Here is a 115,343-nt window from a genome sequence, read left to right as displayed (position 1 = left end):
TATTTTCTTTAATTTCTTCCTGTGCCATTTCCTTGAAATCCGGGTCTGACAGCATGGCCTGAGCCGTTTCGATGTCTTCTTCAGCCTGTCTGTACTTGGTCCAGACATTGGTGATTTCTGTTAAGTCATTATGCTCACGTGATAATTGACGGAAGCGCTTGTTATCAGAAATGACTTCTACATCAGCTAGCAATGCGGTCAGTTCTTCATGGCGGTCAGAGAGCTGGTCTAATCGTAAACGTAACGATTCTTTCATTTTCTAAAAAATCTCAAACATATGGCTGCAGCTAAATATTCATTTAGCACAGCGAAATCAAAAAATTGCGCCTAGTTTAACGACTCTGGCCTCTAATGAACATCATTATTGAGTAAGTCCAGCTTGCTATTGTTCTCGTTCTAATGTCTTTGTTAATAAATATGATTAAAAATAGTAAAACTGCCTTTTTAGTAATCGATCTTATGCTTATTTACTGCAGATTTTACAATTTGCCAAATAAATCCAGTAATTATGAAGAAAGATCTTCATATTGTTTGCAGCATGATTTGTTACATTTTCTGCATCGAAATAACTACAGTCCCATAAATGGACACGGAGTAATGACATGAAGCTTAATGCACTTTTAATGAGTACAGTTTTAGCTGCTGGTTCAATGATGACTGTAAACGCATATGCAGACAGTACAGCACGCGTTGCAGCAGCAAGTGCTTTGGGTAGTGTTGCGGGTACAGCTTTAGGTAAAAATATGGGTGGCAATACTGGTGCAACCTTGGGTGCTGCTTTAGGTGGTGCTGGTGGTGCAGCGGTTGCAAGCAGCAAGAAAAACCGGACTGAATCTGCAATTGGTGGCGCTCTAGGTGGCGGTGCAGGATATACAGTAGGTAAAAATATGGGCGGCTCTAACGGTGGCTATATTGGATCAGCATTGGGCGCTGCGGGTGGTGCTGCATTAGGTAACAAGATTTCCAAGGATAAAACTGCTGAAAAACGCTCTAAACACTGGAAAAAACGTTACCGTTAATTTGAATTCAGGCATTTTAGGCCAGCGGCTACATTTAACACAAGAGGCACCTTCGGGTGCTTTTTTATTGCTCTTTTATTCCCTCCAAATTCATGTAAAGCATCAACTTATCTTGCCAACATCATGAATAAATTAAGGAGATAAAAATCACAATTCGCCAACACTGCCTCCATGCTGTTTGGCGCTTGCTAGATTAAATTGATTTTATCAACAAAATACAGCTAGATATATAAAAGGTGTCCTCATGAACTATAAATCTCTAATGATCGCTGTCGTAGCAACCTCAGCCATGGGTATGACAGCTGCCAATGCAGGCAATACAACCAATACAGCTTTAGCTTCTGCTTTGGGGGGCGTTGTGGGTGCCGCAGTCGGTAATAAAATGGGCGGTACCACTGGCGCAACAATCGGTTCAGCGATTGGTGGTGGTGCAGGTGCCGCAGTGGCAGCAAATAAACGTGACCGTAATGGTGCAATTATCGGTGGTGCTTTAGGTGGCGGTGCAGGTTATGCAGTAGGTCGAAATATGGCTGGCAGCAATGGTGGTTATATCGGTGCAGCACTCGGTTCAGCAGGCGGTTCAGCTTTAGGTAAAAAAGTTAGCGAAGACCGTCGTTATGATGATCGTAGCGAACGTCGCTATAACTCTTCTCGCAATTACCGTTACAACGATTATCGCTACAATAACCGTCGTCGTTAAGACTTCATCTCTTATCCTTTCCTCCTTTATAAGCATCTTCGGATGCTTATTTTTTTTATCTTTATAATTTAGTTTACACTTATATCGATTTTCCTCGATATACAAATACAATCTAAAGTCGTATGCTTTTAAAGATGTCTATTTAAGAGTAATACTATGCGTACACTTAACGATACCCAGTTCTCTATCCTCGAACTGGTTCCTGTTCGTGACGACAAGAGCATTCAATTTGCGCTAAACCATGCGCTCGAACTTGCTCAAACAGCAGAAAAATTGGGTTATCGCCGGATGTGGCTGGCAGAACATCATAATATGGATGGCATCGCCAGCTCAGCAACCGCAGTTCTCTTAGGCTATTTACTGGCAAATACCAAAACCTTAACTTTAGGTTCTGGCGGAATTATGCTACCCAACCATGCCCCGTTGGTCGTGGCTGAACAGTTCGGCACATTGGCAACGCTCTATCCGGATCGTATTGAACTGGGTCTGGGCCGTGCTCCAGGCACCGATCAAATGACCATGCGTGCCCTACGTCGTGGCCGTCAGGAAACCGAAGATCAGTTTCCACAAGATGTACTGGAAATTCTGGAGTATTTTAAAGATCCAATTCCTGGACAACGTATCGTGGCAACACCAGGTCAAAGCACCCATGTTCCAGTGTGGTTATTAGGCTCCAGCCTGTTTAGTGCCCAGCTCGCAGCGAAACTTGGTCTGCCTTATTCATTTGCTTCCCATTTTGCTCCACGTATGCTGGGTCAGGCGATTCAGCTGTATCGTGACAATTTCCAACCCTCTGAATATCTGGATCGCCCCTATGTTTCCATGGGCGTACCGACCTGTGTCGCAGATACCGAGGAAGAAGCAGAATATCTGGCAACGAGTGCTTACCAACGAGTGCTTTCCCTGATTCGCGGTCAGAGCCTCAAACTGAAAGCTCCGATTGGCTCAATGGAAGGGCTTTGGTCACCACCAGAAAAAATGTCTGTCGATAATTTCTTTGCCATGGCACAAGTGGGTTCTAAAGAAACTGTTAAAGCGGGGCTGGAAACACTTCTGGCAAAATATGATGTGGATGAGTTTATTTTCACCTGTGATATTTATGATACAGAGAAACGTCTGCATAACTTTGAATTACTGATGCAAATCAAGAACGGGCAATAGATCTCATCTCTAAGTCAAAAAATGATTTTTTATTAATATTTAAATGGGTATTTAAATTTCCTTCTCCTCTAAGGAGGAGCATGCTACGCAAGGGGGAGAAGAAATTTTTATACACAACCTCTTCCTAGCCTTTCCTATAAGGAAAGGGAATTTCTTTGATAATGCTGACTTTTTCTAGTTTGTGTTATTGTCATCTACAATACCCATTCTTCGGAATGGGTATTGTTTTTAATCTATACATTGATCTGTATGGCCAGCCACACAAATTCACGTGTTATCTTTTTTAATAGATATTTTTCTCTGGGCTTACTCTTTTGCACTAAAAACAACTATAGAAAATAGAATGACTGTCTAAGTTAAATTTTAAACTTTACTGCTCTGGGGCTTTTGTTAATATCTATAGAAAAACAAATAAAATCAATTATTAAAAAATTTCAAGGAAAAACAATGTCTACCAAGCAGGATGTACATATGGGCATATTCGAGAATCGTCCCGAAAATTTCCAGCATTTTGCTGGCTTTAAAGTGCCCTCTTCCCAGCTTGCTGAATTAGACTGCGCTGGGAAAGATATTGCGATTATTGGCACGGATCAGTTTACCGTGAGTCATCTCAATCACATTAGCCAGCACGCCCGATCAGTGAAAGTTTTTCAGATTAATCCGCAATTCGTGCTTCCCGGTACAGAGCATGGTCTGCAACGACTACTGAATCATCCTTTGATTATCAAAAATCGCCGCCTGTTTAATAGCCGGATCAAAAGTATTTTGTCCTTACGCTATCTGGAAAATCAGGTCCAGAATTTATGGTTAAGACGTCAACTTATGCCAAATCTCGCCGAAGTATCTAAAGTTTATTTAAAATCTGATCATTACTATACTGCCTTGCAACGTGAAAATTGCCAGCTGATTACCTGGCCCATTTCAAAAATTTCTAAAGATAGCATTTATTGTATTAATGGCGCTCAGCATCAGGTCGAACTGATTGTGTATACGTTTTCAGTATAAAACTGATCAATGGATAGGCCAGTAAACTGAAATTATAAGCTGTATCTAAAAAATGCAAGGTCTATAAAATTGAATTTTTTGGTGAGTATCTAAACAAGTTGATTATAAAATAGTGGAATGTATTTTTTAAAAAAATATTCAGTATTTTATTTGTTTATAATATTGATATTTTATTTCTATGAATCTGGCTCTTTTATTAATTTTTTATCTATAAATCAGAGCCAAGTCCTCGCTTGGCTCTGCACTTTTCTTAACCGATACGACGTTTAAGACCAGTCATTTGCAGGATCCGGGTAGAAATCTCCTCAATCGACATTTCAGAGACATTCAGGTATTTGATTCCTTCTGAAATATAGATGCCTTCGATCGCACGCAGTTCCATCTGACACTGGCTAAAGCTGGCATAACGACTGTTCGCCTTACGTTCAGTGCGGATGGCAACCAGACGTTCTGCATCAATCATCAGACCAAAAAGCTTGTTTTTATGGGGTCTTAGCACTGCTGGCAGACGGTTATCATCCAGATCTTCTTCTGTCAGCGGATAGTTTGCTACACGAATACCGAACTGCAAAGACAGATAAATAGAAGTTGGTGTTTTACCGGAACGTGACACACCAATTAGAATCAGGTCGGCTTTATCATAATGACGGGTACGTGCGCCATCATCATTATCCAAAGCAAAATGGACAGCATCAATACGGGCTTTATAGGATTCGGAGTCCGTCACTGCGTGGGTCTGTCCGACTAAAGTCGTAGGAATCGTGCCTAACTCATCAGCCAATTTACTAATAAGCCCTTCAAATACATCAAGATTTACCGCATTTGCTGTATTAATAATATCGCGAACATAAGGATCAACCAAAGTATCAAATACCAGAGGTTTTTCACCGTCTATTTGAGCTCTTGCATTGATCTCTGCCACCACACTTGTAGCGGCTTCTTCAGAGCTAATGTAAGGGATAATATGAATGTCAAATTTTACGTGTGGAAACTGCGCTAACAGCGAGTGGCCAAGCGTTTCAGCGGTGATGGCAGTACCATCTGAAATAAAGAAAACACTACGCTGAATTTGTTTACCTTCCGACATTAAAATTCTCCTCCAACATTTGTCTTAGTGCTATATAATCTTTATAGTAAACCGATCTTACATGACTGTCGCTTAGTAAAATCAAAAACCTAGATGATTTGCTATACTCTCATGCCAAGATAGTGATTAATACTGCAAAAGTGGAGTAACAACTTTGGAAGCGCGCGTAATTGGTCTGGAAAAATTAGGGAAGCACGACGTTGAGCTGGTTGGTGGGAAAAACTCATCACTAGGCGAAATGATCAGCCATTTATCAAATGCTGGTGTATCTGTGCCAGGTGGTTTCGCAACGACTGCCGATGCCTACCGTGAATTTCTCGAGCAAAGTGGCCTAAACGCTAAAATCAATGCAGAGCTTGCTGCACTCAATGTTGATGACGTGAATGCACTCGCTGAAACTGGCGCAAAAATTCGTCAATGGATTGTGGATACTCCACTTACACCTGCATTAGAACAAGAAGTTCGTACAGCATTTGCAGAACTTTCTAACGGCAACCCTGACATCGCGGTTGCCGTTCGTTCTTCTGCAACTGCAGAAGATTTGCCGGATGCTTCTTTTGCCGGCCAGCAAGAAACTTTCCTGAACATTCGTGGTATCGATAACGTTCTGATCGCAATCAAAGAAGTGTTTGCATCTTTATACAACGACCGCGCAATCTCTTACCGTGTACACCAAAACTTTGCCCATGATGTAGTGGCTTTGTCCGCTGGTGTACAACGCATGGTTCGTTCAGAAACTGGTGCTGCGGGTGTAATGTTCACACTAGATACTGAATCAGGCTTCCGTGATGCAGTATTCATTACCGCTTCTTATGGTTTGGGTGAAATGGTTGTTCAGGGTGCAGTTAACCCGGATGAATTCTATATTTCTAAACCACTTTTAAATGCAGGTCGACACGCGATCCTTCGTCGCAACCTGGGTTCTAAGCACCAGAAAATGATTTATGGTGAAGAAGCCTCTGCGGGTAAATCAGTAGTTGTAGTTGACGTAGAAAAAGCAGATCGTCAGCAATTTGCATTGAATGATCACGAGCTACAAGAACTGGCTAAACAAGCGTTGATCATTGAAAACCATTACGGTTCTCCAATGGACATCGAATGGGCAAAAGACGGTGATGACGGTAAAATTTATATCGTTCAGGCACGTCCTGAAACAGTAAAAAGCCGTGAAAATGTCGGCACCATGGAACGCTACCTGTTGAAACAACGTGGCACTGTAATCTGTGAAGGCCGTTCAATTGGTCAACGTATCGGTTCTGGTAAAGTCCGCATCGTGACGTCGATTAAAGAAATGGACAAAGTACAAGACGGTGATGTACTTGTATCTGACATGACTGACCCGGACTGGGAACCAGTGATGAAACGCGCTGCTGCGATTATCACCAACCGTGGTGGTCGTACTTGTCACGCTGCAATCATTGCACGTGAATTAGGTGTTCCTGCAATTGTAGGTTGTGGTAATGCCACTGAAGTACTGGTTGATGGTCAAGAAGTCACTGTATCTTGTGCTGAAGGTGATACTGGTTTCATCTACGAAGGTGCGCTTGATTTCGAAATTCAAACCAACTCGATCGAGTCAATGCCTGCTCTTCCATTCAAAGTCATGATGAACGTGGGTAACCCGGATCGTGCATTCGACTTTGCACAAATTCCAAACGAAGGTATTGGTCTTGCACGTCTAGAGTTCATCATCAACCGTATGATCGGTGTACACCCTAAAGCATTACTGAACATCGACAGCCTGCCACGTGAAACACGTGCAGCAGTCATGGCACGTACTGCGGGTTATGCATCTCCAATCGAATTTTACGTAGAAAAACTGGTTGAAGGGATCTCTACTCTTGCTGCTGCATTCGCAGACAAGCCAGTGATCGTACGTATGTCTGACTTCAAGTCAAACGAATATGCGAATTTGATCGGTGGTAAGTTATACGAACCAGAGGAAGAAAACCCGATGCTGGGCTTCCGTGGTGCAAGCCGTTATGTCTCTGACAACTTCCGTGATTGCTTCGAGCTGGAATGCCGTGCATTGAAGAAAGTTCGTGATGAAATGGGCTTAACCAACGTACAGATCATGATTCCATTCGTTCGTACTGTAGCTGAAGCAAAACGCGTGATTGAACTTCTTGCTTTAAATGGCTTGAAACGTGGCGAGAATGGCCTGAAAGTCATCATGATGTGTGAACTTCCAACTAATGCCTTGTTAGCTGAACAGTTCCTTGAACACTTCGATGGTTTCTCTATCGGTTCAAACGACTTGACTCAGTTAACTCTTGGTCTGGACCGTGACTCGGGTATCGTATCTCACCTGTTTGATGAACGTGATCCTGCAGTTAAAGTACTTCTGTCTATGGCAATCCATGCATGTCGCAAAGCAGGCAAATATGTCGGTATCTGTGGTCAAGGCCCTTCTGACCATCCAGATCTTGCACAATGGCTGATGGAACAAGGAATTGAATCTGTGTCGCTTAACCCAGACTCAGTATTGGATACCTGGTTCTTCCTTGCTGAAGAAAAAGTAAAAAAAGCATAAATTCATTTTGAATATAAAAAAGACCCTTTAATAGGGTCTTTTTTATAAGCTCACTATCATTTACTAGTTCAAATCAATGGACTGAAAATATTCAAAATTTAAGCAATTGAATTACCTGAAATAATTAAATTAAATTTCTAAACATACCCCTACTGTAATGACAAACAAATACCAACAGTAAAGTCATACCAAACTAGCAATAATAAATGTCTACCTGAAGTCCAGACATGTATCTTTTTAGAACACAGAAGTTTTCAGTTTATGTGTAGGATGCATTTTAATGAGAAATATGATTGAAAATCCTCAATTAATCTATATCTTACGATGAGAGAGTGTTTGTTTTCAAAACAGAATTCACTACAATCTTGATTAAACCTATTTATCAGTTCACATTTAAATATTGAGATTCAGTTTATATGCAGATTTACTTGGCACGAAACAATCAACAAGCTGGTCCATATACGCTCGAGCAATTGAATCAGATGCTGGCGAATCAACAAGTCATGCTGACAGATTTAGCCTGGCATCAAGGCATGACAGAATGGAAAGCCCTAGGTGAACTTACCCAAGGAAAATCAGTATATCAACCTGAAGGCTATATCGCTCCAGCACCAACTCCTGAAACACCTGTATTTCAGAATAATCAAACCGAAAAAACCTCTTATGGCCAGCAGCCTCGAGTATCTGCAAGAAAAAATGAACTGGCCAGTATTCCCAGTCGTATCCTGGCTAAAATTGTAGACCTGCTATTGTGGTTGCCGGCGACTTTTATCCTGACTGCATTTTTCACTCCTGAACAGGAAGCACGGTTCGCAGAATTGAACCAAGAATTCATGAACGTGGTGCTGAGCAGCGATGCAGATCCGGCAATGGCCCAGCAATTACAGACTCAAATGTTTGAGATGTTTTCTCAGCAGGCCTGGCTTGCCACAGCGGTCTATTTACTGATTATGCTGGCTATTCAGGCATTTCTGATTGCAAAATCAGGTCAAAGTATTGGTAAAAAACTCACGAAAATCAAAATTGTAGATGCTGATTCTGGCGAAAAAACCAGCTTGTTACGCGCTTTTACTATCCGCAGTGTGTTGTTCATTTTCTTCAATATCATGTTTATGCCTCTCAGCTTAATTATAGACTGGGCATTCGGACTGGGTAAAAAACGTCAGACACTACATGACAAACTAGCCAAAACTCAAGTAGTAAAACAATAATTTAGCAGCAAATAAAAACGGGATAATCTTCATCCCGTTTTTTCTTACATAACTTTGAAATTGAAATAAAATTCCTATAAATATTACCCAAATCATCCTACCAAAATCGGTTTTTATTACAGGCATTTAAAGCACCTTTACATATAGCTTAGTTCGTTAATCTCAGGCATAATGCCCTACAACGTAGCGGTGTATTATGATTAAAAGGATGTTTTTTTAAAAATCAGCCTTTTTTAGTCATGTGCACTTTAATCGCTATCCCATATTAAATTAGGGAATGGGACTCTTCACCGAGGTTGTAAAATGAGACAAACGATTTTAGCTGTATTGTCTTTATCTGCGATGACTGCACTCTTGACCGGGTGTGGTGGTGATATGGTACTTCTGAACTCTAAAGGTCCAGTTGCAGCAGGTCAAAGTAACCTGATGATGACTGCGATTTATTTAATGCTATTGGTGGTTATTCCATCAATCATCATGGCATTATGGTTCGGTTGGAAATATCGTGCATCGAATAAAGACGCAGACTATAAACCTACATGGGCACACTCTACTGCGATTGAAATTGTAGTATGGGGTATCCCTGTCATTATTATTGGTATTTTAGCTTGGTTAACTTGGTGGGGTTCCCACAAGTATGACCCATACCGTCCAATTGAAGCAGATAAAGCACCTTTAACTGTTCAAGTTATTGCTGAACAATTTAAATGGATCTTCATCTACCCTGAGCAAGGTATTGCAACAATCAACGAAATGCGTTTCCCAGAGAAAACTCCGGTAAGCCTTCGTTTAACCTCTAACTTCACGATGAACTCATTCTTCATCCCGGCGTTAAGTGGTCAGATTTATGCAATGGCAGGTATGCAAACTCACCTCAACCTATTAGCTGATGAAACTAGCCCAGCTGAAGGCTACCGTGGTTTCTCTTCAAACTATTCAGGTTACGGCTTCTCACAAATGCGCTTCCGTGCACATTCTGTGACTGATGCCCAGTTTGCCGAATGGGTTTCTGCTATTCAGGCAGGAAACGGTACTTCAGTTAACCCTAATGCAGTACAAAAAACTGTTCTAGACCAAGCTGAATTTGCAAGCTTACGTGACGGTAACCGTGGTGTTCACCAGATCGAAGCGATTATTGCAAGAGCTAAGACTCCTGAAGAGAAGGCTGCTGCCGAAGCAATGAAGCCTTACCCTACTAAGCCACACCCTGTGACTTACTACTCTTCTGTAGAGCAAGGTTTGTTTGAATCTGTGATTCACAAGTATATGAGTAACTACCACGGTGCTGACCATTCAGCTCCTGTAGAAGCTGCAGCAACTGATGCTGTTGCTCATGAAGCGTCTGCTTCTGAAGCTCATGTAGCTGGTGAACATGCGACTGCTTCTCAAGGAGAATAAGACATGAGCTTCTTAGGTAAGTTAGGTCCGGATGCAATTCCTTACGATCCAATCGTACTGGCAACTGTTGCAATGATGATCTTGGGTGGTATCGTAGTTGTTGCCGGTATTACCTACTTCAAAAAATGGGGCTACCTGTGGAACGAATGGTTCACATCTGTAGACCATAAAAAAATTGGTATCATGTATATCTTCGTATCTGTGATCATGCTGGTGCGTGGTTTCGCCGATGCGATCATGATGCGTCTTCAGCAGTTCCTTGCAAAAGGTGGCGGCGAAGGTTATTTACACCCTGAGCATTACGACCAGATCTTTACCGCCCATGGCGTGATCATGATCTTCTTCGTGGCAATGGGTCTTGTAGTTGGTTTAATGAACATCTCTGTACCGCTTCAAATCGGTGCACGTGACGTTGCATTCCCATTATTGAACTCTCTGAGCTTCTGGTTATTCGCCGGTGCTGCGGGTCTGATGATGGTATCACTTGCGTTAGGTGAGTTCGCTGCAACAGGCTGGATGGCATACCCTCCACTGTCTGGTATCGAATATTCTCCAGGCGTGGGTATGGACTACTATATCTGGGCACTGCAAATTTCAGGTCTAGGTACGCTATTAACGGGTGTTAACTTCTTCGTTACCATCATCAAAATGCGTGCGCCTGGCATGAAGCTTATGGAAATGCCAATCTTTACCTGGACATCTTTATGTACAGCAGTATTGATTATTGCGGCTTTTCCAGTGTTGACTGCAACAATCGCAATGTTAACGCTTGACCGTTACTTCGGTTTCCACTTCTTTACCAACGACATGGGTGGTAGCCCAATGTTGTATGTAAACCTGATTTGGACTTGGGGTCACCCGGAAGTGTATATCTTGGTATTGCCAGCATTTGGTATTTACTCAGAAGTTGTTGCGACTTTCTCGCGCAAAGCATTGTTCGGTTACAAATCAATGGTGTATGCAACAGTAGCAATCACAGTATTGTCATTCGTTGTATGGGTTCACCACTTCTTTACCATGGGTGCAGGTGCCAACGTTAACGCGTTCTTCGGTATCATGACCATGATTATCGCGATTCCTACAGGTGTGAAGATCTTCTCTTGGCTGTTCACCATGTACAAGGGTCGTATTGTATACACTACCCCAATGCTATGGACACTTGGTTTCCTTGTGACTTTCGGTATTGGTGGTTTAACAGGTGTATTGATGGCGGTTCCACCAGCGGACTTCCTGGTACACAACTCTTTATTCCTGATTGCCCACTTCCATAACGTAATTATTGGTGGTGTAGTATTCGCGATGTTCGCAGGTATCATCTTCTACTGGCCGAAAATGTTCGGTTGGAGACTGAATGAAACTTGGGGTAAAGCAGCGTTCTGGTTCTGGTTCTTCGGTTTCTACTTTGCATTCATGCCGCTTTATATCCTTGGTTTCATGGGTATGACTCGTCGTTTGAATACATTTGACAACCCGGACTGGGATCCGTATGTAAACATTGCCATGTTTGGTGCGGTTCTGATTGCGCTAGGTATTGTATGTTTCATCATGCAAATCGTGGTTGGTTTCCTACAACGTGAGCAACGTCTAGATTTGACTGGCGATCCATGGGATGGTCGTACCCTTGAATGGTCGACATCATCTCCTGCTCCATTCTATAACTTCGCTCATCTTCCAAAGATCCATGGTATTGATACTTTCTGGATCGAGAAAGAAAATGGTGTTGCATACGCAAAACCGACGAAGTATGAAGACGTGCATATGCCGACTAACCGTGCTGCTGGTTTCGTTATCGCGATGTTCATCACTATTATGGGCTTCGGTTTAATCTGGCACATCTGGTGGTTAGTAGTTGTTACGTTCATTGCTTCTATCATTAGCTTCATCGTGTCTTCTTTCACCAAGAAAGTGGATTACTATGTTCCAGCTGCTGAAGTTGAGCGTATTGAAAACGAACGCTATGCGATTCTTGAAAAACACTTGAAGAAGGACTAAGACAATGGCTGAAGTACTTCATCACGATAACCACGGACATGATGAGCATCATCATCACGATGATACTGACATCACTGTCTTTGGTTTCTGGACTTACTTGATGAGTGACCTTGTCCTGTTCGGTACACTCTTCATTGCGTTCGCTGTTTTGAGTAGCCACATCCCTGTGGGTACTCCAAGTGCGAGAGACCTGTTTGGCGACTCTTTAGGTTTCGTTCTTACTGAAACCTTCGCCCTCTTGATCTCTTCTGTAACCTTTGGTTTTGCAGTTCTTGCTGCATACAAAAAAGACGTTGCAAAAGTACTGACTTGGTTAGCGATTACTTGGGTATTCGGTGCTATCTTCATCGGCATGGAACTATATGAATTCAATCACCTAGTTCATGCGGGTCACGGTCCAAGCACAAGTGCGTTCTTATCTGCGTTCTTTACTTTGGTAGGTACGCACGGTATTCACGTAACTTCTGGTCTGGTCTGGATGATCGTGCTTATGGTTCAAATCAAGAAATATGGTTTGACTCTTGCAAACACGCGTCGTCTAGCTTGCCTAAGCTTGTTCTGGCACTTCCTTGACATCGTTTGGATCTGTGTATTCAGCGTAGTTTACTTGATGGGAGTTCTGTAATGAGTCACGATCATAACGCTGCTGGCGAATCACACGGTAACGTTAAGCAATATACTGTTGGCTTCATCCTTTCTATCATCCTTACCGTAATTCCATTCGGTATGGTGATGGCAGGCGGTTTTGGCCGTGGTACTTTGATTACCGTCATTGCGATTACTGCGGTTGCTCAGATTCTTGTGCAGTTAATTTATTTCCTGCATATGAACTCTTCTTCAGAGCAACGCTGGAACGTAATTGCGTTTGTGTATACCATCTTAACCATTGCTATTCTTCTAGTAGGTTCTGTATGGATCATGAACTACCTACACTACAACATGATGATCTAAACTGATCGTCATGCTGAAAAAGTATTTATTCCTGACTAAGCCAGGAATTCTCTTCGGTAACTTTGTTACCACTTTGGGTGGCTACTTTGTAGCCACTCAAGGTTCTGTAGATTTCCTTCTCCTGCTTATTACCTTGCTCGGTACTACGCTTGTCGTAGCATCAGGATGTGTGGTCAACAACGTGATTGACCAGGACATCGACCAAAAAATGCAGCGCACAAAAAATCGTGCTCTCGTCACCAAAGCCATCTCTGTACCTGTTGCCCTGGCCTTTGCCCTGGTATTAGGCATTATTGGTTTTAGTCTTTTATGGTTCTGGGTAAATGCGTACGCTTTCTTATTCGCGGTGATTGGTTTTGTCGTATATGTCGGTTTTTACAGCCTATGGACAAAACGAACCACAATTCATCAAACTGTTGTAGGTAGTATTTCTGGTGCAGCTCCGCCTGTCATTGGTTATACCGCAGTAGCCAATCAATTTGATTTAGGTGCATTACTGATCTTTTTAGGTTATGCATTATGGCAAATGCCTCACTCATGGGCGATTGCGATTTACCGCTTTGATGATTACAAAAATGCAGGTATTCCGATTTTGCCTGTAGCGCGTTCGATTCATCGTACCAAGGTTGAATCACTGGTTTACGTGTTTTTATTCACACTGATCATGAATGCGTTATTTGTCTTTGGTTATGCCAACTGGCTTTATGCAGTGGTTCTAAATTTACTGTGTATATACTGGCTGTATCTGGGTGTGATTGGATTTAAAGCTGAAAATGATCAACTTTGGGCAAAGAAATATTTCTTGTTCTCGGTGATCCTGATTACTGTCATCAGTATTATCTTTAGTTTTACCTCCACTGCGCCATCTATACAGATTGTGTTTTTTTAAAAAGGATAGAGTTAGTCTCTATCTTTTTTATTTTGATTTCTCTTAATCCCCTGCTTCCAATAGTTGTAGAGCAGCATCAAAAATTCGGCTTTATAAAGCTAAACCTCGATCTTCCTGATCGCTTAAAAAAATTCAATCTTTCTGGCTCCAGACTCCGATTATTCAGTTTTTCTAGATTTTTAACCTGATAAGTCCAGCTTGATCTTCGCAACAATACATGTGCTGAATTTAACCAGTCCAAATTTGGTTAAAGCCAAAATAAGGTTGTGATAATCGGTCTGGTTATAGAGATAATTTCGCAAAAATCTCTTATTTGGTTGAAATTATCCTTAAAGATCACTACAATTCCCCCTTCGCAAACACTGCGACACAACTTTGGTTGTGACTCCTTGCTTCAATTTACTTAAATTGGGGCTGTCCAAACCGTAAGGAGCTGACAATGCGTCATTACGAAATCGTACTTTTAGTACACCCTGATCAAAGCGATCAAGTAGTTGGTATGGTAGAACGCTACCTAACTCACATCAAAGAAGCTGAAGGTCAAATCCACCGTCTTGAAGACTGGGGCCGTCGTCAATTGGCTTACCCAATCAACAAGATCCACAAAGCTCACTACATTCTTATGAATGTTGAGTGTGGTCAAACTACTCTTGATGAGCTTGAAGAATTATTCCGTTATAACGACGCAATCATTCGTAGCCTTATCATCCGTCGTGAAAACGCTATCACTGAAGAGTCACTATTGGCTAAAAGTGCTGAAGAAAAACGTGCGCGTAAAGCTCAACGTGAAGAAGCACAACACGCTCAAGACTCTGCTGAAGCTTAAGGAGAACATAACATGGCACGTTTTTACCGTCGTCGCAAGTTCTGCCGCTTTACAGCTGAGAACGTTACGTACATCGACTACAAAGATATCGACACTTTAAAACAGTACATCACTGAAAACGGCAAGATTGTTCCTAGCCGTATTACAGGTACTAAAGCTCGTTACCAACGTCAATTAGCGCTAGCTATCAAACAAGCTCGCTACTTGTCTTTGATCCCTTACACTGACAATCATAAGTGAGGTTGAGCTGTGGATATTATCTTATTACAACGCATTAAAAACCTAGGTAAACTAGGCGATAAAGTTTCAGTTAAAGCTGGTTACGGCCGTAACTTCCTTATCCCACAAGGTATGGCAGTTGCTGCAACAGAATCAAATACTGCTGCTTTTGAAGCTCGTCGTGCTGAACTTGAGAAAGCTGAAGCTGATGTTTTAGCTGCTGCTCAAGCACGTGCTGACCAATTGAACGAAGTGAACATCGTTATTACTGCGAAAGCGGGCGACGAAGGTAAACTATTCGGTTCTATCGGTACTCGTGACATCGCTGACGCGTTGACAAATGCTGGTCTAGAAGTAGACCGTGCTGAAGTACGTCTTCCAAATGGCGCACTTCGTCACACTGGCGAATTTAACATCGCAATCCAATTGCACCATGATGTTATTGCAGAAGTTCTGGTTACTATCGTAGCTGAGTAATTTCTCGCCTCAAAAAGAGCATGCTTTCGCATGCTCTTTTTTATTTCTAAAAAATATAATCTAGTCAATACTGCCCAATTCATTTTATCATTCGTGTTTCTAAAAAATTGCACTTCGCATTTTTGATCAGAGCGCGTATCATTTCATCTCGTAGTGAATAAACGCTATTCATCTCCGACGATATTTTACCATTGTATTTAAAATCAGGGATTTATATGTCACAGGCGAATGCCAGCAAAAAGGTACCTATTACTAAACCGGAAATTGTTACTGAAAATAGCAATCTCAAGGAGTTCCGTACCCCGCCCCACAATTTAGCAATTGAACAGGCTGTACTTGCTGCCCTTATGACTGTGGCTGAATCTTTTGAACAGGTCGGTGATGTACTGACCGAAAATGATTTTTATGCTACCCGACATAAATATATTTTCCGCGCCATTGAACAGCTCTCTAAAGAAAACTCACCTTATGATGCGGTTCTGGTACATGACTGGCTAATCAAACAGAACTTGCTCGATGCCATTGGTGGCGAAGAGTATTTGATGCAACTGATGGCAGATTCACCCTCGAGTTTCTATAACCTGGAAACTTATGCTGGGAAAATTAAAGAGTTTGCTACCCTGCGCAGCATGATTAAAGTCAGCTCTGAAATTTTACAAAATGCCTATGACACCAAAGGCCGCACAGTAAGTGAAATTCTGGATCTGGCTGAGACGAATATTTTCTCGATTGCCGAACAGCATAATAACAATGCCAAAGCGCAAGGCCCTAAGCCGATCAACTCGGTGGTTGCGGACGTATTTGATAAATTAAATGAACTGTCACAAATGGAAGGCAGCATTACCGGTTTAACTACTGGTTTTGTGGAACTGGATAACAAAACTTCCGGCATGCAATCTGGTGATTTAATTATTGTCGCGGCGCGTCCTTCCATGGGTAAAACCACCTTTGCCATGAATCTGGTCGAAAGTGTTTTATTCAATAACAACCTGCCTGCTCTGGTCTATTCAATGGAGATGCCAGCCGACTCGATCGCCATGCGTTTGATTTCTTCATTTGGTCGCGTGCATCAGGGACATTTACGTTCTGGTAAAATGGACAGTGATGAATGGTCAAAAGTCACCAGTACCATTGTGCATTTACAAGAAAAAAATCTGTATATCGATGATTCTTCTGCGCTTCCACCGACAGAATTACGTGCCCGTGCGCGTCGTATTGCCAAAATGCATGGCGGAAAACTAGGCTGTATCATGGTCGATTACCTGCAGCTGATGAAAGTCCCTGGCATGGGTGATAACCGTGTTGGCGAAATCTCGGAAATTTCCCGAAGCTTAAAAGCCTTGGCGAAGGAAATGCAGTGTCCGGTAATTGCCTTGTCGCAGCTCAACCGATCGCTGGAGAACCGGCCAAACAAACGCCCGGTGATGTCCGACTTGCGTGAATCCGGTGCGATCGAGCAGGATGCCGACTTGATCATGTTTATTTACCGTGATGAGGTTTATAACAAAGAATCAAAGGAAGCTGGCACCGCTGAAATCATTATCGGCAAACAGCGTAACGGCCCGATTGGTACCGTGCGTCTGGCATTCGAAGGTCAATATACCCGCTTTAGTAATCTCTCGCCTGAGTTCTATGCTCAGTATGATGATGAAGAGTAATCAGGCTCTCGTCATCACATTTCCATCGTCCCTCTAGGAGTAATTTAGGGTGCGTCAAGCTACAGTTTATATTGACAGCGCTGCGCTGCAATATAATTTAAACCGTGTCAAACAACTTGCCCCAACCGCGAAAATCGTCAGCATGGTGAAAGCCAATGCTTATGGACACGGAGTTAAAGACTGCTTAGCAGCCTTAAGCGAAACCGATGCCTTTGGTGTCGCCTGCCTGCAAGAAGCCTTGGAAATTCGTGAATTGGGCTATTTACAGCCGATCACGCTCATCGAAGGTATTTTTTCAGCCGATGAAATGCAGCTTGTAATCGATCAGAATATTGAAGTTGTGGTACATCATCAGGCCCAACTCGACTGGTTACTGGCTCATAAAGAGACCTATATCGCCAAAGGCCTAAAAGTCTGGGTCAAACTGAACAGCGGCATGAACCGTCTAGGCTTTAAAATTGATGTGATTAAAACCGTGATCAATCAGTTGAAAGCTGAAGGCTTTACTTGTGTACTTGCCATGCACTTTGCCAATGCAGATGCCGATCATCCATTGAATGAACAGCAAATCCAGCAGTTCCTTGAAGTGAAAAATGACTGTGCACCACTCATGGGTTCATGCTGTAACTCGGCTGCAATCTATAAATATCCAGAATTGCATTTTGACTATGTCCGTCCCGGGATTATGCTCTATGGTGCGACGCCCTTTGCAGACCGTGATGTACATGACCTGGATTTAAAACCGGTTATGACCTTTACAGCTGAAATTATTGCCTTGAATGATATTCAAGCGGGTGAGCATGTCGGTTATGGTTCGACGTTCACCGCAGATCAGGACATGACTTTGGCCATTGTTTCAATTGGCTATGGTGATGGCTATCCTCGTGCTTTCCCCAAACAGAACTATGTCGCAATCAATCGTCAGCAAACTCGCGTGATTGGCCGCGTAGCGATGGATATGATCGCTATTGATGTCACAGGATTAGAAGTGCAATTAGGTACAGAAGTCGAACTTTGGGGGGAAACCCGTCTGGTGGATGATGTAGCGACAGCCAATGGTACGATTGGTTATGAACTATTATGTCGATTAAGCAATCGGGCACGACGTAAAGTAATCTGATTTAATCTAAAGATCCAAAAAAGCCCAACCAGTGTTGGGCTTTATTTAGGCTGACTTTTGTTCTTCACCTTGCTCTACACATAATTGCAGCAATAGAGCATCAACATGACTTTGCTGAAATGCAAAAGGGTTAAAGTCATTAAATCCCATGTCCTGACAGAATTGCTGGATTTGACTGCGTTTAGAAATATATTTCATCGACCAGTCCGGGAAACTCGGATATTCAATTTCCTTGGTTTCAAATAGTTTAATGTCCTGATGGCGCGGATCTTTATTCAGCCTCTCGACCAGCAGACTTTTTAAAGTAAGACACTCACCTTCCAGACATTGAAAAAAACAACCATCAGCAAAATACAGTACACCTGTAACTTGATGCTGGTAATTAAAATCACGAGCCTCTTTCAAAATATTCGCTAAATCTTCAAGCAAATCAGTTTTGGGAGAAGTACTTTTACTGGCGTAACAAAATTGGTACATGTACTAACTTCTCTTTTTTATTATGCCTGATGCATAGAAGTTAACACTGTACGTGAAAAACCGGACCTAGGATAGATTTTTACAAGAAATACTCATTAGATGGAACCGGAAGTTCTGCCAGTCCTTTTTTCAAGGTTTCCGACCATTGCCGGCTGATTGCCGTGAAATACTCATCATCTTCAGCAATACGCTTACCTCTCGGCATCATCAGACTGTCTTTTTTATAGACCAGTACATCGAGCGGCATACCAACTGAAACATTAGAGCGCAAGGTAGATGCAAATGAAATCAGGGAACAGCGCAAGGCTTCATCCAGCGGCATATCATAAGTCAGCGCGCGATCCAGGATGGGCTTGCCATATTTGCTTTCGCCAATCTGGAAATATGGTGTATCGCGTGTCGCACAGATAAAATTTCCCTGCGGATAAACATGATAAAGCTGCATATCTTGGTCTTTGAGTTGTCCACCCACCAGCAGATTACAATAATAATTACTCTGTTCCGAAATATCGCTCGTGACGTTGGCAATTACTTTTTTCAGCATGCTTCCCACCAGTTCCGCGACATCAAACATGGTATGCAGGCTCAATATATTAGGTTCCTGCTTCAGTTCAAGCTGATTTTTGATATGTCCGATCACGGCTTGGGTGGTTGCCAGATTGCCGGATGCCTGTATCACGATCATACGTTCCCCAGGAACTCCGAAGGTGTATAGCTTTCGAAATATAGAGATGTGATCTACTCCGGCATTGGTCCGGGTATCACTGATAAATAGCATACCTTGCTCTAAACGCAATGCACAACAATACGTCATTAGTTCGTCCTTATTAACATCCTAGCACCTGAACGCTGGAAAGCATGGATTCCACACCGCCCATCTCTCTTACACCGCGTACCGGTGCCACATCCCAATAATCTCGTCCAATCGCCACATAAACATGCGAACTCGGAGTGAACAGCAGATTACTGACATCAAAACAATACCATGTCTGGTCTACAAACACCTCTGCCCAAGCGTGACTGGCCAGATGCGAGGCATTTTGTGCATATAAATAACCAGACACATACCGGGCAGGTAAACCCAGATATTTACACATGGCAATAAAAATATGGCTATGATCCTGACAAACCCCCTGTCTGGACTCAAAAGCATTTATTGCTGTGCCTTGTACAGAAGTGCTGTTGGAAATATAAGGTACATGCTCCAGCAATGCCTGCGCCAGTCCAATCAGATGCTGACGGCTTAATACAGGGACATGACGTTGTGCAAAATCCTTCATTGCTGCATTACACTGGGTCGATTCGGTCGGCTGTAAAAAAAGATTGGGATTAATTGAATCATTCAGCCCACTCTGATGTGCAGGATTCAGCTCGACAATCCCCTGTGCCATAATGGTTAAGGAATAGTACGGCTCGCGCTGGTTACAGGTCATCCACAAATTTTGGAATGCATCTTTTCGTATCTGTTTATAACCCGGCACGCTGATATCCCACGAATGTACCCGCTGATGCGCATTATTCGAAGGCATCATTTTGATGTACTGAATACTGTTCCTCACCTCGGCCGTATACATATAATGGGTTTGGTGATTCACCATCAATTTCATACATCTGCCTCAAACAGTTGATGAATATGGTCGCTAAACTGATAGAATTCAATCCGGTTTGGCTCTGCACGCAACTGTTCCCAGTACTGTTCCAGATCGCCCCAGCCCATTTCCACCAAAATTTTGACGATATAATCAATTTTACCCAGTGTAGTACCAGTTTCCTCACCCAGACGCAAATGATGATCAAGCTGTTCTAGACATTGGCCTAAACTAAAAAACAGAAAGATATCGGAAGACTCCGCTTCCAGAATATCTTCACATTCATTCACTACTTCACAAATATAACCGGCATTTTTGTCTGCAGTTTTGATCAGTTTCATCATTTCCGCATAGCCTGATGCCGACAATACTCCGCGCAACTCCTGAATATTATCTTTAGCAATTCCCAACTGCTGGCTAAAAGATGCCAGTTGAGTAGGATCAAGTAGCAGCTCATTTAAGGAGCTGGCATCGAAGGCAGGTAAACAAAAAGCGTGTGCATAAGTTAAAGCCGCCTCATCTTCTAAAAATGGAAAGCGGGCACATAAAAAATGTGTGCGGGCTAAATAGCGCCCTAACCAAAAAATATGTTTTGCATTGCTATTTAGCAAAACCATGACATTTTTCCTTCTTTGGAATCTTATGAATGTAAATTGTCGACTACCCAGGTATCTTTAATACCGCCGCCCTGTGATGAATTTACTACCAATGAGCCAGGCTGCATCGCTACACGTGTCAAGCCACCCTGTACGATTTCAGTACGATAAGGTGAACTCAGTACAAATGGGCGTAAGTCGATATGACGTTCAGCAATACCAAAATTGGTTAAAGTAGGACTAACCGATAAGTCCAAAGTTGGCTGCGCAATATATAAATGTGGCGCAGCTAAAATTTTCTCCCTAAAATCTTCAATTTGCTGTTTAGATGCCTGTGGGCCAATGAGCATGCCATAGCCACCAGAACCTTGTGCTTCTTTCACCACCAGCTGATCCATATGAGCCATGACATAGTCCAGTTCTTGTGAATTACGACATTGATAAGTCGGAACATTCTTCAGAATTGGCTGTTCGCCCAAATAAAAATGAATCATTTTGTCGACATATGGATAAACTGATTTGTCATCTGCCACACCAGTTCCTGGAGCATTTGCAATCACGACATTATTTTGCAAATAAGCTGACATCAAGCCAGCTACACCCAAGGTGCTATCCGGTTTAAAGCATAATGGATCGAGAAAAGCGTCATCGACACGTCTATAAATAACATCGACTCGTTGGCGACCACGTATAGTTTTTACATAAACCTTCGAGTCATCAACAAAAAGATCACGTGATGTTACCAATGGTACATCCATCTCTATTGCAAGAACTGCATGCTCGTAGTATGCACTATTGAAACGTCCTGGCGTCAGTACCACAACAAATGGCTTATCGACATAGGCATTTTCTATCAAAATTTCTTTTAATAATTGTGGATATTGCTCAATTGCAGCAATCTTGGACTGTTCGAATACTTTCGGCATCAGCTTTTCACTGATCTTGCGGCATTCCAGCATATAAGCTACACCCGATGGCGTTCTGAGATTATCTTCCAGAACATAAAACTCGCCTTTGGAATCACGGATCAGATCTATACCGCTGATCTGGCTATAAATCCCGCCTTTCAAGCTATGTTGATACATGTGTGGCTGATAGGCCTCATGGGTCAAAATCTGCAGTTCAGGAATAATATTGGCTCTTAAAATATCTTGTTGATGATAAATATCATGCAGGAATAGATTTAGTGCCCGTACACGTTGGGCCGAACCTAAAGCCACCATATTCCACTGTTTCCGGTCAATGACTCTCGGAATGATATCAAAGGGAATCGTTCGCTCTACGCCTTCTTCCTCCCCATAAACCGTAAAAGTAATACCGTGATGTAAAAAATGTTCTTTTGCAACCTGATTAAGTGTATTAAGTTCATCAAGAGTATGTTGAGATAACCATTCTTCCAGTCTTTGGCCGGCCTGACTGGACAGCACATGCTCATCCTGCATTTCATTAAAAAACTTTGAAGACAGTTGCTGCAATAAAAGTTGTGGATTGGTTGTTGTAGATACCGTTGGGGTTTTAGTGTCTATAAAATTCTTCCCAAGATTCGGAGAAGTAAATTTATCAATCGTTTCAATCACATTTGTATCCTGATTTCCTTTAAGCATACAAACCCTCGTATTATCATCTATTCTAATTTAATCAAAGCAATATCTATGCCAGCGCATCTATATTCCGCCTATCATTAATCTAGGAAATACCATTTAAACTCAATGCTATTTCTTGCCAAGTTGTTTTTAGTTTGTAGGACAATTGTTGCGTTTAAGGACTTGCGAAAAAATGTGAGTTTTCTTATTGTGTTAATCTAAGTTTAAATCCCGTCTTTTATTGCCAGTAAAATACACTATGTCAGCACAAGAAAAAGAAACCTCGAACAGCCTGTATCGCCAATGGCAAATCTTGTCGCGTCTTTCTACCGGCAAATGGATGGGAACACGTGAATTACAGGAAATCCTGAATCGCGAAGGTATCGATATCAGTCTGCGTACCATTCAGCGTGACCTGAACCAGATTGCGCAACGCTTTCCAATTGAAAGTAGTAAGACCACACCACAAGGCTGGCGTTGGCGCTCAGATGCGCCACTGCAAAGTTTGCCGCATATGACCAGCTCGCAAGCCGTCACCTTTATGATGGTCGAAGAACATTTAAAACACCTGCTGCCACCGAGCCTGATCGAAGAAATGAATCCCTGGTTTGATCTGGCGCGACGCAGTCTTTCCTCCCAGAACAATGTCCGGCAATGGATTAATCGCGTGCGTATTGTTCCAGCTACCCAGCCGCTGATTCCACCTGTCGTCGATAAAGCGGCTCAACAAGCCGTGTATGAAGGTCTGTTACAGGACAAACAACTGGAATGTGTGTATCAGGGACGTGTTCATAACAGCGAAGAAAAAACCTATATTCTCAATCCTCTGGCTTTGGTGCAAAAAGGTTCCATTATCTATTTAATATGTACCCGTCATGACAAGTCCGATATCCAGACTTTTGCCCTGCATCGCTTTAAATCTGCCGTAGTACTGAATTCACGTGCCTTGCATCCGGTGAATTTTGACATTGATGAATATATTGATTCTGGTGCACTGGGTTTCCGGGTGGATTTCAATCAGCCTACAGAGAACGTCACGCTTAAATTAACCATGTCGGAAGCAGATGCACATTATCTGGAAGAAAGCCAGCTTAGCAAAGACCAGAAAATTGAAAAAATAGATAAGGGTATGGCATTAATCACAGCCACCGTGCCATTCACCTCACAACTGGTCTGGTGGCTGCGTAGCTTTGGTAAAAAGATTAAACATATTGAACCGAGTATTGTGGCGGATGCAGTCAATCAACGGGATGAGGGGAATCCTTAGCTAGGGTTTCATCGAGATTTTATAAGAATTAAAAATAAAAAAGCCCCCAAATTGGGGACTGGAGAATTATGCTTATATTTTTGTAATTATTGTGGTGATCTGTCGCTGTGCCCACCTGCCTCTCTTTGGTACCCCGGAATTCAGGTTGGATAAAAGTTCGATATTTAAAAATAACTGAGACATGAGCAAGCCAGTTCAGCAGTATTAAAGCGAATGGACTTTTTGGTCATGGGATCAAGCTCCTATATAATAGTGGATAAACCAACTATAAAATTATCTCTCCATCTTGTGAAATAAAGAGAATATCTATCTTATGCAGATTTTTTCTATAGGAATTTTTCAGTAATGTTTATCAGCAATCGCTGTGGAATCATTGCATCGCTTGGTAGGGTTTTCGGCAAGTTTATAAAATTGAATAACAATTCTCTGCTTGTATAAGATAACGGGCTCTGCACATCATAAAGCCCTGTAGAAGTCGAAATAGGGACTTAATTTTACAATGGCTAACCCTGCGCAATTAGTACGTCATAAACTGCTTAATACGTTTTTTTCCCGCCATTCGGTCTGGTTTGCCTGCATTCTGATAGCAGTGATTTTTACCACATTCCATATCGGTTATTCGCCGCGTTATATCTATTATTTCATGCCGCAAACTTTGGTGAATACCCTGTGGATTCTGAGTATTCTCCTCAGCCTATTGGGTTTGTATGATGTACTGCAAAATAAGCATTCTATTCTGAAAAATTACCCAATTATGGGACATTTCCGCTTTATCTTTGAAGAATTCCGGCCAGAGATTCGTCAGTATTTTATTGAAGCCGACCGCGATGCACTGCCTTTTTCCCGCATGCAACGCAGTCTGGTGTACCAGCGGGCGAAAAACGAAAACTCAGATAAACCTTTCGGCTCGATATTGAATGTTTATGAAGATAATTACCGCTTTGTCAGTCACTCTATCACCCCCTGTAAAGTTGCCGATCCGCAGACTTTTCGTATCCTGATTGGGAATGAGCAATGTACACAGCCATTTTCAGCGTCTATTTTAAATATTTCAGCCATGAGCTTTGGCAGCATGAGTGCCAATGCGATACGTGCACTTAATCTCGGCGCTCAAAAAGGTGATTTTTTTCATGATACAGGCGAAGGCAGTATCAGTCCCTATCACCTGGAATATGGCGGTGATCTGGTCTGGGAAATTGGCAGTGGATATTTTGGCTGCCGTACTTTAGACGGACAGTTCGACCCGGAACGTTTTGCTGCTCAGGCCAAATTACCCCAAGTCAAGATGATTGAAATCAAACTTTCGCAAGGCGCAAAGCCTGGACATGGTGGCATTTTACCTAAAAGTAAAATATCGGAAGAAATCGCACAAATCCGGGGTATCAGCCGTGATCATGACTGCGTTTCACCTTCTAGCCATCCGGCATTTAGCACCCCAATTGAAATGATGAATTTCATTCAACAATTACGTGAACTTTCCAACGGAAAACCAGTCGGTTTTAAGCTGTGTCTGGGTCAGCCTTGGCAATTTATGAGTATTGTAAAAGCCATGTTACATACCCAGATTTACCCGGATTTTATCGTGGTCGATGGATCTGAAGGTGGAACCGGTGCTGCACCAATTGAGCTAATTGACTATGTCGGCGCACCATTACGAGAAGGTTTACTGTTTATACATAATACCCTTGTTGGTGCAGGATTGAGAGATAAGATCAAAATTGGTGCAAGTGGTAAAATTATTAGTGCATTCGATATTGCAAGCACGCTTGCCATTGGGGCGGATTGGGTGAATTCCGCCCGTGGTTTTATGTTTGCAGTGGGCTGTATTCAGGCACAAAGCTGTCACACCAATCAATGTCCGGTTGGAGTCACCACCCAGGACAAAGATCGCCAAAAAGCACTACATGTACCAACCAAGGCAGAACGTGTCTTTCATTTTCATAAAAACACCTTGCATGCCCTGTCTGAACTGATCGCTTCCGCAGGTTTAAAACACCCTTCAGCCATTAAGGCGCATCATCTGGCGCAACGTGTGAATAGTCACGAAATAAAAAACTTTGCACAGATTCATTTTTGGTTGAAAGAGGGAGAATTATTGTCTTGTGAAAATAAGGATGATGAAAACTTCTACTTCCGGATGTGGAATTTGGCCAAATTAGAACAATTTTAAATCAACAAAGTTAGAAATAAAAAGGCGTTCTAAAAAACGCCTTTTTTTTACTTGAATGTTTAATCTTCACTCTATTAACAATAAATTAATAATAAGTTTTACTGCCATGGGCATGTAGAAAGGCCGGAATCAAGCCTGTCAATGCAGCACGAATGTCTGCACGCTCGTTGATTAACTGATGTGAACCTTCTTCCAGCATCAATAAGGTCTGAAGCCGGAATTTACGCCGGATAAATTCAATATTGTAGCGCCAGTCCACAGTCTGATCCTGTGCACCCTGCGCCAGCCAGACCGGAATACGGCAAGCAGGTCGCGCTTCCATTTCCAGCATCCAGCGCGACATCGCCAGAATCCAGTCCATGCCCATCATCCGCGGTTGTAATGGATCTTTAAGCCGGATAAAACGGAGAAACTCCGGATTATGATTATTACGTCTGAAATGTCGGGGAACTTCACGTTTGATGCGGCTAATAATGCCCAGCCCCACCGAATTATGCCACCAGGCAGTTTTGGCAGGGCGAATCAATGGTGATAACAGCAGAACCCGTTCCACAAAAGGATTTTCGCGACGCTGTGCAAATTCCAGTAAATGATGCATCCAGATCGCACCGCCGGTACTTTGCCCGATTCCCACCCAAGGTTTAGGTAATTGGGAGGCGTGCTGTACATAACGTTGTACTGCATGCAAAACCTGCTGATAGTGATCAAAATTCTGAATGCTGGCAGATGAACCATCACTCAGACCATGTCCAGGCAGATCATAGGTCAACACACTAAAACCCTGCTCCAGCAGCTCTTTTACAATCGGCTGATAAATACCACTATGTTCCAGATAACCATGCAACAGAAAAGCGGTTCCCTGAATCTTGTCAAAGCGGGTATTTTCCAGATTGGGCTCAAACACCTGTACATGCAGCCTGAATAATGGCATCTGCACATAGCCCTGCCAGTGTTTGCAGTCCAGCAAATCAAAACCATAAAGTTTTCGATAGGACTGCAAATCAATTGGCGGTTGATCACTACGATTCAGGTTCAAAGGTGGCAAAAGCTGTGGGGTAATGTCCCGACTAGGAATAGGTAAATCCAGCTGTTTCAGAACGGCGGGATTTAAAAATGGGATATCAGACATTATGGCACCTCCCGACAGTCACTGGATCCAAACCAGACATCGCGCATGGTCGCCAACATTTCATAATTGGCACGGCGACTATGATCATAATTTTGTGCACTTGGACGCCAGCGGGTCAAAGGCGTTGGCATCGGTGCTTCTACCGGAATAGTTTGTATACCATTTAAAGCAAATAAACGGCGGGTACGCGGCATATGATAACGATCAGTAATCAGAATCACTGTAGGTGCTCCACCTTTCTTTTGTAATAATAATGAACTGAAACGGGTATTTTCACAGGTATTCATACTGCGATCTTCCAGTAATTTTGCATCGACTCCGTGATTTTTCAGCCAGCGCTGCATATAGGGTGCTTCGACCCCACTCAGGACAATCGGTAACTGGTAATGTTTCTCTACTGCCAGCGTGGTTTCCAGTCGTAGTCGCGTATAATTATTGACGACAATTTCTTTGCGTTGCTCATCCAGAGTTAACCCACCACCCAGTACCACAATGGCATAAGGCTGAGAGCGATTCGCTGGTTTAACCTGCTGCTGATCTTGTAGTAAAGCCAAATCCTGCCGGATTTCTTCGCCATTAGTTTCCTGTACTGAACTAGCCTCCCTCTGCTCAAGTGGATGTGTCGTCAGAAACTCCATATATTGCTCAATGCGTTCCTTGTTTTCACTCCTATCCCACTCCAGTAATTCCCGGACATTCGCTGCCGGATCGACTGGTTCTGCATCTTCCTGTGAGGGCAATAACGGTACCTGGGCAGATGGACTTTGCTCTAATTTTTGATCTTGCTGCTCGCGCTGAAAGTCTTCAATCACCTTCTGTAGCGCTTTATAACGCGCCTGAATCAGAAGCAGATTAGCCGAGTTATTTTGCTGAATATCCTGTTCCATGACCTTTAAATATGCCTGTCGGGCAATCCACAAGTCAGACCCAGGTTCCAGATTTTCATGTTCGCTGAGTGCAGCCATTTTCTGGCTTTGAGCCGCAACTTCATTGAGTTCTACTGATGCAAAGTGATTTAAACCCTTTACGATGATTTTTGAGTAAAAAGGCGTATAAATAAACACCAGCAGACAGCCGCATAGTACAAACAGTCCAGTGACAATTTGTAGAAAACGTACCATCCAATGGGTGTTCTTCATGTTATTCCTCTTCCTGATGAGAGCGGATCAGACCATTTTTATCGAACAATACAGGTTCAGGTTCCAGCATCAGCTGGAATTTATCCCAAACCGCTTGCTGTACCGCACGATAAGTTTTACGTACATCGGTGAGAGAGGCTTGACCATAATTCACCAAGACCAATGCCTGTTTATGAAACATGCCGACAGGGCCCAACTGTTTGCCTTTCCAGCCAGCCTGATCAATTAACCAGCCTGCTGCAAGTTTAACTTGCGCATTGGCTTGGTGGTAATGGGGTAAATTCGGGAAAGATGCAGCAATTTGGTCAAAGACCACCTGATCAACCACAGGATTTTTAAAGAAGCTGCCCACGTTAGGGAATTCTTGCGGATCAGGCAATTTACTCTGGCGAATCTGGATGACCTGTTGTTGCAGGTTTTCTGCTGTGAGTTGATCACCAACCGCAGTCTTCAGATCACCGTAATTCAGTTTCAAATCTGGCTGTTTAAGCAAGCTAAAAGTCACATGGGTAATCACATAACGATTTGGATCATCTTTAAAAATACTATGCCGATAGGCAAATTGGCAATCGGCTGCCTGAATCGAAGCAAAATGTTTCAGCTGACGGTCATAGACCTCGACGGAATCAATAAACTCGCCGACTTCAACGCCATAAGCGCCAATATTCTGTACTGGCGAAGCACCGACACGTCCAGGAATCAGAGCCAGATTTTGTAAACCATACAGACCTTGTGCGGTAGTCCAGAGCACGAAGTCATGCCAGCCTTGACCACCGCCTACACGTAAGCGCTGCGTCTGATCATCAGCATCCAGTATTTCAATGCCATGAATATCCATATGCAGAACCAGTGCATCAATCTGCTCCGGCAACAACATATTGCTGCCGCCTGACAGGATCAGCACATTGAGTTGCTGCTGTTCCGCAAAATCCAGTGCAGCCATCAGATCAGTGGTGGACTGAATATGGGCATAGTATGCAGCAACTGCTTCTAAATTTAAGGTATTAAAAGGTTTAAGTTGAACCTGGGTTTGAATCTGCATTGCTTAAACCTTGTTTAAATTCTGTTTAAAAATCTCAATCCAGGCCTGGCTGCTGGACTCACACTGATCAAGCACCCGCTCAAAGCCATCCGCTTCGCCATAATAGGGATCGGGTAAAGCCTGTTTCGGATAGATCTGGTCATGCTCACTCATCAGTGCCACGCGTGCACGTACATGACCAAACTGAGTTTCTGCCAGACCCTGTATGTTCTGGATATTGGATAAATTCTCCAGATCCATCGCCAGAATCAGATCATAATCAATAAAATCATGCGGAGTCAGCTGACGCGCCCGCAAGCCAGAAAGATCGTAACCACGTTTCAGCGCGTGCTTTTGGCTACGCAAGTCCGGAGCCTTGCCGGGATGATAATTACTGGTTCCAGCAGAATCGACCACGATATTCAGTTGCTGTTCATCACAATAATGTCTGAGTACCACTTCTGCCGTGGGAGAACGGCAAATATTCCCCAAACAAACACATAACACCTTGTATGGCGTTCTGGATGACATAAACAACCTCAGAGCTACTTTATTTTAAGGATTCTTATGTTAAGTTATTTATATACTGATTCCTATCTTACAACCATAGAATAATCTCGTATTTGCAATAAAAATATTAAGGATATCGCCATGAATCGTTTTCAGTTTCAAACCGTCCCCAATATCATTGCCGGACTAGGCACGATTCAGGAATTGTTTAAAATCCTAAAAAATGGCCGTTATCAACGTCTACTGTTGGTGACCGATCCCGGCATGCTGAAGCAGCAATTACATCTGCCGATTCTGGATATTATTGAAGCTGTCGGGCTGGAGTACGTGATTTATTCGGATGTTCAGGCCGATCCTCCCGATACAGTGGTGCTTGAAGCGGCGGCTTTTGCAAAACAGGAAAATATTGATGTGGTGCTGGGCTTTGGTGGTGGCAGCTCGATGGATGTGGCCAAACTCATTGCAATTTTGGCGCATCCTGAACAGCATCAGACGCTGTCAGATCTGTATGGCGTTGATAATGCTACCGGACCGCGTTTAGCTTTAATTCTGGTACCGACCACGGCTGGAACAGGTTCAGAAGTGACGCCGATTTCGATTGTCACCACAGGTGAAACCACCAAAACTGGCATTGTCGCGCCCATTCTCTATGCAGATGTTGCCATTCTGGATGCAACCTTTACCCAAAATCTTCCGGCACAGATCACTGCCGCCACCGGCATTGATGCCATGGTGCATGCCATTGAAGCCTATACCTCAAAACACAAGAAAAACCCTTATTCGGATATGTTGGCCAAACAGGCTTTAAGATTGCTGAATGCCAATCTGCCGCACGTACTGCAAGACGGATATGATTTAGATGCGCGTCAAAATATGCTGGTCGGTTCCATGCTGGCTGGACAAGCCTTTGCCAACGCACCGGTCGCTGCCGTACATGCGCTGGCTTATCCGCTTGGTGGCCATTTTCACCTGTCACACGGGCATAGCAATGCGCTGGTTCTAACTGAAGTATTAAAGTTTAATGCCCCAGCGGCTAAACAGCTCTATGCGGAATTAATGACCTGGCTGGATCCCCGCAGTAAAGGTTGTCATGAGGGCCTGACCGATCTATTTATTGATCATTTTAATAATCATCTGATGCAAAGCGGTTTAACTCTAAAACTAAATCAGTTGAATGTTCCAGAACATATGCTGCAGGTCATGGCAGAAGATGCAATGCAACAAAGCCGGCTGTTGCAGAATAATCCACGTGAACTCAAGGTGGAGGATGCTTATCAGATTTATCAGGCGATCTATGCCTAGACCAATTTCTACCTAAGCCTGAATAGCTGAGGAATTAATAATAATGAAAGCCACGATCAAACAGCGCGAACACTATACTTTTTTCCTGCCCATTCAAACCCGATGGGCAGACAATGATCTGTATGGCCATGTCAACAATGTCACTTATTACAGTTATTTTGATACCGCCGCCAATGCCCTGCTGATTCAGGAAGCTGCTTTTGACCCAAAATATTCACCCATGATTGGACTGGTCGTCAGCTCCAACTGTCAGTTTAATCAGGAACTGTCTTATCCGGAAATTATTGAAGTGGGCGTGGCCATTGAAAGCATGGGAAGCTCATCGCTCAGCTATGATCTGGCTATTTTTAAACGCAACTCAGATACAGCCGCTGCACAAGGCAATTTTGTCCATGTATTTGTCGATCGTGAGACACGAAAAAGCACCCCGATTCCAGTTGAAATGCGGGATGCTTTATCTCGATTTGTTGTGACTTAAAATCCAGCCTATTTCAGCTGAATATTTTGCAGTTCACCATCGAACTGCTGTAACAGATCACGTACGGCCGGTTCAGCATGTAACAATTCTTCGGCACGTTTAAAAGCACGTGCCTTACGCTGATGCTGCATGCTATACGGCGTTAACTGTTCCACATTCTCAAATTTCACTTGGAAGTTAGTTTGCGGCCATTGCTGTTGCAAAGCTGCTTCCAGATGATGTTGCAACTGGGTTAACAATTGCTGGTACTGTTCAGGAATATGAAAAACGGATTCGCCATTCATCTGGCCAGTCATGATGCCATACTGTGCCAGTTCCTGTACTGCCGGAGAAAGCTGGCTGTTACGGAACCAGTATTCCCATTTTTCTACGCTCCACTCGCCTTCTAAGGTTTGCTCAGGTATCTTCAAAATATCCTGTGGCATCAGATTCTGCATATTTACATCTTGGGAAATGTCTTCCGGCAAAGCTGTCTGTGCGACTGGCTGAACCGGAGCTATATTTTTAAGAGCAGGCTGATCGGTTGTTTCCTGTGAAAGCTCTATTTCCGGTGCAGCAAGACTAAATTCCTCATCAGCAGACATACTGTTTTGTGGTGGCTCACTAGGAATGACGGCATCTGCAGGAATAAACTCTTCAAGCAGAAAATCATCCGGACTGTTGCTAGTAGCCGGTGCTGCTGGAGTATTCTCGATTTCATCAAAACCAAATAAGCCTTTGTCGTCATTTGGATCAAAAACAATTTGATCACTAGACCGCACTTCTTCAATCACTGTTTGAGTTACTATAGGCTGGACAGGTTCAGGTGCATTGATGCTGATTGGCTCTTCTTCATCGAGAAAATCATCCGAAGAAGGCTCAGACACTGATGTGATATCAATCTCCTCATCCGTCCCATCGTCCAGAGAGAAATCATCAAATACCGGTTCTGCCTCCAACGATTGTGTTTCTACTGATTCAGATTGAAGTTGTGTCTGAACAGGTTGCTGTAGGCGTGTTGTATGGGTTGTTGCCTGTTGCGGTGCAGTATCCTGCATCACCGGAATTTCACTTGGTTGTAATGGACGGAAAGCCAGTAAGCGTAGCACCGTCATTTCAAAGCCTTGTTCCTGCGTAACTGCAAGCTGTAAATCGGCACGACCCTTACAGGCAATCTGATAATACAGTTGCAGGTCCTGAGCAGAAATCAGACCGGATAATTGCATGATCTTTCGATTGATCTCAGCACTGTATTTCAGGCTCAGATCTGGCAGATACTGCAATAAAGCCAGTTCATGTAGGGTTGAAATCAGCTGGTCGAGCACCAGTGACACATCCAAAGCTTGCTGACGGAACTGTAGCAATAACTGACTGACTCGCGCTTTCTGATTCTGGTGAATCGCCAGAATCAGATCATAAATAATGGTACGGTCAATCAGTCCCAGCATGTCTTTAACATCCTGATGCTGAATCGCTCCCTGACCATAGGCAATCGCCTGATCGGTCAACGACAAGGCATCACGTAATGAACCTTGCGCAGATTCAGCAATCTGCCAGATGGCATCCTGATCAGACTGAATGCTTTCTTTGCTAAGAATATGGCCCAGATGTTCGGTAATTTCATCGACTGCCAATGGGCGCAAGGTAAATTGCAGACAGCGAGAAATTACGGTAATCGGTAGTTTTTGCGGATCGGTAGTTGCGAACAGGAATTTGACGTGTTCCGGCGGTTCTTCCAGCGTCTTTAACAGCGCATTGAAAGAATGCGTGGACAGCATGTGCACTTCATCGATCAGGTAGACCTTGAAGCGTCCTTGAGTCGGTGCATAAGGAACATTGTCGAGCAGCTCGCGGGTATCTTCCACCTTGGTGCGTGACGCCGCATCAATTTCAATCAGGTCAATAAAACGACCTTCATTGACTGCGGTACAGGTCGCACAGACTTCACATGGGGTCGAGGTAATACCTGTCTCGCAGTTCAAGCACTTCGCCAAAATACGTGCAATCGTGGTTTTTCCGACACCACGCGTTCCCGTAAACAAATAAGCATGATGCAAACGGCCACGTTCGAGCGCGCTGGTTAAAGCACGAGAAACGTGGTTTTGACCCACCAATTCATTGAAATTACGAGGACGGTATTTTCGCGCAAGTACTTGATACATGTATGCTCCTTTTTACAGGTCTAAGCATACTGTTTTTTTATGAAATAGTGAAATGAATGCCGGTTTATAAAGAATAAAAATCCCTTGATCAAAATCATTGAAAAAGAGATATAAAACAGAAGCTTTTTTAAAATCAGACGGATTCAAACAGGATAAAGTCACTTTGCATCTGGTAGCGTTTGCCTGTTTGATCTTCACGAATTTCCAGAACATGCTTTTTCAGATCGACATAGAGCAGATTTCGAGTATCGACATTCAGCAGTTCGATCTTTTGTTGTGATTCATCCTGAAACCGAATCTGCCCGCTCATCGTTTCAATTTCATTATGACCACTTAAACTTTCACGCTGTAAAGTAAAGGTCTGATCTTCATTTAAAGTTAAAGCCACTGCCATGCCGGGACAGTCTTCACAACTTGAAAAGCATCCCATACATGGCGTTGTGCCCTGATAATTTCCCACCCATGTGGGTAGCTGCACCTTAGCTTCAGCAACAGTATTTGTCACTGATTGATTTTGATCCTGACAACCAAATAAAGCACCGGTTACCACCAAAGGAATCAATATCACTTTCTTCATGCTTTCATTTCACAGAACTGGAATTCGCCACAAAATAGCACATTTTAAAGGATAGATTAAACCCTGGATCAGGGTGATCTAACGCCAGCCTTTGCGCCCGGTCAGTACCGCATCCGCACAGCGCAAGGTTTCCTGAGTCAAACCCCAAAGACGGTAGTCTCCGGTCAATGAACCTGTAGGAAAGTTATGTGTGTAGGCAAAACTTAAACCGCGCTCAGGATCGCACCAGGCACCAGAGCCATTAAAACCCATATGACCAAAACCTTTAGAGGCTTTTCCTAAAGTGAGAACACGGTGATAACCCAAGCGCCAGTGCATCGGTAAAGGCATAACCCGATCTCTTGTTTTATATTGCACCTGACTAAGTTGCTGGAATACCTCCTGCGAAATCAGTTGCTGTCCTTGCCATTCACCACGACTGGCCAGCATGGCATAGATTTTTGCCAGACTCTCTGCGGTAAATACTCCATTAGCAGACGGAATAATGGCCTGTAGACCCTCATGACTAAAGAAACTAAAGTTCTTCATGCCCTTTGGAATCATGCCATCCTGAAAATCCTGTGGACTCTGACCACTCCATACCAAGGCTCGTTCCATCAGGCTTGGTTGCCTTGACACAGTTTTTTTCGCAGTCTGTGTTTGAGACTTGGTTATTTTAGGCTTTAAAATAGGTAAGGCCACCCGAGCTAACTCATGCGTCGGTACGCTAAAATAAGCGCCATTTAACTGTAGTGGCTGTACCAGATATTCCTGCATCAGTTCACCCAGTTTTTTACCCGTCGCTTTTTCCAGTACACCACCTACTTGCCAGCCAAAAGTCAGCGGTTGATAGGCTGCATCTGTTGCAACTCGAAAACGTGGTTCCGCTGCCGCAATCCGGTCCAGCATATGCGACCAGTCGGCCATTTCAGTGGCATCATCAATCATATTACGGATATCAAACAGGCCACTTTGATGACTGAGCATATGCGCCAGAGTAATATTTTCTTTACCCTTTTGTGCAAATTCAGGCCAGTATTCTGCAACCGGTCTATCATAATCCAGATAACCTTGACTGACCAGAATATGCGCCAAAGTCGCCAGCACGCCTTTGCCGGTGGAATAACATAGCGACATGGTATCGGGTTGCCAGTTTTCAGTTAAAGATTTTTTACCGGTATAAATATCGACGACCTTTTGTCCCTCAAAATATACCACCAGTGCGGCACCACCCTGTCCGGTACGTGCATCCTGCAAACGGCTAAACTGACGGGCAAGGTCACTGAAACGCTCATCGACATTGCCCTGATAATTATGCTGATCAGCAAACAGATAATCTTTAATTGGCTGCATCATTCTATCCATAGAATATTGATCCCTTAAAATGAAAAAGCCTAAATCGGGTTTAGGCTTTTGATTCAGATTTAAATTGCTTTAATATGACCGGTGACATGCGGTTTTTGATTTTTACTGCTTCGAATCAGGAAGTCTGTATCATTGGCTGCCTGTGCCGTCAGGAACTCAACTTTAGATGGCAAGTACATCGGTAACTTGAACCAGACATCAGCTTCATAGGCATCTGGCAATGACAGATTCGCCAGTGCTTTGGCCTTGCTCCACATGCCATGTGCAATTGCCTGTTTAAAGCCAAAGGCTTTCGCTGTGACTGCATGAATATGGATCAGGTTAAAATCACCTGAAGTCATAGCATAACGACGACCAGTATTTTCAGAGATGTTCCATTCATTGTTCAGCTTAAATTCTGATGCCCTACTTTCTACAGGTTTAGCAGCAGCTTTAGCACTGGTCTTTTGACGTGACAGATAAGTCGTCAATGCTTCAACTACGACCTCGCCTCCCACTTTCACTGTAGTAATGAAATCAAACTGAACGCCTTTATCGTGCGGCTGCAATTCGCCAAACTTACATGACAGCGTCAAAGTCTCATTCACACCGATTTTACGGTATTGCTTGACCTGATTACGGATATGTACCAGACCCAAAATCGGAAACGGAAATGCTTCTGAAGTCATCATGTGCATTTGCAGACTTTGTGAAAGCACCGTCAGATAGATTGCTGGAATATACCCATTATTTTTAAAACCACAAACTTCGTTATAGGCTTTCAGATGTTTCTGATCAACCTTGAATGAATCCACCACATATTCAACTTGCGGTAGAACTTTTTCAGCTTTCGGCTTTTTAAAAATCAAGCCTTGAATCACTTTTGGATAGGCTAAATAAGGTTTTGGAAGTTGACTAAAATGGCGCGTATTCATACTGAACCTTTAAAATATTCTTTTCATTTATATATGAGTGTAGTCTCTCTCCCTTTGGGAGAGAGTTAGAGAGAGGGTTAAAAAATCCCCCTAATCTCCCTCTCCTAAATCCTCTCCCTGAGCTTTAATTAAACTGCAAGAAAGGACTTGAGTGCTTTAAGCCCCTAACAGACTTTGACCACATACACGTACCACGTTGCCATTTAAACCTGTTGATGCAGTAGAAGCAAACATTGCAATCGTTTCTGCAACATCGACAGGTAGACCGCCCTGACTCATCGAATTCATACGACGGCCCGCTTCACGAATCGCAAATGGAATCGCAGCCGTCATCTGAGTTTCGATAAAGCCTGGTGCAACGGCATTAATGGTTATACCATTTTTTAATGTCGGTGCTGTGAATTTTACTACACCAATCACACCGGCTTTAGATGCTGCATAGTTGGTTTGACCCAGGTTACCTGCAATCCCAGAAATTGAGGATACACAGATAATACGGCCATTGGCATTTAGACCATCGTGGGAGATTAAATAATCATTCACGCGTTCTATTGCAGACAGGTTGATGTTAATCACCAGATCCCACAGCTCAGGCTTCATATTGGCCAAGGTCTTGTCACGGGTAATTCCGGCATTGTGCACAATGATGTCTAAGCCGCCATGCTCAGCTGCCGCTGCCTTGATCTTTTCACCTGCATCTGCAGCTGTAATATCAATAGCCAAGGTAGAACCGCCGATCTCACCGGCTACGCGGTCAAGGTCTGCCTGCTGTTGTGGAACGTCCAGACAGATGACATGTGCGCCATCACGTGCCAGTACATGGGCAATCGCTTCGCCAATACCACGGCTTGCGCCTGTCACAACCGCAGTTTTACCCGCTAATGGCTTGGTCCAGTCTACATCTACTTTTTCAGCTGGTGAAACACGGATCACCTGACCAGAAACATAGGCAGAACGTGGCGAAACCGTAAAACGTAATGCAGATTCAAGATTTGCTTCAGCACCTGCATCGACATAGATCAGGTTTGCTGCGATACCTTTCTTGAATTCTTTAGCCACTGATTTCACGAAACCTTCCAGTGCACGTTGAGCAATCGCCTGGCTCACCGATTTTGCTGTTTCAGGGGTAGTCCCCACAATTACCACACGACCCGAACTCTGGATCTGACGTGCAATCGGGTTAAAGAAATCATAAAGTGATTTTAACTGTTCTGAATTTTCGATTCCTGAAGCATCAAAAATAACGACCTTGAATTTTGATTCTTTATCACCCGGGTTAAATGCACCCAGATTCAGCCCGGAGGATGCTGCTGCCTGTTGCAACTCAGCATTATTGCCTGCATAGCTGTTGGCATGAATATTTGCCAGAACCTGAGCAATAGCACCCGTTAATTGACTTGCTGGTGCTGCGCCCAATAATACTGCACCTTTTACCACTGGCGTAGCAGACTCAAAACGGTCTAAAGAAGTTGGGGATGGCAGACCCAAATTTTTAATGACAAATTTACCAATAGGAGATTTTGCAAAAGTTTGGTACTGATCAGTCATGTTTATTATCTCTCATACAAATTAATTTTTGGTTGATCTAAAGTTATCCTTAAACTTCAATATGATGCCAGACACTTATATTTCAACAGATCCACCAGATTCTGCCCAATCATACTTGAGATAATAGGCAGATGACTTGACCTGAGCGCAGTCTGTAATGTCATTGTAGTCAATACAGCCCATCTTCTTCTGTGCTAATGTAAGCGCCAAGAAGATGATCTATTTGCCTGGTCAAGCCTTATGAGCAAAACAACTCAACAAAATCCAGCAGTCGAGAAACCTGCGACAGAAACTGTGTCAAAACCATCAACGCGTGCTAAGCGTAGCACTAAAAATACTGATACAGTTAATACAGCAGAAAAAAGTCCGGCTAAAACCACGCGTACACGCAATACGGCTACACGTGCCAAAAAAACGACTTCAAGCCAACAAGATTCAAAATCTATAACACAAACTTCTGTTCAACAGGTACCAAACATGAGCCAAAATACAGTTCGCCGCGTTGCGATCATCGGTGGTAACCGCATTCCATTTGCACGTTCAAATGGTGCTTACTTTACGGCATCCAATACTGATATGTTCACAGCAGCCCTGAACGGTCTGGTTGAGCGTTTTAATCTACAAGGTCAACGCTTAGGGGAAGTTGTTGCCGGTGCAGTCCTGAAACACAGCCGTGATTTCAATATGACCCGTGAATGTGTCCTAAATACTGCTCTTGCAGCTGAAACACCTGCTTATGACATTCAGCAGGCCTGTGGTACTGGTTTGCAGGCAGCATTTCTGGTTGCCAACAAGATTGCTTTAGGTCAAATCGAAGTGGGCATTGCAGGTGGTGTGGATACGACTTCCGATGCACCGATTGCTTTTGGTGATGGCCTACGTAAGGCACTGCTTGAGCTGAATATCGCGAAAACTGCAAAAGACCGTCTGAAAGCATTGACCAAGATTAATGTGAAAGACCTGATGGATGCACCAAAAAATGGCGAGCCACGCACAGGTCTGTCTATGGGTGATCATCAGGCGATTACCACACTGGAATGGGGAATTTCCCGTGAAGCACAGGATGAACTTGCTGCATCTTCACACCAGAAAATGGCTGCAGCGTACGAAGAAGGTTTCTTTGATGACCTGATCACGCCATTCTTAGGCCTTGAGCGTGATAACAACCTGCGCCCAGACTCTTCAGTCGAGAAGCTGGCAAAACTTAAACCTGCTTTTGGTAAAGGTGATGCACGTACCATGACGGCGGGTAACTCTACGCCGTTAACAGATGGTGCTTCTTGTGTACTGCTCGCTTCTGAAGAATGGGCGAAGGCAAACGGTCATGAAGTGCTGGCTTACCTGACTTTCCAGGAAACTGCTGCAGTTGACTTTGTCGAGAAAAAAGAAGGGCTGTTGATGGCGCCTGCTTATGCTGTACCACGCATGCTTGAGCGTGCGGGTCTGAAACTGCAAGACTTCGACTATTATGAAATTCATGAAGCTTTTGCATCTCAAGTATTATGTACTTTAAAAGCGTGGGAAGATCCTAAATTCTGTAAGGAGCGTTTAGGTTTAGACGCTCCACTAGGTTCAATTGACCGTGCAAAACTGAACGTAAAAGGCTCTTCACTTGCTGCTGGTCACCCGTTTGCAGCAACTGGCGGTCGTATCATTGCGACAGCAGCAAAACTGATTAACCAGAAAGGTTCAGGCCGCGTACTGGTGTCGATCTGTGCCGCAGGTGGTCAAGGTGTAACGGCAATTATTGAAAAATAATCCGTTGACCGATCCAATTAAAAAGCCCCTCATTTGAGGGGCTTTTTTATGTTTTAGCGATTTGGCATTGGATTATTTTTAAAATATTCATCCACTTTGTTCCACGGTGCAGTCGATGCTACATCTTTCACCATATTCTGGTTTATCTCCTGCCCCTGACAAAGCGCACTGTCCGGCGTTAAATGGAAAGCATTCACATTTGGATCCATATAAGGAATTGAGCCAGGACGGCGCTGGAAATAGAAATTCAGCCAGTCCACCATGGCTTCAAAACCATGTCCTGCCATTGCCCATGCACTGTTATGCCCGCCCCAATGATGTCCGAATTCATGTGCAATAATACGATAGCCAGATAATCTGTAGTGGCCATAGAATAACCAGGTATCTACTCCTAATACTGCTCCACCTCCCAGACCACCACCCATATTCGTCACGCCAAGATTAATTTCATTGCGGTTAAGAATTTCTCCATAGATCCGGACATAATCTTCTGGCTGAAAGAAACCGTTAGGTCCTTCTACCTGACCATCATTGCCAAAAAAGTCGTGTCCCATGACAGATTTATGGTTAAACCATAAGGTTTCAAATTCTGGAGTACTGAGCATATAGGCCAGGTTGGTCATCATCATGACCCATTCCCGGGCATAGACCGGCGTAATACGGCACCATTTATTTGGCTCATTATAGGTGCCAAAATAAATTTTCCATTTGGCTTTAATCTGGTTCAGCTTTTTGACGTGCTTATCGGTCTCAGAGCTAATTTTCAGATCAAAAATATTGCTTGGGTTTTGCGTGGTCTGACTCAGACCTGCCAGCTGGATCGAGCCTGTGCCATCAAGTAACGGGAAACGGGATTGATCGGTCAACTTGAGATCAAAATTTGCCTTCGAAAATGGCATCAACTGATCCAGCTTAGCCAGAATCACCCAGTCTTCTGAGTTTTTAATCTTGGCACGAATCTGCAAATCACGTACAGGCACAGCACTGTAACTTTGCACATGCAGGTGGTTGCCATTTAATGTTGCCGATAAAATCTGGTTCATATAAACATGACGCTGGCTGCTATTGGTCAAGGTTTCCCATGATTCACCATCCTGTAAAACACGGCTTCTCTCGCGTGCCTGAGATTCGGTCAAGATCACAGGTGGACTGAGTTGAGTCGATTTATTCTGTTGCAGGGTCAGCATTGGCAGAATATAAATTTTCTGATTGGCCATGTGTAATAGATTCTGACCATAAATATAAAGATCGCTGGCCTTGGCCAGTCGACTGCTCTGATTTTGCCCTTTTAAAATACAATCTCGGAAGGTATCTATACTTTTATTGGGTAAGATAGAGTCAAGATTAAAGGATTTTTCCTTGTAACTTTCTACAGTGCCATCATTCCGTGACACATAGACCAAGCCATCGTTATGGCGATGCATGACTGCCGACAAATTGGTTTCTGTTAAAATGGGCGCAATATTATTTTCATTTTCCTGAATCTGATTGATATCGTGGACATAGGTCATACCATCCGGCAGGCTGGTATACAGATAATCACCTATGACTTCCATGCGTGCATTACAGTTGCGTGCACAGCCCGGCAAGCTGAGCCGTGCAAATTTCTGCGCTTTTAAATGGTTTTGCGCCGTTACATCACTTTGACGCCACACATTAATGCGGCCTTCAATATCAGGCACATAAACGTAACGATCATCGGCAGTCACTGCATTGCTATGTACCAGCGCATAATTAAGCGCATCGCCCCACCATACACCTGTGCCGAGTGCCATAATGAAGCTCGGCTGTTCACCACTAATATCTAGAATATCAATTCGGTTTGAGCCATAGTTGGCCACATATAAACGCCCTGCATGAATTTCCAGATCATTCAGACTGTCCCATTTTTTGGCCAGACCCGAAATTTTCATAGGATCTATAGAGCTCAGTGCACGTTTTTTTCTTAAGTCATAACGTAAAATATTCGATTCTGCCTGGCTGTTGGCAATATAAAGAACATCGCCCTCTACCACCATGGCGGTAGGATTCCAGCTGGTCAGACCAAAATTTCCTGCGCTTAATTCTGAACCTATATCCAGAACCTTAAACTCTGCAATTTTGCTCAGCTGCTCTCCCGTACCTGGTGTTATCACTGAATCTGGTCCTGTTGGCTGTGAGGTACTGCTATCGCTTCCTCCGCCTCCACATCCAGAGACCAATAATCCAATGAATACTGACAAGACCGTATACCTAAACAACATTAAATTCCCCAATAATTTTAAAAATTAAAATAAAAAATCAGAGTCTTATAGCTTAATTTTCAGTAGGGTTCGAGCATAAAAAATGAGGACCTGATCAAGTCCTCATCGCTGAATATTTCACCTTTGGCATTTTCCCTAAAGGAGTCTGAACTGTGTGGTATTTTTTATGGCTTATGTGATGATGAGATTTTCCGATAATCCGGCTCTAGCCCCAGCCTGGCTTCTAGATGATCATAAATCCACTGGAAGATAAAGGTATATACGAGGATACAAAGGGTTAAAGCTAAGTCCAGCAAAAAAGCTTGACCCAGACTCATGTGTAAGGCATAAGCCACCATTGGAATAGTCGCTAGCATCAAACCGCCTTCAAAGCCAATTGCATGGGCAATCCGCACTTTAATAGTCCTTTTCAAGCGATGTTTCGCTTCAAACTTTTCAAAATAATGATTAAACAGCATATTCCAGAGTACTGAAGTCACAGCCATAGCAATCCCGAGAACGCCTGTTACCTCAAGAGGCATATGCATCAATGTACTTAGCAGGACAGCGATCACGACCAGTAGAATACCTTCATATAAGGTGGCATGAATCAGTCTTCTTTTGGTAATTAACATATCAAATCAGCTTAATTCATTAGAGAGTTTAGAAATTATATTTCTTTAAACCTGATTATTCGAGTTAGAATCCATCAATAAAAATGAAAGATTGAACTATGAATGTTAATCAGGAACAACTGCTGATGTTCAAAACCGTGATGGAAGCCGGTTCTTTCTCTGCGGCTGCGCGTCAACTGGGTAAAGTACCTTCAGCAGTCAGTATGGCGATTGCCAATCTGGAAATTGACCTGAATCTGGAGCTGTTCCAGCGCTCTGGCCGTGAACCTAAACCGACCCCGCAGGCACAGGTACTGTATGAGAAAACCCAGCAATTACTGGTAGAAATGAACCAGTGGATACAGCACGCTCAAGCCTTAAGTTCAGGCCAAGAATCTGAACTGAATATCGTCGTGGTATCAGAATTGCTGCATACGCGCTGGACCGATTATATCGTGTTGCTGGAACAGGAATTTCCCTCACTGCAAATCAATGTCTTTAGTGCACCTCAGGAAGATGCACATCGTATGCTGTTTGAAGGTTCAGCACAGCTGGCCCTGATGTTTGAACGCGAACAACTGGAAACCCGTGAACAGTTTGTGGAAGTAAAGCGTGAGGTGCTGGTCGCTGTAGTCGCCAAACAGCACCCCTTAAGTCAGTTTGCTCAAGTCAGCTATGAACAGATTTTGCAAAACAGGCAGATTGTGGTGGCCAGTCGCGATCGCACCATCAAGCCAGAACTGCTCTTTTCAAGAAATTACTGGCGCACCGACAACCATCACTCGGCTTGCAGCATGATTCAGCAAGGACTGGGCTGGGGGGTTCTGCCACTCGAGATGCTGAATGAGCAGCCACATTTGCAAGATCAGTTACAGGTTTTAAACCTGCTCGATTTCACGCCAAAGTTTGCATATTTTGTTGATCTGGTCTGGAGCCGGGAAACCCGACTAGGCACAGCTGCTCATTTTTTGATTGATCACTTGCGCAAACAACGTCAAATCGGGCATTAATCACAGAAATTCAACGACAGTCTACTTGGTTAACCGGCTATTTATGATATATAAGAATGCATAAGCAATAACCATAGAACTAGATCGTAATGACATTAACTGCGTTAAACCAATTAAAAAACTTGACGACCATTGTGGCAGATAGCAGTGATTTAAGTGCAATTGAAAAATTTCGCCCTCTGGATGCGACGACCAATCCATCGCTGATTACTGCAGCAGCGAAACAACCTGAAAATCAGGCTTTAATTGAAGCTGCTTTTGAGCAGGCCCAGCAAGAAGGTTATGTGGATAATGCCCTGATCGAACGTACCATTGATATTTTGACGGTCAAATTCGGGGTTGAAATCTTAAAACTGGTTGAAGGCCGTGTTTCGACAGAAGTCGATGCTTCGCTCTCCTTTGATACCGAAGCTACGATTGCCAAAGCCAAAGAACTGCTGGCACTTTATGCACAATATGGAATTGATTCAGACCGCATCCTGATCAAGATTGCCTCTACCTGGCAAGGTATCCAGGCAGCAAAAGCGCTGGAAGAAGAAGGTATTCATACCAACCTGACTTTATTATTTGGCCAGCACCAGGCCCATGCCTGTGCGGATGCAAAAGTAACCTTAATCTCGCCTTTTGTCGGTCGTATTCTGGACTGGTACAAAAAAGCTGAAGGTGTTGAAGCTTACCCGATTGAAAAAGATCCGGGTGTACTTTCGGTCAAGCGTATTTATGAATTCTACAAGGCACACGGTATTCAGACTGAAATCATGGGGGCCAGCTTCCGTAGTATTGACCAGGTTTTAGGCTTGAGCGGCTGCGACCTGCTCACGGTAGCACCAAACCTGCTGGCCGAACTGGAAAATGATCAGCGTGAAGTGCAAGCGCAACTCTCAGCCAAAGATATTCAAGTTCAAGGTGAACTCAGTCCAATCAGCCATGCCGATTTTGATGCACAATTGAAACAGGATCCGATGGCCAGTGAATTATTGCAAGGCGGCATTGATGGTTTCATTAAAGCACGGGAACAACTGGCTGCTTTATTACGTGAAACTTTCCTGAGTACCACTGAAATTTAAAGAAAATTTAGCCAGTTTCTCCAAGCCGATGTTGCTATAATGCCGCATCGGCTTTTTTGTTCTTGCGAGCTTTTCGTGTTTGGTATCACAGATCTAACGACCTTTATCATTGGAACTACGTTGATTGTGTTACTACCCGGACCGAACTCTCTGTATGTCATGTCGATTGCCTCCCGTTTTGGCATTAAAACAGGTTATAAGGGCGCATTGGGGGTATATACAGGCGACCTGATCCTGATTACATGTACAGCACTGGGTGCGGCCTCGCTTCTACATGCCTTTCCGGTACTGTTTATCGCCCTGAAAATTATCGGAGCGATCTATCTCAGTTACCTCGGTATCAAGCTGCTCATTGCAGCCTATCAGACTTTCTTTCCGGCAAAGGCATCGCAACGTGTACAGATTAAAAAGACGACCTCAGATACGGTAGAATCGATTCAGCCCTTTCGTACCGCACTTACCATTAGCATCTTAAATCCCAAAGCAATTCTGTTTTACCTGTCTTTTTTTGTGCAATTTGTCGATCCTGCCTATCCTTACCCTGCCCTGACATTCACGATACTGGCTGTGATCCTGCAATTGATCAGCATGACCTATCTTTCAATCCTGATTGTTTCTGGGGTTAAACTGGCGTCCTATTTCAACCAGAATTATAAAGTAACTGCCAGCTGTGTCGCGGCGGTCGGGATTCTATTTTGTGGTTTTGGTCTTAAACTGGCGACCTCAACATTCTAGAATCCAGGTTTTTCAACCCCTTTCGCCTTTCTTAAATTTGTTAAAAGCATTGTTTTGATACATGAAAAGCGTATGATTTAAACGCATTTAGAAATAGTGTCATGGATGATGCCTAAACTTTTACAAGATCTCTCCTTTCCTGCCATCATGGCCGGTTTTATTACCTGCATGATTGGTATCAGTGTTTCTGCCGTACTGGTCATTGAAGCTGCGCAAAGTCTGGGTGCCAATGCTGCACAAATCAGTTCCTGGTTATGGGCACTGGGTATAGGTATTGGAGTTTCCGGGTTTCTGCTTTCCTGGAAATATCGCTATCCGATTTCAACCGCCTGGTCGACTGCCGGTCTGGCGCTGGTCATTGCTTCTGCCGGTCACTATAGTCTGGGTGAAGCAATTGGCGCTTTTCTGATTTCAGGTATCCTGATTGCCTGTCTGGGATTTTTTGGAATTTTCGAGCGAATTTTCCAGTTTATTCCACAAAGTTTGACCAGTGCCATGCTGGCAGGTGTGCTATTAAAATTTGGCATCTCGGTCTTTGGCAGTCTGCAACAGTCCTGGCCATTTGTACTTTGTGTACTGGCAGTTTATCTGGTTTCCAAAAAACTGAGTATGCGTTATAGCATCGTGATTACTGTCTTGATGGCTATCCTCCTATGCCCTTTCTTTATTGATTTCACTATTCCTGCACTGAACTGGAGTATTGCCCAGCCGGTCTGGACTACGCCTGAATTTAGCCTACAAGCCCTTTTAGGCTTAGCCTTGCCCTTATTGGTGATTAACCTGGCATCGCAATACCTGCCCGGCTTGGCTGTGATTAAAAGTTATGGCTATCCACCCAAGGTCAATCCGATTTTAGGCTGGACGGGTATTACCCAGGCAATGTTGGCACCCTTTGGCTGTTTCAGTGTCAACCTTGCCGCAATCAGTGCGGCAGTCAGTCTGGATGCCCAAGCGCATCCTGATCCGGCCAAACGTTATATTGCAGGGATGAGCTGCGGCCTGTTTTATATTTTGATGGGTTTTTTTGCTGCGACCTTGACCAGTGTACTGATGACTTTTCCGGGGATTCTGATTACCGTCTTAGCAGGAATTGCCCTGTTTGGCACCATTGGCCACAATATTGCGCTGGCTTTTCAGGACAGTCACGACCGTGAAGCGGCACTGATGACCTTCCTGTTTAGTGCATCCAATATCCAGTTTTTTGGAATCGGTTCAGCTTTCTGGGGGCTGCTACTTGGTTTGACGGTTTATTTGCTATTTAAACTTAAACCGCAAATGGCATAAGCTTATTGTAGAAATGAGGCAGCTACTTTGTCTGCCTTTTTAATGCCCTGCAGTTTGGGAAAACAGGTTAATCACCACCACACCGGAAATGATCAGTGCAATCCCGATAAAAGCTGGCAAATCCAGCGCCTGTTTAAATATGACATAGCCTACAATTGCCGTAAGAACGATGCCTACTCCCGCCCAAATCGCATAGGCAATGCCTAAAGGAATTACTTTAATCACCTGAGAGAGTAAATAAAACGCAATACAGAATAAAATGACCACAGCTAGAGAAGGCCATAATCGGGTAAAACCTTCCGACTTCACCAGAAATGTAGATCCAGTTACTTCTGCAATGATGGCCAAAGCCAACAATAAATATGCCCATGAGACAGGATTCATCTCTTAAACTCCAGAATATTTTTTAATGATTTGTCGGGGCTATTGACTAAAACTAGACATAAGAAATTCATCCTGCTTAATCCCATCTTTAAGGGGAAAGCTGATGTAAAAAACCCAGCGTCTTGATAAAAGTTTCCTGACTTTCTTTCTTGCCCATAAAAAACTGATATTCATGAATCAGCCAGGCTTTAGATTCCGGATAAAACACTGCAGTCACCGGAATCTGCTGCTCCTTTAAGGCTTTCACAAAAGGCAAAGACTGGGTATCGGTCAGAAAGTCCTTATTGCCTCCACTGATGAACACCGGTGGATAAGACGGTGTAATATACTGAATCGGAGAAATATGCTTTAAAAATGTCGCATCATTCTTGCGCTCACCCGTATAAGCCTGAATCAGGTTATATACCCCCCATTCCACAATTTTCATTTCTTCAGGTGCAGTGCTGGCAAATGCTTCCAGATCATATATCCCGCAGTGCAGAACCAGCCCTTTAAGCTGCCCGGGTTGCAGATAAGGCTGAATACCGGATTGCTCGGCAAATGCGGGATTAGTCAAAAGTGCAGCATAATGACTGGCGAGATTGGCTCCGGCAGAATCCCCGGCCAGATATAAGTTCTGGGCATCAATATGGTAGGTGTCTGCATAAGTATCTAGAAATTTGAGTGCCTGATTGATCTGGTGTAGCTGGCTAGGATAGGTAGCTTTAGGCGCAAACTGATATTGTACGGAGACTACATTATAACCTTGAGCGGCCAGAAGCTTGAAATATCCCCGCGCATGTTCTTTAGAACCTGAAATCCAGCCTCCCCCATGAATCCAGACAATAGTGGGGCGTGGGCCAATACTGGCAATATTCTGTGGCTGATACAGATCCAGAGACAAGTTTTGCTGCGGCGCATAGACAATATTTTGCTGCACGATGACAGCACCAGGCGCATAACGATCCATCAATTTTTGCTGCAAGCCCGTGGTCAGGTTAAAAGCACTGGCAATAACTTTACTGTTCTGTACAGTCTGGCAACCGGAGAGGATGACTGAACTTATTAGCAAAAGATGAATAGCGAAAAACCTCAACACTGTCTCCTCTATATATGATCTAAAAACAGGCTAAAGTAGTCTAAACCATCCTTGTGTAAACGAGGACCATTCATCCAATTTTTTTTGATCATCAAAACTGCTATCCCGAGTTTTTTACTCTGTTTTTTTCATTACTTTTACATTAAAAATATTTGTAATTTAATGAGTTTTTTCAATTTTACCGCTTTTTTGCAATTGCACCTGTTACAGCACTATGCTATCAATAAACCAAGGCAAAAATTAAACAACCTGCGGAGAAAAGCCATGACCTATCAACATATTTTAGTCCCAGTGGACGGTTCAGAAATTTCCTTTTCTGCAGTAAGACATGCTGCCAAAATTGCCAAGGCATTCGGTAGTCAGCTTTCTCTGATCAGCCTGATTGCAGAAGATCCTTTTACCGAGGCTGATTTTTATTACAGCTCTTCTATCATGAAAGAATATTTTGTCGAGGCACATGCTAATGCCAAAAAGGCATTGAAAGAAGCTACTGCCATCGCAGCCGCTGAAGGTATTGAAGCAGACTCCCGCATAGTCACAGGTTTAGTCAATGCAGAGCATATTGCGCAAACCGCCAATGAAGTAAACGCGGACTTGATTGTCATGGGTTCTCATGGTCGCAAAGGCTTCCAGAAAATGATTCTAGGCAGCTTTGCACAGGATGTTTTGGGTGCAAGTGAAATCCCGGTATTGATCGTGAAAAAATAATCCAGTTACTGCGCATCTTCAGGATGCGCAGTACTTATTCATTTATCTTTTCAGTTATTTTTGCAGTTCAAACAAGACATCCTGTAGCGATTCATTCATTCAAGCCATATTCGCCCTTAGCACCATAATAAATATGAGGAAGCACCATGAATAACTATGATCATATTCTCGTAGCAGTCGATGAATCCCCGATTTCCTATGCTGCCGCAGAACATGCCCTCGAGCTGGCCAAAGTTTTTCATAGCCATGTTACTTTGCTCAGTGTGATTGCAGTGGACCCCTTCACGGGCGTAGATTTCTACAAAGTTGCTCCGGCAGTCACAGACTACTTTATGCATGCAGAACAAAATGCACTTGATCGTTTAAACGAGCTAAAATTGAACTTTGTTCGTGATGGCATAGAGGTTACAACAAAAGTCGTGCATGGTATGCCACCCTCAGAAGGCATTATGCAGGCTGCAGATGAATCATCAGCTGATCTCATCATCATGGGCTCACATGGCCGTAAGGGCCTGCAAAAACTGATGCTCGGCAGCGTAGCGCAGAATGTTCTGGCAATTTCTCCAATACCTGTACTCATCGTCAGACAATAAATAATAGTACCTGATCAAAGCAGAGCCTGCGTCATGCAGGCTTTTAACGGAGCTTTTGATTGAGTTCACTTAAGAAAATTTCAGCATCAAGTTGGCTTTGAAATACTTTTTTGTATTCTCCGACCTGCTGAATAGAATGCGGCGTATATTGAATAGAAATTTCAAATAAACCATTTTCAGGATTCTTGCTGACATGTATGGCAATAATATGCTGGCTATTTAAATAAAAACCATCTTCAATTTTCACTAACATATCTTGGACAACCTCTAGTAAGTGAATCTGTAGATCCCTTTACCTAGCTTACAGCTTAATAAACAAATACTCTTTTCCGTATAATCATACTGTAACACCCTTTGATACTTGACTCGGCCTTTAGGGAAATTCAACTGTATTTAAAGACAGCATTTGAAAAAGTAAAAAAACCGGATCATGTCGATCCGGTTTTTTAACAATGAATGTTATACGCTGAGCATACTATTGAGTGTCTCAGACACGTTTTTAGATTTGACCAGTGGCTTTAAGGTTTCAAGCTGTGCTTTCACTTCACTGCGTTGCGGTTCTGCCAAGGTATACCAGCGTGACAATACCTGTAGCAAACGTGAGCCCACGATCGGATTTTTCTCATCCAGATATTTTGCCAGACCAATAAAATGCTGTACGCCAAAGCTCCAGGTATTGACTGGGTTGGCATTCAAACCACCACTGACTGCACGAATACGGTTAGGCACCGCCAGATCATAATCCGGATGTTGGGTCAAATACGCAATCGTTGCATCCGTGGCTTTTGGATGTGCTGCCTGAACCATAAACCATTGATCCAAAGACAAGGCTTCGTCTTCAAAACGGCTATAGAAATCGGCCAGAGCTTCTTGTGCTTGCGGCGCATCATTCCAGACCAGGACTTTCAGCGCCCCTAAACGTTCAGACATATTGCCTGTATGATACCGCTCATAGGCCAAATCAAAGGCAGATGCATCTCCCTGACGAGCCATCATCGTCAGCATGATGTTTCTCAGGGCACGCACCCCCATCGCTTGCGAGAAATCAGATTGCAGATCTGGATCCAGACTCAGATAAGTTTCTTTCGCTGTTTCTCCAAAGGCACGGGCCAGAGTATGCAGCAAAGCCTCACGCTTTTCCTGAATCATGGCTGGCTGATAATCCTGATCAATACGGCTGCCCAAGTAACCTTCAGATGGTACATCAAATAGACGTGATGCCAGCAGTGGATCTTTCTCAATCATATCCGGCAAGGTATTAAGCATGGCCTGAATATAGATCTCGGCAGGTTGATCATCCAGCAGGATACGTTCAAGTAAGGTTTGGGTCGCCTGCCACTGGTTAAAACCATTGGTCTCATATTGCAACAGGAAAGCCAGTTCTTTTTCTGAATAGTCAAAGTCCAGATTTACCGGTGCAGAGAAATTGCGCAGCAAGGACACCACCGGTTTCGCGGCAACACCACTAAACTCGATCGTTGCCTCATCCTGATCAAACAGATACATGCCATCCTTAACGCCATTTTCAAAGAGCGCCTTAGAATTTAGCGTTAGCTGTTCACCGCTTTCAGCATCAAACAGTGCTAAAGCAACTGGAATGGGTACTGCTTTCAGATTCGGGTATTTGGCATGCGGTTTCAGGCTTTGCTTAAAGCTGAGACGATAGATTTGGGTCTCTACATCGTACTCAGCTTTTACTTGCAGTTTAGGCGTACCGGGCTGGTTGTACCAGGTCAGGAAGTTTGAAAGATCCACACCTGAACCTGCTGTAAGCGCGGCCACCCAATCTTCAACTGTTACCGCCTGACCATCATGACGGCGGAAATATTCATCTGTACCTTGGCGGAATTTTTCCTTGCCAAGCAAGGTCGCCATCATGCGGTTAATTTCCGCACCTTTTTCATAAACAGTGGCAGTATAGAAGTTGTTAATTTCTACAAAATGATCCGGACGCGGTGGATGTGACAATGGTCCTGAATCTTCCGGGAACTGATGCGCTTTCAGAACCGCCACATCATCAATACGCTGTACCGCAGCCGACTGCAAATCTTCCGAGAAAGACTGGTCACGGAATACAGTCAGGCCCTCCTTAAGACATAACTGGAACCAGTCACGACAGGTAATCCGGTTACCGGTCCAGTTATGGAAGTATTCATGGGCAATGACTGACTGCACCCGCATGATGGCGGCATCAGTAGTGTACTCTTCATCGGCCAGCACGCATGAAGTATTAAAGATATTCAGACCTTTATTTTCCATGGCACCCATGTTGAATGCACTGGTCGCCACAATCATGTAGTTATCCAGATCATAAGGCAGACCATAATGCTCCTCATCCCAGCGCATGGAATGTTTGAGCGCTTCCATGGCAATCTTGCATTTTGGAATATCTTTTTCTTCTGCATAGATTTCCAGAGCCACATTGCGGCCTTCCGAAGTAACATAATGATCTTTCATCACGGCCAGATCACCAATCACACAGGCGAACAAATAGCTCGGTTTTTTGGTCGGATCCTGCCAGATGGCATAGTGACGATTGGCATCTACTTCACCAGTTTCCAGCAGGTTACCATTCGCAAGCAAGACCGGATATTTCTTGTCTGCCTCTACACGCGTCGTAAAGACCGACAACACATCAGGACGGTCTGGATAGAAAGTAATTTTACGGAACCCTTCTGGTTCATTTTGGGTCACAAACAGATCTGAGCTGGCCTGATATAAGCCTTCCAGCATCGTATTACTTTCAGGATGGATTTTAACCACAATTTCAAGTGATACCTGATCAGGTGCATTGGCAATGACCAGCTGTTCAGCATCCAGGTGGTAGTCACTGGCATTCAGGGGTTGACCATTTAACCGGATCGATTGCAGTTCCAGATCACGGCCAAGCAGAACCAGATCGCCAGCTGTCTGACGCTGCATCTCGAGCTTGCTGCTGACCAGACTGTGGTCACTGTAGACTTGAATATTCAGGTCTACAGAATCGACGACAAAGGAAGGTTTTTGATAGTCTTTTAAATAAATGGTTTGATCCGCTTCGATCACCGGGTTTGCCGCAATATTCATGTCCTGTCCTAATCTTTTATCGTGTTCGACATTGTTCATGTCAAAATCATACGCCAAGTTTGAAACGCTGTCTGTGCATTTGTATTGTCAGATCTAATATGGGCATTTCATGCACCACTTTCAATGCATTCTGCCTAAATGGGCAGCACTCAGCTCTACATAAGAAATATCTGTGCCATAAAAATAGTCAGAATCATAATTTCTTACATTCTCATAAATAACTGATTTAAAAATACATAATTTTATTTGCAGAGTACCGCATAAATGCAGATTAAAAAATGAGCACACTTCTTGCTACAGTTAAACTGTGTTTTCCACACTTCCAATGAAAGAATAATGATAACGATGATGAGGTGAGTCATGTATTTAAAACAGCATGTAATACGGATTGAAAATATTAAAACTTTGCAGACTCTGGACCAGGCCAATATTGACCATAAAGTGATTGCGCTCTTGATGAGCTGTGAAGGCATTCCGCTTCAGGCCCATGAAGTGACTGCCATTCTCAACACCTACGATGCACTCGGTGCCAAAAAAGTTCCTTCTAAAAAGGTTCAGGCCTTAATTCATGCCAAACATCGCGGAGAGCAGGACGATACTTTACCCTGCCCGGTTTAAAAAGTGTCATTTCATGTTTTAAAATCAGAGCTACTTCGGTAGCTCTTCTCCTGTTTGTGTGGCTGTTTTTGATTATAAAAAATTGCGCCAGTCCACTACGTTTGCATCTCATCAGCCGTGTATAATCAAATGCCCTTCCATTCTAGAGTTGCTCGCGACCATGGTATTCAGTGTTCTGCAAAAACAGCTTGATGAAAGTACTCACTGCCCATTGTGTAAGGCATCGATGTATTGGATTGAGGCAGAACAATATGATCAGGAGCTGAGCTATCATGAATGTAGCCATTGCCAGCATCAGCTTTATTCCGATCAAAAGCACAATTGTTATTGTGAACACTGTCTGGCGCAACGTAAACGTATGCTCAAGGAAGTCCGTTTACAGGAAAACCGGCAATATCATAAAAAGCAGGATCGACCGGTTCTTGAGCTCAATCAGCTCAGTTTTATCAATAAACTGTTTTTACTCGCGATTCTGGATGAACAGGTGCAGGAATATAGCCAGCACCGCGAATATATTGACTGGCATCAAATTCGATATTATTCCATCAGTCCCAACTATCTGTTCCAACATGGTCTGGTGAAAAGCCTGATCCGGGATCAGGTGCTGATTCCCAAAGATGTCCAGCAGGAAAACCAGCACTATTATATTAATGTGCGTCTGGATGGCTATTCTGAACCCACCCTGTTCAGCATTACCCAGCAGCTGCGCAATTGGTTTTATCAAAACCTGGGCCAAGGTGTGCCCTTTAAAAGTGCAGATGAAGTCAAAGATGCACTCTATTGCCTGCTGTATGAAGAAATCATTCAGTTTGCCCAATTCTATTGCCGTAGCTGGAATGTGCAGATTGCCGGAAATCAGAGCTTTCAGACTTTTTGCTATCGTCTTTTGGATGTACTGGCTGTGGGACAGATTTATTATCTGGTACAAACAGGACTGGAATATCTGTACAAACAAAAAGCCCTTAAGCCTCGTAATGAAAACTTTATTAATACCAATCTGCTAAAAAAAACCTTGCAGCAGTACCGGGAACGTTCCATCACAGAAAAATGGGAAACCTCTACTTTGCCTCGCCCACCTCAACTGGCATTTAGCAAGATGAGCGAAATCCTGTTTTACCGTTTTCTGGGCTATGATGAAAATATCTTCTTTCAGCCAGTGTGGCGTTCTTGGCACAAGATCGAACCCCGCCTGAAATTTTATTCCCAGAAACGTTGTATGTACTGCGGCTCACAGGAACTGTCGGTGGATTATGATGCCAGTGACTATGTCAGCCTGTTCTGTCGTAGCTGCAAGCATCAAGACCATTATTTTACCCGCTGACCGAATAGACAACTTATCTTCCACTTTTATAAATGACCACGATGACGACTTCGATGCAAGCATTACAGCAAACACTTCTGGACCAGATCTGTGAAGCCTGGTTGAAACTTCAGCAACAGCAGCCCTTGGTGCATATCATGACCAATACGGTGGCCAGCAACCATGTCGCCAATATTCTACTGGCTGCACATGCGTCTCCGGCCATGATCGACAATCCTTTTGAAGCTGAAAGTTTTGCCAAGATTGCAGCAGCAATCAGTCTGAATCTGGGCACACCGACGACAGAACAGGTTCAGGCGATGCAGATTGCTGCGGAAACTGCACATCAGCTGCAAAAACCTTGGGTGCTTGATCCGGTCGGTTATGGAACAGTTCTGCACTGGCGTTCAGGCATCGCAGATCAGTTGATGCATTTCCATCCTGCCATTTTGCGTGGTAATGCCTCTGAAATTGGTGCTTTGGCCGGCAAGCAGATTGAGTCCAAAGGTGTGGACAGTACGGTAGACAGTGCGGATGTTTATTTACAGGCGCAAAGTTTGCTGGATTATTGTGAATGTATCGCGATCTCCGGTGAATCCGATTACATTATTTCTAGAGACTATCCTGTGATACAGGTGTCAGGCGGTTCTGCTTTACAGCCCCGAATCACGGCGATGGGATGTGCGCTCGGTGCACTGATTGCTGCATATAGCGCAGTAACGTCTCCCGCCGTTGCTGCATTAACGGCACATGTACATTTTGCCATTGCCGGTCAATTGGCATTTGAACGCGCACAACAGTTAGGCAATTTTAATGTCGCCTTTCTGGATGAAATCCATCAACTCAATACTGAAACAATCCGACAATACGCAAGCTTCAAAATTCTGCCGGAATCCATTTAGTTTATTGGCTACTTTACGGGGTGTGTAGGTTTAAATAGGTGAACACGCCCCTATCTAGTTTACCTACTTCTTTTATATCCATATCGATAGAAATCTTCTATTTGAGTCTTATGTGCCAAGCATTTTGATAAATGCTTTGCTTGATGAGCAGAGCTTCATGAAATTTATATATCGATTTCCTTAAAAAGCATATCTTCTTTAATTAAGATATCTTTGCATAAGGTTAATTTAGTTCATGTGAATTGTAGTTTATTTTCTTATTCCTATTTAAATAGGACTTTTAAGTTTTGATTAACAGGCTGTATGAATCCACACCCAATGCCTGATCATGCTTATTTTTAACGATCGATTTGACCTCTTTTGGCTTGAATTTTTTAGTCTAATACCAGCATATTTAGCTCAATTTGGAACTTGAAATATAGTATGAATAAACTGATAAAAATCAGTTTAAACAAAGGCTCATATTATTTTAATAAACCAGATTCAACAGACATACATTAAAAAAAGCCAGCTGCCACTCAAGCAACTGACTTTTAGAATTTGAACAAATAACGTGTTTAAAACACCTGTTTAACCTGCGTAATGAATGCTGACCGACTTGATACGATTGCTTTCAATTTCAGTGACTTTGAACTGCACACCTTGATAATTTAACTCGGTGCCCACTTCAACCGTACTGTTGGTTTTATCTAGAATCAGACCTGCCACACTAATATAACCAGCATCTTCATCAATCAGATCAATCATGCCAAGTTCTAGCTCAAGCTGATACAGGTCTAACATGCCCGATGCGATCCAGTGCGTATCATCGATTTTAACTAGATCTAGCTGTTCATCAGCATCCGGGAATTCACCGGCAATTGCTTCAAACACATCCAGCGGTGAAATCAGACCCTGTACATTACCAAATTCATCGCTGACCAGAACCAAAGAACCCTTAGAAGTACGCAAGGTATTGATCGCATCAATAACTTTCATTCTTTCAAAGATATAAATTGGACGATGACGTTTGATCAGTGCTTTTAATTCTTCTGGCTCTTCCAGTACATCCAGTAATTCTTTTGCACGTACTACGCTAATGACCTTATCCAGGCTACCGCGACATACCGGGAACAGGCTGTGTGGAACGGAAAGAATTTTTTCACGGATCTCTTCTGGACTATCTTCCAGATCGACCCATGAAATCTGGCTTCGGGGCGTCATGATCGAAGCGACTGAACGCTCTGCAAGGGTAAGCACCCCACCAATCATATAACGCTCTTCATCTGCAAAGGTTTCTTGTGCCTCATTATTTTGAGTATCAGTCGTCTCCAGCTTACCGCCCATCAATTTCAGAATCGAGTCAGCCGTACGATGACGCAAAGGGATCTTCGATTCATGTTTAGCAGCATTACGCTGACCGAACTGGTTAAATGCTTCGATTATGATCGCGACACCAATACCTGAATAGATATAGCCTTTTGGAATATGGAAGCCAAAACCTTCTGCAATCAGACTGATACCAATCAAAAGCAGGAAACTTAAACACAGAATCACCACGGTTGGATGACGGTTCACAAAGTTGGTCAATGGTTTCGATGCCAGTAGCATCACTCCCATTGCGACAATCATAGCAGCCATCATGACATAAATATTGTCGACCATACCAATTGCGGTAATCACTGAATCTAAAGAGAAAACAGCATCTAAAACAACAATCTGTGCAACAACGGCAGTGAAACTTGCATATACCACGTTGGTAGATACTGTGATTTCAGGTTTGCCTTCAATTTTTTCATGCAGCTCAGTAACGGCCTTATACACCAGGAACAAGCCACCAAATAACAAGATCAGGTCCCGACCGGAGAAGGTCCAGTCAAACACAGTAATCAATGGTTGTGTCAAAGTGACCAACCAGGCAATGGCAAATAACAGACCTAGACGCATGAATAATGCGAGTGACAAACCGACAACACGCGCTTTATCGCGTTGTTCAGGAGGAAGTTTTTCAGCCAGAATGGCAATGAAGACTAGGTTATCAATACCTAAAACAATTTCGAGAATAATAAGAGTAATTAAACCTACCCAGATTCCGGGATCTAATAAAAATTCCATTAGAGAATTACCCCGTTCGAGTAAGCTAGAAATAGAGATGGAAGATCAACGCACGGCGAGGGATCCATTAAAATAAAACCTATGCAACTTAAGACCATTCCATTATGCATAAACTGAATATTTTGTAATGTATTAATTTACAAAAAAATTACATGGTCATATGGTTACCGCGGCATTTTAACTATCTAGCAGATGCTGAAATTGATTAATTTCAAGTTTTTCTACATAACTTATTATAATTTAATGAAAAATCATCATAAGTTAACTATAGATAGATTATCCCTCTTATTTTTAATGTGATTTGAGAAGTGAACTATGCAATATTTTTTCATTGAAGGAACAATCACTTAAAAGTTTAGCTTCGAATGAGCAGTCTAGTGAGTTCACTAAACCACTTTACTGTCGTCTCCTCCTAATCAGTTAATTTATTAAAATACAATATTTTATAGGAAAATTTATTTGGAGCGCCTGATGAGTAATCATCAAGTGGCCTACAACACTTTTCTACAAGCCAAATATCCAATGAAGAATTAAATTTTAACAAAATGTTATCGCCTTTTATCTGATTTTAATGAGCAATCCCTACTCCTGAAAGGGCTGACGTGCAGAACTCGTCAATATCTTGGGCTGTTAAGCAAAACTAAAAAGTGTCAGGACCTTAACATTTTTAAAATAAAGGTTGAAACATGCATAAACTTTTTCATAAAATGAACGGGCCCTAGAACAATAAATACAAGGAACATTTCATGACTAAAAAATATGCAAAATTTTTGCCGTGTACGGAAGAATTTAATTTAGAAAACTTTCCATATTATTGGGTAACTCAGGTTCATGCTCAATACGTCCTTAATGTCGACCATGCACTTAAAAAGTATGGTGTTGACAATTCACGTCGCCGCATTCTTCTTGCCTTAAAATCCAAACCGCATGCCAGTGTTTCTGACTTATCAGAGATGGTTGTCTCTAAAATGTCGACCACGACGAAAATTGTTTACCGCTTAAAAGATGAAGGTCTGGTTGAAACCTATTCATGTGAGGATGATGCACGGATTACCCGGGTGATTTTGACCGAAAAAGGCACGCAAATGACCCATAAGATCAATGACCTGACCAATGTTGTCCTGGAACAGTCCTTTGAAGGCCTGACACCTTTGCAAATTGAAAAAACCATGGAAAGTTTACGTCATATTTTTAAAAATTTAGCTCGTTAAGAGTCTCATTTTTTATTTTAAATAGACGCTGGCGAATTTCTTACATACTTTTAATAATAAATAATTCGCCAGAGCTTTCTAAGAATCAAAAAAGTTTAGTTGCGCACTGACTTTTTTGATTTTTTCTTTAGGTACATGTGAACATTCAAACTCTTCTACCGGAAAACCCTCTACAAAGCTGTGAATAGCTGGATAACTTAGTGTTAGCCATTCTTTTAGGCGCTCTTGAGGAATTACAATCACCGATCGTTTGACATTACCCGGCTCATGAAATTCTTTCATCATTGGATGGTCAATTGCATCCATGGTTATCATGCTGGCCGAGCGTATAATTTCTCCTTGTATCCGAGCAATCTCATAGATGGCCGCGATAAAAGTTGCTTGACCATCTTTACGTCTTATTCCCCAACGTTGCGGTTTATTGTCGAAATATTTGGACTCATAAAATTCTGATACTGGGATGACACCAAAATGACATTTGGCAGTAGCCTCAGCAAAGGTGGGCTTTTCAAGTAAAGTTTCATTTCTGGCATTATAGGTTTTGGTCCCTATTTTTTGATCTTCTGCCCATTTCGGAATAAGGCCAAAGTTCACCAACCGCCACTCTGGTCCTTGAGCTGAATGGAATAAAAGTGGTGTGGCATAATTGGGATAGACCTCTTCTGGATATTCAAAAGGAATTTCTGGCAACTCCAGATTATGCAACTGTTTTAGGGTTAAAGGCTTAAAATTGGCGCACATGCTTCATCAGATAAATCATTTGATTTACAGATTATAACTTGGCGCCTGCAGTGAACCTGTATGGATTATAGGTAAGTTTATATTATTTACTATTATTCACTTGGAACCGTCAGCCAGTGCGTGCGGGTAAATTCTTCAAAAATCCAGCGTCCATTAAAACGACCCAGTCCTGAATTTTTCTCGCCGCCAAAAGGTGCGTTCGGCTGGTCTGCAACACTAATCCCATTAATATGCGTCATACCAATATCCAGTTGTGCCGCAAAAGCAGTGCCTCGCTCGATGTTTGAGGTACATACGGCACTGGACAAACCAAACTCGGTTGCATTGGCCAGCTTTAAAGCATGTGCTTCATCACGGGCTTTTAGGATAGGTAAAATCGGTCCAAAGCTTTCTTGTTGTGCCAGATCGGAATTTTCAGCGACATCAATAAAAATATGCGGAGAAACCAGATTCCCTTCAATGCCTCCTTCATAGACCAGTTGCGCGCCCTGCTCGCTGCCCGTTTGAATGATCTGCTGATGTTTTTTGACCTGACTCTGATTAATGATTGGTCCGATCACGGTATCTTCCAGATTTGGATCGCCCACCGGAATCATTTTGACCTGATCCAGAAGCTTGTCTACATATGCATCATGGATAGAGGCATCGACAATAACCCGGTTGGTACTCATACAAATTTGCCCCTGATGCAAAAAACGCCCCATCAAGGTCAGTTCAACAGCCAAATCAAGATCAGCATCATCAAGAATGACCAAAGGAGCATTGCCACCCAGCTCAAGCGCCAGACGCTTGATTCGGGAACTGGCTAAAGCTTTGCTACCGACACTTTTTCCCACTTCAGTCGAACCGGTAAATGAAATCATTTTGGGTACCGGATGCTCAACAAAATAATCCCCGATTTCACTGCCAGCACCGGCAACGATATTCAAAGCACCTGCAGCTAACCCTGCTTCTTCAAAGAGTTTGCCGATTAATGTGCCACCAGTCACCGGGGTATCACTGGCTGGCTTCAGTACAACTGTATTGCCACAGGCAATTGCTGTTGCTACTGAGCGTAAAGACAAATGAAATGGAAAGTTCCATGGGCTAATGACAGCAATCACACCTAAAGGCTTACGCAAAACTAAACTTTTACGTGCCGGATCCTTACTTTCCAGCTGTTCTGTTTGGATCCGGTCTGGAAAATTCAGACTTTCCTGAATAATGCCTAAAGCAGCATTTATCTCAAGGCCTGCCTTAATACGTGTACTACCGGATTCAATGATCAGCCAGTCAATGATTTCGTCACGACGCTGCTGAATAATTGAGATCACATTTTGCAGCACTGTTTTACGTACTTCAATGGATTTCAAGGTATCTTGCTGAAAAGCCTGCGCTGCTGCTGTATAAGCACTGTCTACATCAACAGAACTGGCCGCTGGCATACTAAAAATTTCACTCTGGGTATAAGGATTGATATTTTTTATAATTCTGGTTGAAGTACCGGCTTGCCACTGGCCATGAATAAACTGCTGGTCTAAATTTTGATATACCGTCATCATTTTATTGTTTCCTGGAATACTTTTCCTCACTTTAAGAGTTCGGCTAGAAAATTTCCAGTCAGGACGACAACGGCTTACCATTAGACAATAAAAAAGCCTCCGAAGAGGCTTTTTCAATTAGACAGGATTAGTCACCTGTATAACCTTTCAGTTTTAAACGCGCTGCATGTAAAAGTGGTTCGGTATAGCCTGATGGTTGCTCACCACCTTTAAAGATCAAGTCAGACGCTGCCTGGAATGCAATATTATTGGCAAAGTCATTAGACATTGGCGTATAAAGTGGATCATTGGCATTTTGCTCATCCACAATTTTTGCCATACGTTGCATAACTTCTTCTACCTGCTCACGACTTACGATACCGTGACGCAACCAGTTAGCAACATGTTGTGAAGAAATACGGAGTGTCGCACGGTCTTCCATTAAACCGACATCATTAATGTCTGGCACCTTAGAACAACCCACACCTAAGTCCACCCAACGCACTACATAACCTAAAATACCTTGACAGTTATTTTCAAGCTCTTTGAGCTTCTCTTCTTCTGTCCAGTTAGTATCTTTGGCAAGCGGTGGCGTTAACAAGTCATCAAGTGGCAATGCTTCAGTCGCAAGAAGTTCTTTCTGACGGTTTGCTACATTGATTTGATGATAGTGAATCGCGTGAATCACAGCACCTGTTGGAGAAGGTACCCATGCACAGCTTGCGCCTGCTTCAGGATGCTCGGTTTTGGTCTTGTACATGTCCAGTAGCATGTCTGGTTTTGGCCACATGCCTTTACCAATTTGTGCTTTACCACGTAGACCTGCTTGCAAACCAATCATCACGTTACGGTTTTCGTAAGCAGGGAACCAGATTTGGCCTTTGATCTCGCCCTTACGTACGAAGGGACCTGCTTCCATAAAGGTATGGATTTCGTCACCAGTACGGTCCATGAAGCCTGTGTTAATGAAGATGGTACGGTCTTTAGCTTGAGCGATACAGTTCTTCAAGTTCACAGAGGTACGACGTTCTTCATCCATAATCCCGATTTTTAATGTCTTCGCAGGTAAGCCAAGTGCCTGTTCAGCACGCTCGAACAGTTCAACTGCAAATGCAACTTCTTCAGGACCATGCATTTTTGGCTTCACGATGTACATCGAACCCTTACGTGAGTTCTTGATCGTGTTTTCGCCGCGAATGTCAGCAATGGTAAGCAGTGGAGTCACCAAAGCATCCATGATGCCTTCATAGATTTCTTCGCCATCTACCAGAATTGCCGGGTTGGTCATCAAATGACCCACGTTACGAAGTAACATCAATGAACGACCGTGAACCTTAGTTTCACCGCCTTCAACATTTTTGAAAGTACGGTCTTCATTTAGTTTACGTGTAACAGTTTTGCCATTCTTTTCGATGGATTCTTCCAGCGTACCGCGCATCAGGCCTAACCAGTTACGGTAACCTTCAACTTTCTCTTCGGCATCTACTGCTGCAACCGAGTCTTCCAAGTCTTGAATGGTGGTTACAGCTGCCTCAAGTACCACATCTTTTACGCCAGCAGCGTCAGTTTGACCAATCGGGCTAGTGGCATCAATTTGAATGATGGCATGCAGGCCGTTGTTTTTTAAAACAACTTCTGTTGGTGCAGAGGCTTCACCGTTATAACCTACAAATTTAGACGTATCTGCAAGCGTTGTGGTTGAACCGTCTTTCAGGCTTACCACTAAAGCATTACCTTCAACTGCGTATTGAGTTGCATCGGCATGTGAACCTTGCGCCAGAGGGAAAGTTTCATCCAAGAAGTTTTTCGCAAATGCGATAACTTTCTCACCACGTTTCGGGTTATAGCCTTTACCTTTTTCCGCACCATCTTCTTCAGAGATCACATCAAAGCCATAAAGTGCATCGTACAATGAACCCCAACGTGCATTCGCTGCGTTCAGGCAGTAACGTGCATTACGTACTGGTACCACCAACTGTGGACCTGCCAATACTGCAATTTCTTCGTCTACATTTTCAGTGCTGATTTGAAAATCTTCTACTTCTGGTAACAAGTAGCCAATTTCAGTCAAGAAAGCTTTGTAAGCTTGTAATTCAAATGTGTTATTGCGGTGCCATTCGTCAATTTTTGCCTGAATGTCATCACGCTTAGCCAAAAGTGCTTTATTTTTAGGGCTAAGATCAACAACGACTTGTTCAAAGTTCTTCCAGTATGTTTCGCTGTCCAAACCAGAACCTGGTAGTGCTTCATTTTCGATAAAATCGTAAAGTTCTTTAGCAATCGCTAACTTGCCTTTTTGAATACGTGCAGTCATTGTCTTTCCTGATATTGCTACTTTTTATACAAGAGATTCTAGTATACCGATTAAAATCTAGCTGAATAGTATTATCACATTGCTAAATACTGAGCATTTTTTCCAATATGAATACCCTCATAAACATATTTGATCCATCTCAGTCACAATTAGATATCATTATGCTAAATACCCTAATGACAGTGTATAAAGTTTTCGAAATGTAGAAATTAGACTTAAGTTCAGATTTTCGAGCAAAAATTATGCATTCTAGTTATACACGATCATATTTAGATCAAGATTAAGCCATGTTTGATCAGGCTTGTCGATAATTTAAGTACCTATTTTTATAAAAAAGCGCCAGTAAATAACCAGCGCTTTTATTGTTATTCTTCGTTTAACGAGACTATTTTCTCGATCTGACGATGTTCTGAATTCAGGTATTCATCTGACTGCATTTCCAGCAAACGGGAACGGGTTCGTTCAATTTCAAAGGCCAGCTTCTCTCCCTGATAAATATCCACAATATTATCTTCCGAAGTCAAGAGCAACTTGACGCCGCGGTCATAAAATTCATCGACCAGATAAATAAAACGGCGCGTGCCATCACTCAGAAAATCGGTTAGATGGGGAACATTGCTGACCAAAACAGTATTATAAATATTGGCGATTTCAATAAAATCAGCCGGGCTACGTGGTTTTAAACATAGTTCAGAGAATTCACACCACAATACATCTTCGGTATGCGCTACGGTTTCAACAATACGGTTGTTGATAATAATCGGTTCTTCAGAGCGTGTTTGAGTCTGGGTCAAAGCATTAAAACGCTGCGCAATCCAGTTTTTATGATCATGCGTTAACGGGAATTTAAACAGTTGTGCCTGTTTTAAAACCCGTAAACGGTAATCGACTCCGGCATCGACATTTAATACCACACAGTTTTTCTTGACCAGTTCAATCGTTGGCAAGAAACGGTCACGGTGAATGCCGTTTTTATATAACCCGTCTGGTGCAATATTCGAGGTAGCGATCAAGGTAATGCCGCGCTCAAACAGCTTCTGGAATAAATCGCTCAAGATCATTGCATCTGTCACATTCGATACAAAAAACTCATCAAAACAGATGACGACAGCTTCTTTATAAATCCGGTCCGCTACAATATCTAGCGGATTACGCTGCCCGGATAACTTATTTAATTCACGATGCACATGCTGCATAAAATGATGAAAATGCATCCGGGTTTTACGGCGAAACGGAATGGAATCATAGAACTGATCCATGAGCCAGGTTTTGCCACGCCCCACCCCACCCCACATGTATACCCCTTTCGGAGATGTCTGACGGCGAAAACGGCGGAATGCTTTTTTCGATGCCTTAAAGCGCTGAATTAATTCTAGCCAGACACGATTCAGTTCATGTACTGCCATCGCTTGTGCTTCATCAGGCATAAACTGTCCAGAAGATATTGCTTGTGCATAACGTTCTGCAGGAGAAATCGGACTAAAGGCGGTGCTGTGCTGTGAATTAAAATCGGACATAGAATTTCGTACTATTTGGGATCAATTTAATTATAACGGAGTTTAATCAACACGCTATAACACTTTGGCATAAACAAACTTAGGCTATTTTATATATTGCCGAGGACTTTGCCCAAACCAGCGTTTAAAGGCATGGTTAAAAGCGGCCGGCTCGGAATAGCCCAATAATTCTGCAATCATTTCAATCGAATACTGCTTATATTCAATTAATCGTAAAGCTTTATCTTTAATAATCTCTTCACGAATCTGCTTATAACTGGTATCACATTGCTGTAACTGATGCCGCAAGGTTCGTTCCGGAATATTCAGTGCCTGTGCAGTTTCAGCCATACTTGGCATCAGACCGCTTTGGATTTCCAGATAATCCTGCACCCGCTGCACCACAGTCGGTGTCTTTTCGTCCTCCTGCAACCGTTCCAGTTCAGCCAGACATTTGGCTTCATAGACTGCAAAAGTTTCCTCATCCTTCGAGGGAATTTTAATATCCAGAACTGCTTCATCAAACCAGAATGCCGCCCGAGGTGCATCAAACTGTACTTGATTACCATAATAATCATGATAGATCTTTAAGGTATTCGGATTTGCCGGATAGGCAAATGGCAACTCAATCCGCAAATCAGGTTTGGATAAACCCATCATTTTGTAAATTTCCCGGATAAACTTAAAAGTTCCGGAAATCTCCGCCTGTGCCAGCAACATTCCCAAATGATCATCTAGCTGCTTGGCTCGATAACATAGCGCACTATAATGTTCGCTGTGTTCCAAAGCCAATTGACCGGTCAGATGCGTCAACTGCTGAAAACGGATCACCTGATTCAGTGCATCACGTACCGTAGGGCTCGTCACCAGCAACATGAGTAAGGGACCATAGCCTGCCAAGGCATAATGCTGGCCAATCAACAATCCTTGTTCAGGCTGAATTTCCTGCCCCACCACCTTGAGCACATCATTTTCCAGACTCGGATGGATAATCGAGCTTGGATCAAAGGCATCTACACGCAGCCCAATGTTTTGCAGTTTCTGATCGACCTGCATACCAGCCTTACGCATCCCTTGAATCAAATACATCAGACTGAGAACAGAACGTTTCATAACCATACAAGTACAATGTGATTTCTCTAGTTGTACTATAAAAATAATATGCCGGCTATTGCCGTTTAGATCAATTTTCTGTCTAATCACTAAGGAGCAGATTACGATAAATATCCCACATTAAAATAAGCAAGGAATGTATAAATGCTAGATCACGCCACTGCTACAGGCTCCCATCCCCATACCAAAGTTGCCATTATTGGAGCCGGTTTCGGCGGTATTGCCATGGCAATACGTTTACAGCAACATGGTATTTATGACTTCGTTATTCTGGAAAAAGGAAGTGATTTTGGTGGGACTTGGCGAGATAACCAATATCCGGGAGCAGCCTGTGATGTGCAATCACATTTGTATTCCCTGTCATTTGCTCCAAAAAGCAATTGGTCCAGGCGTTACGCTGAAGCACCAGAAATATTTTCTTATATTCAGGATCTGGTAACTGACTATAATCTCCGTGCTTTCTGCCGTTTAAATACTGAAGTTCTGGCTGCACATTACCAGGCAGATCGCTGTCTATGGCAATTACAGCTTCAGGATCAAAGTATCCTTGAAGCCCAGTTCGTTATCTTCGCTTCTGGGCCATTGCATATTCCCCAAATCCCACATATACCCGGTATTGAGAAATTTCAGGGCAAAGTCTTTCATTCCGCACAATGGGATCACACATATGACCTGAATGGCAAAAATGTTGCTTCAATCGGGACAGGTGGTAGCGCGATTCAATATATTCCGGAAATCGCTCCACAATGCAAACAACTTTACGTCATGCAACGTACAGCGGCCTGGATCATTCCTCGTGATGAACGTATCTACCCCGACTTTGAAAAGAAACTATTTAAAAAATATGACTGGTTTCGAAAGTTACATCGCACCCGCCTGTATTGGTCAAATGAATCGCGTGTCGTACCGATTGTCAAACCTGGCATTATGAAATTCACCCAAAAACTGGCAGAACTGCTGATTAAATATGAGGTTAAAAATCCTGAATTGGCCAAACAACTGACTCCCGATTACATCATGGGCTGTAAACGCATTCTGGTTTCAAACCGCTACTTTCCGACTTTTAACCGCCACAATGTAGAACTGGTGACCGAGAAGATTCAGGAACTGACTGAACACAGTATCATTACACAAGATGGAAAAGAGCGGCCGATTGACTGTCTGATTTATGGTACCGGATTCATTACAGATCCACGTATCTATATGAAGAATTTTCAATGCACCGGACTCCATGGTGCAGAGCTGAATGACGTCTGGAAACAAGGCGCTGAAAGCTATTATGGAATTTGTGTAAAAGATTTTCCAAACCTGTTTCAGTTATTGGGACCCAATACTTTATTGGCGCACAATTCTGTGATTTTTATGATCGAGGCGCAAGTTGAGTATATCTTGCAACTAATAAAACTAGTCGATCAATCTCATAGTGATGCCATCATGGTCAAAGAGCAGGCGCAAGATACATTTAATCAGCAGGTGCAACATATGTTTGAAAAGACTGTTTGGCAATCTGGCTGTGTAAGCTGGTATCAGCAGGAAGGTGGTAAGAATTTCGCCTTGTGGCCGACTTATACCTGGAAATACTGGCTAAAAACCAAAAAAATCAATGCTGCAGATTATCAATTATTCAATAAACTTACCTAAAAGACTTTAGCATCCGATATCAAGCGATGGCATAATTTAAAGGTAAATTTTTCAATCCATTAAACTTATGCAATCGCTCTGGCTCATCTTTCAGCTTCTATTCTGTCTAGCACTCGGTTTTGCTATGGCAAAACGAATTCCGCAACCTATTATTAAAATCTGTTTCAAGCTATTGCCCTATTTTAGCTATGTATTATTGATTGCAATTGCCTTTGAATTTTCACAGCTTGTCGATGAATTACAGCATCCTCTCCAGATTCTGAGCACCTCGATCAGTATTGCCTTTCTGACTTCACTCGGTGCTTTTGCATTTTGTTATCTTCTATTTAAATGGGCAGGTTATCTTCCTAGTTCCGGTCGGGTATCCGTCGACCTGGTGCTTAAATCCCTACTGAACATGAGCTATGCCTTTTTGGCTCTCGCCGGCGGATACTTTTTACATGCAGGCTTGAGTCTATTTGATCTGTCCCTGCAAATCAGCACCTGGCATTTATTACTGGTATTTATGTTCATGATTGGCCTAGATCTGGCCAACTCACCCTTAGATCGATCCTGGTTAAATTTTAAAATTCTACTGGTCCCGATCGGTTGTATTTTTGGTTCATTATTTGCAGTCATCGCATATTCATTCTGGAATACCCAGATGGATCTGAAAGATTTGATCATGCTGTCACAAGGCTATGGCTTTTATTCGATGTCAGGCGTCGTTGTCACGGAACTTCGTAACGCTGAACTCGGCAGTATCGCCCTGATGAATGACCTGTTTAGAGAAATTTTTGCCATTTTACTGATGTATTGTATGGGCTGGAGATATCCAAGATCTGCGATTTCAGCAGCGGGTGCAACTGCAATGGATGTGACTTTACCGATGGTTAAACAGGCGTGCGGGCATGATTTTATTCCGCATGCTATGGTCAGCGGTTTCATTTTGTCACTGTTAGCACCAGTCATGGTAAGTGTACTGGCAGTGATTTAATTACTTTATCGCTTTCTCACTCTCTTCCCTGAGTCAGTTTTAAAGCAGGGTTTTAAAACGAAACACAAACAAGGAGGCTGAGAGGGCTGACTAAAAACTTAAATCAATATCACTTAAGGCATCGCCTACTGTTTCAACAACATCCGAAACCAGACTGATAGCATCAGATGCCAAACTGACCACATCAATTCCCGCTGTCCAATCTGTTGAGCTTGCCTGTTATTGCTGCTGTTCTTGTTGCTGAAGCTGTTCCGCCTGTTGAACACTTTGAATTAGATCATTCTGTTCCTTTTCTGAAGGTAATTCAGATGCATTCATAGGTTTTCCTTTAATTATTATTGATATTTTCTGAATATATAAAAAAAGCCTTTCATTGGAAAGGCTTTTTGTTGGTCAAATCATATTACAAGGTATCTAGAATATCTTTTAAGGTTTGGCGCATATTTTTAGACTGGGTAATCGGACGACCAATCACCAGATGCGTTGAACCATCTAGCATCGCCTGTTTTGGTGTTACAATACGTTTCTGGTCATCTGCATTTGACCCTTCTGGACGAATGCCGGGTGTCACTAATGCAAAGTCTTTTCCAATCGTTTCACGCAACATTTTTGCTTCTTGAGCTGAGCAGACCACACCATCTAGACCACTGTCTTTGGTCAGCTGAGCCAGACGTTTTACATGCTCATTGGGTTCAATATCCAGACCAATATCCTTTAAGTCTTCACGGCCCATCGAGGTAAGAACTGTGACGGCAATCAACTGAGTCTTATAATTACCTGCTTTTAACCGCTCTACACAGGTTTCCATCATTTTACGGCCACCTGAAGCATGTACATTGACCATCCACACTCCCAGATCTGCTGCCGCGCATACTGCCTGTGCTGTTGTATTTGGAATGTCATGAAATTTCAGATCCAGAAATACATCAAAACCTTTATCTTGAAGTGCTTTGACAATGATTGGCCCCTCATGGGTAAATAACTCTTTGCCAACCTTTACTCGACATAAAGCAGGATCTAGCTGTTCCGCAATCGTTAAGGCATCAAATTGGCTTTTAGCATCCAGTGCAACGATGATACTCATGAGTAGACCCTTCAAATTGACAAAATTAAGATATTATACGGACTAAGCTCATGCCGACCAAGAATATTTTCACAAAATATACTTGGTAATTCAAACTAAGTTATTTATTTATATAATTTTAAATATTATTTTAGCTATAATTATATATAGATAAATAATAAAAAACGCCTTTAAAGCTAAGTTAAAAGGCGTTTAATTAAAATTGGCAATATAAAATGTTTAAAAACAACTTTTGCCTGGCACTTTCACCTAAAGTGGTGTCGATGGTCGGTCATTAGAATTAATATCTAACACAGTTTTTTCATGCCGGGTATGGACGGCTGCTTCAGCAGCCATTAACTTGGCTGAATTCAATTGTTCTTTACGTAGGTGTTCAATGTCTTTACGAAGCCTTTTAATTTCCCAATTCGCCTGAAAAACCCTGAAGATCTGAACACCTAATAACAGGCCCAAAACTACACCCAAAGATAAAGTGAGGAGAAGTAATAATCCCAGGCGCATTGCTGGAACTTGAGTAAATAACAAGTCCACTGACAATTCAGTACCATTTTGCAGAACTAAAGCTAATGAATAACCAAACAGTACTAATAATAGAATGACCAGAACGTAACGCATGAGCACCCCGTATATTTACAATTATTTTTGTGCAGACTCGTTTACCGCATCACGAAGTGCCTTACCTGGTTTGAAGTGCGGAACTGCTTTTGCAGCCACTTCTACTGATTTACCAGTTTTAGGGTTACGCCCTACGCGCGGTTCACGGTGATGCAATGCAAAACTACCAAATCCACGAATCTCGATACGATTATCAGATGATAAAGCCTCTATCATTTGATCGATCATGATTTTAACTGCTTCTTCCACTAAGGGTTCAGCCAAATGCGGATTTTTTAACGCAATACGCTCTATTAAGTCAGACTTATTAAGTGCTTCAGTAGTCATCTGCGACCTCTTTAATTATCAAGCTACTTGGGATCTATTTCCAGATAATAACCTGTTTAAATACAAAACGGTAGCGCAATAATTAAATACTACGCTACCGTTTACAGTATTTGTATAAAAAGTATTAGTTAATTTACATTAACAATACAATTCAGACGCTTACTTAGTTGCTCATTTGCGCCTTGATCAGGTCACCAATAGTTTTAGGACCATTGTCTTGACCAGCTGGTGCTGTTTTCAAGTTAGCAACTGCTTCTTTCTCTTCAGCTTCGTCTTTCGCTTTGATAGACAAGTTGATTGCGCGAGATTTACGATCAACGTTGATGATCTTCGCTTCAACTTCTTGACCAACTTCAAGGAACTTAGTTGCATCTTCAACGCGATCGCGATTGATTTCAGATGCTTTCAGAGTCGCTTCAACTTCGTCAGCCAACTTAACAGTTGCGCCTTTAGCATCAACTGCAGTTACAGTACCTTTAACCAAAGCACCGCGTTCGTTAGCAGCAAGGAAATCATTGAACGGATCGTTGTTCATTTGTTTGATGCCAAGGCTGATACGGTTGCCTTCAGCGTCTACAGAAAGGATAACCGCTTCAACAGTGTCGCCTTTCTTGTAACGACGAATTGCTTCTTCGCCTTGTTCGTTCCAAGAAATATCAGACAGATGAACTAGACCGTCGATACCGCCTGGTAAACCGATGAAGATACCGAAGTCAGTGATAGATTTGATCGTACCAGAAACTTTTTCGCCTTTGTCGTGCTCTTTAGCAAACTCTTCCCATGGGTTAGCACGAGTTTGTTTGATACCAAGAGAAATACGACGACGCTCTTCATCAACCTCAAGAACCATAACATCAACTTCGTCACCAATCTGAACAACTTTAGATGGGTGGATGTTTTTGTTTGTGTGGTCCATTTCTGAAACGTGTACTAAACCTTCAACGCCTTCAGCGATTTCAGCGAAACAACCGTAATCAGTCAGGTTAGTTACGCGCGCTTTAACGATTGAACCTTTAGGGTAACGGTTCATGATCGCTAACCATGGATCTTCGCCAAGTTGTTTAAGACCTAGAGAAACACGGTTACGTTCGCGGTCGAATTTAAGTACTTTAACAGTAACTTCTTGACCCACTTCAACCACTTCTGAAGGATGCTTGATACGTTTCCAAGCCATGTCAGTGATATGAAGAAGACCATCAATACCGCCAAGGTCAACGAATGCACCGTAGTCAGTAAGATTTTTAATAGTACCAGTAACTGTTTGACCTTCTTCAAGCTGAGCAAGAAGAGCTTCACGGTCAGCTGAAGATTCAGCCTCCATAACAGCACGACGTGAAACAACAACGTTGTTACGTTTAGCGTCAAGTTTGATTACTTTAAATTCTAACTCTTTGCCTTCTAGGTGAGTAGTATCACGAATAGGACGAGTATCAACTAAAGAACCTGGAAGGAACGCACGTACTGGACCGATGTCAACAGTGAAACCACCTTTAACTTTACCAGAGATAACACCAGTAACGATTTCGCCGTCTTCAAAGATTTTTTCAAGTTTAGTCCAAGTTTCTGCGCGTTTAGCTTTTTCGCGAGAAAGAACTGTTTGACCCATACCGTTGTCAAGTGCTTCAACAACTACGTCTACAGTGTCGCCAACTTGAACTTCAAGTTCACGTTGTTCATTTAAGAACTCAGCACGGTCAACAACGCCTTCAGATTTAAGGCCAGTGTCAACAGTTACCCAATCAGAGTCAATGCTTACTACAACGCCCTGGATTACTGCACCCTTTTCAACGTTGAGGTTTAATTCGCTTGCTTCAAAGAGGGCTGCAAAAGATTCGGTCATGATATTTCCGATAAAGTCAGCGGTCTTGGATCAGACAAGGCCGGTTTAATTAAGCATCTACATAGTCCATATAAAACTGATCAAGCTATGCGTTTGCTGATAAAATTGGGTTAATTTGCTAACTGCTGATCTACATAAGTAGTCATCAGCTGGAATACTTCATCGATGTTCAAATCTGAACTGTCGATAATGTAAGCATCATCGGCAGGCTTGAGCGGAGCGACAGTGCGTTCCATATCTCGTTTATCGCGTGCAATGATATTAGCTAAAATGTCGTTTATTTTAACATCCAGCCCCATACCCTGCAACTGCTTTACACGTCTTTGCGCGCGCGATTCAGCCGAGGCCGTCAAATATATCTTGGCTTGGGCGTTAGGAAAGATGCTGGTTGCCATATCACGCCCGTCCGCCACCAAGCCCGGCGCCTGTGCAAAAGCATGTTGACGTGAAACCATGGCGGTTCTAAGCTCAGGAATTGCTGCGACTTTTGAAGCAAATTCCCCCACCCGCTCAGTACGAATGGTTTGGGACACATCTTCGCCATCCAGCCACACCTGCACCCCGGTGTCTGTATTCACAAACTGGATATCCAGATTTGTTGCGATTTGTACGCATTCTGGCAATTTGGTATCCAATGAGTCCAGCAAATCATGATGATGCAATGACAAACCCAAAAGACGGTATAAAGCACCAGAGTCTAATAAATGAAACTGATAATGCGCAGCCAGTTTCGCTGCCAACGTACCTTTGCCCGACCCACTTGGACCATCAATGGTAATAATTTGAACTGTCATTGCTTTCCCGTTGTTGTTTAAACAGATTTTGCGAGTTTTGTCAGGCCTAGTTTAATCGCTGCCCGTAACTGTGCAAGGATTAATTTACTCACAAAAGGTGCTCGTGCCTGCAATTCAATCGTATAAGTCACTAGTGTTTTATCATCAGCCAGCGCTTCAAATTCAATAATACCCAAATGATGCTTGATTAACGGATTTTTAATAATCTGGTATTCGATGCGGCTATTCGGCTCGAACAGGGTAATTTGTTCTTTCAGCGGCTTTACAGGCCCCACCCCCATTGCACGCACTGAACCCAGCCCATCTGGATATTCAACATCTGCAGAATCCTTGATTCGCTCAACCTGCATCGGTGCAAAAGCCACATTATAGGTGGCATGCTTGGACATCAAATTAAAGACATCATCAATTGCTGCCGGAAATTCTTTTTTTACTTGAATACTGTTCATTATTATTCCTGAAAATTACAGATATTTGAAAGTGAGCAAATTCTAGCGGATAAGCTAGAATTATTTCTGCGTATTTAATGACTTTTCTTGTAACTTGAGTTGCCGTTTCTGTTCACGACGCACTTTAAAAAATACACTTAACTGTTCCGAGCATTGCTGCTGCATACAACCCGCCTTGAAAGGAAACACATGATTATAATAGCCAGTTTCAAACAGTTGGCGTGCGCTCACCAGTGAGCCTGCTTTCGATTCAAATGCCCCAAATACTACCCGTGAAACCCGTGAATGAACCAGTGCGCCGACACACATGGTGCATGGCTCGAGGGTTACATACAGTACCGCATCTTCAGGTAACCGATAATTTTGAATGTTTTGACAAGCATCCCGCAGTGCAACAATTTCTGCATGTGCAGTCGGATCATTTAATGTGATCGGCGCATTAAACCCTTGGCCAATGATCTGATTCTGGCTGACAATAATCGCACCCACGGGAATTTCACCCTGTGCAGCAGCAAGTGCAGCCTGCTCGTAAGCATGCTGCATCCAGTATTCATCTGTAAATTGTGTTTCGGACATTGAGACTTAAATCACACCATACTGCTTGAGCATGTCATTCCAGCTTTCAATAGTCGTAACTGGAGGATTTTGAGATAAGATTCCTTTCAAGCTCATATCTGTACCCTTTTTCCATTCAGGAGAAAGATCTTTATCGACCAGACGTGCTCGTACACCCTCAACAAAATCATGATGACGAATTTTCCAGTCTGATATCTGAACTTCCAATTCAAAAACTTCCTTCCAGGAATGTACCTGCTTACCCCATTGCCATAATAGCCAGGTCAAGGCTGCAGTGGTGGGTGAACCTTTTTTAAGGTTTTCACTGGCCTGACGTAACCAGTCACTGCGTGCGTCACTGAGGCCAATAATTGACTCATAATCATGCTCAAAGTTGATGCCACGACAAACACTATGAATGACATCCAGGGAGTTTTGCAGCGGTCCTGGACCTACCGGACGGTGCATACTGTTCAGGGTGTCATCAATGGCACGAAAGTCACCTGCAGGATAATGACCCCAATCGATATTAACGACTTTATGCAAAACTGAATCACGCTGTGCATCACAAATATGGGTGGCCCAGCCAATCCCGTAAGCGCCGGCAGCAGTCATAATAGAACCGGTCAAGCCTGTGAATAGACCTAGTGCACCACGATCCGCCAAGAAACGGGTTGCACCTACATCTGGATATAAACCGATATTAATTTCAGGCATCGCCAAACGTGAATACGGCGTCACCAAACGGAAAGGCGCAGCCATAAACAGGCCCAAGCCACCACCCATCACATAACCCTCGCCCCAGACTAAAACGGGTTTGGCATAATTATGCAATAACAGATCGAGCGCGTATTCCTGCTCAAAGAACTTATTGGCAGCCGCCACTTCATCATTAATGACCAGTTGACGCAGCTTACGTACATCCCCACCTGCGCAGAAAGCTTTCGGTGTGGTTGAGTCCAGCCAGATGGCTTTGACGCTGTCATCATTATGAAAATCCTGAAATACTTCCAGAAGTGCGGAAGCAATCGATTCATCCAGCGCGTGCAAAGATTTTGGTCGATTCAAGCGAACGATACGCCAGCCATTGTTCGCTTCTTCAACAATCAGATCCGGATGGTAAGGTTTAGTTACAGGAGAATATGTCATGCGTCCAGCTGCCAATCTATAGGCTCAATGCCATGTTGTTTGAGATAATTATTTGTTTTCGAAAAAACTTTACAACCAAAAAAACCACCCCGGTTAGCCGACAAAGGCGACGGATGCGCTGCTTTTAATACCAGGTGTTTATTTTGGTCAATGCGCTGTCCTTTACGCTGTGCGTATGCGCCCCAAAGAATAAATACAATATGTTCACGCTGTTCATTCAATACATCAATGACGTGATCAGTAAAATCTTCCCAGCCACGTTTCTGATGTGAAGTTGGTTGAGCGGCTTCAACTGTCAGTACAGCATTCAGCAGAAGTACGCCCTGCTCCGCCCAGTGCGTCAAGTCACCATGCTTAGGAATCTTTATGCCTAAATCACTGTGCAACTCGTGAAAGATATTACGTAAAGATGGGGGCAATGCAACCCCTTTTTGCACAGAAAAGCTTAAGCCATGTGCCTGATTCGGACCATGATAGGGATCCTGACCAATAATTACGACTTTGACTCGATCTAGCGGTGTAGTATTCAAAGCATTAAAAATCAGGTGATTCGGTGGATAAATGACTTTATCCGCTTTTTTTTCTTCAAGGAGAAATGCTTTTAATTCATCCATTTTCGGACTGAGTAAAAAATCACTCAATCCGTATTTCCAGCTTTCATCCAGCTGAACTTTATTCAGTTTGGCCAGTTGCTGTTCATTTAAAGACATTCTTCAATCCTAAATCTATGTCAATCGATTTAAAGTCATGCAGACTCTAGATCTGTACCTGTAAATCTACTGCAGGGTTATGAAATGGCACACCCTGTTTCAGCTTGGCAAACATGTCCGGATCTGCCCATTCAGCCTGCACCTGCTCCGAGAACTCGATCTGGTCAAGACTCAAAACACCCATCTGTTCATTTTGAATATCTTCTAGAAAACTCTGTGCATAGCCTGTGTCAGTTTCATGCACAATCACAGAATAGACTTCAACATCACCTTCGCCATTTTGCGTCACCGTCGATGCCAGCACCTGCTGTGCCAGAAAGAAGAAAATGCGAGAAAACTGTTCTGCAGACGGCGAAACCGGCAAAGAAACCCAACGCGCACTAAAATTCTTGCAAGCCTGAATATATTCAGGATCATCTTTTTTCCAGAAGCAGATTGCATGGTCAAATGAATCAAAGAAATCCTTAATCACCCCTTTGAGCAGACCAAAATCATAAACCATCTGGCCATGATCCAGCTTTGAGGCTTTCAGCAATAACTCGACTTTATAGCTATGGCCATGGATCGAACGCTTACAGCGATCTGACGTGCAGTTACGCACAATATGAGCATTCTCAAACTTAAATAACTTACGAATTAACATATGCCGTAATGTCGTCAAAAAATAGGTGAATTAATTATGATTATAAAGCAAAAGTAGAGCTTTGAGGATTAATTTTGCTGTTTAGCATGATAGGGAAAAGGCATCAAGCCATATTCAGATCCATTCGGTTTGTATAATTTATCAACTACACTTAAAAGAGTGCCATGCTGCGGTACGCGACATAAACCTGTTTATCCCGACGCACCAGCTCACTGCTAAACTGACGCTTGCGCTCACTTAAAACCACTTCAATTTGGGCTTTAAAATAATTGGATTGCACTCCAAGCAGGCTGTTAAACACATTTCGCTTAGCCGCCTCGACCTGAGCAAAAGGCTCAAGCGCCCATAACTCAGAAACATTGGAAAAATGCTCCAAATTGGCCTGACGCTGATCCAGTAACTGCTGCACTGCACTCACATCAAGCTTTTCATCCATACTAGCCAGAAGAAAAGCCGAGGCTGTATTGATATTGACTGTACTGTCCTGCATGGGTGCGGCACTGAGATAAGACTCAATCAGTTTATATTTATTTTCTTCAAAGCCGCGAATCAGTTTTAATTCTTCCACACTATGAAACTTTGCGTTTGGGGGCAAAGCCGCATTGGGCAAGCCTTGATAATAGTTAGATTCAGCACCCATTGAACCGCTGGGAATCTCATTTTCATCCTGCCAATCAATGACAGCTTCACTCAGCTGCGCAGGCAAACCGGCGCGCTTTAAGATCAGCTCAAACCATGCCTTGGCATTTTCATTCACCGTACCTTCAGCAGTGACCAGGCTATTTAAATTAAACTTGCCCGATTCATCCTGTATTATTCCTGAGACATACCCGTCTTCTACCGGAAAAGCCGGCATGGGCTGCGCCCAGGTTTCCTGTAAATGATCAACCTCCGCGGCATTTTCGGCATCATCGACTAAGAGTTCCGAAAAAAAGGCCTCAGCACTTTTGGCATATATAAGAGACTGATTTTGGCGCATCAGATAAGCAGTACTTTCTGCTGTTGCAGCCTGACGCTTTGCAATTGTGGCAGCCAGAATAGTCGCCAACGCCACCATCACCAGAATGGTAATCAGTGCAATGCCTTGTTGCTGTTTGATCATGATCGCTTTTTTCATTTTCATTTCTTATTATTCTTAGCCTGGTTGGCCTGTATTCTGAGCATCAAGCAAAAAATCTGTGTTTAACAAACTAAATATCCATTCATAGCTAATAGCATTTACGGTTAAATTGATTTTAATCCCTTTGGGCAAACGTTGCTTCTGCTCTAACTGGTTCAGATCCACAGAGGCATCCGGCCATTGCGTGAGTTCATTCGGATTAAGCACCACAATCTGAAATTGTTCAACTTCCGACAATAAAACACTAGATTCCGGCTGGTCTTGGCCGGTTTGATTCAGGTTCCGGTATTTCAGGCGATAAAGTTTCTGCTCATCAGGCCGGTATTGATATTCAATGCGCTCATCGGGAGAAATTCCTTCTTGCAAAGGATCAGTTACCCCGGTTTTACTGAAATTAAAGCGTCCGTTCTGCAACACCAGAGCCGGCTGTATATCTCCATTAATGTTGGCCGTTAAGGGCACTGCCTGTACGGTATCTCGTAGAATTTGCTGATATGTTTCCTGTAACTGCCCTAAACGCTGTTCATGAATCACATTCTGATCTTTGGTTTTGACAATATAATCAAAAACTTTCCAACCTAAAGCAGACAATACTGCAAAGATCGCAATTGCGACCAATAATTCAACCAGGGTAAATCCTTTAGGTTTCATGGAGTATTGTTCATGCGATGATTAAAGAACGTCAGGCTGCTGATACCAGATTCTACCTGACCATTGTCCGGGTTGATCAGACTGACCTGCAACTCAATTCGTTGTACGTTGGGACTTACTGTCGGTTCACTGCGTTTATCGATTTTCCAGGTTTCACCTTGCTGGGTCAGCTGTTTAGAAGCCGTCCCTTCCATCCATTCCTGATTAATTTCCATTTTTGCCACTTCATTTAAAGCAATAAACTGCGCCTTAGTCCGCAAAATAGCATTTGAGGTCGACTGGGTATATTGCATTGCGACTTTGGTCAAGGTCATGGCTGCTGTCGCAAAAATTGCCAGGGCCACCATGACTTCCAGCAAGGTAAAACCTGAGCGAGGATAAACGAAACAACGTTTCGTCCGAACGCAAGACGAAGTCCTATGCTCGCAGTACACATGATCAAATCCATAAACACTGGGCTTAAACGACTTGATAACATCCGAGCCAGCATTCTGCTTGAAATATCTAGATTTCATTGATTTTACCCAGATGGTCAACTTCAATGGCAGCTCCTATTTCACGCTCTTCGAAAAAGAACTGAATCCGTACCGGTTTAACCTCACCATTGCCAAGCCAGATTAACTGAGGAGAATTTGCCTGAGTCAGATCACGGTTTTTTGCATTGGCAAAACGCTGCTGCTCCAAGCTCTGAATCTGGAAGGAAACATGATCAGGCAAACTGCGCAATTTAAAATCTGCATAACTTTGCCATTTCTCATTTTGCAGGTTCTGACCACTCTGCACTGTTGAGCGATACTCTATAATTGCATAACGAAATGGCGTGACATCTGTCGCAGTCTGAACATCAAGCGCGAGTATCCTGGACTGGTCATTGGCCTCTCGTAATACCCGCTGCAAGTCCATTAATAAAATTTCACGCGCCTGCATGGCCTTACGCTGATCGACACCACTGGTATTCAACAGTACCAGGGACGCCATGATACCCATGATCACAATCACCACCATCAATTCGATTAAGGTAAAGCCACGAACTGCGCTGTGAGGTGATCTGATCATAAAACAACCCTAGGCAAACTGCTCGGCAGGATGTACCTGCTTGGGCAAAGCCAGTGCCTGATCAATATAGGCCACACGCAAGGTATCCCGTGAACCCAGATAACGCTGATAGAAACTGGAATTGAGAATTGCTGCAGCACCATGGGTCAGCGACCAGATCGAAGCCAGATAATCGCGTACTGACATATGGCTGTTGATGGATGCCAGATAAGTTTCTGTCATACGGATAATCAGACGTAAGCGCTGTTTGCGCACCTGATAAAGTTCGCTAAACAGGTGCTGAATTCCAACGCCAGTTGTTGAGAGGCGTTCTTCAATCTGGTGAAACAGCACGGTACGCTCAGGATGATGCAAATGATGCAGCATAAAGAAGGCCAGATGTTCAGGAAAAGCTTTCTCGCTATCCTGAATCATTTCCAGCAACATGCGCTCATTACGGATAATCAGCAGCATGTACAGCTCATCTTTACTCTGGAAATGTTTATAAAGTGTCCCTTTGGCCAGATCAAGCTCGGCAGCAAGCGCATCTAGCGTCATTCCCGCTTCACCATTTTCCAGCAGGAGCTGTTCTGCAACTTGAAAAATCAAGGTTTCTCTTGCTCGAAACTGAGCCTGACGATCCATCTTCACCCTATAAACTCTCTTGTACTTTATATAACTTTATTTACTTTAAATTCAGAAGATTTTCAAAGTTCTGCTTTGTGATATAAGCCATTTCTTCTATTGACTTATCATATACATCGCAAAGCGCTTTGGCTACATAAGGAACGTATTTAGGCTCATTAGATTTACCACGATACGGCATTGGCGCAAGATAAGGACTATCGGTTTCAATCAGCACACGATCCAGCGGAACCTGCTTGGCGACATCACGCAAATCTTGCGCATTCTTAAAGGAAACAATTCCGGAAAATGACACATAATAACCGCAGTCCAGTACTGCTTTTGCAGTTTCCCAGTCTTCGGTAAAACAGTGCAAAATCCCGTGAGTCGATTTTTCCGCCCGGATAATATCGACAGTATCATGCTTAGCGGAACGAGTATGAACGACTACAGGTTTTTTCACGATTTGTGATGCATGGATATGCCGGGCAAAGCAGGCTTTCTGTTCTGCAATAAAATCGGTACTGTGATAATAGTCCAGACCGGTTTCACCGAGCGCCCAGACTTTTTCCGGTTGCGCCAGCTCGACCAGATATTCAGTTGTGGCACGCGCCATGGTGGCAGCATCTTCGCAAGGATGTACGCCAACGGTATAACCGACATCTGCATGACGCGCGGCAATTTTGGCCAGCTCGATATGATCATCCAGATCGACCGAGATACTCATGAATTTGGAAACACCGGCTTCACGAGCCTGAGCCAATGCCTGATCCAGATCACCATGATATGGTGTCAAATCAAGCAGGGTTAAATGACAATGAGTATCTACAAACACAATGCGTTCCTACCAAGGGTAAATTAACTACATAGTGTAACTTTTACGTCCTTCAGATTTAAGACCTGCAACCAGACGATCTGCTTCATTTTTGAAATAAACGCCTTTTTCACCGCTTAACTGGATGCCAAAGCCTTGGGGCTTGATGCCATTCTGCTTTTGCGAGACCCAGATGACTTTACCAGTTAAAGGAATTTTCTGGGTCTGGTCAGGCAAAGTTGTCAATACAAAAACTTCTTCGCCCAGTTTGACCGGCTGCTTGGAAGGAATAAAAAGCCCACCACCCACAACATAAGGCATATAGCTGGCAAACAATGTTTCGATGTCAGGAATAGTAGCCTGAATAATACCGCCCATACGTGGTTGCATGTGATTTCCCCTTAATTAAAGATTCATCAGCTTGATAAACAATTCATCAATGACCAGATTGCTCTGGACATTCTGTTCAAGGTATTGCTTGGCTTGCTGAAAATCCTCATAAATTTTAAAAAGTGCTTCTAATGAATATTGTTCGGCAAGTACATTGAATTCAAGGTCAATGTTTTTCACCGTCTGATTTAGCTTGACACAAATTAAATCGGACAACAAGTATTCAAACATTTGAGCAAAGTCACTAAAATTCAGGTTTTTATTCCATTTGGTCGCAATTGCCAGTGGCATATTTTTTTGCATGACCAGTTTTTGCCAGTCTTGCAGAAAGTCCTGACGCAGTGGCAGCCAAGCACTTTGTGCAACCTCTAATGCCTGTAATGGCATCTGATTGGACAGGTTCATCAATAACTGTTGTTGGCTAGCACCTGCATCCGGGAGCTGATTCTGGACATAATCGCTAAATTGTTCTGCGGAAATCCGGTCCAAAGCAAAATGCTGCAAACGACTGCGGATGGTCGCAGGCAATTTTAAATAATGATTCGCCAGTAAAATAATAACTGTATTATCACCGGGTTCTTCCAGTGTTTTGAGCAAGGCATTGGCAGAGGCAATATTCAAGGCTTCTGCCGGTTCAATCACAATCACGCGCCAGCCATCTACAGTCTGTTGCACAAAAGGCAATAAATCACGAATCTTCTCAATCTTGATTTTGGCATTCTGTTTTTTATTGTCGTCATCGGTACTGATATGCACATAGTTGGGATGGGTGTCTGCCTTTAACCATTGACAGCTACTGCATTCACCACATGACCCCACAGGCTGACGATTCAGGCATAACACCCAAGCCAGAAACTGTTGGGTAAACGCTTCTTTGCCACAGCCTTTTTTTCCATAAAACAATAAACCATGCCCAAGCTTGGGAAAGCGCCCGGTCAGGGTTTCCCAAACCTGTTGCTGCCATGGATAGATATGTGCATTGACATCAAAAGGCATGTATTTGACTCTTCTTAGGCAAAATGGGAAAGATCCATCTGATTCAGGCGATCCAGATCTTCCTGGGTATCCACCCCTGGCGGCAAATTGGCTTCAGCCACCGCAATAGCAATACGGTGTCCATTTTCCAGAACCCGTAACTGTTCTAGAGATTCCAGTTTCTCCAGCACACCCATTTCCCAGGTCACATATTCTTGCAACAGTTTGACCCGATAGGCATACAGGCCTAAATGACGATAGGCTTGATCATGCAGTTTTGGTTCAGCCAGTTTCGCGCCATCACGGTCATAAGGAATGGTGGCACGGCTAAAATACAGTGCCTGCTGGTGTTTTGACATGACGACTTTCACAATGCTGTCACGCTTGAATTCATCCAATTGATGGATCGGCTCACATAGCGTCGACATGGAAGATTCAGGCTGATCTTCTAGAAGTTGAGCCACCTGTTTTACCAGTTGCGCCGGCAGTAAAGGTTCATCCCCCTGTACATTGACAATAATGTCATCACTGGCCCAGCCTTTAATTCGAGCCACTTCACTCAAGCGGTCTGTGCCGGAAGGATGATCCGCTGAGGTAATCACCACATCAATGCCTTCAGTACGGCAAACAGCGGCAATACGTTCATCATCAGTTGCCACACACAGATCGTCAAAACCTTGCACTTTTTTGGCTTGATCCACTACCCGCAGAATCATGGGACGACCATGAATTTCCAGCAACGGTTTACCCGGCAGACGTGAACTGGCGAAACGTGCAGGAATAACAATGTGTTTCATAATGAATGAGCCTTAAGAAATTTGAATACCGTATTGTTGTAACTGTTGCTGCAAGACTGTATAGCAGGCTGGCGATAGGACTGCATCGACTGGCACCACCCAGATATCCTGTTTAAAATCTGGATATTGTTTAAGTAGCGCCATAATTTTTACTGCGTCCTTTTCAGTCGTAATGATCGGATTACTATCATCAAACTGTAAATCCTCAATATCATAGTCATGATGGTCTGGAAACTCATGACACTGAAATTGTTCTATGCCTAAATTTTGCAAGGTCTGATAAAACCGCTGTGGAAAGCCAATGCCGACCACCGCATAAAAAGCCGCTTGAGGGTTAAAGATTTTAGTGCTGTCCTGATTGAGCAAATAAGGCTGTGATGCAGCCAGATGCATATTCAGTTCAGAACCTGGATGGGCTGCATGCTCAATTACGGTTCCCGTTTTCAAACGGGTCACTGGTTCACGTAGATAACCTTCTGGAAGCAGTTTCTGATTGCCCAGACCGCGATTATTATCCAGCACAATCCACTCAATCTGGCGGTTCAAGGCCCAGTGCTGCAGGCCATCATCACAGATAATCAGATCCAGTTCATGTTTGTGCAGCAGCAACTCGATACTTTTCTGCCGGTTGGGACCAACTGCCATCGGCACGCCTGTTGCCTGTACAATCAAGGCAGGCTCATCTCCGACAATCTCCGGCAAGGTATTAAAGTCGACATAGGCAGGAAATGGACCTTGGCCGCCATAGCCTCGACTGATCACGCCTACCCGAACATTTTTCTCGGTTAAATAATCCACCAGATGAATCAGCAAAGGTGTTTTCCCGCTACCACCGACTGTGATGTTACCAATCACCATAACGGGAATCGGCGCGCTATAACTTTTTTTAATGCCTTTTTGATAAAGCCAGTGATTGCTGACAAAACCCAGGCGATACAACCATGACAAAGGACGCAGCACCACCAGCCACTTTGCCTGTGCATTCCAAGCATCCTGAATGATTTGTGCCAGTGCCATAAGTTACTGTTCCTCAAAGTTACGCTGATGCAACTGATAATAAGCACCATGTAGCGCAATCAGTTCGGCATGACTGCCCTGCTCAACAATACGGCCCTGATCCATAACCACAATACGGTCAGCATTTTCAATCGTCGATAAACGATGTGCAATCACAATCGTCGTACGGTCCTGCATGGCTTTATCAAAGGCACGCTGAATAAAGTATTCCGACTCATTATCCAGCGCACTGGTCGCTTCATCCAGAATCAGGATAGAGGCATTTTTCAAAATTGCTCGTGCGATGGCGATGCGCTGACGCTGGCCACCAGACAGGTTTAAACCCTGGGCACCCAGCTGAGTATCATAACCTTGCGGCAATGCCATAATAAAATCATGCGCATAGGCTGCCTTTGCTGCCGCGATAATATCTTCATCGGAAGCACCTTCGAGCTGACCATAAGCAATATTTTCCCGCACGGTTCGGTTAAACAGTACTACTTGCTGGTTCACCATGGCAATCTGGGTTCGCAAGGCGGTAATTTCAAAATCTTCAATCGGTTTCTGATCCAGCAGGATCTGCCCCGAAGTCGCATCCTGATAACGCACCAGCAGATTCACCAGCGAGCTTTTACCGGCCCCAGAACGACCGACCAGCGCCACTGTTTCACCGGCCTTCACCTTTAAATTAAAATCATGAATGGCATGATGACCATCATCATAAATCAGGTTGACATCTTTAAATTCAATGTCGCCTTTTAAGCTATCAGTCAACGTCCCGGTATTTTTTTCCTCAGGCATATCCAGCAATTCAAATACTGAATGTGCTGCGGCCATACCACGTTGAATTTTTTCATTGATATCCGTCAAGGCTTTGATTGGTCTTGCCAGCATACCCGCCGCAGTAATATAAGCGACAAATTCACCCGCAGAGGTATCACCCAGAATTTGCGGACGCAAGGCAATAAACATCACAATACTCAGTGAAATCGACATGATCAGCTGAACCACAGGACTATTCAACTGTTGTACAGCAACCATTTTCAAGCCACGACGCAAGTTTTCCAGCGAGTTCTGTTTAAAGCGTTCCTGCTCGTAGTTTTGTCCACCAAAGCCCTTGACGATCAGGTTGGCATTCACCGTTTCCTGCACCACATGGTTCACATCACCCATGGTGTCTTGTACTTGCTGCGATAATTTACGCATCCGTCTTGCAGCTTTACTGATAATAAAACCGATGACGGGTGCAAAAATCAGGATACACATGGTCAGACGCCAGTTGGTATACAACAGGTAGCCTAATAATGCCAGAGTGATCAAACCTTGTTGCAACAAGGTTCTTAGGGCTTCAGTTGAAGCGGCGGTTAGCTGCTCCACGTTATACATGATTTTGGCAGTAATATGCCCGCTGGTATTGTCCAGATAATACTGGGACGGTAAACGCAGCAATTTTGCAAAAACTTCCTGACGGATATTGAACACCAGATTCCGGGAAATCACCGCAGTAAAATACCCCCCCATGAACAGACCCAAGCCCCGGAAGAACATGAGTATGACCACCAAAAATGGGAAAAGTGAAGTGAAACTCTGGTCTTTATTTTGAATCGCCTCAATAATATATTCCAGCAATTTGGCGACAGAAACTTCTGTGGCCGCATTAATAGAAAAACCTACCAGGACAAGTAATGCGATGCCCCAAAATGGTTTTAAATAACTTAAAAGGCGAAGATAGACCTTAAAATCGTGCTTCACTAATAACCTCGGGTAGGTACTTTGGTACTGATATTGATATTCACAAAGCCGAGCTGCCCGGCCACATCCATGACACGAATCACGTCCTGATGACTGGCTTTTGCGTCAGCTGCGATGACAAACATTAAATCACGGCGTTCATTTGAAATCTGTTTAATTGCAGTACTTAAATCCGCAACTTCCTTGCTGACCAAGGATTGACCGTTGACTGCATAATGACCATTAGCATCCACAATCACTTCAACTTTCTGATCATAGCTTTTAGGCGGTACCCCTTGCGCATCAGGCAAGGTCAGGTTCATTCGGCTCATTTGGCTAAAAGTCGTCGACAAAAGCAAAAAGACCAGAATAAACAGCAGACAATCAATCATTGGTGTCAGATTAATATGCACATCTTCCACCTGGTTGCGTTTGAATTTCATCATCCGCCTCCTAGCTGGCTTTTTGCATGTCTTGGTCTATATCTGCATGATTGCGATAAAAAAGATCCGCATGAAACAAAGTCGCTTGCTGCTCAAGTTCAGCCACATATTCCTGAACAAGACGCTGAAAATAACGGTGCGCAAACAGTGCAGGAATTGCAATCAGCATACCGGCTGCTGTGGTAATTAAAGCCTTGGAAATACCGGGCATCATCAAGACCGGATCACTTCCAGTTCCCACATCGATCATCAGGAAAGATTCAATAATCCCAAGTACAGTCCCCAACAAACCGAGTAAGGGTGCAACTGCACTCAGCGTACCCAGAAAATTAATATTTTTTTCCAGATACCCGATTTCCTGTGAAGCCACTACTTCCATCTGCGCGCGAGCATACTGCTCACCCTGCTGTTTAGTCGCATAACCTGCGGTAAATACCCGACCCAAAGTACTACGCTTTAAGGCCGCACTTTGATTCATTTTTTGCATGACTTGTGCAGCATTTTGCGACGAACCCATTAACAGAGTCAACGGAAGTACTGCGTTCTTTTTCAGGCGAATCAGGCGTTCGATCGAAATCGCCAGCATAAAGATAGAACACAAGACCAGTGGCAGCATGAGCCAGCCACCTGCTTTAACCAATTCCCACATCTAATTTATTCCCCAATAAAAAATAGATAAATTTATTCATCTTCTAAAATAGACAGAATGCCATCAAGTTCTTCTAAAGAGTGATAGCTAATAACCAGTTTTCCTTTGCCTTGCTTGTTATAGTCAATTTTAACATCTGCACTGAAACGCTCCGAAAGGCGCTGAGTCAATTGTTGAATATCTGGTGCTACTGCTTCTTTTACTTTTTCTTGTTTAGGTGTATTGAAATCGCGGACTAACTGCTCGGTTTGGCGCACAGACAGACTTTTTTCAATCACAATATCCGCTACTTTAAGCTGATCTTTAGCTTTTAAGGTTAAGATCGCACGTGCATGTCCCATATCCAGCAAACCCTGCTGCATAAAGTCTTTTACTTCTTCAGCCAGGCTAAGCAAACGAAGCAGGTTACTTACTGTTGTGCGGGCTTTACCCACTGTATCGGCAATTTCCTGATGGCTTAGGCCAAATTCTTCATGGAAACGCTGTAAGGCCAGCGCCTGATCAATCGGATTCAGATCTTGACGCTGGATGTTTTCAATCAGCGCCAGTGCAATGGCAACCTGATCATTCAGATCCCGTACAATCGCAGGAATTTCAGTTAAACCCGCTAACTGTGCCGCACGCCAGCGACGCTCACCTGCAATAATTTCATACGGATAGCGCTCATCATCAACCGGTCGGATCACAATTGGCTGCATGATGCCATGCTTTTCAATCGATGCCGCCAGTTCCTGCAAATCCTGCTCGTTAATATAACGGCGTGGCTGGTATTCACCGCGCTTGAGCAAGTTTACATCGATCTGTTTCAGCTGACCATGATCAATGCCTTGGGCTTCCATCTGTAATTTTTCTTTTTGAATTGATCCCAGCAAGGCATCCAAGCCACGACCTTTGGCGAGTCCACGTTTCTTGACGGTCATGCTTTACTTCCTTTTTTCACTTTGCTTTTCTTTAATACTTCAGCTGCCAGATTTAAGTAGGCAACTGCACCCTTTGAGCTTTTTTCAAAATAAATCACTGGCAAACCGTGCGCCGGCGCTTCAGCCAGACGTATATTTCGTGGAATCACGGTTTCATACAGTTTTTTACCAAAATATTGTTCCAGTTCTTCAGATACATCACGGGTCAAGGCATTGCGTGCATCGTACATGGTGCGTAATACCCCAACAATCTGCAGCTCCGGATTAAGTGCTTGCTGAATCCGGTCGATGGTCTGGGTCAGATCTGCCAGACCTTCCAGGGCATAGTATTCACATTGCATTGGAATGATCACACCATCCACGGCTGCCAAAGCATTCACCGTAATCAGGCTTAAACTTGGCGCACAGTCAACAATAATATAATCATATGCAGATTCAATTTCCTGCAATGCATCACGCAAAATGAACTCGCGCCCTTCCTGTTCTGCAATTGCCAGCTCCACCCCAGCCAGATCCCGGTTGGCCCCCAGAACCTTGTAGCCAACTTCCGCCTTAGAGATCGCCGTTTCAATCGGCACTTCACCCAGCAAGACATCCGTGACCGAATACAGCAGGTCATTTTTCTGAATTCCCGACCCCATGGTTGCGTTGCCCTGAGAATCCATATCCACCAGCAGAACGCGTTTTTTTAACACAGCTAAAGATGCCGCCAAATTTACTGCGGTTGTGGTTTTACCGACACCACCCTTCTGGTTAGCAATCGCAATAATTTGTGCCATGTTGACCCCGATTTTCCAAAAATTTTAAATACGTTTTAATAGAAGTAAATGACGTTGTTCGTCCAGGCGCGGAACTTTCAGTTCAATAATCTGACAGCTAAATTCATCTTTTAATGCAGCCACTTCATCTGCAGGGATTAAACCTTTCATGGAAGCAATAATAGTTTGCTCATGCATATAAGGTTTAGCTGCATTGACAAAATCGGTCAATGAAGCGAATGCTCGACTGGTAATCACATCAAACTGGCCCAGCTCGTTAATACTGTCTTCATTTTCTACACGGGTTTGTACTGCAATGACATTTTTTAATTTCAGGTCAGCAATAAACTGCTTCAGGAAACGAATTTTTTTACCATTCGAATCCAGCAATACACATTCGCGTTCAGGCTGACATAAAGCAATGATCATGCCCGGCATACCACCACCCGTACCGATATCGAGCAAACGGCCTGCTGGTAAATCTTTCAGAATGCTCAGACTGTCGAGCAGATGCTTGACCAGCATTTCCTTAGGATCACGGATTGCGGTCAGATTATATGCTTTGTTCCACAGCACCAAAGCATCCTGATACTTGAGTAATAAATTTAAAGCCTCGTCAGATAGCTCTAAACCCAAAGCCTGGCTACCCTGCTTTAGTTCTTGAAAAAACATATGCATAAACAATCTACGCTCGAAAAAGTTAGGTGGAAGTATACCGTTTTCTCTATATTGGCACAGTAGGCAGTGCTTAGTGAATATTCACTTAAGCAGACTTCCCTTCACGGATTGCCAAATCCAGTGCTGTCAAACGCTCGGGGGTTCCTACATCAACCCAAATACCTGTCAACTTTGAGGCAGCAACTTCATTATTCAACATCGCAGCCTTTAATAAAGGCGCCAGAGGACGCTTTCCAGCTTCCAGGCCTGCAAACATTTTCGGATCAAGTACGGATATACCGCTAAACGTCAGTTTTTCACCTTCGACTTTCTGATCAAAAGTATAGGCTTTCCCACCTGCAAGCGTAAAATCACCTTCAGGATGTTGTTCTGGATTCTCGACCAAAACCAGATGTGCCAGATTTTCACCCAGCTCAACATCCAGTAAAGGTGCAAAGTCCATACTGGTCCAGACATCACCATTTAATAAAATAAAAGGTTCATCACCGAGTAACGGCAAGGCATTGATAATACCACCAGCAGTTTCCAGACCTTCAACTTCATGTGACCAAAGGATGTGCACGCCGAATTGCGAACCATCACCCAAAGCTTCTGCAAGTTTCTCACCCAGCCAGGCCGTATTGATCACAATTTCAGTAACACCGATTGCCGCCAGTTTTTCTAGATGCCAGACGATAAGTGGTTTGCCACCGACTTCAAGCAAGGGTTTCGGGGTATGCAAAGTTAAGGGGCGCATACGATTGCCAAGGCCTGCGGCCAAAATCATCGCTTTCATTTAGGCAGCCACCTCATATGAGCCATATTTGGCTTCAAAAGCCGGCATCACTCGGTCACGGATAAACTGCATGAATGGCTGAAGTTCAGTATAAGCTTTTGATTCTTCGAGCAGATACCACATTACACGTGGTAAATCCTTGAGATAACCTGACTTGCCATCACGTTCAAACAGACGCACAAAAATACCTAAAATCTTGATATGACGCTGAATCGCCATCATGTCGGCATCTTTTTTAAACTGTTCAAAGTCACGCTCTTCTTTAGCAGATGCTGGCAACAAGTCATAAAAGTTTTTGAACCAGCGATACACACGGTCGGCATTCCACTGCACATAGGCATCACGGGTAATCGAAATCAGGTCATAAGTATCCGCACCAATCACGGCATCCTGAAAATCAATCACACCGAGTTCGGTTTCATTTTCGATTTTCATCAAATTCCGGCTATGAAAATCACGATGCACAATGACCTGAGGTTGTGCCAAAGCAGCATTGGCCAGAATTGCAAAGGTACGCTTGATCAAGGCTGATTCTGCCTCTGTGGGCTGTACCTTTAAAGCCGGCAGCATCCAGTCGGTCAGCAACTCCATTTCCGAGATCAGCTTTTCATAAGAATAGGCGGGGAATTGCCCTTCTCCCGGAATGGATTGCAGCTGAATCAGCTGTTTAAAGCTTTGCTCATAATAGGCATCTACAGTCTCATCATTCAGCAGATTAGACAGCAGGACATCACCAAAGTCTTCCAGAAGTAAAAAACCATTCTTCAAATCTTTTGCGACGATATGCGGAACACGCACGCCATGAGCATCAAAAAATTCATCAATCGTCACAAAAGGCACACAATCTTCTTTTTCTGGTGGTGCATCCATCAACATAAATGTTTTATTATTCAGCTTGATTCGTGCATAACGACGAAAGCTGGCATCACCTGCTAAAAAATGAGTTTCAAATTGATCTGAACCGAGTACAGAGGCAATCCAAGATTGTATCAATTGTTCGCGTTGTGTATTCATTTGCAATTAATTCTAATACAGGCTGAGTTTTTAAAGTGCTAAGTGTAGCTACTTATCAACTTTTTCTCTATGATGCGACAATAATTAATTGCGATAAAAGCATGATTGGTTAATGAGACAAATGAAGCATCACTTTAAAATAAATCCTCTAGCGACTGCGATCTTAACCCTTTTATGTGGCAGCTCAGCCTCCAGCTTTGCTGCATCAAATGTCTCGTCCGATGTAAATGCAGAACAGCTTAAACAGCGCATTAATGAGACCTATCCAGGCGAAGCATTCTTCTCGCAATATTATGTCGACAAATCCTCTGCTGAAGCACAGCAACGTCAGGGAAAATATTTAAGCTCTGCCTACTGTAAAGGTGCCTGGGTCACTCCGATTGCCCCCGATGCAGAAACCGTTGCGCCAGATCAGGCTACCTCAACCATTAGCGCCGATTATGGATATTATGATCCGACGGGTGATTCTTTCCTGCAAGGAAATGTGGTAATTGACCAGCAAGGCCGTCAAATCCGTGCAGAGCGAGTCACCATCGATCAGAGCCAGACCTATGCCAAGGCAGAAGGTAATGTGCAACTTGCGCAAGGTGGATTAATCTCGCAAAGTGACGATATAAATTATAATTTAAAAACCCAGCAGGGTGATTTATATAACAGTTTCTACATTGCAGAACAGCAGCATGCTCACGGTCGTGCTGAAAAAATTGCCAAGACCTCAGACAATACTCTTGAGCTGGAAAATGCTACTTACTCCACCTGCCCGCCTGATCAGAAACCTACCTGGAAAATTCAGGCAGAAAAGATCAAGCTTAATCAGGAAACCGGACGTGGTGAGACCAAAAACACCAAGCTTTATGTTAAAGATGTTCCAGTATTAGCAGTTCCTTACTTTAATTTCCCGATTGATGATCGCCGTACTACCGGTATTCTGACACCGATTTTTGGCTTTACCAATGATGGTGGTTTTGAACTTGGTGTTCCTGTTTATCTGAATTTAGCGCCACAATATGATGCGACAATCACGCCGCGCTATATTGGAGACCGTGGTTTAATGCTGGAGGGCGAGTTCCGCTATCTGACTGAAGATTATGGATTAGGACGGATCTGGGGTGGCTATTTACCTTCAGATAGAAGCTATGACAATAGAGACCGTAAAGACTTACACTTTTTGCATGCCTGGCAAATCAACGAGCAGTTTTCCACCAATCTGGAATATAACTACGCGTCAGATAAAGATTTCTTTGCCGATCTGGATAACAACCCGAACTCAAAAAGTGATTTAAACCTGCGCCGTGCCTGGGAAGTCAATTATAGAAATGGTATTCCCGGCCTAAAAGCACAATTTAAAGTTGAAGATTTCCAGACCCTTGATCCCTCTGTTCCAGATGAAGATCGTCCTTATGCACGTTTACCTCAGCTTTTAGTGCATTATAAAACTGGTAATCCATTGGGATTACAGTATGAATTTAAAAATGACACGGCTTATTTCCAAAAAGACCTGAAAAATTTTGTTGATACGGGTTCAAATGACGAAAAGGTATATCAACCAAGTGGTACGCGGATTTATAACGACTTTTCTGTAAGTTACAACCATTTTACCCCTTGGTCTTTTTTCATCCCTAAAGCATCATTACGTAACATCAATACCTTCTATGATGAAAAAACCCAAAACCGTAGCGCATCTAGTGAAAACAGCTCAATTGTAGTTCCACAGTTCACTCTGGATACCGGCTTGATCTTTGAGAAAGAAGGAACTTATCTACAAACCCTGACGCCTCGCCTTTTCTATGCCTATTCGCCATATGAAAACCAGCAGAATCAACCTAACTTTGATTCCGTAGTAGCTTCGATCAATTACGACCAGTTATTTAGTGCACGCCGTTTTTATGGTAATGACCGTTTGGAAGACAATAATTTTGCCTCCCTCGGTCTCAGCTATAGCTTATTCAATGAAGAGGGGCTGGAGCGTTTACGTGCCAGTATCGGACAGAGTTTCTTTTTTGAAGACCGCCGGGTAACACTGGAAAGCGATGCAGATGAATTTGATCGTGAAAGTCATACCGGACCAGTGATCCAGCTCACCAGCCAGCTCTCCAATAATGTGTATATAAATCTAAACTCAAGCTGGATGTCAAATGGTGATAATGCTGAACGCGATTTGCAGGTCTATTACACGGGTGATCAAGGCAACCTGTACAACTTAGGCTATTTCTACCGCAAAAATATTCCAGACCGTCAGGAACGCTATGATCAGATCGTTGGCTCATTTATCCAGCCGATTGCCAACAACTGGCGTCTAGTTGGACATGCCCAGTTTGATCTCAACAATAGTGTCGCACGTGAATATTTACTTGGCGTAAACTATGAGTCATGCTGCTGGGGAGTATCTGTTTATGGCCGCTCATATTACAATGACTTAGATGATGTTAATGATTCAAACGTCAAGCCTAAACGAGCTATTTTGGCCGAAGTCAGCCTGAAAGGCTTAGGTGGGTTAAGCAGTAAACTCGCCTCATTACTAGAAAATCGTATTCTAGGTTTTAACAATATCAATCAAATTTGGACAGAACGTTAATGAAGACAAAACAGTTAAAACAAATTTTTAAAGCAACCGCTCTTGCGCTATGCCTTTCTTCAGCGATGACGACATTTGCTGTTGCCCAACCTAAAGATGAAGTTGTAGCTGTAGTCGACAATAGTGTTATTCTGCGTAGTGACCTAGCTCAAGGTGTAGCCGAAATTTCACATCAGCTGCAAAAACAGAAAAAGACAGTTCCACCACAACAATATCTTGAACAGCAAGCCCTAGAACAACTCATTATTCGCCAAGCACAGCTTGAGCAAGTAAAACGCTATAACATTCGTCCAGATGAAAAAGCCTTAAATGAAGCAGTTCTGAAAGTTGCCCGTAATGCTGGTTCACCAACTCTGGAAGCCTTCCAGCAAAAACTGGATGCTATGGGACCAAATACCTATGCTTCTTTACGTAATCGTATTGCTGAAGATCTGGCGCTAAACCGTTTACGTCAACAAATTGTGACTTCACGGATTCAAATTACAGATCAAGATGTTAAAAACTTCCTGAATACACCACAAGGTCAGGCTTTGCTCGGCAACCAGGTGCATGTGCTGCATATGCGTATAAGCGGTGCAAATGCTGAACAGATTGCGAATCAGGTAAAGCAAGAATTAAATAACAGCAATGATATTCAGGCAATCAGCAAAAAATACAGCAAGAGTGGCATTAAAGTCGAAGCTGCTGACATGGGGGTAAGAAACCTGTCAGAAATTCCGGCTGAACTGGCTGCTCGTGTGACCACCCTGCAACCGGGTCAGACTTCTGAACTGATTCCTGTTGCCGATGGAGTACATGTCCTAAAACTTCTGGAACGTAAAGGTGGTGAACAGAAAGCTCTTGTTACTCAGTATTTGACGCGGCATATTTTGATTCAACCTTCTGAAGTGGTAAGTCCAGAAAATGCCAAACAGATGATTGATAGTCTGTATAACCGCCTGAAACAAGGTGAGGATTTTACTGTTCTAGCTTCAACATTCTCTACTGATCCTGGCTCGGCACGTGATGGTGGAAGCTTGGGTTGGGTCAGCCCAGGAGTAATGGTGCCTGAATTTGAACAGCAAATGAAAAGCACCCCAGTAGGTCAGTTTAGCAAACCGTTTCAATCCCAGTTTGGATGGCATATTCTTCAAGTGAGTGAAACACGTCAACAAGATATGACACAGGAATATCAGGAACGTATGGCCCGCCAATTATTAGGTGAACGTCAATTTGATGCGGAGCTGGACAGCTGGTTACGTGAAATACGTAATAACGCTTATGTTGAAATTAAAGACCCACAACTCGATCCTAAACGTAACCGTTAAGCTCCTTGAGCTACTAATAAAAAGCCAGCAATATATTGCTGGCTTTTTAATTCAACTTTTCGAAACATGCACATATAAAAAAACCTCTCCAGGAGAGGTTTTTTTATTTTTCAGACTTGATTAACGATTGTTTTCATCTTCTGACGAGTCGTCAAATTTAGTATCGTTATCAAAACCAGCGCCTTGACCGGCACCGAAGCCACCTTGACCACCGAAGCCACCTTGACCACCGAAGCCAGCGCCTTGACCGCCACCGAAGCCACCTTGACCACCGAAGCCAGCACCCTGACCGCCACCAAAGCCACCTGCAGCACCTTGACCGCCAAAACCAGCACCTTGTGGACCAGCAGGCGCACCAGCAGGACGTGGATTACGTGCAGGTACTACAGTTGAAATTGCATGCTTATAAACCATTTGGCTTACTGTGTTTTTTAATAAAACCACGTATTGGTCAAAAGATTCGATATGACCTTGTAATTTAATACCGTTTACCAAGAAGATAGATACTGGGATACGTTCCTTACGGAGAGAATTCAAGAATGGATCTTGCAAAGTTTGACCTTTAGACATGTTATAACTCCAAAAAATTAAAAATCAGCGCAAAAACTATCTCTATTTTTCAATTAAAAATTATAAAAAAGATAGTCTCTAAATTTTGCTTTATCCGTGACAGTTTCGCAAGTCTTCTTGAGCCTGCTGTAGCGTAAAATATGTTGTAAATTTATGCTTTTCTTGCAAAGACCTTAACCACGTATATTGACGTTTTGCAAGTTGTCGTGTGGCAAATAAAGCCTTATCCTCCATTTCCTGTTGCTTTTGCTTGGTTTTATCGCCATTTTTTAAAAATTCTATGGCTTGTCGATAACCCACTGAACGCATGGAAGGTAAATTTTCATTAAAATCGTATTTTTCAATTAAGTTTGCAACTTCATTTAAAAAACCGCTTTCCCACATAATTTCCAGACGTTGTTGAATACGCCCGTGTAATTCTAACCGATCAGGCATAAGGGCATAATTATGGAAACTGTAACGATATGGTAAGTTTTTAGGTTGTTCTGCCTGTAGTTTTGTAATCGGCTCTCCCGTCAATTTAAAAACTTCCAGAGCACGAATAATGCGCTGTTTGTCACTGACCTTAAATTTTTCACCGGCAATCGGATCGACTGCACATAATTCTGCATAAACCGCTTCCCAACCTTCCTGCTCACCTTTCGCCTCAATCTCTGCCCGTATAGCATAATCTGCACTGGGTAGATTATCTGACAGACCTTCGAGCAAAGCTTTAAAATACAGCATGGTTCCGCCGACCAGAATCGGAGTCTTACCACGGGCATGAATATCATCAATTAAACGACTAGCATCTTCAACAAAGTTGGCCGCAGAATACACTTCAAGTGGACTGATAATATCAATCAGGTGATGCGGATAACGCGCCAATTCCTCTTTAGAAGGCTTGGCAGTACCAATGTCCATTTCCCGATAAACCAGCGCAGAATCGACCGAAATCAGCTCAAAACTCCCTTGCTCATATAGCTCACATGCCAAAGCAGTTTTGCCACTTGCAGTTGGCCCCATTAAATTGATGACCGGCAATTGATTGGACATGTAAAACTACTCTCCTCGAGCAAAAAGTTTATCTAGTTGAGCCAATGGAAAGGCGCGCCAGGTTGGACGGCCATGATTACATTGACTGGCAAATTCGGTTTGTTCCATCTGCCGTAATAAAGCATTCATTTCCGACAAACTCAGGATACGATGTGCTCGCACTGCACCATGACAGGCCATGCCTGCCAGAATCTGGTCACGTTTCTGCAATAGACTTTGTGCCTGATCACCCGGATCTAAATCATTCAATAATTCAGGAATCAGAGCATCAAAATCGGCCTTGTGTAGAATAGCTGGCACACCACGTACAATGACTTGCTCATCACCATACTGGTCAATTTCCAGACCCAAACGTGCTAGTTGCTCCTTAAGTTCTTCTACCCGCATCGCCTGCATCCGGCTAATGTTTACGACCTTTGGAATCAGCAGTTGCTGTGACGTCCAGAATTCAGGTTTATCCCAGGCTGATTTCATCTGCTGCAAAACGATACGCTCATGCGCCGCATGCATATCGACAATAATCAGACCTTCGGTATTTTGCGCCAGAATGTAGATACCATGTAACTGGGCAATGGCAATACCCAATGGATGCTCATCCACTTTGGCCTTTACATGTGTCTGAAAAGACTGCTCAGGACTGAATACTTCAGTTTCCGACCTTTCTCTCAGCGGAGCTAAATAATTTTGCAAGGCATTATTCAGCTGCTGTGAACCCGAATAAGATTTACGGTAATCTGGGGAATAATGCACCGTTTGTGGACCTGAAGATGCAAAATCGGTCAGTACATCTGAAGTTTCATTTTCACTTAAGGCAGATGTCGTTCTCACCACCTGCGGCTGAGAACGCGCAGTCTGATGCAGACTGAACTGTTCCTGATAACGTGGTTGCGGGGCCGTCAAGCCAGGCTGCTGATCCTGTTTCATTGCTTCGGCCAGATCCGCAGTTGCGGTCTGGAATTGTGCCAGCGTTTCTTTGGCATAATGCCGCACAAACTCATGTACTTCACGCTGATTCAGGAAGCGAATTTCATGCTTGGTCGGATGGACGTTCACATCCAAATTTTCTGGATCAACTTCTAAAAACAGTAAATAAGCCGCATGCTGATGCCCATGCAAGATGCCGTCATAGGCCATCCGCAAGGCATGAGAAATGGTTTTGTCTTTGACAATCCGGCCATTCACATAGACATACTGCAAATCAGCCTGTGCACGTGCATCTGAAGGATGGCCAAGCCAGCCAGACAAACGCATGTTGATACTGTCTGCATCTATCCAGTAGGCATTTTCAGTAAACTGGCGGCCAAGCAATTGCTGTACCCGTTGAAAACGCAAAGCGCCGCTATCCGCCACGGGTAAATTCAGCTTGATGCTTTCATTATGTTCCAGCACAAACCGGATATCAAAATGCGTTAACGCCATACGGCGCACAATTTCTTCGATATGACCAAATTCAGTGCCCGGTTTTTTCAGGAATTTACGCCGTGCAGGCACATTGAAAAACAAATCCTGAACCCGGATATGTGTCCCTTTCGAAGCTGCGACCGCTTGAATTTCCTGATGATCAAAAGCCGTGCCATTGACTTCGACCTGATAACCGATGCCCTCGTCATTTTGACTGCTGATCATGGTCAGGCGAGAAACTGCAGCAATCGACGCCAGTGCTTCGCCACGAAAGCCCAGACTGCTAATCGCATACAGCTCGTCAGCGCTCTGGATCTTGCTGGTAGCATGGCGCATCACGGCCAAAGCTAGATCTTCGGAATGAATTCCGCGTCCATTGTCGATGATTTCAATTAAAGTACTACCACCCTGTTCGACCCGAATGATCAGTTCCGTCGCACCCGCATCAATCGAGTTTTCCAGTAATTCCTTGACCACAGAAGCCGGACGTTCAATGACCTCACCTGCGGCAATCTGGTTGGCAAGTGCAGGATCAAGGGCACGAATACGGCGCAGACTTAAATCATTCGACATGTGAGAATTGGCGCTCCAGAGCTTCTCGTAAGGCAAGATTCGATGAAATCAGACTTGCAGTACGGGTGAGCTCATCTTCAGATTTTAAAATTTCAATAATCAGGTCAGCTTGCGGAATTTCATCGCCACCTTTGGACGGCCATTCAAATAAAAATAGCGCATTCGGTGTTTCCAGATAATCCCGGATGCCCATCAATTCCAGCTCATACGGGTCATTCAGACGATACAAGTCAAAATGAAAAATATCCTGACCATTGATTTGATAGGGTTCGACCAATGTATAAGTTGGACTTTTCACTGAACCTTTATGACCCAGCTGTTGCAAATAATAACGCGTTAACGTCGTTTTTCCTGCCCCCAGGTCACCAATCAGATACACGACTCCCGCAGGGAAATTTTCCGCCAGAACCTTGGCCAGTTTTTGGGTATCGTCTTCATGATTTAAAGTGACACTAAATGAATAAGGCATATTACTCACGACATGATGCAAAAGAATAAATATGATAGCATCGCCACGCTTTAAAAGCCTATTCACCCGTGTGAGAAACTGTATTTTTTCACAGCATCTGTTCCTTAAGAGGTTAATCTGCCTGCCATGCAACCGACTGTTGAATTTAACCCGCCCATGCTGAATGGAGTCAGTGCCAGTAAAGTGTTTTTGCCAGCCAGTCCGGATGCGCCCCTGACAGTTTTTGCTTATTTATGCACGCAATTTGCGCATATTACAGCAGATGAATGGCGGTCCCGTTTCAACGAGGGACTGGTCTATAATGCCCAAGGCAATCAATTAACAACAGAAAGTCCATTTCAAGCCAATAGCCACTGTTTCTATTACCGCTTTTTGGCACATGAAGTGCATGTTCCTTTTCAACATCAGATTTTATTTGAAAATGAGCATTTCATGGTGGTCGATAAACCGCATTTTTTGACCATGAGCCCGACCGGACAATATGTGCAGGAAACGCTACTGGTTCGTCTTAAAAAGCAAACCGGCAATGAGCATTTAACGCCCATTCACCGGCTGGACCGTGAAACGGCAGGTGTGGTCCTGATTTCCAAATGTGTGGAATCACGTGGCCTGTACCAGCAGTTATTTGCTACACGGCAGGTGCAAAAAACCTATCATGCAATTGCGGCGTATAACCATAGTTTAAAATTCCCATTGGTCACACGTTTGAGAATGCAAAAAGGTCAGCCTTTTTATACCATGCACGTGCTAGACGGAACGCCAAATAGCGAGACAGCGATTGATCTGCTGGAACACAACACAGAATGGGCCAAATATGAGTTGAAACCGCATACTGGCAAGCAGCATCAATTACGGGTGCACTTGAATCATCTGGGTATTCCGATCCGTCATGATCCCTTTTATCCACAGGTAGTGCACAAGGCGGAAGATGATTTTTCTGCACCTTTAAGTTTATTGGCTAAACATATTCAATTTATCGATCCGATCACGCAAAAAAGCCTAAATTTCAGCTCGCAACTTGAATTGACACTGTAAATCGCTTGTCATTACAGATTATTTTCTAAAATCGGTCGCTTTAAGATTGAATTTCAAACATAATTGATTAGAATAAAGGCGAAAAGTTAAGTAATTTAAAGCTTTAAAAATATTATGAGAAAAACTGAAGTTTATCAAATTCGCTTGGACTCGCAAGAGAAGAAACAAGCCTTTGCAGTATTTAAGCAATTGGGGATTACGCCAGCTCAGGCTGTGCGTCTTTTTTTCAAGCAGGTGGTGATTACCAAATCGATCCCCTTCTCGATTGAAAACCAGAATATCAATCTGGAACAGCTGATCCGACTACGTAAGCTGAAACAAAACGAAGCTAAAACCGAGCAAAATGCGCTTTCCAGTTCTGCCATGAATCTACTGGATGATCAGGAGATTGCATTGGATGACGATCATCTTGATTTATTTGAAGAACTGAATGCCATTTTGGGTGAAAGCGACAAAATTTAACATTGTTGCATTTTCGAACAATTTCCAAAGCCTGCCACTCATAAACTTCGCTATGCTTGATGCTGATAATCAATAAAAATTAGCATGGAGTATGCAATGCTTGTACGACGCGCCCAGTCAGCAGACCTGAATCAGCTGGCGATATTATTTGATGAATATCGACAGTTTTATGGTACGTCTTCCAATCCTGAACTCTCTTACCAATTTCTAAAACAACGTTTTGAAGATGGGCAGACTGTCATTTTCATCAATACCAAAGATGATACATTTACCGGCTTTATTATCCTGTATCTGGGTTTTTCTTCGGTAGCCTGCTCGACTTATTATATTCTGGATGATGTGTATATCACGCCGGTTTTTCGGCGTCAGGGTGCAGCCAGACAACTGATTGATACCGCGATTTTATTTGCCAAACATGAACAGGCCTTAAGAATCACGCTAGAAACCCAAAAAAACAATTATCAATCGCACAAATTATATGAATCCATGGGATTTATTAGAGACGATGAGTTTCAAACCCATCACTGTTTCCTAAAATAAGCCTTATTTTTTAATCCAATTTCAAGAGAATAAAAAAATTATTATTCAGAGCGAAATTTGGCTTGTGCCACCTGTTCCGTATTTAAATACAGCCACTCTCCTTCAGCTAGGTCTGGTAAAGCCAAAGCACCAATCTGTGCACGGTGCAGCTGCTCAACTTTGTTACCTACTGCTACCAGCATACGCTTCACCTGATGATAGACCCCTTGATGAATGGTTATTTGCAGACGATTTTCAGCCAATCGTGTCACTTCAGTAGCTGCAAAAATGCCTTTTTCATTTCTCAATTCGACACCTTGTTCTAGTTGCTGAATCTGTTCATCCGTGACTGGATCCGCAGTTTGCATCTGATAGACCTTGGCCACATGCTTTTTGGGATGAGTTAAGGCTTGCAGGAACTGTCCATCATCAGTCAGCAATAACAGCCCGGTGGTATCCTGATCCAGACGGCCTACACACTGAATCCCCCGATTCAGCAGAATGTCATCAAACAGGTCAAACACACTAAAATGATGGGTCGCCTGATGCGAACACTCATAACCTTGTGGCTTGTTTAAGGCAATATAGACTTTTTCCCGATAGGTATAGCTTTTACCATAAACCTCGAAATTCAAGTTATTTAAATCCAGTTTATGTTTGGGATTGTCAATCACTTCATCTTGAATTGAAACAGCACCATTTTTAATCAGTTGCTGACAATGCTTACGAGAGCCGAAACCTTGTGACTGCAACATTTTTTCCAATAGCATCTGTTTATACCTGTATCGAGTGAAGACCTGTGCATTCTATCCTGAATCAGTCATGAATTTGGTTTCTTCCTCTGTTTTCTAGGTATCACGTGTTGAAAAGCTCTACAATAGCTTTATTTTTCACTCTATCTCTCCTACTTATGTCGCAACTTGATCTAAATCTGATTGTTCTTCTGGTATTACTGGCTTGCGGTATTTTCAGCCATAATAGTGCAGTCACCATTGCTGCAGCGGTGTTAATCGTTTTAAAAATCACGCCTCTCAGCAGTTTATTGCCCTATGTACAGGCACATGGTTTAAATATCGGCATTATTATTCTGACCATTGGTGTTCTGACACCAATTGCCAGTGGCAAAATTTCTGGAGAAAGTATTTTAAAATCTTTCCTGAGCTGGAAGTCTTTACTGGCCATCGCAATTGGGGTCTTTGTCGCCTGGTTGGGCGGACGTGGGGTGAAACTGATGTCAAGTCAGCCAGATGTGGTGGCCGGACTCTTGTTAGGCACAGTAGCAGGTGTAGCAGTATTACGCGGTGTTCCGGTTGGCCCTTTAATTGCGGCTGGAATTTTATCGGTATTTATTGGGACGCGATAATACATCGGGTTTGAAAAATGAGATTAAAAAATCAAATAATTTTAAAAGGCTGCCTATGCGTTTTATCTGCTAACGCCAAAGATCCACGACGACCTCCATGTCGCCCGGCATCAAACTGTATCTCAAATTTTAATTGACAGAAAAATAGATATCTCACTGCAAGGTTATCCAATTCAGCTCAACCTTATTCTAGAAGATAGGACCAACTTTCTATCATTTTTTAATTTAGCAAGTAGACTGAAATATTCAGGCTTATTCCACAAACAGCAAGGCTAAACGCACTTGGTCATAAGCCATTTTAGGTGTAGTGAGTTCCACAATCGGACGCAGCTTAATAGAACCATCATCATTAAAATGTTCCGAGTTTTGACGCTTGGTCAGGCGTTTATAAATCTTGCGAACCTGTTCCACCACTTCTTCACCCGGATGGGCAACTGAAATATCCAGCCCCTGCTCTTTATGCAAACGGCCTAAATGGTTAATGATGGTTGCCGGAGTCAAACCACGTTCAGTTGCAATATCAGCAATCTCATAACCTTCTTCAAACAGTTCCCGCGTTTCATCCAATGTTGCAGTAGCATAGCTTTGTTTACCACCATTTTTGGCAATTTTCTTCTCATTGCGCTGGATTTCAACTTCGTTCAGTGTTCCACCACAATGCCGGATAAAGGCATTATGCTGTACAGTCAGATCCACATTGTCAAAATTCGCTTCGGCTTCATCAGAGAGTTCCTGAAAACGGCGATCCGCCTTAATAGCCAGAGTATCGAGCTCTAAAGCCTGCTCATTAAAACCTTTTAAACGTAAGCCATTCAAGCTTTTTAACCGCGATAGCGCTACGTACCCCTGACCCTTTTCAAAAGTATGGCTCAGGTCAATCTCGGCAGCTTCCAGAGTCATTCCTTGGGATTTATGAATGGTAATCGCCCAGGCCAGACGTAATGGAATCTGCTGGAAACTGGCAATGGTTTTACCTGCTTCATTGTCGACTGACCAGGTTTCAGGCTCCACGATTAATGTAGTTCCATCCGTCAGTTTGACTTTCGGTAGCACACCATATTCATCATCTTCTTCAAAGCCAATGACTTCACCCAGACTGCCGTTGATATAGCCCATATCGAAGTTGTTTTTCACAAACATGACTTTGGCATGTTTCTTCAGGGTTAAAGACTCTGGTGCACGCACTGAAGATTTTAAAGTCTCGATCAGCTTGTCATTGCCATCACACTGCGCATCAAACTGGCGCGGATCATTGTCAATTTCATTCAGATGTTTGAAGTTAATACTGTCCACATCCATATTATGGGTATAAAGCCGTGTATAGGTTTCGCCAATATCCTGCTGGCGTGTGGCCTGAAGCGCTGTACGATGTTCATGATTAATTGCCTGTGCACGAATGGCATTTAGAATATCATTCAGATAATCATTGCCCTGACGATGCTGCTCGGTCAGATAACAGACACGAAACTTGGCTTCCACCCAGGCATCCGACATAAAGCAGAATTTGTCACGGTTGCGTTCATCATTTTTACCAACGGGCGGCAACTGGAAAAAGTCGCCTGCAACAATCACCTGAATCCCACCAAAAGCCTCATCACTTTCCTTGAAATATTTCAGTACCTGATTGACCAGATTAAGCTGCTTGGCATGCAGCATGGAAATTTCATCAATGATCAAAACTTGTGCGTTTTCTAGATGTTCTTTCAGGTATTTACGTTCCTTCATGCGCTTTAAGTCTTCTTCAGACAAAAAGTCCTTAATTCCAATTCCCGCCCAGGTATGAATGGTCATACCATTCATGTGCGTTGCTGCAATCCCGGTCGATGCGGTAATCGCGACCGACACCTTACGGGCCTTCAGATAATTGATATATTGATTAAGTGTATAAGTTTTTCCTGCACCCGCAGAACCGGTTAAAAATACATTTTCGCCTGCTTTTAAGAGCTTAAGTGCAGTTTCCTGTTTCATAAAAGACATACCGTAAAAGAACGGCTATAGCCTAACGAGTTTTAGCGGAAAAGTTAAGCTTCATGGACATAAAAGGACTGAATCTGGTCAAGCCTGCAGGTTTAGCCAGTTAATAAAATGCTGGGCAATATTGCAGTATTCAGCTTCTGCTTTTTGATTGTTCGGATATTCCAGCTGATCAAAAATCACCTGCCCATTGACCAGACGGCAGCCCAGCATCAGCGGTAAGCGTACAGCAGGATGAGACATACGAAAGGCTAGATACTGGCCTTCCACTATTTGTTGGGCGTAACTTGCTGCCAGGCAGTTGCGGAAAATTTTGGTTTCTTCAATAATCCGGTCCAATGTTTTCAGCTCTTCAAAACGCCAGTTGAAATATAACAAGAAAGGGACCTGTGTCCGTGTTTTCCAATGAGCCAAAGCAAATTCTTTTTTCAGCTTGGCAATAATTTCCTGCTTCTGAATCTGATCATGCCAGGCAACCGCCTGACTAAACAAACTGCTCCAGCTCAGGTTTTTTGGTATGTGTTTATGATTGGAAAAATAGTCAACCAAATAGTCGCGCACATAACTGTCAAATACCGACTCTCGCATATGCCCGCCGTGCATATAAAACAGCTGCCTGAATTCAGTAAAGGTAATCTGGTAGCGCCGCAAAACAGTATAAAAGTCACGATTCTGCTGGCTTTGAGGCTGAATATACGCCAAAACTTCATCCGGAAGATGCGCGGTGATCCTATATAGATGCTGCATATACGCCTGCATCACCCGGCTCAAATTCAAGTAAACTTTCTTAGTCAGCTGATCATCCATTTTCGCCATATTGCGCAGCAACTCCATCCATTCATCCAGATACAGAATCGAGGGGCTAATCGCAATTCGTTGATCATCAAATGATTGGCGTGTGCCTTTCAATACAAATGACTGATTATGCTCACTCTGAAACCATTCATGCTGGATCGCATATTCATGTATGCTATGAATAAACAGACGTGCCGAAACATATTGAAAATATTGCAAGGTCGCCAGAATAATCTGTGGATGAATATGGTGACTATCTACAAAACTTAAGGCTGTCACCGCCACCCGCACACTGCTATGCTGGATATTGTTACTGATCCAGTCCAGCACTTCATCAGATTGCTTGAATAGCCAATTTACCGCTCGCTGACAGTCAAACAGTGGCAATCGAGCCACCTTTTTTTGCCATAAATAAGAATGATTTTCAAAGAAATTCCGTTTAGATAACAAATCATCCCGATGCCAGACCTCGCGGTTCATCAAACGGACAAAACCGAGCAGGTTGCTCTGCTCCTGTGCATGCCGATACAGCATGCAGATATCATCAGTGTGATCAATCAGTTCCTGCAGGTTAAAACGCTCTTCAAAAGACAATGACATAATCCGGAATGTTACCGAAGGCAAAAATTGCGTAGCACTAAAACAGAATTCATCCAGACTATCCATCAATGACTGGATGGACAGAAATTCATCTTGCTGCAGATATTGCAAAGAAAAAGCCTGTTGCAAGCTTTCAAGGATTTGCTGTGGAATTTCATTCCCATGCTGCACAAAGTTTTGCATGACAGGTATTGTGTATAGTCCCGCCTTGATCAGCTGCTGGTCGATAATCTCAGCCTGAACAGCCGACATCTGCTGCAGAAATGCGAATACCCGTTCTGGGCCATTGAGCCCTGCATACACCTGAGCAAAAATGAGCTGGCGTAACTGCTTGGCTTTGTCGCGCAAATATAGTGAATGCTGGGGTTTTAAATCTCCAGTCAGGAAATAGATATCCTGTAGAAAGAATTCCTCCAGTGCTTCCGCCTTGCTTTTATGGAAATAAAACTGACGTTCCACCAAAGTAGACACGGCTCCTGAGTCTAATGCGGGCGGAGTATGAAACTGGATATAAAACCATCCATCCAGCAATTCAATCCGATGCTGATCCTGCTGAATTTTTAATAAATTTTGTGCATTCAGCTGACCAATCATCGCCATCTGGTCAAGATAAAGCTGTTTTAGCTCTGGAGAAATCCGCAAACATTGTTGTGCTAGTAAACTTAAAGGCGCTATCAAGCCATTCTGTTCCATACGCGCCTCGTCATCTTAGGATCATCTTATTTTTATATTGGATCATGCTGACTCCTTGATTGCCAATCAGGGCCCACCTAAAGATACATTATGGCATCACTTGCACTATAAAACAGTCATGGATTTTCATTGCTGAAAAATAATACGCAATGGTAGACCAACAGTCCAGATTTAATAGAAAACGCCTTTTATTGGCCTTGTTGCCGCAGCACGCTAAGTTCGGCCAGACCGGTATAAATGTGGTGTTGAAGACTCTGTCGAAATGCGATCAGCTCTTCCTGAGTATGCACCTGAGCCATCGATTGTCTTGGCATAAACTGAAAATAAAATGGCAGACGTTTGGGAAACAGTCGCTTGGGCAAAGAAGGAATTACATCGCCTTGACGTAGTAATTTTTTGAGTTGTGGTACCTTTAGGAGTGTCTGGAAATATTTGTGCTGGACAATCTTATTGGCATCAAAGCCAATCTCATAGACTTCGTCCCCACCGAGCGCTGCAAACGGGACAATATCATAATTAAACTCTTGAGCCAGTTTTAAAAATCCGTAACGTTGCTTCCAGATCAACTGATACTGCTCGCCTTTTCGTTTTAAAACTTCACGACCCCCACCCGGAAAGACCAGAATGGAATAGCCCTGCTGCATCGCAGTACGCACATAATGTTGTGTCCCATCAATAGCACCAAATTTTTTCACAGCTTCACGCCACAAGGGCACATAAAAATGGCTATGATCAGCAATGCTGACCACAGCCACTTTATGTTCGTTATAGAGATAATCAATCAGCATCGGAGAATCGAAGATTCCGTACATGGAATGATTACCGACATACATTGCAGGTCGACTGGCATCAATATATTCGGCCCCTAAAAAAGTAGGGGTAAAATAAAGTTTGGATAAGGCACTTAAGCGTCTAATCCACTGCCCGTCATGTTTGACCTGCAAAATATGCTCCTGGCTTATGCAACGTGTTTTTGTACCAGAATTGAGCCGACTGAATAGCCTGCACCAAATGAACAAAGTACGCCATATTCGCCATCTTCAACTTCATTTGCAGTACGGTGCAAGGCAATGATTACACCTGCTGAAGAGGTATTCGCGAACTCGTTCAGAATAATCGGTACCAGACCAGGTTTGGCATTCTCCTTACCCACCACCAGCTTCAGAATCAGTTCATTCATGCTGGCATTGGCCTGGTGCAACCAGAAACGTTTCACCTCTGTTGGCGCAATATGATTTTTCTCAAGCTGAGTAGTAATCATTTTTGCAACCAGTGGGCAGACTTCTTTAAATACCTTGCGACCATCCTGACGGAAACGCTTGTCATCAATATCGGCATTTTCAGACGTATTCAGAAAACCGAAGTTATTGCGGATATTATTGGAGAACTGGGTAAATAATGAAATATCCAGAATTTCAAAACCGGTCTTGGTTTCGGTATCTTCAATAATGGAGGCAGTTGCAACATCCCCAAAAATGAAGTGACAGTCACGTGAACGGAAATCGGTATGTGCAGAAGTAATTTCTACATTCACAAGCAACACACGGCGTGCACCTGCTTTGATCGCATCATAAGCCTGTTTCAGACCAAATGTAGCTGCAGAACAGGCCACATTCATGTCATAGGCATAGCCTTTGATTCCTAAAGCAGTTTGAATCTCAATCGCCACAGCCGGATAAGCACGTTGCAAATTCGAGCATGACAGAATCACGATATCAATATCTTCGGCAGTCACACCGGCATTTTCCATCGCCTGCTTGGCGGCAATTACACCCCACTCTGCTTGCAGTGAAATTTCGTCATCTGCACGTTCACGTAAGTTTGGACGTAAGCGTTTTGGATCAAGAATACCTGATTTTTCTACAACATAACGGCGCTGAACACCAGACGCTTTTTCAATAAACTCTGCACTAGAACCACGACGCGCTTCAATTTCGCCTGCAGCGATTTTGTCAGCATTTTCGTGATTAAACAGTTCCACATAAGCATTTAAACTTTCAACTAATTCTTCATTGGTGATGACGTGTTCCGGATGGAATAAGCCCGTACCCGTAATGCGGATGCCCATGTAAAACTCCTTCTCTGAATTACCTATATCTTAACTGATTCCAAGACGATCCCATACTTTTTGCAAGCGAGTTGGAGACACGGGTGCTTTTGTTTTCATCGGTTGTGAAAACAATGAGATTCTTAACTCCTCGACCATGAAATACAATTCTTTCAGACGAGGGTCATCTTTAAACTGAAATAATTTTTCCATCCATTGATCAATTTGGTCAATGGCGGAATTGTCCCTTTGTAGATTATTGGGCAAGCGCTCCAAACGCAAGATCAAAGCTTTTAAATAACGTGGAAATTCAATCCAGACATCAGAAGGTTTACGATAAACAAAATCAGAAAGGCTCATTAAATCAAGCTGATCTTCAATATCATTGATATTTTTTTTAAACACCGAATGATCTAAAACCAGCAATTTCCGGCGGATTTCCTGCCACTGGATATAAATATCCGTGATCTCTTTCAGGGCGACCTGCCCATGACTTAAGAAAGATTTTTTTACATCTTCTACCAGCTTTTGGAACTCTTGCGCATTGACAGGAAGCTCATTTATGGACATTTGCAGTGTGGCATAAACTAACATTTGTTCCAGTTGTGCCTTGTCACCGAGTGGTGAATAAGCCAGCGCCAGAGGTTTGGAAATCTGTTTTTTCAACTGGCGGGTCAAGTCTCCGAGTTGCATATGTACCAGTCGGATCACTCCTTCACGATGTTTTTTGACCGCTTCAGCCTGATCATTAAAAGTCTGAATCACTACACCCGATTCATCTTTCTGCTCCAAGTCAGCAAAAGCTTTGGCCGGAACCAACGCCTGATACTGCTTGACCACAACACCGGTGACTTTTTGCGAGGCTTCAAATACAAAGCTTTCCGGGAAAGTTGTAAATTCACCTTTAAGCTGTTTGACCGGACTATGCGTTTCAGTCCGGCAGCGCGCTTTCAGCTCAGCAAGATCACGGCCCTGCTCAATGACACGACCTTTTTCATCAGTCACTTTAATAAAAGGCAACAGATATTGGTCTACCCGGTCAAAGCTGAAATCTTTCTCCGTGATTTGTTCGCCTCGCAGCTGGAAGGCCAAGAAACTAAAAATATGTTTCTGTAAATCCTGCGCATCTACTTTTGCCATGAGTTTTCGTGCAGTATCCGGAATTGGCACCAGATTACGGCGCTTGTCTTTTGGCAAAGACTTTAGTAATGCTTCAATCAGCTCCAGACGCCAGCCGGGAATCCCCCATGACCAGATCCCTTCATCGACCTGTGCCAAGGCTTGCAGTGGAATTTTAACTGTCGCACCATCCTCATCATGACTCGGGTCAAAACGATAGGTTGCAGCCAGACGCAGGCTACCATTCTGCAAATAGTCCGGGAATTGCTGTGTCGTCGGCCGGTCATTTAGCCACAGCGAATCGTCATCAACAAATAAATAACGCGGATTCTGAGGCTCAACCGTGGCACGCCAGTCTTCAAAAGTACGACGGCTGGCCACTTCAGGCGGCACTTTAGACGCATAGAATTGGTAAATGGTTTCTTCATCTACGACCAGGTCACGACGGCGTAGCTTGTCTTCAACCCGTTCAACTTCTTCCAGTTTCAGCAAGTTATGTTTTAAAAATGGTGGAGTAATGCCTAAATGCCCAGTGGTTAAAGCATCCCGCAAGAAGATTTCATGCGCTGCTGCCTGATCGACTTTTTCATAATTGATCGGGCGCTTTGGCTCAATGATCAGACCGAACAGGGAAATCTGGTCATAGGCATTCACTACACCAGCTTTTTTCGACCAGTGCGGTTCAAAATAATGATGCTTGAGCAGGTCACGTGCGGCCAGCAGAATCCATTCCGGTTCAATCTTGGCAAGGGTACGTAAATACACCTGGGAAGTCTCGACCATTTCAAAGGCCATCACCCACGGCGTATTGGTCTTGTGTAAGGTAGAAGCCGGGAAAATCCGTGCTTTTTGCTGACGTACTGCCATAAAGACATTACGCTCATCGGTCTTGTTGGCGATAAATGATAATAGGCCGGTCAACAAGGCACGGTGCAGATTTTCATAACTGGCTTTCTTTTCATTAAATGACAGTTTTAAGCCCTTAGCCAAATCCACCAACTGCTCATGAGTTTTCTTCCATTCACGCAGACGCAACCAGCTCAGGAAATGATTTCGTGCAAAAGTACGGCGCTTATTTTCACTCATGCTGTCGCGGTTATTATGCAGCGTCTCCCAGAGTTTGATATAGAACAGGAAATCAGAATCGGCTTCACGGAATAATGCATGCTTCTGATCCGCCTGCATCTGCTTGTCTGCCGGACGCTCACGCGGGTCCTGAACTGCAAGTGCTGCCACAATGACCAACACTTCATTCAACGCCCCAAAATGTGCACCACCAAGAATCATACGGGCCAGACGTGGATCGATCGGCATTTTCGCCATTTGTTGACCGATCTTGGTTAAGCCACTGCTTTGAAGTCTCCCTTTCTCAAAGGGAGATTTAGAGGGATTTGCTTGATCATCTTCAGTTTTAGGAGAATTTTTCTCAGCCATTGCACCCAGTTCAATCAGGAGCTTGCGGCCATCATTTACCAGACGATGATCTGGTGGCTCAATGAAGTCGAAGTCTTCGAGTGAACCCAACCCCAGACTTTGCATCTGCAAAATTACAGATGCCAGGTTAGTTCGCTTGATTTCCGGTTCGGTAAACTCTGGACGGCTCAGGAAGTCTTCCTCAGAATACAGACGAATACAGACACCCGGTGCAATACGGCCACAGCGGCCTTTACGCTGATTGGCTGCTGCCTGAGAAATGGCTTCAATCGGCAGGCGCTGCACCCGTGAACGATAGTTATAACGCGAAATACGGGCAAAACCGCTATCAATCACATACCGGATATTCGGAACGGTTAAAGCCGTTTCTGCCACGTTGGTGGCAATAATAATACGTCGCCCGCCCCCAGAAGGATTAAAGATTTTCTGCTGTTCGGCCAGCGCCAGACGCGCATATAAAGTTAATACTTCAGTATGGCGTGGCCCGTGTTTGATCAGGGTTTCCTGTAACTCACGAATTTCCTGCTCCGTACTGGCAAAAATCAGGATATCGGCGTGTTCAGGATGGCCTTTTTCCTGTGCATCCTGAAAGCATTCTTCGACTGCTTTGACCACAGCGCGAGGCAGATTTTCTTCAAAGTCATCAAACTCGTCATCATCACTACCGCCAATGCTCATTTCCGAGATCGGGCGATAACGCAGCTCAACCGGGAAGCTGCGGCCTTCCACTTCAAAAATTGGCGCACCATTAAAGTAACTGCTAAAACGGTTTACATCCAGGGTTGCTGAAGTAATGATAACTTTCAGATCAGGGCGACGCGGTAACAGCTGCTTCAGATAGCCCATAATGAAGTCGATATTCAACGAACGTTCATGCGCTTCATCAATAATAATCGTGTCATATTTGGTCAGGTAGCGGTCATGCGTCAGTTCGGCCAGTAAAATACCGTCTGTCATCAAACGCACAATTGAATCTTGCGAACCCTGTTCTGTAAAACGAACTTTAAAAGAGATTGATTCACCAAGTTTTTCACCGACTTCTTCAGCAATACGCTGTGATACGCTGCGTGCTGCCAGTCGGCGCGGTTGGGTATGCCCAATCATTCCAGTCAGGCCACGTCCAGCCAGCATGGCAATTTGCGGTAACTGGGTGGTTTTACCAGAACCGGTTTCACCAGCTACAATAATGACCTGATGCTTTTGAATCGCGGTAATCAGCTTGTCAGCATACTGGGTTACCGGCAAATCCTGATTCAGCTTGATGTTTGGAATATGCTCAAGCCGTTGCCGTACTTTCAGATTGGATTTTTCAAATAATTCCTGATACTGCTTGGCATTTGCGTCTTTCCCCTTTTTCAGTCGATTTAAACGGTGACGGTCACGCGCCATTACCCATTGATCTACATTTAAATGACTCTGCACAGAGAAAACACCCACATCAAAAAACTGGAAAGGTTTATTTTACTTGGTTCATCAGATTTCAGATAGTCGTAGTTCTGTTAAGTACCGGGTAATTTAACGTTACTCGTTTAATTTCACTCATTTCAGCGCAATAAATCTGGCAGCATGATCATCTCCCTGAGATCTGTCTACATGATTAGGTTTAAGTATGAATCCGATTTTACGATTGATATTTAAATTAATTTCCGGAAAACATGCTTTTTTTCTGATTGACCCTTGAATTTTTTGGTTTCAACATCATGTTTGCTAGAGTGAGGAAAAAGAGATAATTTTGTCATCAGGCCATCATTTTGATGCTGCTAAGTGAACAAAGTTATTTTGCTAAGGCGGAGCATTTTTACTTAATTCGGTTTTTCCGATATTTATAATGTAAAAATACCATTTTAGCATTCACCAGAATTTCGATACTCTTATTCAAAATCAAAGACTACCTCAATCATGGAGACAATGATGAGCTTAATTAATACTGAAGTTAAACCATTTAAAGCAACTGCATTCCAAAACGGCAAATTCATTGAAGTTACAGAAGCTGACCTGAAAGGCAAATGGTCTGTTGTATTCTTCTATCCAGCTGACTTCACTTTCGTTTGCCCAACTGAACTAGGTGACCTTGCTGACAACTACGCTGAATTCCAAAAACTAGGCGTTGAAATCTACTCAGTTTCTACTGACACACATTTCACTCACAAAGCTTGGCACGATTCTTCAGAAGAAATCAAAAAAATCCAGTACGTAATGGTTGGTGATGCTAACTGGACGCTTGCTAAAAACTTTGACGTATTAATCGAAGCTGATGGCCTTGCTGATCGCGGTACTTTTGTCATCGATCCAGAAGGTAAAATCCAAATCGTTGAAATCAACGCTGGTGGTATCGGCCGTGATGCTCAAGAACTTCTTCGTAAAGTTAAAGCAGCTCAATACGTACATGCTCACCCAGGTGAAGTTTGCCCAGCTAAATGGAAAGAAGGCGATGCAACTCTTGCTCCTTCAATCGACCTAGTAGGTAAAATCTAATTTTAATTAGATTGAAGTGATTCAAAAAAACCACGCTCTTTAGCGTGGTTTTTTATGGTTTAAACTTTTATGTCAGCGCAATACGGGATTTTATTAGGACTTTAAAAATTTCCGTCCATCTTTTTCTTTTTTAATTATTTAAAAATTCAGGCATATCTTTTGCTTCTCTTTCTCATAATCCTTACCCATTCTTACAATTCAGCTATACATCTCTAGCACCACATAGCATAAGTTCGAATGACAAGATAAGAAATATTCAGTGGAGGAACGCATATGCAAAAACTGCTTACCGTGATTTCTTGGAAATACAATCCTTCAAGTCGCCACCTGAAAATTGTATATAGTAATGGCCATACCGAGCTATATCACCCCGTACCTGAATTTATTTATGACAACCTGTTAAGACGCCAAGACAAAGCCGCATTCGTAGAAAAATATCTCGAATACAATTTGCATTTTAATAAAATTTGCATGGATTAAAACAAATCCGTTTTAACGGAATTCCACCATCAGCAAACCTGCGCCTATGGGTACTGTCATCATAATAAAACGTGGGTCTTGCTGAATTAAGGTGATAAATTCTTTCACTTCTGCTGCATGCGAAATAACATTATCGACTACCAGCAAACCGCCTTTGATCTTGAGCAACCGGCTTAAATGTGGCCAGTAACTGACATACGCATCTCGTTCGGCATCCAGTAAAATAAAATCAAATCCTTCTAGCATTGCTTCTAGATAAACTTGAGCATCTCCCACTTTAAAATCGATCACATCTGCCAGATCAATTTCTGTCGCATATTGCTTGGCCTGATCAACCCGTTCTGCATCAAGTTCAAGAGTTGTAATCTTGGCTTGAGTCTGGCGTGCAGCTTTAGCCAGCCATAAGGTTGAATAACCGGTAGACGTACCAATTTCCAATATCTTTTTGGATTGTTGCGCACGAATCAGCATAGATAAAAATTGGCCAGATTCGGGCTCTATATTGCGATATCGGTGTAGTCGATCATTCTGCTTCAGATCATGCATATGAAATTTTTCATATAATTCCTGCATGAATTTTTCAAATTTATCTGGATTCATTATCTCTCTTCCCTGAGTCTTGCTAGCTTAAAGTGCCTGAATCAATTTAAAACGTTCCACTTCCCGGTCATCGTTCGTGGTAATGGTTTCAGTGAACATCGTTAAAGGGCGTACCCAAATCGAATAATCCCCATAGAGACATTGATATACCACCAGTTTTTCTTCAGTTTCACTATGGTTCGCCACATGAAACACTTGATAAAGCTGACCCTTGTAATGCTGATAAATACCGCGTTGTAATTCCATCACTAAATCCTCCTCAATACATTCTAAATATTAACCTAAAATAGCAAACATAACGGCAAACTACTTGAAAATTCCCATTTAATCCATATATAGGAAATTGAAATTGATAGTGAATTTCTTAAGCTATCCAAAAAATCGATTGATTATATAAAAACAACCTGTTTTACCTATTCAATCGATTGTCCTATCATGGCTGTATCAAATAAACATTTACTCCTCTGGAGGCGTTAGCAATGTTAGACCAAAATACTTCTGCCCAACTTAAAACCTTACTTGAGCGCCTTGAAGGCCCGATTGAACTGGTCGCTACCCTGGATGGCTCTGACAAGTCAGACAAGATCAAGGAACTGGTCGAAGAGATTGCGGCACTTTCTGATCAGGTGACTGCCCGCTTTGATGGGACCAATAAACGTCTGCCAAGTTTCGGTATTGCCAAGGCCGGTGAACAGCCACGCGTGTTCTTTGCAGGCTTGCCGATGGGACATGAGTTTACTTCCCTGATTCTGGCATTGCTGCAAACTTCCGGTTATGCACCCAAAGTCTCTGATGAAGTGCTGGA

At 43.3% G+C, this 115,343-nt stretch carries 109 protein-coding genes and 1 pseudogene (1 of these 110 running past the window's edge); 42 read left to right on the top strand and 68 right to left on the bottom strand.

The window, feature by feature from the left end; genetic code table 11:
* Positions 1–256, bottom strand: the start of a protein-coding gene (prfA, locus tag H9629_RS04570) for a peptide chain release factor 1 (protein ID WP_064102687.1). It extends 833 nt beyond the left edge of the window; only the first 256 of its 1,089 coding nucleotides appear in the window; its start codon is at positions 254–256; its stop codon lies off the left edge, out of view.
* 346 nt (positions 257–602) lie between these two features.
* Here prfA and H9629_RS04565 point away from each other — a divergent pair, with 346 nt between their 5' ends.
* The 4 genes from H9629_RS04565 to H9629_RS04550 all read left to right on the top strand — a co-directional run bounded on the left by H9629_RS04565 (position 603) and on the right by H9629_RS04550 (position 3,885).
* Positions 603–1,019 carry a glycine zipper 2TM domain-containing protein gene (locus tag H9629_RS04565; protein WP_064096506.1) on the top strand — a complete coding sequence of 139 codons (417 nt, stop codon included), beginning with the start codon at positions 603–605 and terminating at the stop codon, positions 1,017–1,019.
* 244 nt (positions 1,020–1,263) lie between these two features.
* Entirely contained in the window at positions 1,264–1,719 is a 456-nt protein-coding gene (locus H9629_RS04560; RefSeq protein ID WP_064096507.1) for a hypothetical protein, read from the top strand.
* A 156-nt stretch (positions 1,720–1,875) separates the two neighbouring features.
* Positions 1,876–2,880, top strand: a complete 1,005-nt coding sequence (locus H9629_RS04555) for an LLM class flavin-dependent oxidoreductase (RefSeq protein ID WP_191730597.1) — start codon at positions 1,876–1,878, stop codon at positions 2,878–2,880.
* A gap of 447 nt (positions 2,881–3,327) precedes the next feature.
* The gene (locus tag H9629_RS04550) at positions 3,328–3,885 is read left to right on the top strand and encodes an NAD(P)/FAD-dependent oxidoreductase (RefSeq protein ID WP_191730596.1); all 558 of its coding nucleotides are present in this window, start codon (positions 3,328–3,330) and stop codon (positions 3,883–3,885) included.
* 250 nt (positions 3,886–4,135) lie between these two features.
* Here the strand turns inward: H9629_RS04550 and ppsR are convergent, their stop codons facing one another.
* Positions 4,136–4,972 (bottom strand): posphoenolpyruvate synthetase regulatory kinase/phosphorylase PpsR, encoded by an 837-nt coding sequence (ppsR, locus tag H9629_RS04545; RefSeq protein ID WP_064096510.1) that lies wholly within the window; start codon positions 4,970–4,972, stop codon positions 4,136–4,138.
* 154 nt (positions 4,973–5,126) lie between these two features.
* On the opposite strand from ppsR, the gene ppsA reads away from it, so the two are divergent.
* From ppsA to alr, 12 genes are all read left to right on the top strand, one after another.
* Positions 5,127–7,505 (top strand): phosphoenolpyruvate synthase, encoded by a 2,379-nt coding sequence (gene ppsA / locus H9629_RS04540; protein WP_064096511.1) that lies wholly within the window; start codon positions 5,127–5,129, stop codon positions 7,503–7,505.
* Positions 7,506–7,921: 416 nt separating this feature from the next.
* A complete protein-coding gene (locus tag H9629_RS04535; protein WP_144723812.1) occupies positions 7,922–8,716 on the top strand; it encodes an RDD family protein in 795 nt (264 codons plus the stop codon).
* Positions 8,717–9,019: 303 nt separating this feature from the next.
* Positions 9,020–10,114: a ubiquinol oxidase subunit II gene (cyoA, locus tag H9629_RS04530; RefSeq protein WP_064096513.1), complete on the top strand. Its 1,095-nt coding sequence runs from the start codon at positions 9,020–9,022 to the stop codon at positions 10,112–10,114.
* A gap of 3 nt (positions 10,115–10,117) precedes the next feature.
* Complete coding sequence (gene cyoB / locus H9629_RS04525) at positions 10,118–12,106, top strand: cytochrome o ubiquinol oxidase subunit I (RefSeq protein WP_064096514.1); 1,989 nt, start codon at positions 10,118–10,120, stop codon at positions 12,104–12,106.
* A 4-nt stretch (positions 12,107–12,110) separates the two neighbouring features.
* Positions 12,111–12,731: a cytochrome o ubiquinol oxidase subunit III gene (gene cyoC, locus H9629_RS04520; protein ID WP_004278786.1), complete on the top strand. Its 621-nt coding sequence runs from the start codon at positions 12,111–12,113 to the stop codon at positions 12,729–12,731.
* Positions 12,731–13,057: a cytochrome o ubiquinol oxidase subunit IV gene (locus H9629_RS04515; RefSeq protein ID WP_064096515.1), complete on the top strand. Its 327-nt coding sequence runs from the start codon at positions 12,731–12,733 to the stop codon at positions 13,055–13,057. Before cyoC ends, H9629_RS04515 begins: the two co-directional genes overlap by 1 nt.
* A 10-nt stretch (positions 13,058–13,067) precedes the next feature.
* Positions 13,068–13,946 (top strand): heme o synthase, encoded by an 879-nt coding sequence (cyoE, locus tag H9629_RS04510; protein WP_064096516.1) that lies wholly within the window; start codon positions 13,068–13,070, stop codon positions 13,944–13,946.
* A gap of 439 nt (positions 13,947–14,385) precedes the next feature.
* Entirely contained in the window at positions 14,386–14,772 is a 387-nt protein-coding gene (gene rpsF, locus H9629_RS04505; RefSeq protein ID WP_004278789.1) for a 30S ribosomal protein S6, read from the top strand.
* A gap of 12 nt (positions 14,773–14,784) precedes the next feature.
* Positions 14,785–15,012: a 30S ribosomal protein S18 gene (gene rpsR / locus H9629_RS04500; RefSeq protein ID WP_004278792.1), complete on the top strand. Its 228-nt coding sequence runs from the start codon at positions 14,785–14,787 to the stop codon at positions 15,010–15,012.
* A gap of 9 nt (positions 15,013–15,021) precedes the next feature.
* The gene (rplI, locus tag H9629_RS04495) at positions 15,022–15,468 is read left to right on the top strand and encodes a 50S ribosomal protein L9 (protein ID WP_064096517.1); all 447 of its coding nucleotides are present in this window, start codon (positions 15,022–15,024) and stop codon (positions 15,466–15,468) included.
* Positions 15,469–15,683: 215 nt separating this feature from the next.
* Positions 15,684–17,126, top strand: a complete 1,443-nt coding sequence (gene dnaB, locus H9629_RS04490; RefSeq protein ID WP_064096518.1) for a replicative DNA helicase — start codon at positions 15,684–15,686, stop codon at positions 17,124–17,126.
* A 49-nt stretch (positions 17,127–17,175) separates the two neighbouring features.
* A complete protein-coding gene (gene alr, locus H9629_RS04485) occupies positions 17,176–18,246 on the top strand; it encodes an alanine racemase (RefSeq protein ID WP_064102693.1) in 1,071 nt (356 codons plus the stop codon).
* A gap of 45 nt (positions 18,247–18,291) precedes the next feature.
* Here alr and H9629_RS04480 read toward each other — a convergent pair whose 3' ends face one another.
* The 5 genes from H9629_RS04480 to H9629_RS04460 all read right to left on the bottom strand — a co-directional run bounded on the left by H9629_RS04480 (position 18,292) and on the right by H9629_RS04460 (position 22,512).
* Positions 18,292–18,723, bottom strand: a complete 432-nt coding sequence (locus H9629_RS04480) for a BLUF domain-containing protein (protein ID WP_064096520.1) — start codon at positions 18,721–18,723, stop codon at positions 18,292–18,294.
* 79 nt (positions 18,724–18,802) lie between these two features.
* Positions 18,803–19,537 carry a proteasome-type protease gene (locus H9629_RS04475; protein ID WP_064096521.1) on the bottom strand — a complete coding sequence of 245 codons (735 nt, stop codon included), beginning with the start codon at positions 19,535–19,537 and terminating at the stop codon, positions 18,803–18,805.
* Between the two features lie 13 nt (positions 19,538–19,550).
* Positions 19,551–20,330: a transglutaminase family protein gene (locus H9629_RS04470; RefSeq protein ID WP_064096522.1), complete on the bottom strand. Its 780-nt coding sequence runs from the start codon at positions 20,328–20,330 to the stop codon at positions 19,551–19,553.
* Complete coding sequence (locus H9629_RS04465; RefSeq protein WP_064096523.1) at positions 20,327–20,929, bottom strand: alpha-E domain-containing protein; 603 nt, start codon at positions 20,927–20,929, stop codon at positions 20,327–20,329. Before H9629_RS04465 ends, H9629_RS04470 begins: the two co-directional genes overlap by 4 nt.
* 23 nt (positions 20,930–20,952) lie before the next feature.
* Positions 20,953–22,512, bottom strand: a complete 1,560-nt coding sequence (locus H9629_RS04460; protein ID WP_064102694.1) for a circularly permuted type 2 ATP-grasp protein — start codon at positions 22,510–22,512, stop codon at positions 20,953–20,955.
* 238 nt (positions 22,513–22,750) lie between these two features.
* Here H9629_RS04460 and H9629_RS04455 point away from each other — a divergent pair, with 238 nt between their 5' ends.
* On the top strand, positions 22,751–23,758 hold the full coding sequence (locus H9629_RS04455) for a helix-turn-helix transcriptional regulator (protein ID WP_064096525.1): 1,008 nt from the start codon (positions 22,751–22,753) through the stop codon (positions 23,756–23,758).
* A gap of 499 nt (positions 23,759–24,257) precedes the next feature.
* Complete coding sequence (locus H9629_RS04450) at positions 24,258–25,928, top strand: FMN-binding glutamate synthase family protein (RefSeq protein ID WP_159138317.1); 1,671 nt, start codon at positions 24,258–24,260, stop codon at positions 25,926–25,928.
* An 85-nt stretch (positions 25,929–26,013) separates the two neighbouring features.
* On the opposite strand, the gene H9629_RS04445 is transcribed toward H9629_RS04450, so the two are convergent.
* From H9629_RS04445 to H9629_RS04430, 4 genes are read right to left on the bottom strand one after another with little or no spacing between them, the layout of a single operon-like run.
* A complete protein-coding gene (locus H9629_RS04445; protein ID WP_064096527.1) occupies positions 26,014–27,057 on the bottom strand; it encodes an alpha/beta hydrolase in 1,044 nt (347 codons plus the stop codon).
* Positions 27,057–28,196, bottom strand: a complete 1,140-nt coding sequence (locus tag H9629_RS04440) for a YdcF family protein (RefSeq protein WP_159138318.1) — start codon at positions 28,194–28,196, stop codon at positions 27,057–27,059. The genes H9629_RS04445 and H9629_RS04440 overlap by 1 nt, the downstream gene beginning before the upstream one ends.
* 1 nt (position 28,197) lies before the next feature.
* Entirely contained in the window at positions 28,198–29,238 is a 1,041-nt protein-coding gene (murB, locus tag H9629_RS04435; protein WP_180001132.1) for a UDP-N-acetylmuramate dehydrogenase, read from the bottom strand.
* Between the two features lie 3 nt (positions 29,239–29,241).
* A complete protein-coding gene (locus H9629_RS04430) occupies positions 29,242–29,748 on the bottom strand; it encodes a low molecular weight protein-tyrosine-phosphatase (RefSeq protein ID WP_191730595.1) in 507 nt (168 codons plus the stop codon).
* Positions 29,749–29,868: 120 nt separating this feature from the next.
* On the opposite strand from H9629_RS04430, the gene H9629_RS04425 reads away from it, so the two are divergent.
* Positions 29,869–31,029, top strand: a complete 1,161-nt coding sequence (locus H9629_RS04425) for an iron-containing alcohol dehydrogenase (RefSeq protein ID WP_191730594.1) — start codon at positions 29,869–29,871, stop codon at positions 31,027–31,029.
* Between the two features lie 43 nt (positions 31,030–31,072).
* Positions 31,073–31,507, top strand: a complete 435-nt coding sequence (locus H9629_RS04420; RefSeq protein WP_191730593.1) for an acyl-CoA thioesterase — start codon at positions 31,073–31,075, stop codon at positions 31,505–31,507.
* Positions 31,508–31,515: 8 nt separating this feature from the next.
* Here the strand turns inward: H9629_RS04420 and dnaX are convergent, their stop codons facing one another.
* The 5 genes from dnaX to H9629_RS04395 all read right to left on the bottom strand — a co-directional run bounded on the left by dnaX (position 31,516) and on the right by H9629_RS04395 (position 38,031).
* On the bottom strand, positions 31,516–33,648 hold the full coding sequence (gene dnaX, locus H9629_RS04415; protein ID WP_191730592.1) for a DNA polymerase III subunit gamma/tau: 2,133 nt from the start codon (positions 33,646–33,648) through the stop codon (positions 31,516–31,518).
* 133 nt (positions 33,649–33,781) lie between these two features.
* A complete protein-coding gene (locus tag H9629_RS04410) occupies positions 33,782–34,225 on the bottom strand; it encodes a copper resistance protein NlpE N-terminal domain-containing protein (protein WP_144723800.1) in 444 nt (147 codons plus the stop codon).
* 78 nt (positions 34,226–34,303) lie between these two features.
* Positions 34,304–35,569 carry a serine hydrolase domain-containing protein gene (locus H9629_RS04405; protein ID WP_081408819.1) on the bottom strand — a complete coding sequence of 422 codons (1,266 nt, stop codon included), beginning with the start codon at positions 35,567–35,569 and terminating at the stop codon, positions 34,304–34,306.
* Between the two features lie 59 nt (positions 35,570–35,628).
* Positions 35,629–36,483 (bottom strand): MaoC family dehydratase, encoded by an 855-nt coding sequence (locus tag H9629_RS04400; RefSeq protein WP_064102700.1) that lies wholly within the window; start codon positions 36,481–36,483, stop codon positions 35,629–35,631.
* A gap of 156 nt (positions 36,484–36,639) precedes the next feature.
* On the bottom strand, positions 36,640–38,031 hold the full coding sequence (locus tag H9629_RS04395; RefSeq protein ID WP_144723799.1) for a 3-oxoacyl-ACP reductase: 1,392 nt from the start codon (positions 38,029–38,031) through the stop codon (positions 36,640–36,642).
* A gap of 240 nt (positions 38,032–38,271) precedes the next feature.
* Here H9629_RS04395 and H9629_RS04390 point away from each other — a divergent pair, with 240 nt between their 5' ends.
* Positions 38,272–39,789, top strand: coding sequence for an acetyl-CoA C-acetyltransferase (locus H9629_RS04390; RefSeq protein ID WP_144723798.1), 1,518 nt, complete (start codon positions 38,272–38,274; stop codon positions 39,787–39,789).
* A 53-nt stretch (positions 39,790–39,842) separates the two neighbouring features.
* On the opposite strand, the gene H9629_RS04385 is transcribed toward H9629_RS04390, so the two are convergent.
* A complete protein-coding gene (locus H9629_RS04385) occupies positions 39,843–42,032 on the bottom strand; it encodes a lactonase family protein (RefSeq protein WP_191730591.1) in 2,190 nt (729 codons plus the stop codon).
* 164 nt (positions 42,033–42,196) lie between these two features.
* Positions 42,197–42,646 (bottom strand): AceI family chlorhexidine efflux PACE transporter, encoded by a 450-nt coding sequence (locus tag H9629_RS04380; RefSeq protein ID WP_064096540.1) that lies wholly within the window; start codon positions 42,644–42,646, stop codon positions 42,197–42,199.
* Between the two features lie 98 nt (positions 42,647–42,744).
* Here H9629_RS04380 and aceR point away from each other — a divergent pair, with 98 nt between their 5' ends.
* The 4 genes from aceR (at position 42,745) to H9629_RS04360 (ending at position 46,721) form a co-directional block, all read left to right on the top strand.
* The gene (gene aceR / locus H9629_RS04375) at positions 42,745–43,635 is read left to right on the top strand and encodes an HTH-type transcriptional regulator AceR (protein ID WP_064102705.1); all 891 of its coding nucleotides are present in this window, start codon (positions 42,745–42,747) and stop codon (positions 43,633–43,635) included.
* Between the two features lie 89 nt (positions 43,636–43,724).
* Positions 43,725–44,702: a transaldolase gene (gene tal / locus H9629_RS04370; RefSeq protein ID WP_064102706.1), complete on the top strand. Its 978-nt coding sequence runs from the start codon at positions 43,725–43,727 to the stop codon at positions 44,700–44,702.
* A gap of 75 nt (positions 44,703–44,777) precedes the next feature.
* Positions 44,778–45,437, top strand: a complete 660-nt coding sequence (gene leuE, locus H9629_RS04365) for a leucine efflux protein LeuE (protein ID WP_064102707.1) — start codon at positions 44,778–44,780, stop codon at positions 45,435–45,437.
* A gap of 108 nt (positions 45,438–45,545) precedes the next feature.
* Positions 45,546–46,721 carry a benzoate/H(+) symporter BenE family transporter gene (locus H9629_RS04360; RefSeq protein ID WP_064096669.1) on the top strand — a complete coding sequence of 392 codons (1,176 nt, stop codon included), beginning with the start codon at positions 45,546–45,548 and terminating at the stop codon, positions 46,719–46,721.
* Between the two features lie 39 nt (positions 46,722–46,760).
* Here H9629_RS04360 and H9629_RS04355 read toward each other — a convergent pair whose 3' ends face one another.
* Positions 46,761–47,105 carry an SMR family transporter gene (locus H9629_RS04355; RefSeq protein WP_004645439.1) on the bottom strand — a complete coding sequence of 115 codons (345 nt, stop codon included), beginning with the start codon at positions 47,103–47,105 and terminating at the stop codon, positions 46,761–46,763.
* An 88-nt stretch (positions 47,106–47,193) separates the two neighbouring features.
* Entirely contained in the window at positions 47,194–48,180 is a 987-nt protein-coding gene (locus tag H9629_RS04350; RefSeq protein ID WP_191730590.1) for an alpha/beta hydrolase, read from the bottom strand.
* A 267-nt stretch (positions 48,181–48,447) separates the two neighbouring features.
* Between H9629_RS04350 and H9629_RS04345 the strand changes: the two genes are divergently transcribed.
* On the top strand, positions 48,448–48,891 hold the full coding sequence (locus tag H9629_RS04345) for a universal stress protein (protein ID WP_064096545.1): 444 nt from the start codon (positions 48,448–48,450) through the stop codon (positions 48,889–48,891).
* 146 nt (positions 48,892–49,037) lie between these two features.
* Complete coding sequence (locus H9629_RS04340; RefSeq protein ID WP_064096546.1) at positions 49,038–49,484, top strand: universal stress protein; 447 nt, start codon at positions 49,038–49,040, stop codon at positions 49,482–49,484.
* Positions 49,485–49,527: 43 nt separating this feature from the next.
* On the opposite strand, the gene H9629_RS04335 is transcribed toward H9629_RS04340, so the two are convergent.
* Positions 49,528–49,737 carry a hypothetical protein gene (locus tag H9629_RS04335; protein ID WP_064096547.1) on the bottom strand — a complete coding sequence of 70 codons (210 nt, stop codon included), beginning with the start codon at positions 49,735–49,737 and terminating at the stop codon, positions 49,528–49,530.
* A 206-nt stretch (positions 49,738–49,943) separates the two neighbouring features.
* Positions 49,944–52,550, bottom strand: coding sequence for an aminopeptidase N (gene pepN / locus H9629_RS04330; RefSeq protein WP_064096548.1), 2,607 nt, complete (start codon positions 52,548–52,550; stop codon positions 49,944–49,946).
* A gap of 360 nt (positions 52,551–52,910) precedes the next feature.
* Here pepN and H9629_RS04325 point away from each other — a divergent pair, with 360 nt between their 5' ends.
* From H9629_RS04325 to thiM, 3 genes are all read left to right on the top strand, one after another.
* Positions 52,911–53,168 (top strand): hypothetical protein, encoded by a 258-nt coding sequence (locus H9629_RS04325; RefSeq protein ID WP_064096549.1) that lies wholly within the window; start codon positions 52,911–52,913, stop codon positions 53,166–53,168.
* Between the two features lie 160 nt (positions 53,169–53,328).
* Positions 53,329–54,489 carry a hypothetical protein gene (locus H9629_RS04320; RefSeq protein WP_064096550.1) on the top strand — a complete coding sequence of 387 codons (1,161 nt, stop codon included), beginning with the start codon at positions 53,329–53,331 and terminating at the stop codon, positions 54,487–54,489.
* A 32-nt stretch (positions 54,490–54,521) separates the two neighbouring features.
* Positions 54,522–55,370 (top strand): hydroxyethylthiazole kinase, encoded by an 849-nt coding sequence (gene thiM, locus H9629_RS04315; protein WP_191730589.1) that lies wholly within the window; start codon positions 54,522–54,524, stop codon positions 55,368–55,370.
* Between the two features lie 570 nt (positions 55,371–55,940).
* Here thiM and H9629_RS04310 read toward each other — a convergent pair.
* Positions 55,941–57,464: a TerC family protein gene (locus H9629_RS04310; RefSeq protein WP_064096551.1), complete on the bottom strand. Its 1,524-nt coding sequence runs from the start codon at positions 57,462–57,464 to the stop codon at positions 55,941–55,943.
* A 746-nt stretch (positions 57,465–58,210) separates the two neighbouring features.
* On the opposite strand from H9629_RS04310, the gene H9629_RS04305 reads away from it, so the two are divergent.
* Positions 58,211–58,675 carry a MarR family winged helix-turn-helix transcriptional regulator gene (locus H9629_RS04305; RefSeq protein ID WP_064096552.1) on the top strand — a complete coding sequence of 155 codons (465 nt, stop codon included), beginning with the start codon at positions 58,211–58,213 and terminating at the stop codon, positions 58,673–58,675.
* A gap of 78 nt (positions 58,676–58,753) precedes the next feature.
* Here the strand turns inward: H9629_RS04305 and H9629_RS04300 are convergent, their stop codons facing one another.
* From H9629_RS04300 to H9629_RS04280, 5 genes are all read right to left on the bottom strand, one after another.
* Positions 58,754–59,416 carry an SOS response-associated peptidase gene (locus tag H9629_RS04300; RefSeq protein WP_191730588.1) on the bottom strand — a complete coding sequence of 221 codons (663 nt, stop codon included), beginning with the start codon at positions 59,414–59,416 and terminating at the stop codon, positions 58,754–58,756.
* 92 nt (positions 59,417–59,508) lie between these two features.
* Positions 59,509–60,957, bottom strand: a complete 1,449-nt coding sequence (locus H9629_RS04295; protein ID WP_191730587.1) for an aldehyde dehydrogenase family protein — start codon at positions 60,955–60,957, stop codon at positions 59,509–59,511.
* 127 nt (positions 60,958–61,084) lie between these two features.
* Positions 61,085–63,250, bottom strand: a complete 2,166-nt coding sequence (locus H9629_RS04290; RefSeq protein ID WP_191730586.1) for a malate synthase G — start codon at positions 63,248–63,250, stop codon at positions 61,085–61,087.
* 365 nt (positions 63,251–63,615) lie between these two features.
* A complete protein-coding gene (gene zapE, locus H9629_RS04285; protein WP_064096555.1) occupies positions 63,616–64,767 on the bottom strand; it encodes a cell division protein ZapE in 1,152 nt (383 codons plus the stop codon).
* A gap of 84 nt (positions 64,768–64,851) precedes the next feature.
* Positions 64,852–65,859, bottom strand: coding sequence for a helix-turn-helix domain-containing protein (locus H9629_RS04280; RefSeq protein ID WP_064096672.1), 1,008 nt, complete (start codon positions 65,857–65,859; stop codon positions 64,852–64,854).
* Positions 65,860–66,003: 144 nt separating this feature from the next.
* Between H9629_RS04280 and H9629_RS04275 the strand changes: the two genes are divergently transcribed.
* Together H9629_RS04275 and H9629_RS04270 are read left to right on the top strand one after the other, a co-directional pair.
* Positions 66,004–67,500 (top strand): flavin-containing monooxygenase, encoded by a 1,497-nt coding sequence (locus H9629_RS04275; RefSeq protein WP_191730585.1) that lies wholly within the window; start codon positions 66,004–66,006, stop codon positions 67,498–67,500.
* A gap of 67 nt (positions 67,501–67,567) precedes the next feature.
* Positions 67,568–68,476: a lysine exporter LysO family protein gene (locus H9629_RS04270; protein ID WP_064096557.1), complete on the top strand. Its 909-nt coding sequence runs from the start codon at positions 67,568–67,570 to the stop codon at positions 68,474–68,476.
* Between the two features lie 403 nt (positions 68,477–68,879).
* On the opposite strand, the gene pyrF is transcribed toward H9629_RS04270, so the two are convergent.
* The 28 genes from pyrF to H9629_RS04125 form a co-directional block, all read right to left on the bottom strand.
* A complete protein-coding gene (gene pyrF, locus H9629_RS04260) occupies positions 68,880–69,560 on the bottom strand; it encodes an orotidine-5'-phosphate decarboxylase (RefSeq protein ID WP_144723782.1) in 681 nt (226 codons plus the stop codon).
* A gap of 249 nt (positions 69,561–69,809) precedes the next feature.
* Complete coding sequence (locus H9629_RS04255) at positions 69,810–70,175, bottom strand: lipopolysaccharide assembly protein LapA domain-containing protein (protein ID WP_064096559.1); 366 nt, start codon at positions 70,173–70,175, stop codon at positions 69,810–69,812.
* A gap of 21 nt (positions 70,176–70,196) precedes the next feature.
* Positions 70,197–70,502 carry an integration host factor subunit beta gene (locus H9629_RS04250; protein WP_064096560.1) on the bottom strand — a complete coding sequence of 102 codons (306 nt, stop codon included), beginning with the start codon at positions 70,500–70,502 and terminating at the stop codon, positions 70,197–70,199.
* Between the two features lie 163 nt (positions 70,503–70,665).
* Positions 70,666–72,342: a 30S ribosomal protein S1 gene (gene rpsA / locus H9629_RS04245; RefSeq protein WP_064096561.1), complete on the bottom strand. Its 1,677-nt coding sequence runs from the start codon at positions 72,340–72,342 to the stop codon at positions 70,666–70,668.
* 110 nt (positions 72,343–72,452) lie between these two features.
* Positions 72,453–73,136, bottom strand: coding sequence for a (d)CMP kinase (gene cmk, locus H9629_RS04240; RefSeq protein ID WP_144723781.1), 684 nt, complete (start codon positions 73,134–73,136; stop codon positions 72,453–72,455).
* 17 nt (positions 73,137–73,153) lie between these two features.
* Complete coding sequence (locus H9629_RS04235; protein ID WP_064096563.1) at positions 73,154–73,585, bottom strand: SRPBCC family protein; 432 nt, start codon at positions 73,583–73,585, stop codon at positions 73,154–73,156.
* A 60-nt stretch (positions 73,586–73,645) separates the two neighbouring features.
* On the bottom strand, positions 73,646–74,161 hold the full coding sequence (tadA, locus tag H9629_RS04230; protein ID WP_064102717.1) for a tRNA adenosine(34) deaminase TadA: 516 nt from the start codon (positions 74,159–74,161) through the stop codon (positions 73,646–73,648).
* Positions 74,162–74,167: 6 nt separating this feature from the next.
* Positions 74,168–75,289: an enoyl-CoA hydratase/isomerase family protein gene (locus H9629_RS04225; protein ID WP_064102718.1), complete on the bottom strand. Its 1,122-nt coding sequence runs from the start codon at positions 75,287–75,289 to the stop codon at positions 74,168–74,170.
* On the bottom strand, positions 75,286–75,999 hold the full coding sequence (ung, locus tag H9629_RS04220; RefSeq protein WP_064096566.1) for a uracil-DNA glycosylase: 714 nt from the start codon (positions 75,997–75,999) through the stop codon (positions 75,286–75,288). Before ung ends, H9629_RS04225 begins: the two co-directional genes overlap by 4 nt.
* A gap of 46 nt (positions 76,000–76,045) precedes the next feature.
* A complete protein-coding gene (locus H9629_RS04215; protein ID WP_064102720.1) occupies positions 76,046–76,642 on the bottom strand; it encodes a 6-pyruvoyl trahydropterin synthase family protein in 597 nt (198 codons plus the stop codon).
* Positions 76,643–76,793: 151 nt separating this feature from the next.
* The gene (gene gspK, locus H9629_RS04210) at positions 76,794–77,765 is read right to left on the bottom strand and encodes a type II secretion system minor pseudopilin GspK (RefSeq protein WP_064102721.1); all 972 of its coding nucleotides are present in this window, start codon (positions 77,763–77,765) and stop codon (positions 76,794–76,796) included.
* Between the two features lie 12 nt (positions 77,766–77,777).
* Positions 77,778–78,413 (bottom strand): type II secretion system minor pseudopilin GspJ, encoded by a 636-nt coding sequence (gene gspJ, locus H9629_RS04205; RefSeq protein WP_191730584.1) that lies wholly within the window; start codon positions 78,411–78,413, stop codon positions 77,778–77,780.
* Entirely contained in the window at positions 78,410–78,928 is a 519-nt protein-coding gene (gene gspI, locus H9629_RS04200) for a type II secretion system minor pseudopilin GspI (RefSeq protein WP_225215720.1), read from the bottom strand. The genes gspJ and gspI overlap by 4 nt, the downstream gene beginning before the upstream one ends.
* Positions 78,918–79,469, bottom strand: a complete 552-nt coding sequence (locus H9629_RS04195; protein WP_064102722.1) for a type II secretion system protein — start codon at positions 79,467–79,469, stop codon at positions 78,918–78,920. Before H9629_RS04195 ends, gspI begins: the two co-directional genes overlap by 11 nt.
* A 9-nt stretch (positions 79,470–79,478) precedes the next feature.
* Positions 79,479–80,093 carry a TetR/AcrR family transcriptional regulator gene (locus tag H9629_RS04190; RefSeq protein ID WP_064102723.1) on the bottom strand — a complete coding sequence of 205 codons (615 nt, stop codon included), beginning with the start codon at positions 80,091–80,093 and terminating at the stop codon, positions 79,479–79,481.
* 40 nt (positions 80,094–80,133) lie between these two features.
* A complete protein-coding gene (locus tag H9629_RS04185; protein ID WP_064102724.1) occupies positions 80,134–80,907 on the bottom strand; it encodes a TatD family hydrolase in 774 nt (257 codons plus the stop codon).
* A gap of 27 nt (positions 80,908–80,934) precedes the next feature.
* On the bottom strand, positions 80,935–81,276 hold the full coding sequence (locus H9629_RS04180; RefSeq protein ID WP_004645468.1) for a PilZ domain-containing protein: 342 nt from the start codon (positions 81,274–81,276) through the stop codon (positions 80,935–80,937).
* Between the two features lie 15 nt (positions 81,277–81,291).
* Positions 81,292–82,272: a DNA polymerase III subunit delta' C-terminal domain-containing protein gene (locus H9629_RS04175; protein WP_064102725.1), complete on the bottom strand. Its 981-nt coding sequence runs from the start codon at positions 82,270–82,272 to the stop codon at positions 81,292–81,294.
* A 14-nt stretch (positions 82,273–82,286) separates the two neighbouring features.
* On the bottom strand, positions 82,287–83,048 hold the full coding sequence (kdsB, locus tag H9629_RS04170) for a 3-deoxy-manno-octulosonate cytidylyltransferase (protein ID WP_191730583.1): 762 nt from the start codon (positions 83,046–83,048) through the stop codon (positions 82,287–82,289).
* A 12-nt stretch (positions 83,049–83,060) separates the two neighbouring features.
* Positions 83,061–84,065, bottom strand: a complete 1,005-nt coding sequence (lpxK, locus tag H9629_RS04165) for a tetraacyldisaccharide 4'-kinase (protein WP_191730582.1) — start codon at positions 84,063–84,065, stop codon at positions 83,061–83,063.
* A 3-nt stretch (positions 84,066–84,068) separates the two neighbouring features.
* On the bottom strand, positions 84,069–85,796 hold the full coding sequence (gene msbA / locus H9629_RS04160) for a lipid A export permease/ATP-binding protein MsbA (protein WP_064096576.1): 1,728 nt from the start codon (positions 85,794–85,796) through the stop codon (positions 84,069–84,071).
* Positions 85,796–86,218, bottom strand: coding sequence for an ExbD/TolR family protein (locus H9629_RS04155; RefSeq protein ID WP_064096577.1), 423 nt, complete (start codon positions 86,216–86,218; stop codon positions 85,796–85,798). Before H9629_RS04155 ends, msbA begins: the two co-directional genes overlap by 1 nt.
* A gap of 10 nt (positions 86,219–86,228) precedes the next feature.
* Positions 86,229–86,867, bottom strand: a complete 639-nt coding sequence (locus tag H9629_RS04150) for a MotA/TolQ/ExbB proton channel family protein (RefSeq protein ID WP_064096578.1) — start codon at positions 86,865–86,867, stop codon at positions 86,229–86,231.
* A gap of 32 nt (positions 86,868–86,899) precedes the next feature.
* Complete coding sequence (locus tag H9629_RS04145; protein WP_004645475.1) at positions 86,900–87,787, bottom strand: ParB/RepB/Spo0J family partition protein; 888 nt, start codon at positions 87,785–87,787, stop codon at positions 86,900–86,902.
* Positions 87,784–88,566, bottom strand: a complete 783-nt coding sequence (locus tag H9629_RS04140) for a ParA family protein (RefSeq protein ID WP_064096579.1) — start codon at positions 88,564–88,566, stop codon at positions 87,784–87,786. Before H9629_RS04140 ends, H9629_RS04145 begins: the two co-directional genes overlap by 4 nt.
* A gap of 24 nt (positions 88,567–88,590) precedes the next feature.
* Entirely contained in the window at positions 88,591–89,223 is a 633-nt protein-coding gene (rsmG, locus tag H9629_RS04135; protein WP_064096580.1) for a 16S rRNA (guanine(527)-N(7))-methyltransferase RsmG, read from the bottom strand.
* Positions 89,224–89,308: 85 nt separating this feature from the next.
* On the bottom strand, positions 89,309–89,998 hold the full coding sequence (gene murU / locus H9629_RS04130) for an N-acetylmuramate alpha-1-phosphate uridylyltransferase MurU (RefSeq protein ID WP_191730581.1): 690 nt from the start codon (positions 89,996–89,998) through the stop codon (positions 89,309–89,311).
* Positions 89,999–91,012: an aminoglycoside phosphotransferase family protein gene (locus H9629_RS04125; protein WP_064096582.1), complete on the bottom strand. Its 1,014-nt coding sequence runs from the start codon at positions 91,010–91,012 to the stop codon at positions 89,999–90,001. It lies immediately after the preceding gene.
* 121 nt (positions 91,013–91,133) lie between these two features.
* On the opposite strand from H9629_RS04125, the gene H9629_RS04120 reads away from it, so the two are divergent.
* Complete coding sequence (locus H9629_RS04120) at positions 91,134–93,587, top strand: LPS-assembly protein LptD (protein ID WP_064096583.1); 2,454 nt, start codon at positions 91,134–91,136, stop codon at positions 93,585–93,587.
* The gene (locus H9629_RS04115) at positions 93,587–94,894 is read left to right on the top strand and encodes a peptidylprolyl isomerase (protein ID WP_191730580.1); all 1,308 of its coding nucleotides are present in this window, start codon (positions 93,587–93,589) and stop codon (positions 94,892–94,894) included. The genes H9629_RS04120 and H9629_RS04115 overlap by 1 nt, the downstream gene beginning before the upstream one ends.
* A gap of 120 nt (positions 94,895–95,014) precedes the next feature.
* On the opposite strand, the gene hfq is transcribed toward H9629_RS04115, so the two are convergent.
* The 4 genes from hfq to tsaE form a co-directional block, all read right to left on the bottom strand.
* Complete coding sequence (gene hfq / locus H9629_RS04110) at positions 95,015–95,464, bottom strand: RNA chaperone Hfq (protein ID WP_191730579.1); 450 nt, start codon at positions 95,462–95,464, stop codon at positions 95,015–95,017.
* 90 nt (positions 95,465–95,554) lie between these two features.
* Positions 95,555–96,499 carry a tRNA (adenosine(37)-N6)-dimethylallyltransferase MiaA gene (gene miaA, locus H9629_RS04105; protein WP_064096586.1) on the bottom strand — a complete coding sequence of 315 codons (945 nt, stop codon included), beginning with the start codon at positions 96,497–96,499 and terminating at the stop codon, positions 95,555–95,557.
* Between the two features lie 6 nt (positions 96,500–96,505).
* Positions 96,506–98,473: a DNA mismatch repair endonuclease MutL gene (mutL, locus tag H9629_RS04100; protein WP_191730578.1), complete on the bottom strand. Its 1,968-nt coding sequence runs from the start codon at positions 98,471–98,473 to the stop codon at positions 96,506–96,508.
* On the bottom strand, positions 98,463–98,942 hold the full coding sequence (gene tsaE / locus H9629_RS04095) for a tRNA (adenosine(37)-N6)-threonylcarbamoyltransferase complex ATPase subunit type 1 TsaE (RefSeq protein WP_064096588.1): 480 nt from the start codon (positions 98,940–98,942) through the stop codon (positions 98,463–98,465). Before tsaE ends, mutL begins: the two co-directional genes overlap by 11 nt.
* A gap of 126 nt (positions 98,943–99,068) precedes the next feature.
* Between tsaE and H9629_RS04090 the strand changes: the two genes are divergently transcribed.
* The 3 genes from H9629_RS04090 to H9629_RS04080 all read left to right on the top strand — a co-directional run bounded on the left by H9629_RS04090 (position 99,069) and on the right by H9629_RS04080 (position 100,979).
* Positions 99,069–99,977, top strand: a complete 909-nt coding sequence (locus H9629_RS04090; protein ID WP_064096589.1) for a pseudouridine synthase — start codon at positions 99,069–99,071, stop codon at positions 99,975–99,977.
* A gap of 114 nt (positions 99,978–100,091) precedes the next feature.
* Positions 100,092–100,439, top strand: coding sequence for a type II toxin-antitoxin system RelB/DinJ family antitoxin (locus tag H9629_RS04085; RefSeq protein WP_064096590.1), 348 nt, complete (start codon positions 100,092–100,094; stop codon positions 100,437–100,439).
* Positions 100,440–100,535: 96 nt separating this feature from the next.
* Positions 100,536–100,979 carry a GNAT family N-acetyltransferase gene (locus tag H9629_RS04080; RefSeq protein ID WP_064096591.1) on the top strand — a complete coding sequence of 148 codons (444 nt, stop codon included), beginning with the start codon at positions 100,536–100,538 and terminating at the stop codon, positions 100,977–100,979.
* 41 nt (positions 100,980–101,020) lie between these two features.
* Here the strand turns inward: H9629_RS04080 and H9629_RS04075 are convergent, their stop codons facing one another.
* Positions 101,021–101,728 (bottom strand): pseudouridine synthase, encoded by a 708-nt coding sequence (locus H9629_RS04075; protein ID WP_191730577.1) that lies wholly within the window; start codon positions 101,726–101,728, stop codon positions 101,021–101,023.
* 140 nt (positions 101,729–101,868) lie between these two features.
* Between H9629_RS04075 and H9629_RS04070 the strand changes: the two genes are divergently transcribed.
* Positions 101,869–102,321 (top strand): DUF441 domain-containing protein, encoded by a 453-nt coding sequence (locus H9629_RS04070; RefSeq protein WP_064096593.1) that lies wholly within the window; start codon positions 101,869–101,871, stop codon positions 102,319–102,321.
* 252 nt (positions 102,322–102,573) lie between these two features.
* Here H9629_RS04070 and H9629_RS04065 read toward each other — a convergent pair whose 3' ends face one another.
* The 5 genes from H9629_RS04065 to hrpA form a co-directional block, all read right to left on the bottom strand.
* Positions 102,574–104,289 carry an AAA family ATPase gene (locus tag H9629_RS04065; protein WP_064096594.1) on the bottom strand — a complete coding sequence of 572 codons (1,716 nt, stop codon included), beginning with the start codon at positions 104,287–104,289 and terminating at the stop codon, positions 102,574–102,576.
* Positions 104,290–104,376: 87 nt separating this feature from the next.
* Complete coding sequence (locus H9629_RS04060) at positions 104,377–106,383, bottom strand: hypothetical protein (RefSeq protein ID WP_191730576.1); 2,007 nt, start codon at positions 106,381–106,383, stop codon at positions 104,377–104,379.
* Positions 106,384–106,571: 188 nt separating this feature from the next.
* Positions 106,572–107,327: a 1-acyl-sn-glycerol-3-phosphate acyltransferase gene (locus H9629_RS04055; RefSeq protein ID WP_064096596.1), complete on the bottom strand. Its 756-nt coding sequence runs from the start codon at positions 107,325–107,327 to the stop codon at positions 106,572–106,574.
* 14 nt (positions 107,328–107,341) lie between these two features.
* Positions 107,342–108,451, bottom strand: a complete 1,110-nt coding sequence (locus H9629_RS04050) for a beta-ketoacyl-ACP synthase III (RefSeq protein ID WP_064096597.1) — start codon at positions 108,449–108,451, stop codon at positions 107,342–107,344.
* A 30-nt stretch (positions 108,452–108,481) separates the two neighbouring features.
* The gene (hrpA, locus tag H9629_RS04045; RefSeq protein WP_191730575.1) at positions 108,482–112,405 is read right to left on the bottom strand and encodes an ATP-dependent RNA helicase HrpA; all 3,924 of its coding nucleotides are present in this window, start codon (positions 112,403–112,405) and stop codon (positions 108,482–108,484) included.
* 489 nt (positions 112,406–112,894) lie between these two features.
* Here hrpA and ahpC point away from each other — a divergent pair, with 489 nt between their 5' ends.
* Complete coding sequence (gene ahpC / locus H9629_RS04040) at positions 112,895–113,458, top strand: alkyl hydroperoxide reductase subunit C (RefSeq protein ID WP_004278916.1); 564 nt, start codon at positions 112,895–112,897, stop codon at positions 113,456–113,458.
* Between the two features lie 273 nt (positions 113,459–113,731).
* On the top strand, positions 113,732–113,938 hold the full coding sequence (locus H9629_RS04035; RefSeq protein ID WP_004278917.1) for a KTSC domain-containing protein: 207 nt from the start codon (positions 113,732–113,734) through the stop codon (positions 113,936–113,938).
* A 12-nt stretch (positions 113,939–113,950) separates the two neighbouring features.
* Here H9629_RS04035 and H9629_RS04030 read toward each other — a convergent pair whose 3' ends face one another.
* Together H9629_RS04030 and H9629_RS04025 are read right to left on the bottom strand one after the other, a co-directional pair.
* Positions 113,951–114,541 carry an O-methyltransferase gene (locus tag H9629_RS04030; RefSeq protein ID WP_155858365.1) on the bottom strand — a complete coding sequence of 197 codons (591 nt, stop codon included), beginning with the start codon at positions 114,539–114,541 and terminating at the stop codon, positions 113,951–113,953.
* Positions 114,542–114,565: 24 nt separating this feature from the next.
* A complete protein-coding gene (locus H9629_RS04025; RefSeq protein WP_064102750.1) occupies positions 114,566–114,784 on the bottom strand; it encodes a DUF1653 domain-containing protein in 219 nt (72 codons plus the stop codon).
* Positions 114,785–115,017: 233 nt separating this feature from the next.
* Here H9629_RS04025 and H9629_RS04020 point away from each other — a divergent pair.
* Positions 115,018–115,343 (top strand): annotated as a pseudogene (locus H9629_RS04020) (alkyl hydroperoxide reductase subunit F); the annotation flags it as partial.

Origin of the sequence: Acinetobacter pecorum (assembly GCF_014837015.1) — a bacterium.
GTDB classification, from domain to species: Bacteria; Pseudomonadota; Gammaproteobacteria; order Pseudomonadales; family Moraxellaceae; genus Acinetobacter; species Acinetobacter pecorum.
The sequence above is the reverse complement of the archived record's forward strand: the minus strand, read 5'-3'. Positions and strand labels throughout refer to the sequence as shown.

Bases quoted from the DNA above. Each gene is read 5' to 3' on its own strand.
- H9629_RS04215 (WP_064102720.1), bottom strand. From the start codon at position 76,642: ATGTTAATTCGTAAGTTATTTAAGTTTGAGAATGCTCATATTGTGCGT.
- H9629_RS04400 (WP_064102700.1), bottom strand. From the start codon at position 36,483: ATGAATACGCGCCATTTTAGTCAACTTCCAAAACCTTATTTAGCCTAT.
- lpxK (WP_191730582.1), bottom strand. From the start codon at position 84,065: ATGGCACTGGCACAAATCATTCAGGATGCTTGGAATGCACAGGCAAAG.
- H9629_RS04070 (WP_064096593.1), top strand. From the start codon at position 101,869: ATGTCGCAACTTGATCTAAATCTGATTGTTCTTCTGGTATTACTGGCT.
- H9629_RS04305 (WP_064096552.1), top strand. From the start codon at position 58,211: ATGACTAAAAAATATGCAAAATTTTTGCCGTGTACGGAAGAATTTAAT.
- zapE (WP_064096555.1), bottom strand. From the start codon at position 64,767: ATGTCCGATTTTAATTCACAGCACAGCACCGCCTTTAGTCCGATTTCT.
- ppsR (WP_064096510.1), bottom strand. From the start codon at position 4,972: ATGTCGGAAGGTAAACAAATTCAGCGTAGTGTTTTCTTTATTTCAGAT.
- pepN (WP_064096548.1), bottom strand. From the start codon at position 52,550: ATGAATATTGCGGCAAACCCGGTGATCGAAGCGGATCAAACCATTTAT.
- H9629_RS04555 (WP_191730597.1), top strand. From the start codon at position 1,876: ATGCGTACACTTAACGATACCCAGTTCTCTATCCTCGAACTGGTTCCT.
- H9629_RS04115 (WP_191730580.1), top strand. From the start codon at position 93,587: ATGAAGACAAAACAGTTAAAACAAATTTTTAAAGCAACCGCTCTTGCG.
- dnaX (WP_191730592.1), bottom strand. From the start codon at position 33,648: ATGTATCAAGTACTTGCGCGAAAATACCGTCCTCGTAATTTCAATGAA.
- H9629_RS04035 (WP_004278917.1), top strand. From the start codon at position 113,732: ATGCAAAAACTGCTTACCGTGATTTCTTGGAAATACAATCCTTCAAGT.
- H9629_RS04475 (WP_064096521.1), bottom strand. From the start codon at position 19,537: ATGACGTATTGTTGTGCATTGCGTTTAGAGCAAGGTATGCTATTTATC.
- H9629_RS04455 (WP_064096525.1), top strand. From the start codon at position 22,751: ATGTCAGCACAAGAAAAAGAAACCTCGAACAGCCTGTATCGCCAATGG.
- H9629_RS04380 (WP_064096540.1), bottom strand. From the start codon at position 42,646: ATGTTAATTACCAAAAGAAGACTGATTCATGCCACCTTATATGAAGGT.
- H9629_RS04445 (WP_064096527.1), bottom strand. From the start codon at position 27,057: ATGTCTGATATCCCATTTTTAAATCCCGCCGTTCTGAAACAGCTGGAT.
- H9629_RS04385 (WP_191730591.1), bottom strand. From the start codon at position 42,032: ATGTTGTTTAGGTATACGGTCTTGTCAGTATTCATTGGATTATTGGTC.
- tal (WP_064102706.1), top strand. From the start codon at position 43,725: ATGACATTAACTGCGTTAAACCAATTAAAAAACTTGACGACCATTGTG.
- H9629_RS04560 (WP_064096507.1), top strand. From the start codon at position 1,264: ATGAACTATAAATCTCTAATGATCGCTGTCGTAGCAACCTCAGCCATG.
- H9629_RS04360 (WP_064096669.1), top strand. From the start codon at position 45,546: ATGCCTAAACTTTTACAAGATCTCTCCTTTCCTGCCATCATGGCCGGT.
- H9629_RS04050 (WP_064096597.1), bottom strand. From the start codon at position 108,451: ATGGGCATCCGCATTACGGGTACGGGCTTATTCCATCCGGAACACGTC.
- H9629_RS04195 (WP_064102722.1), bottom strand. From the start codon at position 79,469: ATGATCAGATCACCTCACAGCGCAGTTCGTGGCTTTACCTTAATCGAA.
- H9629_RS04190 (WP_064102723.1), bottom strand. From the start codon at position 80,093: ATGGATCGTCAGGCTCAGTTTCGAGCAAGAGAAACCTTGATTTTTCAA.
- gspK (WP_064102721.1), bottom strand. From the start codon at position 77,765: ATGAAAATGAAAAAAGCGATCATGATCAAACAGCAACAAGGCATTGCA.
- H9629_RS04295 (WP_191730587.1), bottom strand. From the start codon at position 60,957: ATGATGACGGTATATCAAAATTTAGACCAGCAGTTTATTCATGGCCAG.
- murB (WP_180001132.1), bottom strand. From the start codon at position 29,238: ATGCAGATTCAAACCCAGGTTCAACTTAAACCTTTTAATACCTTAAAT.
- cyoA (WP_064096513.1), top strand. From the start codon at position 9,020: ATGAGACAAACGATTTTAGCTGTATTGTCTTTATCTGCGATGACTGCA.
- gspJ (WP_191730584.1), bottom strand. From the start codon at position 78,413: ATGAAACCTAAAGGATTTACCCTGGTTGAATTATTGGTCGCAATTGCG.
- tsaE (WP_064096588.1), bottom strand. From the start codon at position 98,942: ATGCCTTATTCATTTAGTGTCACTTTAAATCATGAAGACGATACCCAA.
- H9629_RS04425 (WP_191730594.1), top strand. From the start codon at position 29,869: ATGAATCGTTTTCAGTTTCAAACCGTCCCCAATATCATTGCCGGACTA.
- H9629_RS04565 (WP_064096506.1), top strand. From the start codon at position 603: ATGAAGCTTAATGCACTTTTAATGAGTACAGTTTTAGCTGCTGGTTCA.
- kdsB (WP_191730583.1), bottom strand. From the start codon at position 83,048: ATGAAACACATTGTTATTCCTGCACGTTTCGCCAGTTCACGTCTGCCG.
- H9629_RS04310 (WP_064096551.1), bottom strand. From the start codon at position 57,464: ATGGAATTTTTATTAGATCCCGGAATCTGGGTAGGTTTAATTACTCTT.
- rsmG (WP_064096580.1), bottom strand. From the start codon at position 89,223: ATGCATATGTTTTTTCAAGAACTAAAGCAGGGTAGCCAGGCTTTGGGT.
- H9629_RS04145 (WP_004645475.1), bottom strand. From the start codon at position 87,787: ATGACCGTCAAGAAACGTGGACTCGCCAAAGGTCGTGGCTTGGATGCC.
- H9629_RS04430 (WP_191730595.1), bottom strand. From the start codon at position 29,748: ATGTCATCCAGAACGCCATACAAGGTGTTATGTGTTTGTTTGGGGAAT.
- H9629_RS04255 (WP_064096559.1), bottom strand. From the start codon at position 70,175: ATGCGTTACGTTCTGGTCATTCTATTATTAGTACTGTTTGGTTATTCA.
- H9629_RS04480 (WP_064096520.1), bottom strand. From the start codon at position 18,723: ATGTACCAATTTTGTTACGCCAGTAAAAGTACTTCTCCCAAAACTGAT.
- H9629_RS04175 (WP_064102725.1), bottom strand. From the start codon at position 82,272: ATGCCTTTTGATGTCAATGCACATATCTATCCATGGCAGCAACAGGTT.
- H9629_RS04150 (WP_064096578.1), bottom strand. From the start codon at position 86,867: ATGTGGGAATTGGTTAAAGCAGGTGGCTGGCTCATGCTGCCACTGGTC.
- miaA (WP_064096586.1), bottom strand. From the start codon at position 96,499: ATGTCCAATCAATTGCCGGTCATCAATTTAATGGGGCCAACTGCAAGT.
- H9629_RS04155 (WP_064096577.1), bottom strand. From the start codon at position 86,218: ATGAAATTCAAACGCAACCAGGTGGAAGATGTGCATATTAATCTGACA.
- H9629_RS04460 (WP_064102694.1), bottom strand. From the start codon at position 22,512: ATGCTTAAAGGAAATCAGGATACAAATGTGATTGAAACGATTGATAAA.
- dnaB (WP_064096518.1), top strand. From the start codon at position 15,684: ATGTCACAGGCGAATGCCAGCAAAAAGGTACCTATTACTAAACCGGAA.
- H9629_RS04355 (WP_004645439.1), bottom strand. From the start codon at position 47,105: ATGAATCCTGTCTCATGGGCATATTTATTGTTGGCTTTGGCCATCATT.
- H9629_RS04235 (WP_064096563.1), bottom strand. From the start codon at position 73,585: ATGAACAGTATTCAAGTAAAAAAAGAATTTCCGGCAGCAATTGATGAT.
- H9629_RS04320 (WP_064096550.1), top strand. From the start codon at position 53,329: ATGGTATTCAGTGTTCTGCAAAAACAGCTTGATGAAAGTACTCACTGC.
- H9629_RS04405 (WP_081408819.1), bottom strand. From the start codon at position 35,569: ATGGATAGAATGATGCAGCCAATTAAAGATTATCTGTTTGCTGATCAG.
- H9629_RS04550 (WP_191730596.1), top strand. From the start codon at position 3,328: ATGTCTACCAAGCAGGATGTACATATGGGCATATTCGAGAATCGTCCC.
- H9629_RS04340 (WP_064096546.1), top strand. From the start codon at position 49,038: ATGAATAACTATGATCATATTCTCGTAGCAGTCGATGAATCCCCGATT.
- rpsF (WP_004278789.1), top strand. From the start codon at position 14,386: ATGCGTCATTACGAAATCGTACTTTTAGTACACCCTGATCAAAGCGAT.
- H9629_RS04060 (WP_191730576.1), bottom strand. From the start codon at position 106,383: ATGGAACAGAATGGCTTGATAGCGCCTTTAAGTTTACTAGCACAACAA.
- rpsR (WP_004278792.1), top strand. From the start codon at position 14,785: ATGGCACGTTTTTACCGTCGTCGCAAGTTCTGCCGCTTTACAGCTGAG.
- H9629_RS04325 (WP_064096549.1), top strand. From the start codon at position 52,911: ATGTATTTAAAACAGCATGTAATACGGATTGAAAATATTAAAACTTTG.
- H9629_RS04410 (WP_144723800.1), bottom strand. From the start codon at position 34,225: ATGAAGAAAGTGATATTGATTCCTTTGGTGGTAACCGGTGCTTTATTT.
- H9629_RS04450 (WP_159138317.1), top strand. From the start codon at position 24,258: ATGGCTAACCCTGCGCAATTAGTACGTCATAAACTGCTTAATACGTTT.
- H9629_RS04420 (WP_191730593.1), top strand. From the start codon at position 31,073: ATGAAAGCCACGATCAAACAGCGCGAACACTATACTTTTTTCCTGCCC.
- H9629_RS04250 (WP_064096560.1), bottom strand. From the start codon at position 70,502: ATGACTACTGAAGCACTTAATAAGTCTGACTTAATAGAGCGTATTGCG.
- H9629_RS04470 (WP_064096522.1), bottom strand. From the start codon at position 20,330: ATGAAATTGATGGTGAATCACCAAACCCATTATATGTATACGGCCGAG.
- hfq (WP_191730579.1), bottom strand. From the start codon at position 95,464: ATGTCTAAAGGTCAAACTTTGCAAGATCCATTCTTGAATTCTCTCCGT.
- gspI (WP_225215720.1), bottom strand. From the start codon at position 78,928: ATGAAATCTAGATATTTCAAGCAGAATGCTGGCTCGGATGTTATCAAG.
- aceR (WP_064102705.1), top strand. From the start codon at position 42,745: ATGAATGTTAATCAGGAACAACTGCTGATGTTCAAAACCGTGATGGAA.
- H9629_RS04270 (WP_064096557.1), top strand. From the start codon at position 67,568: ATGCAATCGCTCTGGCTCATCTTTCAGCTTCTATTCTGTCTAGCACTC.
- pyrF (WP_144723782.1), bottom strand. From the start codon at position 69,560: ATGAGTATCATCGTTGCACTGGATGCTAAAAGCCAATTTGATGCCTTA.
- H9629_RS04275 (WP_191730585.1), top strand. From the start codon at position 66,004: ATGCTAGATCACGCCACTGCTACAGGCTCCCATCCCCATACCAAAGTT.
- H9629_RS04080 (WP_064096591.1), top strand. From the start codon at position 100,536: ATGCTTGTACGACGCGCCCAGTCAGCAGACCTGAATCAGCTGGCGATA.
- H9629_RS04120 (WP_064096583.1), top strand. From the start codon at position 91,134: ATGAAGCATCACTTTAAAATAAATCCTCTAGCGACTGCGATCTTAACC.
- H9629_RS04065 (WP_064096594.1), bottom strand. From the start codon at position 104,289: ATGAAACAGGAAACTGCACTTAAGCTCTTAAAAGCAGGCGAAAATGTA.
- cmk (WP_144723781.1), bottom strand. From the start codon at position 73,136: ATGACAGTTCAAATTATTACCATTGATGGTCCAAGTGGGTCGGGCAAA.
- H9629_RS04090 (WP_064096589.1), top strand. From the start codon at position 99,069: ATGCAACCGACTGTTGAATTTAACCCGCCCATGCTGAATGGAGTCAGT.
- rpsA (WP_064096561.1), bottom strand. From the start codon at position 72,342: ATGACCGAATCTTTTGCAGCCCTCTTTGAAGCAAGCGAATTAAACCTC.
- murU (WP_191730581.1), bottom strand. From the start codon at position 89,998: ATGAAAGCGATGATTTTGGCCGCAGGCCTTGGCAATCGTATGCGCCCC.
- thiM (WP_191730589.1), top strand. From the start codon at position 54,522: ATGACCACGATGACGACTTCGATGCAAGCATTACAGCAAACACTTCTG.
- H9629_RS04390 (WP_144723798.1), top strand. From the start codon at position 38,272: ATGAGCAAAACAACTCAACAAAATCCAGCAGTCGAGAAACCTGCGACA.
- H9629_RS04180 (WP_004645468.1), bottom strand. From the start codon at position 81,276: ATGCAACCACGTATGGGCGGTATTATTCAGGCTACTATTCCTGACATC.
- cyoE (WP_064096516.1), top strand. From the start codon at position 13,068: ATGCTGAAAAAGTATTTATTCCTGACTAAGCCAGGAATTCTCTTCGGT.
- H9629_RS04140 (WP_064096579.1), bottom strand. From the start codon at position 88,566: ATGGCACAAATTATTGCGATTGCTAACCAGAAGGGTGGTGTCGGTAAA.
- cyoB (WP_064096514.1), top strand. From the start codon at position 10,118: ATGAGCTTCTTAGGTAAGTTAGGTCCGGATGCAATTCCTTACGATCCA.
- H9629_RS04335 (WP_064096547.1), bottom strand. From the start codon at position 49,737: ATGTTAGTGAAAATTGAAGATGGTTTTTATTTAAATAGCCAGCATATT.
- ung (WP_064096566.1), bottom strand. From the start codon at position 75,999: ATGTCTTTAAATGAACAGCAACTGGCCAAACTGAATAAAGTTCAGCTG.
- H9629_RS04395 (WP_144723799.1), bottom strand. From the start codon at position 38,031: ATGACTGATCAGTACCAAACTTTTGCAAAATCTCCTATTGGTAAATTT.
- H9629_RS04085 (WP_064096590.1), top strand. From the start codon at position 100,092: ATGAGAAAAACTGAAGTTTATCAAATTCGCTTGGACTCGCAAGAGAAG.
- H9629_RS04345 (WP_064096545.1), top strand. From the start codon at position 48,448: ATGACCTATCAACATATTTTAGTCCCAGTGGACGGTTCAGAAATTTCC.
- cyoC (WP_004278786.1), top strand. From the start codon at position 12,111: ATGGCTGAAGTACTTCATCACGATAACCACGGACATGATGAGCATCAT.
- H9629_RS04535 (WP_144723812.1), top strand. From the start codon at position 7,922: ATGCAGATTTACTTGGCACGAAACAATCAACAAGCTGGTCCATATACG.
- H9629_RS04290 (WP_191730586.1), bottom strand. From the start codon at position 63,250: ATGACTGCACGTATTCAAAAAGGCAAGTTAGCGATTGCTAAAGAACTT.
- H9629_RS04025 (WP_064102750.1), bottom strand. From the start codon at position 114,784: ATGGAATTACAACGCGGTATTTATCAGCATTACAAGGGTCAGCTTTAT.
- H9629_RS04300 (WP_191730588.1), bottom strand. From the start codon at position 59,416: ATGTGCGCCAATTTTAAGCCTTTAACCCTAAAACAGTTGCATAATCTG.
- tadA (WP_064102717.1), bottom strand. From the start codon at position 74,161: ATGTCCGAAACACAATTTACAGATGAATACTGGATGCAGCATGCTTAC.
- H9629_RS04515 (WP_064096515.1), top strand. From the start codon at position 12,731: ATGAGTCACGATCATAACGCTGCTGGCGAATCACACGGTAACGTTAAG.
- H9629_RS04075 (WP_191730577.1), bottom strand. From the start codon at position 101,728: ATGCTATTGGAAAAAATGTTGCAGTCACAAGGTTTCGGCTCTCGTAAG.
- H9629_RS04225 (WP_064102718.1), bottom strand. From the start codon at position 75,289: ATGACATATTCTCCTGTAACTAAACCTTACCATCCGGATCTGATTGTT.
- H9629_RS04440 (WP_159138318.1), bottom strand. From the start codon at position 28,196: ATGAAGAACACCCATTGGATGGTACGTTTTCTACAAATTGTCACTGGA.
- H9629_RS04125 (WP_064096582.1), bottom strand. From the start codon at position 91,012: ATGAATACACAACGCGAACAATTGATACAATCTTGGATTGCCTCTGTA.
- mutL (WP_191730578.1), bottom strand. From the start codon at position 98,473: ATGTCGAATGATTTAAGTCTGCGCCGTATTCGTGCCCTTGATCCTGCA.
- H9629_RS04465 (WP_064096523.1), bottom strand. From the start codon at position 20,929: ATGGTTTTGCTAAATAGCAATGCAAAACATATTTTTTGGTTAGGGCGC.
- ahpC (WP_004278916.1), top strand. From the start codon at position 112,895: ATGAGCTTAATTAATACTGAAGTTAAACCATTTAAAGCAACTGCATTC.
- H9629_RS04280 (WP_064096672.1), bottom strand. From the start codon at position 65,859: ATGAAACGTTCTGTTCTCAGTCTGATGTATTTGATTCAAGGGATGCGT.